Genomic DNA, 102089 nt, shown 5'->3' on the forward strand with positions numbered 1-102089 from the left:
TCCTCGGAGCAGGAGGTGACGAAAGATCGTCGGGCGGCTTCCGCTAGATCGTCGGGCGGCTGCCACTACTGGGCTGAGCCGGCGCTGTTGGGAGGTGAGTCGGAGCGAGTGACGGGAATCGAACCCGCGCCATCTGCTTGGGAAGCAGAAGTTCTACCATTGAACTACACTCGCGCGGCGCCGCTCGGGCGCACCAGGACATCGTAGCAAGGCCCGGAGCCGGCCCATGCCCCGGGGTCGCGCCACGCCCTAGGATCGCAGCGTGCTCCTCTCCGACCGCGACATCTCGCTCGAACTCGCCTCCGGCCGCGTGGGGCTCGCCCCGCACGATCCGTCGATGCTGCAGCCGTCGTCCGTCGATGTGCGCCTCGACCGCTTCTTCCGGCTGTTCGACAACCACCGCTACCCGTACATCGATCCGGCCGAGGACCAGCCCGAGCTGACCCGCCTGGTCGAGACGCCGCAGGGCGAGCCGTTCATCCTCCACCCGGGAGAGTTCGTGCTCGGCTCGACCTACGAGGAGGTGTCGCTGCCGGACGACATCGCGGCGCGCCTCGAGGGCAAGAGCTCTCTCGGACGGCTCGGGCTGCTGACCCACTCGACCGCCGGATTCATCGATCCGGGCTTCACCGGCCACGTCACCCTCGAGCTCAGCAACGTCGCGACGCTCCCCATCACGCTCTGGCCGGGGATGAAGATCGGCCAGATGTGCTTCTTCCGCCTCAGCTCGCCCGCCGAGAAGCCCTACGGCTCGGCGGAGTACAGCTCGCGGTACCAGGGCCAGCGCGGTCCGACCGCGTCGCGCTCGGCGCTCGGCTTCCACCGCACGGACGTCTACACCGACTGACGCCGGCGCAGGGATCAGGGCGCGGGGGTCAGCCCAGCAGGCGGGGGAGCTGCAGCACGAGCCAGGGGGAGAACGCCCAGGGGGTCGAGCGGACGGCGGCGAGCGTCGCCTCGGCGTCGACCCACTCGTAGTCCATGACCTCGTCGAGGCGCGGATCGAGGGCGTCGCGGCTCGACAGCGTCGCCGTGTAGACGGGGCAGATCTCGTTCTCGACGACGCCGGACGCGTCGACCGCGCGGTAGCGGAAGTCCGGCAGGGCGACCTCCAGCGTGGCCAGCCGGGCGCCGAGCTCGCGCTCGGCCCGGCGGACGACGGCGTCCTCGATCCGCTCGCCCGGGGCGGGGTGCCCGCAGAAGGAGTTGGTCCAGACGCCCGGCCAGGTGCGCTTCTCGAGTGCGCGGCGGGTCACCAGAAGCGCGCCGTCCGGGGAGAAGACGTGGCAGGAGAACGCGAGGTGCAGGGGAGTGGCCGTGTCGTGCACGGTCGCCTTGTCGGCGACCCCCACGGCGTTCCCGGCCTCGTCGAGGAGGACCACCTGCTCGATCCGGTCCGTCTGCACAGTGGCGGCTGGCGAAGTCATACCCGCAAGTCAAGCACGCCGCAACACATCAGCCGGCTTATCGTCCTGGTTCTCCCCTTTGTTAGCCTTCCCATGTGGATACGCGCGACCCCGTGGTTCTGTCCCGGTTGAGGCAGGAGCACGTCGATGCCGTCCTGGACAGGTTCTTCTCGTTGGCGAGGTCCCGGGCGTTGCGTCTCGGACCCCGCTACCTGACCCTCTGGCAGACGCTGGAGGCCAACACCCGCGGCGGCAAGCGCTTCCGCCCGCTGATGGTGATCTCCGCGTACGAGGCCCACGGCGGCCAGGATCCGGAGGCCGCCGCCCATCTCGGCGCGGCGTTCGAGCTGCTGCACACCGCGCTGATCGTGCACGACGACGTGATCGACCGCGACTTCGTGCGCCGCGGCGGCCCGAACGTCTCGGGCAGCTACCGCGACGAGGCGACGACCGCGGGCCTCTCCATCCCGATCGCCGAGCACCGGGGCACCTCGGTGGCCGTGATCGCCGGGGACCTCGCCCTCACCGGCGCCCACCGCCTCGTCGAGGGCGTCGGCGCCTCCGACGGCGTGCGGGCCCGCCTGCTCACCCTGCTCGACGAGGCCGTCTTCGCCTCCGCCGCGGGTGAGCTGGCCGATGTGGACTTCTCCCTCATGCCGGGCATGCCCTCGGTCGACGAGGTGCTCGAGATGGAGCGCCTCAAGACGGCCGTCTACTCGTTCGAGGCGCCGCTGCAGGCCGGAGCGATCCTCGCGGGGGCCTCGGACGCCGCGGTGGACGCGCTCGGCGAGTTCGGCCGCTGGATCGGCATCGCCTACCAGATCGTCGACGACCTGCTCGGCGTCTTCGGCTCGGAGGGGCAGACCGGCAAGACCACGCTGGGCGACCTCCGCGAGGGCAAGCGCACCGTCCTCATCGCCCACGCGGCCGGCACGGACTGCTGGCCCGACATCGAGGCGCTGATCGGCGACGAGCACCTCGCGCCCGAGACCGCGGAGAAGGTGCGCGGCATCCTCGAGGAGTGCGGCGCCCGCAGCTACGCCGAGGGGCTCGCGAACCGGTTCGCCGACCGCGCCTGGGCGGCGCTGGAGACGCCCGCGGTGTCGGAGGCCTTCCGCAACGAGGTCCGCCCGCTCGTGGCCAGCGTGGTCGGGCGCACCCGATGAGCGCTGTCCGCCACGCGCGGATGCGCGCGACGATGCGCTCCGCCCGGCCGTGCCCCCGTACGGTGGCACGATGAGCCGCCAGAGCGAACTGTACGACCGCGTCGCGCACGAGTCGTCCGCGCAGGTGATCCGCCGCTACTCCACCTCCTTCGGGCTGGCCACGCGCCTGCTCTCCCCGGGCGTCCGCGAGCGGGTGGAGGACGTCTACGCCCTCGTGCGCGTCGCCGACGAGATCGTCGACGGCGTCGCCGAGGAGGCCCGTCTCGATCGGGCCGCGGTGGAGGAGTCCCTCGACGCCTTCGAGGCCGAGACGGAGCGCGCGCTCGCCTCCGGCTACAGCTCCAACCTCGTGATCCACGCCTTCGCTCGGACCGCGCGGGCGACCGGATTCGGCACCGAGCTCACCCGGCCGTTCTTCGCGTCGATGCGCGCCGACCTCCGCGAGACCGAGCACACCCCCGAGTCCTTCGAGGCCTACGTCTACGGCTCCGCCGAGGTCGTCGGGCTGATGTGCCTGCACGTGTTCCTCGCGGCGCCGGACGCGGGGCTCGTCTCCGAGGCCGCCCGCGCGCGGCTCGTGGCCGGAGCGCGCCGCCTGGGGGCCGCGTTCCAGAAGGTCAACTTCCTCCGCGATCTCGCCGCCGACGTCGACGGCCTCGGCCGCAGCTACTTCCCCGGAGTCGACCCGCGGGCGTTCTCCGAGCGCGACAAGGCCTCGCTGCTCGCCGACCTCGACGACGACCTCGCCGAGGCCGCAGCCATCGTGGCCGAGCTCCCGCGCTCGAGTCGGCGCGCGGTCCTGCTGGCCCACTCCCTCTTCGCCGCCCTGGCCGACCGGATCCGCGCGACGCCCGCCGAGGAGCTCCTCCGCGCCCGCGTCAGCGTGCCCACGGCCGCCAAGGCGGCGCTCGCGGCCAAGGCGGCCGTGTCGACGCTCGGCCCGCGCCTGGGCCCCGGCCCCGTCCGCGCGACCCGCTCGAGGACCGGCCCGCACCGCGCCGTCGTCATCGGCGGGGGGATCGGCGGACTCGCCTCCGCCGCGCTGCTCGCGCGCGACGGCTACGACGTGACCCTCCTGGAGGCGCGCGAGGCCGTCGGCGGCCGCGCCGGCTCGTGGGAGCACGAGGGCTTCCGCTTCGACACCGGTCCCTCCTGGTACCTGATGCCCGAGGTGTTCGACCACTTCTTCCGCCTCATGGGCACCAGCGCCGAGGAGCGCCTCGACCTCGTCACGCTCGACCCCGGCTACCGGGTCTACAGCGAGGGCGTCGACGAGCCGATCGACGTGCTCGCCGACCTCGAGTCGAACCTCGCGCTCTTCGAGAGCATCGAGCCCGGAGCGGGCGAGCGGATGCGCGCGTACCTCGACTCCGCGCGCGACACCTACGAGATGGCCAAGCGCCGCTTCCTCTACACGAGCTTCTCGTCCTTCCTCCCGCTGCTGCGCCGCGACGTGCTCAGCCGGACCGGGAGGCTCGGCCGCCTGCTGCTCACTCCGCTCGACACGTTCGCGGCGACGGCGGTCACCGACAACCGGCTGCGCCAGATCCTCGGCTACCCGGCCGTCTTCCTCGGCTCCTCGCCGTTCGCCGCGCCGAGCATGTACCACCTGATGAGCCACCTCGACCTCGCCGACGGCGTGCTCTACCCGATGGGCGGATTCACGAAGCTGATCGAGGCGGTCGCCGACGTCGCCGAGGAGGCCGGCGTCACCGTCCGCACGTCCTCGCCCGCGACGCGGATCCTCACCACCCGCTCGCCCCGCGGCCGACGCCGCGGCGCCGAGGTCGTCGGAGTCGAGTTCACGGGCCCCGACGGCACGGAGCGGATCCCCGCCGACCTGGTCGTCAACGCCTCCGACCTCTTCACCACCGAGCAGTCGCTCCTCCCCGAGGAGCTGCGGACCTACCCGCCCGCCTACTGGGAGAAGCGCGAGCCCGGCCCGAGCGCCGTCCTCGTCCTCCTGGGCGTGCGCGGGGAGCTGCCCGAGCTCGAGCACCACACCCTGCTCTTCACGAAGGACTGGCGCGACAACTTCGACAAGATCTTCGGCGAGCACCCGACCGTGCCCGACCCCGCGTCGATCTACGTCTGCCGCCCGAGCGCGACCGACGCGAGCACGGCTCCGGAGGGGCACGAGAACCTGTTCGTGCTCGTGCCGATCCCGGCCGACACCTCGATCGGCCACGGCGGAGTCGACGGCGCGGGCGACGCGCGCGTCGAGGCCATCGCCGACCAGGCCATCGCGCAGATCGCGTCCTGGACCGGCGCGACCGACCTGGCCGAGCGGATCGTCGTCCGCCGCACGATCGGCCCGGCCGACTTCGAGAGCGACCTCGGCGCCTGGCGCGGCTCGATGCTCGGACCGGCCCATGTCCTCTCGCAGAGCGCCTTCTTCCGGGCCGGGAACGTCAGCAGGCACGTCGACGGACTGCTCTTCGCCGGCAGCTCCACGATCCCCGGCATCGGCCTGCCGATGTGCATCATCAGCGCCGAGGTCATGCTCAAGCGCGTGCGCGGCGACGTGTCGACCGAGCCGCTGCCCGTGCGGGAGGCGCCGTCCGCTCCGGTCGCGCCCGTCGCCGTGGGGGAGTAGGCGTGGGGATCCTCTACCTGCTCGCGCTCCTCGTCTCGATCACCGGGATGATCGTGCTCGACCGCCGCTTCCGGCTGTTCTTCTGGGCGGACGCGCGACGCGCGGCGATCGTGCTGCCCGTGGGAGTCGCGTTCTTCCTGGTCTGGGACCTCGTGGGGATCGGCCTGGGTGTCTTCTTCCGCGGAGAGACCTCCTACATGACCGGCCTGCAGATCGCGCCGGAGCTCCCGGTCGAGGAGGTCCTCTTCCTCACCCTGCTCTGCTACCTGACGATGGACGTGCACGGCTTCCTCTCGCAGCGGGTCGCCCGGCGGGCGGAGGCGCGCGCGTGACCTACCTCCTCCTCAACGCCGTGTTCCTCGCGCTGGTGCTGGTGCTGCTGCTGCTCGCGCTGCGCCGACGCGTCCTGCGCCTGCCCGCCGTCCTCGGCACCCTCGCCGTGCTGCTGGTGATGACCGCCGTCTTCGACAACATCATGATCGGAGTGGGCCTGCTGGTCGCCTACGACGACGACCTGATCTCGGGGATCCGGATCGGCGTCGCTCCGATCGAGGACTTCGCCTACGCGATCGCCGCGGCCCTCGCCCTCCCGGCGCTCTGGGTGCTCCTGCCCTCGCGTCGTCGGAGCGAGCCGTGAACCGGCTGCGCGCGCTGTTCGTCTCGAGCCGCCCGCTGAGCTGGGTCAACACCGCCTACCCGTTCGCGGCGGCGTACCTGCTGACCACCCGCGAGATCGACCTCGCCTTCGTGCTCGGCACGATCTACTTCCTCATCCCCTACAACCTCGCGATGTACGGGATCAACGACGTCTTCGACTACGAGTCCGACCTGCGGAACCCCCGCAAGGGCGGCGTCGAGGGCGCCGTGCTCGACCGGAGCGAGCACCGCGCGACGCTGATCGCGGCGGTGGCCACGAACGTGCCGTTCCTGGTGGCGCTCGTGCTGCTCGGGTCACCGGTCTCGTGGCTGGTCCTCGCGATCAGCGTCTTCGCCGTGATCGCCTACAGTGCGCCGGGGCTCCGCTTCAAGGAGCGCCCGTTCGTCGACTCGCTGACCTCGGCGACCCACTTCGTCAGCCCGGCCGTCTACGGGATCGCCCTCGCGGGCACCGTGGTCACCGGACCTCTGGTGGCGCTCCTCGTGGCGTTCTTCCTCTGGGGGATCGCGAGCCACGCCTTCGGCGCGGTGCAGGACATCCTGGCCGACCGCGCGGGCGGCATCGGCTCGATCGCGACCGTGATCGGAGCGAAGGCGACCACGCGCTTCGCCATCGCCGCCTACGTCGCGAGCGGCCTGCTCCTGCTCCTGCTGCCCTGGCCGGGGACCCTCGCGGCGATCCTCGCGGTGCCGTACGCGGTGAGCATCTGGCCGTACCGGTCGCTCGAGGACGCCGAGGCTGAGCGGGCGAACGCGGGCTGGAAGCGCTTCCTCGCGCTGAACTTCCTGACCGGCTTCCTCGTCACGCTCCTGCTGATCGTGTTCTGGATCGCCACGGTCTGATCCGCGGCCGGCGGCGCGCGGGGAGGGGCCTCGCCAGCGTCTCCGCGGGCCGGGCCTCGTCAGTCCCGGCGGGCGGGCGGAGCGAGCCGCGGCTCCGGCACGACGGGGGCGGTGGCCGGCGGGCGGCGCACCGGCAGGAGCAGCACCAGCCCCACGGCGAGGACGAGGACGAGCCCGAGGATGCCCCAGTACTGCACGTTCGCCTCGCCGCTGCCCGAGACGGCCGCGGCGATCGAGACGGCGGCTGCGAAGGCGGCGGGCGCGAGGAACGAGGCCGCCCGCCCGGTGGTCGCGTAGAGGCCGAAGATCTCGCCCTCGCGTCCCTCCGGGATGAGGCGGGCGAGGTAGCTGCGGCTCGCCGACTGCGCCGGGCCGACGAACAGGCACAGCAGCAGGCCGAAGATCCAGAACACCGTGCTCCCCCCGTCGTGCAGGACGAAGACGGCGGTGCCGCAGACGACCAGGCCGATGAGCGAGGCGACGATCACGGCCTTGGGGCCGATGCGGTCGTCGAGCGCGCCGACCGAGATGGTCGCCACTCCGGCCACGACGTTCGCGGCGATGGCGAACAGGATCACCTCGCCGGCGTCGAAGCCGAAGGTGCCCTGCGCCAGCACGCCGCCGAAGGTGAAGACCCCGGTGAGCCCGTCGCGGAACACCGCGCTGGCGATGAGGAAGGCCACGGTGCTGCGGCTCTCGCGCCAGAGGGCGGCGACCTGCGCGAAGAGCGCGCGGTAGGAGGCGATCACGCCGACGCGCTCCGCCCGGCTCGCCTGTGCCGGCGTCTCCGGCACCGCGACCAGCACCGGGAGGGCGAAGACGGCGAACCACACGCCGGCGACCAGGATCGAGACGCGCACGTCGAGGCCGTCGTCCCCCGTCACTCCGAAGAGCCCGACCTCGGGCGAGATGAAGCCGAAGTACACGATCAGCAGCAGGACGATCCCGCCGACGTAGCCCATGCCCCACCCGAAGCCGGAGACGCGGCCGATGGTCGCCCGGGTCGAGACCTGGAGGAGCATCGCGTTGTAGTTGACGCTCGCGAACTCGAAGAAGACCGTGCCGACCGCGAGCAGTCCGAGTCCCAGCCAGAGGAGGGCCGGGTCGGGGCGCACGAGGAACATCAGCAGGATGCAGAGGACGACGACGGCGGAGTGGATCCCCAGCCAGAGCCGGCGGCGCCCGCCGAGGTCGGCCCGGCGGCCGGTGATCGGCGCGATCACGGCGACGACCACGCCGGCGGCGGCGAGGGACCAGCCGAGCGCGGCCGAGACTCCGCTCGAGGTGCCGAAGAGCCCGTCGGTGGTCAGGTAGACGGTGAAGACGAAGGTAGTCACCACCGCGTTGAAGGCCGATCCGCCCCAGTCCCACAGGCCCCAGGCGAGGACGGGCCAGCGGCCGGTGCGCGTCGTCATGGGCCCACCGTAGGGGGAGGAGGTGAACGGCCGGAAGCGGCGGGACCCGCGAGTCTGAGAGTTGAGCCGATGCGACTCAACTTCTTGCCTCCGGACTTGACGCGAGACGACGGATGCGTAAACTTGAGCGTGCGGGGCTCAACTCCCGCAGAGGATTCCGCACCACCCGTCAACTGACCGGCAGCCGCCCGCGCGACGCCGATCGCGAAGGAGAACAACGCATATGTCCCGTGCCGTAGGCATCGACCTGGGAACCACCAACTCTGTCGTGGCCGTCCTCGAGGGAGGCGAGCCCACCGTCATCGCCAACGCCGAGGGCTTCCGCACCACGCCGTCCGTCGTGGCGTTCACCAAGGACGGGGAGGTGCTCGTCGGCGAGACCGCGAAGCGCCAGGCCGTCACCAACGTCGACCGCACCATCGCGTCGGTCAAGCGCCACATGGGCACCGACTGGACCTTCGGCGTCGAGGACAAGAAGTACACCCCGCAGGAGATCTCGGCCCGCATCCTGGGCAAGCTCAAGCGCGACGCGGAGCAGTACCTGGGCGACAAGGTGACCGACGCGGTCATCACCGTCCCGGCCTACTTCAACGACGCCGAGCGCCAGGCGACCAAGGACGCCGGCGAGATCGCCGGCCTCAACGTCCTGCGCATCATCAACGAGCCCACCGCGGCCGCGCTGGCCTACGGCCTCGACAAGGGCAAGGAGGACGAGCTCATCCTCGTCTTCGACCTCGGCGGCGGAACGTTCGACGTCTCCCTCCTCGAGGTGGGCAAGGACGACGACTTCTCGACCATCCAGGTCCGCGCGACCTCGGGCGACAACCGCCTCGGCGGCGACGACTGGGACCAGCGCGTCGTCGACCACCTGGTCAAGCGCTTCAAGGACTCGACCGGCGTCGACGTCTCGAAGGACAAGATCGCTCGTCAGCGCCTCAAGGAGGCCGCGGAGCAGGCGAAGAAGGAGCTCTCCTCGAGCACCTCGACCAGCATCCAGCTGCCCTACCTCTCGCTCACCGAGAACGGTCCGGCGAACCTCGACGAGACGCTCACCCGCGCCAAGTTCGAGGAGCTCACCAGCGACCTGATCGAGCGCACCCGCAAGCCCTTCACCGACGTCATCGCCGAGGCGGGCGTCAAGGTCGAGGACATCGCTCACGTGGTCCTCGTCGGCGGCTCGACCCGCATGCCGGCCGTCGCCGAGCTCGTCAAGAAGCTCACCGGCGGCAAGGAGCCCAACAAGGGCGTCAACCCGGACGAGGTCGTCGCCGTCGGCGCCGCGCTGCAGGCCGGCGTCCTCAAGGGCGAGCGCAAGGACGTCCTCCTGATCGACGTGACCCCGCTCTCGCTGGGCATCGAGACCAAGGGCGGGATCATGACCAAGCTCATCGAGCGCAACACCGCGATCCCGACCAAGAGGTCCGAGACCTTCACCACGGCCGACGACAACCAGCCGTCCGTCGCGATCCAGGTCTTCCAGGGCGAGCGCGAGTTCACCCGCGACAACAAGAACCTGGGCACGTTCGAGCTGACCGGCATCGCGCCGGCCCCGCGCGGCATCCCGCAGGTCGAGGTCACCTTCGACATCGACGCCAACGGCATCGTCCACGTGTCCGCGAAGGACAAGGGCACCGGCAAGGAGCAGTCGATGACGATCACGGGCGGCTCGTCGCTGCCCAAGGACGACATCGACCGCATGGTCCGCGAGGCCGAGGAGCACGCCGCCGAGGACAAGGCCCGCCGCGAGGCGGCCGAGATCCGCAACAACGCCGAGACCCTGGCGTACTCGATCGACAAGCTGATCAAGGACAACGAGGACAAGCTGCCCGAGGACGTCAAGTCCGAGGTGCAGGGAGACGTCGACGCGCTGAAGACCGCGCTCGCCGGCGACGACGACGCGGCCGTCAAGACCGCGTTCGACGCCCTCAACGCCTCGCAGACCAAGATCGGCCAGGCGATCTACTCCCAGGACCAGGCCGCGCAGAGCGCCCCCGCGGACGCTCCGGCCGACGGTGACAAGAAGGACGACGAGGACATCGTCGACGCCGAGGTCATCGACGAGGACGAGCCGAAGGACACGAAGTAGCCATGGCAGCCGAGAACGAGCCCCAGGACCTCCCCGAGGAGCAGCCGGCCACCGGCGGCGAGGCGGGAGCCGAGGCGGCGCAGGACGCCCAGGACCAGGAGGGCCTCATCGAGGCCGAGGGGCCCGACGTCGAGACCAGCCTCTCGGACGCCGACCTCTCGTTCCTCTCGGGACAGTCCAGCGCCGAGACGCTCGCGGCCGAGCACCTCGCCGATCTCCAGCGGGTGACCGCGGAGTACGCGAACTACCGCAAGCGCACCGAGGCCAACCGCCAGGTCGACAAGGAGCGGGCGATCGGCGACGCGGTGAAGGTCATCCTCCCCGTGCTCGACGACCTCGACCGCGCCGAGAAGCACGGCGACCTCGCCGAGGGCGGGCCCTTCACGGCCATCGCGCAGAAGCTGCGCGGCGGAGTGGAGAAGCTCGGCCTGGTGAAGACCGGCGCCGTGGGCGACCTGTTCGACCCGAACATCCACGAGGCGATCTTCCAGCAGCCCACCCCCGGCGCCGAGACCTCCACGGTCGCGGACGTCGTCGAGGCGGGCTACTACCTCGGAGGCTCGCTGCTGCGGGCCGCCAAGGTGGTCGTGGCAGTCCCCGCCGACTGACCCCGCCACCGGCACCACCACCGCGGAGGACCCCGCCCCGCTCGGCAGCACGCTGCCGGACCGGGGCGGGGTCCCTCGCCGCATTCGACACAGGAAGAGGCACATGGCCAGCCAGGATTGGTTCGACAAGGACTTCTACAAGGTCCTCGGCGTGTCCAAGGACGTCTCCGCCGCGGACCTGAAGAAGACCTACCGCAAGCTCGCCCGCCAGTTCCACCCCGACTCCAACCCGGGGGACGCGAAGGCCGAGGCGCGCTTCAAGGAGATCAGCGAGGCGTACACCGTGCTCTCGGACGCCGAGCAGCGCAAGGAGTACGACCAGATCCGCGCCATGGGCGGCGGAGCGCGCTTCACCGCGGGAGGCCAGCCCGGAGGGTTCGACGACGTCTTCGGCGGCATGTTCGGCCAGGGCGGGCGCACCTCCTACAGCACCCAGCAGGGCCCGCCGCCCGGCTTCGAGGACATCCTCGGCGGCATGTTCGGCGGCGGAGGCAGCCGCTTCGGCCAGCCCAGCGGCGGCTACCGCGGCTTCGGCGGCCCGCAGAAGGGCGCCGACGTCACCGCCAGCACCACCATCGACTTCCGCACCGCGACCCGGGGCGACACCGTCCAGCTGCAGACCGGCGACGGGCGCACCCTCTCGGTGCGCATCCCCGCCGGCGTGGCCGACGACCAGAAGATCCGCGTCCGCGGCAAGGGCCGCCCCAGCCCGGACGGCGGCGATCCCGGCGACCTGGTGCTCACCGTCTCGGTGCGCAAGCATCCGGTGTTCGAGCGCGACGGGCTGAACCTGCGCGTGACGGTTCCCGTGACCTTCGTCGAGGCCGTCTTCGGCGCGACGATCGAGGTGCCGACCCTCGGCGGCGAGCCCGTCAAGCTCCGGGTCGCCGCAGGCACCCCGAGCGGCCGCGTCCTGCGCGTCAAGGGCCGCGGCGTCACGACCCCCAAGGGCACGGGCGACCTGCTCGCCGTCCTGCAGGTCGCCGTCCCGAGCCACCTGTCCGCCGCCGCCCGTGAGGCCCTCGAGGCCTACGCCGCCGCCGAGCCGGACGAGGACCCGCGCGAGGACATCCTGGAGAAGGCCCGCTACTAGCACCGGATCGGCGCGACCGGTCGGAGGAGGAGACATGGACGAGAACACGCCCGTCTTCGCGATCGCCGTCGCCGCCGAGCTGGCGGGGATGCACCCGCAGACCCTGCGGCAGTACGACCGGCTCGGGCTCGTGAGCCCGACCCGCACCGCGGGCAAGTCGCGCCGCTACTCGATGCGCGACGTGGTGCAGCTGCGCGAGGTCGCCCGGCTCTCCTCCGAGGGCGTCTCTCTCGAGGGCATCGCGCGCATCCTGCAGCTCGAGAACCAGGTGCAGTCGCTCTCGCAGCGGGTGCGCGAGCTGGAGTCGGCGCTCGCCGATGAGCTCCTGAACCGGCCGGGCCGCCGCGTGTTCGCCGCCGGACTCGAGGGGGACGTGGTCACTCTGCGCCACGGCACGCGCGCGCAGCGCCGGACCGAGCTGGTCGTCTGGCGCCCCGCGCCACGATCAGAGGCCGACGACGACGCCACGCCCTGAACGAGGGGTAGCCTGACCGGGCGCCGCCCCGTCATCGCGGCGCCCGTCCCTCCGCTCGGGGCGGAGAGCAGGAGGACCGCCGTGGACCACGACAGCAGCACCCCGCGCGACGAGCGCGACGCCCGCCGGGAGCAGGCCGCCCAGGAGCAGGCCCCCCAGGAGCAGGCGTCGGACGCCTCGCGACAGGAGCAGGCCCCGGACGCCACGCGCGCGTCCCGCAGGACGCCCGTCGTCCCCGACAACGGGTTCTCCCGCGAGTCCTACGCGATCCACGCCACCCGCAGCGACCTCCCCCTCTTCTCGGATGCGCTGAACGCCGGCCGCGACGACTCCGGCTGGCTGTCGTCGCTCTCGAGCACCCTCGCCGGTCCCACCGGGCCGGTCGGCTCCCCGGACTCGGCCGCCGAGACGGCGCAGGCCGCGCTCGACCGCCGCACCCGCCGTCGGAGCGACGAGTCCGACTCCTGAGCCGCAGCCCCGGCTAGTCGCGCAGGCGCGTGGCGGCCATCCGGGCGTCGACCAGGCGGCCGCCGCTGAGGCGGGCGAGGATCACGGAGCCGAACGGCAGCGCGCGCACGAGGGGCAGGCCCTCGACCCGTTCCTCGTCCGTGTAGCCGAGGAGGACGTACATCCCGACCACGGCGATCGCGGCGATCGTCGCGACCCGCGCCGGGATCTGGTCCATCGTGCCGCCTCCGCCGTCGATCGGCTCGGCGAGCGTGACGCACATGAGGAAGATCGACGCGTAGACCGCCAGGTGCACGTGGGAGCGGCTCCACGGGCGCGCGAGCGCGGCGATCGGCAGGATCCAGAGGGCGTACCAGGGGTGGATGGCGGTCGACGCCGTCACGAACGCGAGCAGCGCACCGGACAGGCGGGCGAGCGGATCGATGGAGCGCCGCGACAGCATGAGGCGCGCAGCGATCAGGCCGGCGAGCCCGAGCGCGAGGATCTTGACCACGGCGATCGCCGCGGCGGGGTCGTGACCGGTGAACTCGACGGCGCGGGAGACCGAGACCGTGACGAACGACATCGGCGCGTACCAGTGCAGGATCGAGCCGGGCACGACCATCGCCGCGACCCAGCCGACCCCGACGCCCGCGAGCAGCCCGACGGCGACCACGAGGCCGAGCGCTCCGGCGCCCGTCCAGAGCCAGCCGCGGGTGCGCTCGCGCCACGTCGCGTCGTGGCGCAGCCACAGGAGCGCGAGCACGGGGAGCGCGATCACGGCGATCGGCTTGATCGCGATCGCTCCGGCCATCAGCACGACGGCGGCGATGCGCCGGTCGGTCTGGGCGTAGTAGAGCGACGCGAGGATGAGCGCCAGCATCACGGAGTCGTTGTGGCCGGCGACGACGAAGAGCACGAGGGTCAGCGGGTTGGCGACGATCGTCCAGGCGGTGAGCGGGACCGAGAGGCCGCGCAGGCGCGCCAGGCGGAGCGCGTAGACGGCCATGACGGCCACGCCTGCGACCGACACGGCGCGGAGCATCGCGATCGAGAGCTCCGGTGCGCCGTAGCCCGCGAACTGCACGGCGGTGCGCTCGATCAGGAGGTAGAGGGGCCCGTAGGGCGTGGGCGTGTCGGCCCAGAGCGGGTCGACGCCGAGGTCGAACCAGCCGGGGAGCGTCGCGACGCCGTGGGTGTAGGGGTCGATGCCCTGGGTCATCAGGCGCCCCTGCGCCACGTAGGAGAACATGTCGTGGCTGAACAGCGGCACCGTCACGAGGAGCGGAGCGGTCCAGGCGAGGGCCGCCACCACGATGGTGCGGACGGAGCCGGGGCCCGCCGCGAGCGCGACCGTGCGCAGGCGGAGCCACGCGATCAGCAGCAGCATCCCGCCGCCCACGACGAGGGCGCCGCTGGACTCGGTGAGCCAGCCCGTGGCGCGGATCGATGCGACGAGAGGCCAGTCGCGGATGGGCGAGCCGGCGGGCAGGTAGCCCACGCCGAGCGAGCCGAGGAGGATCGCGATCGAGCCCAGCAGGCCCGTCGCCAGCGGCGCGGCCCCCATGAAGCGGAGCCGCGGTCGGCGCTGCCGTCCCGTTGCCCGGGCCGTGTCCGGCCGCTCGATCGTCCCCCGTGAAGCCATCGGAGCCACGCTAAAGGATGGGACTCCGAAGTGCATGGACGGCCGGTGAACGGTTGATCAGTCGGCGCTCAGGTTGTACAAGCACCCGCACGCGCACCGATCAGGGCAGGCGCGGCACCGGGGCCGGCTCCGCGAAGCGCAGCTGGTTGCCGAACGGATCGATCACGTCGAGCGCGAAGCCGAACGGCGTGCGGGTGATCCGCGGGTTGAGGTAGGGGTACGCCTTCGCGTCGAGCTCGGCGTGCAGCTCGCGGACTCCGCGGAGGGCGACGTGCACGGCGGCGCCGGGACTGCCGTCGCGGTGGTGCTCGCTGAGGTGCAGGCGGAGCCCCGAGCGCGACACCTGCAGGTAGAGGGGGGCGTCGAGCGCGGCGCGGTGCTCCCAGTCCACCTCGAAGCCGAGGTAGTCGACGTAGAACTCGCCCGCCTTGGCGACCGAGAAGATCCGCAGGATGGGCACGGCCGCCTCCAGCCGGACCGGCTCGAGCCGGTCCGGCTCCTCCGCGCTCGACCGGTCCCGTGCACGCCGTCTCGTCTCCACGCCACGAGGCTAGCCGCCCCGCGGTCGGCCCGGCGCCGGCGGGTCAGTCGACGAGATCGAGAGCGCGCAGCAGCCGGAGGGTCTCGACCCCGGCGGGCGGGCAGCGGCCCGCATCGGAGCCGTCGACCCAGTGCAGCGAGTCGATCTCGCCGCTCGGGCGCGCCTCCCGGTCGAGCTCGGCGGCGAAGACGCTCATGTGGACCTCCCGCCCCTCCGGCTCGCCGTGCGCCTGGGTGCGGACGGTGAACAGGGGCTCGAGGCCGAGCGCGACGGCGCCGAGCTCCTCGCGGGCCTCGCGGGCCGCCGCCTCGATCCCGCTCTCGCCCTCGTCGACCTTGCCGCCGGGGAGGTAGAGGACGTCGCGGCCCCGCGCCGTGACCATCAGGACGCGCCGGTCGCGGAGGACGGCGACGGCGGACACGACGATCGGCGGGAGGGTGCTCATCCGCTCATCATGCCCGCCGCGGGCGGACCGTCGCGGCGCCCCCGCGGCTACCATGGGGGCACACCAGAAGGACGCGCGCAGCCGGCGCGCGCCGGGGCCCCGTGCGCCCGAACAGCTGAGGAGCAACCCGTGGCAGAACCCACCACCCTCGACAAAGTCATCACCCTCGCGCAGCACAGGGGATTCGTCTTCCCCTCGGGTGAGATCTACGGGGGCACCCGCTCCGCGTGGGACTACGGGCCGCTCGGCGTGGAGTTCAAGGAGAACATCAAGCGCCAGTGGTGGAAGACCTTCGTGCAGGGCCGGGGCGACGTCGTCGGCCTGGACTCCGCGGTCATCCTGCCCACGGCGATCTGGCACGCCTCGGGACACGTCGGCGTCTTCTCGGACCCGCTGACCGAGTCGCTGATCACCCACAAGCGCTACCGCGCCGACCACCTCTTCGAGAAGTACGAGGAGGTCAACGGCCACCCGCCCGTGAACGGCCTCGCCGACATCCCGGACCCGGAGCACCCCGACAAGGTCGGCCAGTGGACCGAGATCAAGCAGTTCTCGGGCCTGATGAAGACCTACCTCGGCGTCGTCGACGACGAGTCGGGGCTGCACTACCTGCGTCCCGAGACCGCCCAGGGCATCTTCACCAACTTCGCGAACGTGCTGCAGAGCGCCCGTCGCAAGCCGCCCTTCGGCATCGGCCAGATCGGCAAGGCGTTCCGCAACGAGATCACCCCCGGCAACTTCATCTTCCGCACCCGCGAGTTCGAGCAGATGGAGCTCGAGTTCTTCGTCGAGCCCGGCACGGACGAGGAGTGGCAGGAGACCTGGATGCAGCTCGCCTGGGACTGGTTCGTCGGGCTCGGGATGAACCCCGAGAACATCCGGCAGTACGAGCACCCGAAGGACAAGCTCTCCCACTACTCCAAGCGCACCGTCGACATCGAGTACCGCTTCAGCTTCGCCTCGGGCGAGTGGGGCGAGCTGATGGGAGTCGCGAACCGCACCGACTACGACCTCAAGACGCACATCGAGCACTCGGGCAAGGACCTCTCGTTCTTCGACCAGAACAAGAACGAGCGCTACGTGCCGTTCGTGATCGAGCCGTCGTTCGGCCTCACCCGCGCGCTCATGGCGTTCCTCGTCGACGCCTACGAGGAGCAGGAGCTGCCGCCGAACGCCAAGGGCAAGGTCGAGACGCGGACCGTGCTGCACCTCGACCCGCGCCTGGCGCCGGTGAAGGTGGCCGTGCTGCCGCTCTCGCGCAACGAGGCACTCTCGCCGCTCGCGCGCCGCGTCGCCGACCAGCTGCGCCAGCTCTGGAACGTCGACTTCGACGACTCCGGAGCGATCGGCCGCCGCTACCGCCGCCAGGACGAGATCGGCACCCCGTACTGCGTGACCGTCGACTTCGACTCGCTCGAGGACGACGCCGTGACCGTCCGCGACCGCGACACGATGAAGCAGGAGCGCATCCCGCTCGAGCAGCTCGAGTCGTACCTCTTCACCGGGCTCCGCGGGGCCTGACACTCCTCCCGGGACGCCGCCGACCGGACGGGCCGGCGGCGTCCCGCCGGGCGCGGTCCAGCCGGCCCTGCGGTCAGCGCTCGCGGGCGAGCAGGGCGAAGACGAGGGTCGAGGTCCACTCGCCCTTGCAGAACTCGTCCTCCCGGTGGTGCGCCTCGAGGCGCATCCCGAGGCGCTCGCAGAGGCGGGCGGAGGCGGTGTTCCGAGCGTCGAGCTGCGCGATCACGCGGTGCGCGCCGAGGGTGTCGAACGCGAGGTCGAGCAGCGCCCGGGCGGCCTCGGTCGCGTAGCCGCGCCCCTGCGCCTCCGGGTGCAGCACCCAGCCGATCTCGACCGCCTCCTGCTCGACGGACGTCGCGATGAGGGTGAGGTCGCCGATCATCCGCCCGGCGAGGACGCCCTCCCGGGGGACGATCGCCAGCACGGCCACGTCGCCGTCGGCGGCGAGCCGTGTCGAGGGGAGGCGGCGCTGCAGGTGCGCCCGCGACTCCTCGGGGGTGCGCACCGGCCAGCGGAGGAACCGGACGGCGTCGGCGTCGCCCTGGTAGCGCGCGTGGTCCTCGGCGTCCTCCGGTCCGAGGGGACGCAGGAGCAGGCGCTCGGTGAGCAGCGGCGCGGAGCGCAGCGGCTCCGCGTCGAAGGGGAGCCGGAGGCTCACGCGGTGGCGGCGTCCGCGTCGGGGCGCGCGGCGGCGGCGGGCTCGGCCGGGACCTCGATGCCGAAGAGGGCCTCGAGCCCGGTGAGGTACGCCTCCTGGGCTCCGGCGCGCGCGTAGTCGCGGGCGCGGACGCTCGGGGTGTGCAGCAGGACGCCGGCGAGGTGGCGGAGCGCCTGCTCGGTGCGGCCGTCCTCGTCGCCGCGCGAGCGGGCCCGCTCGATCTCGGCGTCGAGCGCGTCGAACACGTGGGCGCGCAGGGCGACGACGGCCGGAGTGAGGCTCTTCTCGTCGGCGACGTCCGAGAACTTCCGGGCCGCCTTGTCGACGAGCGCGCGCGCCTGCTGCGACGCGTCGAGCACATCGAGAGGCGCGTGCAGGCTGATCGTCTCGAGGTCGAGGAGCTCGACGCCGGCGACCGAGGTGACGTCGGAGGCGACGTTGCGCGGCAGGCCCAGGTCGATCACGAGCTGGCGCTCGCGGGAGAAGCCCTGGAGGCGCCCGGCGGCGAGCAGAGCGGCGTCGAGCACCGGCTCCTGGGTCGTGGTGCAGGTGATGACGATGTCGGCCGAGACCGCCTCGAGCGCGAGATCGGCGGCGGCGATGGGCCGGAGCGAGCGGCGGGCGGCGAAGCCCTCGGCGCGGCCGGAGGGGGAGTGCACGGCGATGTCGACCACTCCGCGGTCGCGCAGGGCCGCGACGGTCGCCCGCGCGTAGCTGCCGGTGCCGACGAGGAGAACGCGGGCGGCCCGCCAGTCGGTGACGCGGCTCGCGGCCAGGTCGAGCGCGAGGCGCACGATCGAGCGGCCGGCGCTGCCGAGGCCGGTGCGGTTCTTGATGCCGCGCGAGGTCTGCGAGGCGCGCTGGAACAGCCGCTCGAGCTCGGAGGAGGTGGTGCCGAGGCGGCGCGCCTCCTCGAGGGACCGGCGGACCTGGCCCGCGATCTCGCCCTCGCCGACCACGACGGACTCGAGCCCGCTGGAGACGGCGAAGAGGTGCTCGGCCACCCGGTCGCCCGAGACGACGTCGACGCTCCCGCGCAGCTCGTCCTGCTCGACGCCGGTCGCGGCGCTGACGGCGGCGGTGGCGGCCTGGACGGCGACGGCCTGCGCGGCGGTCAGCGGCTCCTCGATGTCGAGATAGGCCTCGAAGCGGTTGCAGGTCGCGACGACGACGGCTCCGGAGACGAAGTCGATCCCCTCGGAGAGGGCCGCGGTCACGGCGGAGGAGTCGACGGAGAGCTTCTCGAGGAGATCGAAGCTGGCGTTCTTGTGCGACGCCGTCAGACACAGAAGCACCACGTCAGTCTACCCGCGCTCTGCGGGGCGGGGTCCCGGACTGGGGAGGAATGCACGGATGCGCCTGGAATAATGCCGCGGTGACCTCCCCCACCGACGGCCTGCTCGATCCGCTGCACCCCCTCTCCGCCGGCCGCACGGCCGACTCGCTGCTCCTGCGCGCCTACCGCTCCGAGCGGGGCGAGAGGACGCCCGTCTGGTTCATGCGCCAGGCCGGCCGCAGCCTCCCGGAGTACCGGGCCCTGCGCACCGACACGAAGATGCTCGACGCCTGCCTCGACCCGGCGCTGGCGAGCGAGATCACCCTGCAGCCGGTGCGGCGCCACGGAGTGGACGCGGCCATCTTCTTCAGCGACATCGTGATCCCGCTGCGGCTCGCGGGCGTCGGCGTCGACATCGTCCCCGGGCGCGGTCCGGTGCTCGAGAAGCCGGTGCGCACGGCCGCCGACGTCGCCGAGCTCGCCTCGATCGACCCGTCCGTGCTCGACGAGACGCTCGAGCCCATCCGCGAGGGCGTGCGCCGCACCGTCGCGGGCCTCGGCGACACCCCGCTCATCGGCTTCGCCGGCGCTCCCTTCACCCTGGCCGCCTACCTGGTGGAGGGCGGCCCGTCCAAGGACCACCTGCGCGCGCGGACGATGATGCACGCCGACCCCGCCGCCTGGGCCCAGCTGATGGAGTGGACCGCCGAGGTCACCGGCCGCTTCCTCCGCGCGCAGGTGCTCGCCGGGGCCAGCGCCGCGCAGCTCTTCGACTCCTGGGCCGGGGCGCTCTCGCTCTCGGACTACACGACCCACGTCGCTCCCGCCTCCGCGCGCGCCCTCGTCCACGTGCGCGACCTGGCGTTCGACCACGGGGAGACGCGCCGCAACGTCCCGATCGTGCACTTCGGCGTCGGCACCGGCGAGCTGCTCGGAGCGATGCACGGCATCGGCGCCGACGTGGTGGGCGTCGACTACCGGATCCCGCTCGACGAGGCCAACCACCGCCTCGGCGGCTTCGTGCCGGTGCAGGGCAACGTCGACCCGGCGCTGCTGACCGCGCCGTGGGAGGTCCTCGAGGCCCACGTCGACGACGTGCTCCGCCGGGGCCTGAGCGCCCCCGCGCACGTGCTCAACCTCGGCCACGGCGTGCCGCCCGAGACCGACCCCGACGTGCTCACGCGCCTCGTCGCGTTCGTGCACGCCTGGCGGCCGTGAGCGAGGAGCGCCCCCGCGACGCGGCGTCGTACGACGTCGCGGTCGTCGGCGGCGGAGTGGCGGGGCTCGCCGCCGCCGCGGAGTGCCTGCGCATCGGCCTGCGCGTCGTGGTGCTCGAGGCGGGGGAGCGGGTCGGCGGCTCCGTCTCTCCGCTCGTCCTGGCCGGAGCCGCGCTCGACGCGGGCGCCGAGAGCTTCGCCACCCGCGGCGGCCACGTCGAGCGGGCGCTCGCCGCGCTGACCCTCGACGGCGTCCCGCTCGCCGAGTCGATCGTCGAGCCCCGGACGCACGGCTCGTGGCTGCACCTCTCGGGCGGCCGCTCCGTGCCGTCGCCCCGGGCCGGCATCCTCGGCATCCCCGGCACGCCGCTCGCCCCCGACGTCGTGCGGGCGATCGGCCGCCGCGGCGCCTGGCGCGCCTGGCTCGACACCCTGATGCCGGTGCTGCGCATCGGCCGCGCGCACTCCCTCGCCGAGCTGGTGCGCACCCGGATGGGCGAGCGCGTGCTCGAGGACCTGGTCGCGCCGGTCGTCTCCGGCGTCTACTCGAGCCGGCCGGACGACATCGACGTCGACCTGGCCGCACCCGGACTGAACGGCGCGCTCACCCGCGCGGGCTCCCTCGCCCGGGCCGTGGCCGCCCTCCGCGCGAACCTCCCGGCCGGAGTCGCGGTCCGCGGGCTCGAGGGCGGGATGCACCGCCTGGTCGCCGCGCTGGTCCAGCGGATCGACTACCTCTCCGGCGAGATCCGCACCGGCGCCTCCGTGCAGCGGCTCGAGGGCTCCGACGGGGACTTCGTCCTGACCCTCGCCGACGGCACTCTGAGCGCCCGAGCGGTGATCGTCTCGACGCCGGAGCGCGACGCCCGGGCGCTGCTGGCCGGCCTCGCCCCCGCCGTCGCGGAGCGCGCCGACGAGGCGCCCCACGACTCCGTCGAGCTGGTGACCCTCGTCCTCGACGACGCCCGCCTGGACGCAGCCCCCCGCGGCTCCGGTGTGCTCGTGGCGCCCACCGCCACCGACGTCACGGCCAAGGCGATCACGCACGCGACCGCGAAGTGGGACTGGCTGGCCGCCTCCCTCCCTCCCGGCCGCCACGTGCTGCGCCTCTCCTACGGGCGCCCGGGCGAGCGCCCGCCGCTCGAGGGGCGCACCGATGCCGAGGCGGCCGCGATCGCCCTGCTCGACGCCTCGACGCTGCTCGGACTCGCCCTCGATCCGGCGTCGCTCGTCGACTCCGCCCGGGTGCGCTGGGCCAACGTCCGGCCCGCCGCGGCGCTGGGCCGCCGTGCGCACCTGGAGGCGTTCCGCGAGGCGCTCCTCCCGATCGAGGGAGTCGCCGTGACCGGCACCTGGATCGCGGGCACGGGCCTCGCCTCGGTGCTCCCGCACGCCGCCGAGACGGCCGCCCTTATCCGGCGCCGACTGGTGCGTCAAGGAGTCGGGCTGCCGAGCGACGCCCGCGACGCCGACGGCTACTCTTAGGCCCAGGCATCCGCGCGAGCGTGCGGCGTGCCCCGGCACGAGTGGTCACCGACCGCGTGGACGATCGCGAGAGCGACCCAGGACGAGGAGTAGGCGTGAAGGGCAAGATTCTTTTCGTGGCAGGAGCCGCAGCCGGGTACGTGCTGGGAGCACGTGCCGGCCGCAAGCGGTACGAGCAGATCGCCTCGGCGGCAGGCCGCTTCTGGCGGACCCAGCCGGTGCAGGACGTCGCGGGCGCCGTCGGCGGTGCCGCGAAGACCCAGCTGAGCAGCGTCTCGGACAAGGCGTACGAGGTCGTGCGCTCGGTGGTCGTCAAGGCCGTGTCCGGCGGCAGGAAGGCCCAGGGAGCGAGCGACGCGGAGGCGTCGGCCGCCGCCCGCAAGGCGGCCTCGAAGGTCGACGAGGCCGCGGCGTCGGCCGGCTCCGGCGGGTCGACGACGTCCACCTCCACCAGCAGGGCCTAGTGCTCATCCCTCCGGCCGTGCCAGGCGCGCGCCGGCCGGCACGTCCCACCCTCGAGGAGCTCCCGTGGTGAACGAACGCAATCCCAAGAACGCCCGATCACTGGGAGAGCTGGTCAGCGACCTGCCCGGCCTCGTGATCGAGCTCGTCAAGGCCGAGGTCGCCTCGCTGAAGAACGAGCTGGCGGGCAAGGCGAAGAGCGCGGGTCTGGCCGTCGGCCTGTTCGCGGTCGCGGCCTTCCTCCTCCTGACCGCGTGGGCGACGCTGGTCGCCTTCGCGATCATCGGCATCGCCTCCTGGCTTCCGGCCTGGCTGTCGGCGCTGATCGTGACGGTCTTCTTCCTCCTGGTGGCCGTGATCCTCGCCCTAGTGGGCGTGCGCACCATCAAGAAGGCCGTGCCGCCGGTGCCGCAGGACTCGATCAACAGCATCAAGAAGGACGTCCAGGCGTTCAAGGGAGTGGGCAGCTATGACAACTGAGCGATCCGTCAGCAGCACCACGCCCCGCTTCGTCGACCCGGCGGAGCTGAAGCCCGGCCAGCTGAAGGCCGACATCGAGCGCGCTCGCTCCGAGCTCGCCGCGACCCTCGACGCGATCGAGTACAAGGTCAACGTGCCGCGCAAGGTGCGTACCGCCCAGCGGACGATCGAGCGCAAGCTCCAGGTGGTGCGCCGCCAGAACCCCTCCGCGCTGATCGCCGGAGCGGTCGGCGCCGCCGCCGCCGTGGGCCTCGTCGTCTGGGGCGTCGCGAAGCAGATCATCGAGGACTGAGTGCCGGAGGGCCCGGGGCGCTAGCGTCCCGGGCCCTCCGGCGCCAGAGCCCCCGCCGCTTTTGTGCATCGGCACGAGCGGAGGGATGATGGATCAATGACCGATCAGACCGCCGGCACGGCGGGTCCCGTTCAGTCCGCCCCCGACACGAGCGCCGCCGCTTCGGCGCCGCAGCCCCCCGCCGATCAGGATCACTCCGATCAGGCCCTGGGATACACGCTCTGGGCGGTTCTCCGCAGGGATCCCGCACGTCCGTTCACCCTCTCCAGCGACGCCGTGGATCCCGCTGTGAAGCAGTACGAGCACCTCGTCGCCCAGCTCGAGAGCGAGGGCGTGACCGTCCGCGGCACCTACGACGTCTCGGCCCTGCGCGCCGACGCCGACATCATGCTGTGGCTCACGGGCCCGGCGCCCGAGGAGCTGCAGCGGGCCTACCGCGAGCTGCGGCGCACCGAGCTGCTGGTCGGCCTCCTGCCGACGTGGAACGCGATGGGCGTGCACCGCGACGCCGAGTTCAGCTCGAACCACCTCCCCGCCTACATGCGCGGGAAGGCGCCGGCCCGCTGGCTCACGGTCTACCCCTTCGTCCGCTCCTACGAGTGGTACATCCTCCCCGAGGAGGAGCGCCGGGCGATGCTCGCCCAGCACGGGCGCCAGGGCTCGCGGTTCCGCTCCGTCCTGACCAACACGGTCGCCTCGTTCTCGCTCGGCGACTACGAGTGGATCCTCGCCCTCGAGGACGAGGAGCTCGTCAACCTCGTCGACCTCATGCGCGACCTGCGCGCCACCGAGGCCCGCCGCCACGTGCGCGAGGAAGTCCCCTTCTACACAGGCCGGCGCATCGACGCCGACCAGATCGCCGAGGTGCTCCGATGAGCGACACGACCAGCGAGCCGATCCTCGTCCGCGGGGCCACCCCCGCGGCGGCGTCCGGCCCCGAGCACGTCGAGGTCCCCGTGGCCTACGACGCGATCCTCCTCGCCGGCTTCGGCGGGCCCGAGGGTCAGGACGACGTCATCCCGTTCCTCCGCAACGTCACCCGCGGCCGCGGCATCCCGGAGGAGCGCCTCGAGGAGGTCGCCCACCACTACCGCCACTTCGGCGGCGTCAGCCCGATAAACGCGCAGAACCGCGCGTTGAAGAAGGCGCTCGAGGCCGAGCTCGCGAACCGCGGCATCGACCTCCCCGTGCTCTGGGGCAACCGCAACTGGGCGCCCTACATGAGCGAGGCCGTCGCCGAGGCGAAGGAGCGCGGGTTCACCAACCTGCTCGCCATCGCCACCAGCGCGTACTCCTCCTTCTCGTCCTGCAGGCAGTACCGCGAGGACTACGCGGCGGCGCTCGACGCGACCGGCCTCGAGGGCGAGCTGCGGATCGACAAGGTGCGCCAGTTCTTCGACCACCCCGGCTTCGTGATGCCGTTCATCAAGGCCGTCCACGACGGGCTCGACGAGCTGCGCGAGCGGATGCCCGACCTCGATGTCACGTCCGAGGTGGAGGTGCTGTTCTCGACGCACTCGATCCCCATGGCCGACGCCGAGCGCAGCGGACCCCACGAGCGCCACGACGACGGCACCGTCGTCGACGTGCACGAGTTCGGACCGGGCGGCGCCTACGAGGCGCAGCACCTCGCCGTCGCCGAGGTCGTCATGGCCGCCGCCACGGACGAGGACGTGCCCTGGCAGCTGGTCTACCAGTCGCGCTCCGGCCCGCCCACCCAGCCCTGGCTCGAGCCGGACATCAACGACGCCATCGCGGAGCTGCCGGCCCGCGGCCGCCGCGCGCTGCTGATCGTCCCGCTCGGCTTCGTGTCCGACCACATGGAGGTCATGTGGGACCTCGACAACGAGGCCCTCGAGACCTCGGAGGAGCACGGACTCGTCGCGCTCCGCGTCGCGACCCCCGGCACGGACCCGGTCTACGTCTCCGGCCTGATCGACCTGGTCCTCGAGCGCGTCAACGGCGTGCCGACCGAGGACCGGCCCTCGATGACGGCGCTCGGCCCCTGGTACGACGTCTGCCGCCCCGGCTGCTGCGAGAACGTGCGAGCGGGGTTCAAGCCCGCCCTGGCGGGAGTCGCACCGTGATGAGGAGTCGTCTGTCGTGAGCATCAGAGTCGGCACCCGCGCGAGCGCGCTCGCGGTGGCGCAGACCCGGATGACGGCCGATCTGATGTCGGCCGCCGCGGGGGTCCCCGTGGAGCTGGTGCGCATCGAGTCGGACGGCGACCGCATGCGCGGCTCGCTCGCCTCCCTCGGCGGCACCGGCGTGTTCGTCAGCGCCCTGCGCGACGCGCTGCTCGCCGGGCGCTGCGATGCGATCGTGCACTCGCTGAAGGACCTGCCCACCGCTGCGGTGGAGGGCCTGCTGCTCGGAGCGGTCCCCGAGCGGGAGGACCCGCGCGACGCGCTCTGCGCCCGCGACGGGCTCACCCTGGCGACGCTGCCGGTCGGCGCCCGCGTGGGCACGGGCTCGCCCCGCCGGCGCGCGGCGCTGCTGGCCGCTCGTCCGGACCTCGAGATCGTGGACATCCGCGGCAACATCGACACCCGGCTCCGGAGGGTGCTGCCCGGCAGCGACTCGCCGCTGGATGCGATCGTGCTCGCTCTGTCCGGCCTGCGCCGCCTCGGCCGGGTCGACGCGATCACCGAGGTGCTCGGCTTCGACGTCTCCCCGCACGCCCCCGGTCAGGGAGCGCTGGCCATCGAGGTGCGCGACGAGGAGCCGTCGGAGGAGCTGCGTGCCGCTCTCGCGGCGGTCGAGCACGTGCCGACCCGCGCGGCGATCACGGCCGAGCGGTCGCTCCTCGCCTCCCTCGAGGCCGGGTGCGCCGCTCCGATCGGAGCCTCCGCGGTCGTCGAGGAGGACCGCGTGGTCCTGCACGGCGTGGTCTTCGCCGTCGACGGCACGGCGTCCCTCGCACGGGAGGTCGCGGAGCCGGTCGATAACGGTTCGGTCGGCGGTGGTCGACACCGGGCGGATCCGCAGTATGGTGGTCGCGAACTGCCCGTCGTCGAAGCCGCGTTCCGTTGCGGCTCTCTGCTCGCTGACGCGCTTCTCGGTGCGGGTGCCGCCGAACTCGCACCCCTGGGAGCCCCTTCGTGATCGTCCCCGCCGCCTACTCCCAGTGGGAGAAGCCGTTGCAGGGGTGGCGCATCCTCGTCCCCCGCGGAGGCCCGTGGGGGGACGGTGTCGCCGCCGCTCTCCGTGCCAAGGGAGCCTCGCCCGTCGTCGCTCCGATGATCAACTTCGCGCCGACCGACGACTTCCCCGCGCTCGAGCAGGCCCTCGCCGACCTCGAGGCCGGCGCCTTCGACTGGATGACCGTCACGAGCGCCACCACGGTCGACGTCCTGTCCCTCCTGCGCACCACCGTGCCCGCGAGCACCAAGGTGGCGGCGGTCGGCGAGACCACGGCGGCCGCGCTCGTCGCCGCCGGGTACTCCGTCGACCTCGTCCCCTCCGAGGACAACTCCGCCCGCGGCCTCCTGGCCGAGTGGGAGGAGGCGACCGGCGGTCGGCACCCCCTGCGCGTGCTGACGCTGCGGTCCGAGATCGCCAAGCCGCTGCTCACCGAGGGCCTCACCCGCATCGGGCACGACGTGCGCTCCGTGGTCGCCTACCGCACGGTCGGCGTCCCGGTGGAGGAGCGCGTCGTGGCGGATGTCGCCGGCGGAGCCGTGCACGCGATCCTCGTCACCTCGGGCAGCGTGGCGGAGCAGGTCCAGAAGCAGCTCGGCCCGGTGCCCGAGTCGATCCTCGTCGCCGCGATCGGCCCGCAGACCGCGAAGGACGCCCGCGCCTTCGGCCTGCGCGTCGACGTCGTCGCCGATGAGCGCTCGGCCTCCTCCCTCATCGACGCGGTCGCCACCGTCGCCACGGAGCGCGCTCCCCGCTGAGCCGCCTCCCCGGCGCGACGGCGGGATTACGCTGGAGGACATGACTGCCATCCGCCCGCGCCGCCTCCGCACGACCCCCGCACTCCGCCGTCTCGTCCAGGAGACGCGCATCCACCCGGCGCAGCTGATCCTGCCCCTCTTCGTGGCCGAGGGGACCACCGAGGCCCGGCCGATCGGGTCGATGCCGGGGGTGGTGCACCACTCGCTGGACAGCGTCCGCGGAGCGGTGACGGAGGCGGCCGAGGCGGGGATCGGCGGCGTGATGCTGTTCGGCGTGCCCACCACGCGCGACGCGGTCGGCTCCGGTGCGACCGACCCCGACGGCGTGCTCAACGCCGCGACGCGGGTCGTCGTGGAGGAGGTCGGCGACGCGCTGGTCGTGCAGACCGACCTGTGCCTGGACGAGTTCACCGACCACGGCCACTGCGGTGTCCTCGACGACCGCGGGCGCGTCGACAACGACGCCACGCTCCTCCGCTACGAGGAGATGGCGCTCGCCCAGGCCGAGGCCGGCTCCCACCTGCTCGGGCTCTCGGGGATGATGGACGGCCAGGTCGGAGCGATCCGCGCCGCTCTCGACGGCGCCGGGCACCTGGACACCGCGATCCTCGCGTACTCGGCGAAGTACGCCTCCAGCTTCTACGGTCCGTTCCGCGAGGCCGTGCAGTCCACGCTGGAGGGCGATCGCCGCACCTACCAGCAGGACCCGGCGAACCGCCGCGAGGGCCTGCGCGAGGCGACCCTCGACCTCGCCGAGGGCGCCGACGTGGTGATGGTGAAGCCGGCCATGAGCTACCTCGACGTGCTCTCGGACGTCGCCTCCGTCTCGGACGTGCCGGTCTGGGCGTACCAGGTGTCGGGGGAGTACGCGATGATCGAGGCCGCCGCCGCGAACGGCTGGATCTCGCGCGAGCCGGCGATCCTGGAGTCGGTCACGGGGATCCTCCGCGCGGGGGCCGACGCGGTTCTCACGTACTGGGCCGTCGAGATCGCTCGCGACCTGCTGAAGTAGCCGCTCCTACTCCCGGGAGCGAGCCTCGGCATCTCGTCCGAAAGCGCTCCTCCGGCGCGAGGGCGCCGGGCGGCGCGCGTACCCTGGAGGGGTGACCACCTCGGCGAACGACACCCTGTACGAGCGTGCCCGGCACGCGATCCCCGGAGGCGTCAACTCGCCCGTCAGAGCGTTCCGCTCGGTCGGCGGGACCCCGCGCTTCATGGTCTCGGCCGCCGGCCCGTACATCACGGACGCGGACGGGCGCGAGTACGTCGACCTCGTCTGCTCCTGGGGCCCCGCGGTCCTCGGGCACGCGCACCCCGAGGTCCTCGCGGCAGTGCAGGAGGCGGCCGCCCGCGGTCTCTCGTTCGGCGCGTCCACTCCCGCCGAGACGGATCTCGCCGAGCTGGTCGAGGCGCGGATCACGGCCGGGGGAGTCTCGCCGATCGAGAAGCTCCGCCTGGTCTCCACCGGCACCGAGGCGACGATGACGGCGATCCGCCTCGCCCGCGGCGTCACCGGCCGCGACCTGCTGATCAAGTTCTCCGGCCACTACCACGGCCACTCCGACGGGCTGCTCGCCGATGCCGGCTCCGGTCTCGCGACCCTCTCGCTGCCCGCCTCCGCCGGCGTCACGGCCGCGACCGCGGCCCAGACGATCGTGCTGCCGTACAACGACCTCGAGGCGGTGCGCGCGGTCCTGGCCGAGCGCGGCGCCGACATCGCGGCGGTCATCACCGAGGCCGCGGCCGCCAACATGGGCGTCGTCGCTCCGGACCCGGGCTTCAACGCGGCCCTCGCCGAGCTCGTGCACGCGAACGGATCGCTGCTGATCATGGACGAGGTGCTGACCGGCTTCCGGGTGAGCGCCGGCGGCTGGTGGGGGCTCGAGAACCGCGGCGCCGAGGCTCCGTACCGGGCCGACCTCTACACCTTCGGCAAGGTCATCGGCGGAGGGATGCCGGTCGCGGCTCTCGGCGGCCGTGCGGACGTCATGGACCACCTGGCACCGCTGGGGCCGGTGTACCAGGCGGGCACCCTCTCCGGGAACCCGGTCGCGGTGGCCGCGGGCATCCGGACGCTGCAGCTGGCCGACGACGCGGTCTACGCCTCGCTGGACGCCACGGCGCTGACGCTCCAGCGCGAGGTGTCGGCGGCGCTGACGGCCGAGGGCGTCGCGCACACGGTGCAGACGGCCGGGAGCCTCTTCAGCTTCATGTTCACGGACCTGGGCCGGCCGGTGCGGGACTACGCCGAGGTCCAGGCGCAGGAGTCGTTCCGCTACCCGGCGTTCTTCCACGCGATGCTCGACGCGGGCGTCTCGCTGCCGCCGTCGGTGTACGAGGCCTGGTTCGTCTCGGCCGCGCACGACGACGCGGCGATCGGGCGCATCGTGGACGCGCTGCCGGCGGCGGCGAAGGCCGCGGCGGCCGCTCGGGCGTAGGCTCATGGGCCACCCGCGGATCAGGCGGGAGGCGCCCGCCGCACTGGAGCGGCGGGCGTCCCGCGCGCCCGGCCGTCGGCGTGCGGCGACCGGGCAGGGGCCCTCAGCCCCGGCGTGAGACCGACTTCGGCAGCACGAACACCAGCGCGAAGGCGGCGACCGCCATCAGGGTGCTGAGAAGCATCGCGGGAGCCGCGGCGTCGAGGAAGCCCGAGGCGACCGTGTCCGGACCCGTGATGACGAGGCTCCCGAACAGCACGCTGCCGATGACCGCGATGCCCACGGCCGAGCCGATGCGCTGGATCGCCGAGATCACGCCGCTCGCCGCGCCCGCGTCCTGCGGGTCGACGGTCGAGACGATGAACTGCACGTTCGGGGCGATGAAGAAGCCGTTGCCGAGGCCCGCGATCAGCAGCGGCGGCAGGAGCTGCCAGTTGCTGATCGAGTCCGGGGTCGCGGTCAGCAGCACCAGCCAGACCCAGCCGAGCCCGATGGCGAGCAGTCCGCTGCCCATCACCAGGACGTTGCGCCCCAGGCGCGCGGTCATCCGGTTGCTCTGCGAGGAGCTGATGATGCTGCCGATCGCGAAGGGGATCGACACCAGGCCCGACTCCAGCGCGGTGTGGCCGAGGCCCGACTGCCAGAGCAGCGAGATGGTGAAGAAGATGCTCGTGAAGGCCGCGAAGTAGACCAGCGCGAGGATCACGCCTCCGGTGAAGGCCGGGTGGCGGAACAGCGACGGCGGCACCAGGGGAGCGCGGCCGCGGCGGACGTGGAGGACCTCCCAGGCGCCGAACGCGGCGAGGAGCAGGACTCCGCCGGCGATCGAGAGGAAGGTCCACAGCGGCCAGCCCTCGTCCTCGCCCTGGATGAGCGGGACGAGCAGGGCGACCAGGCCGCCGGAGACGAGGACGAGGCCGAGCCAGTCGACGCCTCCGCTCGGGGCGCGGTCGCCGGCCTCGAGGTCGCGGCGGGCGGGGAGGAGGACCGCGGCGGCGATCAGGGTCGCGACGCCGATGGGCAGGTTCACCCAGAAGACCAGGCGCCAGCCGTTCTCGTCGCCGAAGGCCTGGATGATCAGGCCGCCGATGATCGGGCCGAGCGCCGACGAGACGCCGAGGACCGCGCCCATCACCGCGAAGGCCTTGCCGCGCGAGGGGCCGCGGAAGAGGAGCTGGATGTAGGCGTTGACCGCCGGGACGAAGACGCCGCCCGCCAGGCCCTGCACGATGCGGGCGATGACGAGCTGGGTGTCGTCCGCGGCCAGTCCGCACGCGAAGCTGGCGACGGTGAAGAGGGCGATGCCGCTGACGAAGACCCACTTGTGCCCGAAGCGGTCGCCGAGGCGGCCGGCGGGGATGAGGGCGAGGCCGAACGCGAGGGCGTAGCCGGAGATGATCCAGGAGAGCGTCGACTCGGAGGCGTCGAGCGTGGTGCGGATGGTGGGCAGCGCCACGTTCACGATCGTCGTGTCGAGCAGGGCGATGAACATGCCCGCGAGCAGGACGATCAGCGAGCGCCAGGCGCGCTTGTCGGGGGCGGGAGGGGCGCCGGTCGATCGGGCGGTCGACGTCTCGGTCATCGCAGGAGTGCCTTTCGAGCAGGGGGGGGGGAGGGGGTGGTCCGTCAGACCTGTTCGAGGGACGCGACCGGATGTGAATGCTCGCAGGAGAAACCGGGTTTCCGCACGCCGGGATCTGTGGGGGCCTTCAGGCGGAGGGCGCGCCGCAGGCTCGCCTCGCGGGGCGTCAGCGGATGCGCGACTCCGCCAGACGGGCGCAGTCGATGCAGAGCTCGGCCGTGGGCCGGGCGGCGAGGCGGGCGGCCCCGATCGGGCGGCCGCACGAGGCGCAGTCCCCGTAGCCGCCGGTGCCGAGGCGGGCGCGAGCGGCGTCGAGCTCGCGCGCCGTGCGGGCGAGAGCGTCGCGGACTCCGGCCATCCGCGACCACTCGGCCGAGAGCGGCGTGCCCTCCGGGTCGTGCTCGTCATCGGCGGTGCCGTCGGCACGGTCGCGCAGGAGCTCGGCCAGCGAGGCCTCGAGCCGGGCCGCCTCGTCGCGCGTCTCGGCCTGCCGCTCGGCCAGTAGCGCGTCGAGGAGGCGCGCCTCGTCCGGATCCATCGGCATCCGACCATGCTGCCACCCACGCGGGCGGCGGGGCATCGTTGTGCGATCCGGCGCTGACCCGGCGGCGGGCGGCGGGGCAGACTAGAGGCATGCCCGTCGTGACCGTGCTCCCCGACCGCCTCGAACTCCGCCTCACCGCGGCCGAGCGACTGCTCGCGTTCCATCGCAGCGACGTCGTCGTCGACCGGTCGAGCATCCGCTCGGCGACGGTCACCGAGGACCCCTGGATCTGGGTGCGGGGCATCCGCGCGCCGGGCACCGCGGTGCCGCTCACGCTCGCGGCCGGCACGTGGAAGTTCCACGGCGGCAAGGACTTCCTGCTGATCAAGCGCACCGCCTCGGCCGTCGTGATCGACCTGGTCGACGAGGACTACTCCCGCCTGATCGTGAGCACCAAGCACGCTCCCGAGCTGATCGCGGCCCTCCAGCTGGGGACGACGACCGCGGCGATCCCCGTGATCGAGACCGACGACCTCGTGATCGTCCCCGAGGTCGCCGAGCAGGCGGAGCGGGCCCAGGCGGCCGCCGCGGAGAAGCGCGCGAAGAAGAAGGCGAAGGCGGCGGAGGCCGCGGCCGTGGCCGCGGAGGCGGCGGGTCCGGCGACGGTGGTCGAGGGCCGGGAGGCTGCGAGCGGCGGGAGCGCGGCGGCAGCGGCGACCGCGGCTCCGGAGGCGGACGGCGCCGCGGAGGACGTCGCGGCTCCGACGGAGTCAGCAGCGGGGGCCGCTCCGAAGAGCCCGAAGGCCACTCCGAAGGCCGCTCCGAAGACGAGTGCTCGGACCGCCGCGAGCACGCCGGCCGGGTCCGGGGGATCCGCGCCCGTGGACGTCATCGGCTCCGAGCCGATCGAGTCCGCAGCCCCGGTGAAGCCCGCGGAGCCGAGGCCCGCCGAGCCGAAGCCCGCGGAGCCGAAGCCCGCCGAGCCGAAGTCCGCGGGATCGAAGCCCGCCGAGCCGAAGCCCGCCGGATCCGAGTCCGCCGAGCCCGCCCCCGCGAAGCCGGCTCCGGCCGCGAAGCCCGCGCCGAAGCCCCGCACGCCGGCGAAGCCCCGCGCCGCGCGCCCCGACTCCTCCGTCGGTCACGCGTCGGCCGAGCCGAGCGGCGCCACCGAGGCTGCGGAGTAGCGCACCGCCGCACGAGCAGCCGCCCCGCAGCGCCGGCCGGGGCGCCCCCTCCTCCACGCTCGAGGCGGGCGGACGCCCTCCGGCGACGCCGTGCACTCAGGCGCGGACATCCACCAGCGTCCGACCATGCGAGCGGCCGGCGAGCACGTCCTCGGCCGCGTCGACCGCCCCGCCGAGCGGCACCGTCGTCGTCAGCTCGTCGAGCAGCTCCAGGTCGAGGTCGTGAGCCAGGCGGCGCCAGGCCTCCTCGCGGAGCTTGCGCGGCGCCTCCACCGAGTTGATGCCGGCCAGCGTCACTCCGCGCAGGATGAACGGCATCACGCTCACCGGCAGGTCCGGCCCCTGCGCGAGACCGCATGCCGCCACGGTCCCGCCCCACCGCGTCTGCGCGAGGGCGTTCGCGAGCGTGTGCGAGCCGGCGGAGTCCACCGCTCCCGCCCAGCGCTCGGACTGCAGCGGCTTCCCGCCCTCCTGCAGCTCGGCGCGGTCGATGACGTCGGAGGCGCCCAAGCGCTGGAGCAGAGCGCCGTGCTCGCCGAGCCGGCCGGTCGAGGCGACGACCTCGTGGCCCAGGCGCGCTAGGAGCGCGACGGCGAGCGACCCCACGCCTCCCGAGGCCCCCGTCACCAGGACGGGACCGCTGCCCGGCCGCACGCCGTGCCGCTCGAGCGCCAGCACGGCCAGCATCGCCGTGAAGCCCGCGGTGCCGATCGCTCCGGCCCGTGCCGCCGAGATGGCGCCGGGAAGCCGGAGCAGCGACGCGGAGTCGACACGCGCCCGCTCGGCGAGCCCGCCGTCGTGGCGCTCGCCGAGGCCGGCGCCGTTGAGCACCACCCGGTCGCCGGAGTCGAAGCGCTCGCCCGCCTCGCCGTCCGCGTACTCCACGGTGCCGACCAGGTCGATGCCGGCGACGAGCGGGGTGCGGCGCACGATCCCGGGCCGCCCCGCCAGCGCCAGGGCGTCCTTGTAGTTGACGCTCGAGTACTCGACGGCGATCGACACGTCGCCGTGCGAGCGGTCGGGATCGTCGCGCTCGAGGAGGCGGGCTCGGTTGGGGGTGTCGGTGTCGGAGTCGGAGTGCCGCTCGACGACGATGGCTCGGTACATGGGCCCACGCTACGCCCGCGGGCCCGCGGCCGGGCGGTCAGTTCAGGGGTCGGGTGCCCTCGGGGAGCGATCCGCCGGAGTAGAGGGCGGCGGCCGCGTCCTGGAGCGCTGTCAGGGCGACGCGCTGCGTCCACGGACCGTAGGAGACGCGGGCCAGCCCGAGCTCCTCGAAGCGGGCGGGCGACTGCGATCCGGGGACGCCGATGACGCTGACGCGCTGCCGCCCGAGGGTGGCGACCAGGGACTCCAGCTCGGCGTCCTGGAGCAGCCCGGGGACGAAGAAGCAGGTGGCGCCGGCGTCGAGGTAGGCGCGGCCGCGCTCGACGGCGTCGGCCAGGACCTCGCCGCGGTCGCGGTCGCCGGCGCGGAGGAACACGTCCGTGCGGGCGTTGAGCGCGAAGGGCACCGCCTCCTCCTCGGCCGCGGCGACGGCCTTCTCGACCGCCCGCAGCGCCTCCGGGAGCGGCTTCGCCTGGTCCTCGAGGTTCGCGCCCACGACTCCGATCCCGATCGCGCGCCGGACCGTCTCGCCCGCGTCGCCGTAGCCCGCCTCGAGGTCGGCCGAGACCGGGACCTCGACGGCGGCGACGATGCGCTCGATCATGCCGAGGTGCAGCTCCAGCGGGATCCGCTCGCCGTCCTCGTAGCCGAACGCCGCCGCGATGGAGTGGCTGGCGGTCGCGAGCGCCCGGGTCTCCGGGAGCGCGGCGATCGTGGTCGCGCTGATCACGTCCCAGACGTTCACCACCTGCAGCAGCTCGGGGGCGGTGTGGAGGTCGACGAGGGTGCGTCCGCGCGCTTCGATGCTCATGGCACGAGCGTAGGGCCCGCGTGCGCGGCGCAGGCCGCCGCATCGCAGTCCGCGCACACGACGAGCTGGGCGCGGCAGGAGAGGTCGGTGCAGTTGCGCATCCGGCTGGTCGGCGCGGCGCACGAGGTGCAGCGGCCCAGCACCTCGGCGTCGGGGGAGAAGGAGACGGAGCCGCGGCCGTCGAAGACGTACAGGGCCCCCTTCCACAGACCGCGGTCGCGCCGCGCCTCGGCGTAGCGGACGACGCCTCCGTCGAGCTGGTACACCTCGCCGAAGCCGCGCGCCGTCATCAGGCTCGACAGCACCTCGCAGCGGATGCCGCCGGTGCAGTACGTGACCACGGGCCGGCCCTTGAGGTGGTCGTAGACGCCGGCGTCGAGCTGCTCGACGAACTCGCGGGTGCTGGAGACCCCCGGCACGATCGCCCCCTCGAACCTGCCGATCTCGGCTTCGAAGGCGTTGCGGCCGTCGAAGAGCACCACGTCGTCGCGCTCGGCGACCAGGGCGTCCAGCTGGTCCGGGTCGAGCCGCGGAGCCGTCCCGACGACCCCGTCGGCGTCCACCCGCAGCTCGTCGGGCGCGCCGAACGAGACGATCTCGTCGCGCACCTTCACCGAGAGACCGGGGAAGTCGAGGCTGCGGCCAGCGTCGTCGAGGCCGGAGCCGTCGCTCCACTTCACCTCGAGCCCGCGGAAGGCCGAGTACTCGCGGGTGCGGCGGACGTAGCGCTTCAGGGCGTCCATTCCGCCGCCCAGCGTGCCGTTCACCCCGTGCTCCGAGATCAGCAGGCGCCCGCGCAGGCCCAGCGACTCGCACAGCTCGCGCTGCCAGAGCCGCACGGACTCGGGGTCGGCCAGCGGCACGAAGCGGTAGAACAGCAGGATCTTCGGCAGCACCGGCACATCTTACGAGGACGTCCGGACCGGGGCGCGGCGTGTGGCAGCATCGTCGGGTGCCCGACGCCTCCGCCCCCGTGCCGCACTCCCGCCTCGAGGACGTCTTCGGTCTCGTCACCGGTGCGTTCGTCGTGTCGCTCGGCCTCTACCTGCTGCGCGCGAGCCAGGCGGTCACGGGCGGCACCGCGGGTCTCGCGCTGCTGCTGGGGTACCCGCTCGACATCCCGTTCGGCGTGATCCTCGTCACGGTCAACGTGCCGTTCCTCGCCCTCTCGCTGTGGAAGAAGGGCTGGCGGTTCACGCTGCGGACCATGTTCTCGATCGTGCTGGTCTCGGTCCTGGCGGGGCTGCACCCGCTGGCGTTCGGCGAGCTGCGGATCGAGCCCGTCTACGGCGTCCTCACGGGCGACGTGCTCGCGGGGATCGGCCTCCTGATCCTCTTCCGGCACGGGTCGAGCCTGGGCGGATTCAGCATCGTCGCCCTGATCGCGCAGGAGCGGCTCGGCTGGCGGGCGGGCTACGTGATGATGGCGCTCGACGCGTGCGTGGTCGCGGCCGCGCTGCTGGTGGTGCCTCCGCTGAACGTGCTGATCTCGGCGGCGGGAGTGGTGGTGCTCAACCTGGTCCTGACGTTCAACCACCGGCCCGGGCGCTATCTCGGGTCCTGACCCCCTCCGCAAGCCCTTCGGCGCGCACCGCCGGGTTCCTAGGCTGAGGGCGCGGGCCCCCGCCCGCCCTTCCCGAACGGAGAAACCGGATGTCCGACTGGACCTACGACCCCTACGCCCGCCTCGGCGAGGTGCCGACCTTCGCGCTCGAGAGCGACGACATCGCCGACGGTGCGCCCCTGTCCGCCCGCCACTACGGCGAGGGCTCCGGCGGGGAGGACGTCTCGCCGCACCTGCGCTGGTCGGGAGCCCCCGCCGAGACGAAGAGCTTCGCCGTGACGGTGTTCGACCCCGACGCGCCCACCGGCTCCGGCTTCTGGCACTGGGCCGTCTACAACCTCCCGGCCGACACCACGGAGCTCCCCACGGGAGCCGGAGCCGCCGGCTTCGAGCTGCTCCCGGCGGGCGCGCAGACGCTGCCCAACGAGATGCGGCTGCGCCAGTTCGTCGGAGCGGCGCCGCCGGACCGCGAGCACCGCTACTTCTTCGTGGTGCACGCCCTCGACGTCGAGTCGCTCGACCTCGATCCGGAGTCGACGCCGGCGATCCTCGGCTTCAACGCGCACTTCCACACCCTCGCGCGGGCGCAGATCGTCGCCACGGCGACGCCGGACGGCGCGAAGGGCTGACCCGCTCCGCGGGGAGCGCGCGCTACCCGAAGAGGGTGCGCGCCTCCTCGTAGCGGGCGTCCGGGACCGTCTTGAGGGTGCCGAGCGCCTCGGCGAAGTCCACGTGGTAGATGTCGGTGCCGCGCAGGGCGACCATGCGGCCCCAGTGCTCGGCGACGACGGAGTCGATGGCGGCCATGCCCAGGCGGGTCGCGAGGACGCGGTCGAACGCGGTGGGCGTGCCTCCGCGCTGGATGTGGCCGAGCGTCGTGGCGCGGGTCTCGATGCCGGTGCGCTCCTCGATGAGCGGGGCCAGCAGCTCGCCGATGCCGCCGAGGCGGGGCCGGCCGAAGGCGTCGAGGCCGCGCTCGGAGTGGGCGTCGTCCATCGTGTCGAGCGAGAAGCCCTCGGCTACCACGACGAGCGGTGCGCGCCCGCGGTCCTGCGCGCTCTGCACCCACTCGACGATCTGGTTTAGGGAGGTGCGCTTCTCCGGGATGAGGATGACGTGGGCGCCCGCGGCCATGCCGGAGTGCAGGGCGATCCAGCCGACGTGGCGGCCCATGACCTCGGCGACCATGCAGCGGCCGTGCGAGTCGCCGGTGGTGCGGAGGCGGTCCATCGCGTCGGTCGCGATGCCGACGGCGGTGTCGAAGCCGAAGGTGTAGTCGGTGGCGCCGAGGTCGTTGTCGATGGTCTTCGGGACGCCGACGATCTTGAGGCCCGCGTCCGTGAGGCGCTTGGCCGCGGCCAGGGTGCCCTCGCCGCCGATCGCGATGATCGAGTCGATGCCGTTGCGGTCCATCATCTCGGCGATCTTCTCGGGGCCGCCGTTCTCGCCCTCGAAGGGGTTCGTCCGGCTGGTGCCGATGATCGTGCCGCCCTGCTTGGCGATGCCCTGGATCTCGGGGCGGCCCAGGGGCAGGAGGTCGCCGTCGACCACTCCGCGCCAGCCGTTCCGGAAGCCCACGAACTCCTGGTCGTAGACCTTGATGCCCTTGTAGACGGCACCGCGGATGACGGCGTTGAGGCCGGGGCAGTCGCCACCGGAGGTCAGGATCCCGATCTTCACCCGCTCAGGTTAGAGGACCCGGTGAACGGATGTGCACGCGGACGACGACGGGCCCCTCCTCGCCGCCTCGAGGAAGGGCCCGTCGTCGTGCTCGGTGCTGGTGGGACTAGGTCGTGACGAGCTCGCCGTTGACGCCGCGGGGGAAGAATCCGCCGGTGCGCGTCCCGGCCGCGGGGTTCAGGTACACGATGTTGAGGACCTGGCCCGGGGTGCGGCTGAACGCGATGGAGCTGCCGTCGGTCGGGACGATGTTCGCCTGGCCGTTGACCTTGACGCCCTGGTCGAGGTCGGTCTTGCCGTCGAGGCTGTCGCGCGCGTCGGAGAGCTTGTTCGCCGAGTCGGACAGGTCGGCGGCGTAGATCGCCGAGCGGATCGCGCCCGCGTGGTACGCCTCCACCGCGAGGATGCCGGCGGCCGCGTCGAGGTAGGTCTTCGACTGGATGAGCGGGGCGGCGCCCTTGTAGGCGGTCACTCCCACGTCCTCGAAGACGAACGCGCCGAGCAGGAAGTTCGACTCGCTCGCGAACGGGTCGAACGACTGACCGGCCTTGATCAGCCCCGCCGCAACGGCGGCGGAGTTGAAGCTGTCCTTCAGGTTGATCGCCGGGCGGGCCACCTTCGCGGTGCCCAGCGCGGCCCGCAGGAACTGCACGTGGGCCTTCTCGTCGTTCGCGACCTCGGTGGCGAAGCTCTTCAGCCACGGGGTCTTGAAGTCGACGGGGCGGCCGCCGATGACGCCGCCGGGCGTGCCCTTGCCGGTCACGTCCGAGCCGCCGAGGCCGGTGCCGTAGACGGCGCGGAGGTAGAACTCGGCCTCGAGGTACTCGAGGTTGAGGGCGAAGTTGAGGATCGAGGCGTCGCTGGGGCCGCTGGCAGCGACCTCCTCGGCGGAGGCGGTGGGCGCGGCGAGGGCCGCGGCTCCGATGCCGAGGCCGGCGACGCCGGTGGCCTCGAAGAAGCGGCGACGGTCGAGAGCGGTCTCAGAGCTCTTGACGATCGCGTTGCGGATGAAGGTCGTGTCGAACATGTGCGCATCTCCAGTGATAGGCGGGTGCCGGGCGGCTGGAGCGCCGCCGCGACAGCGCGAAGCTACGCCCGGGACCGACCTGCTGACCAGTGGAAACGGGCGATCGGATCCGCGCATGTGTTCACGCCGTCTGAACCAATCCGCCGGGTGTGTCGCTCCGAACACGTCGTGGATGGGGGTTCTGCGGAGGAGCGTCCGATCCGGTGTCGGAGCCGCCGGTTACCATCACTGCGTGTCGATCCCCGCGCCTGCTCCCGAGCCCTCCTGGGCGACGGTCTACGCGCCGTCGGAGCCCGTGAGCCTCGCGCTCACCCTCCGCACGCTGCTGCGGGGCTCGGGCGACCCGACCATGCTCCTCGACGCGTCCGGCTTCTGGCGGGCGTTCCGCACGCCGCTCGGCCCGGGCACCCTGCATCTGCGGCAGGCGGCGGACGGCGCGGTCCACGCGCGCGCCTGGGGCGGGGGGGCGGAGTGGCTGATCGACGCGGTCCCCGAGCTCCTCGGCCACGGCGACGACTGGAGCGGGCTCGACCTGTCGGCCCACGCGCCGCTCGCCGAGGTGCTCCGCCGCTCGTCGGGCCTGCGCCTCACGCGCGCGAACCTGGTGTTCGAGATGCTCGCGCCGTCGGTCCTCGAGCAGAAGGTCACGAGCACGGAGGCGTGGCGCGCCTACCGGGTGCTGGTGCGCCTCCACGGGGAGCCCGCCCCGGGGCCGGTCGCTCTGCACGTGGCTCCGAGCGCGCAGCAGTGGCGGCGCGTGCCCTCGTGGGACTGGCACCGCGCGGGAGTGGATCCGCGGCGCTCGCGGACCGTCCTCACCGCCGCGCTCGTCGCCTCCGGCCTCGAGCGGACCCTCGCGCTCGGGCGGGGCGGCGACGAGGTCGCCCGCCGGCTGCAGTCGGTGCCGGGGATCGGGCCGTGGACGGCGTCCGAGGTGATGATGCGCGCCCACGGAGATCCGGACGCGGTCAGCGTGGGGGACTACCACCTGGCCGCGGCCGTCGGCTTCGCGCTCACGGGCCGGCTCGGGGTCGACGACGACGGCATGCTCGAGCTCCTCGAGCCGTGGCGCGGGCACCGGCAGCGGGTCATCCGGCTGATCGGCTGCAGCGGAGCGAGGAAGCCGCGGCACGGCCCGCGGATGACCATCCAGGACCACCGCCGGCACTGATCCGCTCCTCCACAGGGGCGGCTCGCGGGCGAGTCGGCGCGACCACCGCGTCACGCCGCGTCCGGGCGGCGGGTCGGGCTTAGCCTCGGAGGATGCAGCAGTCGACGACCCCAGGTGTGCCCGGCAGCGACCCGGAGCGCGAGCCCGACGACGCGGCCGTGCGGAGCGGCGTCGACGCGACGGTCGGTGGTCGGACGCCGGAGGGCGGCACGGGGTCGGACGACGAGGTCGAGGCCGGTGAGGCCCGCGACTCCGGGAGCGGGGCCGAGGTCGCGCCGGCGCCGGAGTCCGCACCCGAGGACGTGCCCGAGCCTCGGGACGCGCAGGAGTCCGACGCTGAGGACGAGCCCGTGCGCGAGTCCGAGATCCAGGACGAGGACGAGGTCGTGCGCGACGCTCAGGACGAGGCCGTGAGCGAGCCCGATGCCGAGGACGAGGTCGTGCGCGACGCTGAGGACGAGGTCCTGCGCGGGCCCGACGCCGCGTCGGAGTCGGAGCACGCCGCGCCCGCCGCCGCCGAGCCCGAGGTCGACGACCGCCCGATGATCGAGCGCGTCGAGTCCCTGGTCCGCCGCTGGATCGCGCGCAGCGGCGAGTTCCCGGTCGAGCCCGCCGCCCAGCGGCTCGCGGGCGTGCTCCAGGACCCGAACGGACTCGACTTCGCCGTCGGGTTCGTCGACGGCGTCGCCCGGCCCGAGGACCTCTCGGTCGCGGCCGAGAACCTCGCGGCGCTCACCGCGAAGACGCCCGCCTTCCTCCCCTCCTACCTGCGCGCGGCGATCAGCACCGGCGGCGCCGTCGGCCCCGTGCTGCCCTGGGTGGTCGTGCCCGCGGCCCGCCGGGTCCTCCGCCGCCTCGTCGGGCACCTCGTGGTCGACGCCTCGGAGGCCCGTCTCGGCGCGGCCGTCGCCGCGCTGCGCGAGGGCGGCGACCGGCTCAACCTCAACCTCCTCGGCGAGGCCGTGCTCGGCGAGCGCGAGGCCGGCCGGCGCCTCGAGGGGACCCTCCGCCTGCTCGAGCGGCCGGACGTCGACTACGTCAGCGTCAAGGTCTCGAGCGTCGTCAGCCAGCTGTCGATGTGGGCCTTCGAGGAGGAGGTCGACCGCGTCGTGGAGCGTCTCACCCCGCTCTACCAGGCCGCCGCGTCCGGAGCCGACCCCACCTTCGTCAACCTCGACATGGAGGAGTACCGCGACCTCGATCTGACGGTCGCCGTGTTCCGGCGCCTCCTCGAGCAGCCGGGCATGCTCGACCTCGAGGCGGGCATCGTCCTGCAGGCCTACCTGCCCGACTCCGTCCGCGTGCTCGACGAGCTGACCGAGTGGGCGCAGGAGCGCCGGGCCCGCGGCGGAGCCCCGATCAAGGTGCGCGTCGTGAAGGGCGCGAACCTCGCGATGGAGAGGGTCGATGCGGCCCTGCACGACTGGCCGCTCGCGACGGTCGGCAGCAAGGTGGAGGCCGACACGAACTACAAGCGCCTGCTCGACCGGGCACTGCGGCCGGAGCGCGTCGACGCGGTGCGCGTGGGCGTCGCCGGGCACAACCTCTTCGACCTCGCCTGGGCGTGGCTCACGGCGACCGAGCGCGGGGTGACCGGCGCGGTCGAGATCGAGATGCTGCTCGGGATGGCGACCGGGCAGGCGCGCGCCGTCCGCGAGGACGTGGGACGCCTCCTCCTCTACACGCCCGTCGTGCACCCGCACGAGTTCGACGTGGCCATCTCGTACCTCATCCGCCGGCTCGAGGAGAACAGCAGCCCCGAGAACTTCCTCTCGGCCGCGTTCCGCCTCGACGACGAGGAGGTGCTGCAGCGGGAGCTCGGCCGCTTCCGCGCCTCGCTCGAGGCCCTCGACGACTCCGTCCCGCCGCCGAACCGCACGCAGGACCGCCTGCGGGAGTGGTCCTCCGGCTCCGGCCGCCGCCTCGTGCAGGAGCACGCCCGCGCCGGCGAGCGGGCGCAGGACCCGGCCGCCGCGGGCCTGACGCAGGCCGTCCTCGGCCTCAGCCGCGGCTCCGGTTCGGCCGCCGCGACCGCGGGCTTCCACAACGAGCCCGACACCGACCCCGCCCTCCCCGGCAACCGACGCTGGGCGCGCCTGATCACCGAGCGCATCGCCGGGTCGACCATCGGAGCGGGCACGGCCGACGCCGCACGCGTGAGCACCGAGGCGGAGCTCCAGGAGGTGCTGCGCACGGTGTCCCGCCGCGCGGAGCGCTGGGGCGAGCGCCTGGGCTACGACCGAGCGGCCGTGCTCGACCGCGCCGGCCTCGTCCTCGCCGCGAACCGCGACCGCCTGATCGAGGTGATGGCCTCCGAGACCGGCAAGACGATCGCCGAGGCCGACCCCGAGGTCTCCGAGGCCATCGACTTCGCCCACTACTACGCCACCCGCGCCCGCGAGCTCGACGCCGTCACCGGGGCCACCTTCGTCCCCGCGCGGGTCACCGTCGTCGCTCCGCCGTGGAACTTCCCGGTCGCCATCCCGGCCGGATCGATCCTCGCGGCGCTCGCCGCCGGCTCCGGAGTCGTGGTGAAGCCGGCGCCCCAGGCCCGCCGCTCGGCGGCTGTGCTCGTCGAGGCGCTCTGGGACGCGGGCGTCCCGCAGGAGCTCCTCGCCCTGGTCGACCTCGACGAGGAGGAGCTGGGACGGGCGCTGATCACCGACCCCCTCGTGGACCGCGTGCTGCTCACCGGCTCCTACGAGACCGCCCGCCTCTTCCGCTCCTGGCGGCCCGGCCTCGCACTGCAGGCCGAGACCAGCGGCAAGAACGCGATCATCGTCACTCCCCACGCCGACTACGACCTCGCCGTCGCCGACATCGTCCGCAGCGCCTTCGGGCACGCCGGCCAGAAGTGCTCCGCCGCCTCCCTGGTGATCCTGGTCGGCTCGGTCGCCCGCTCCAAGCGCTTCCGCGCCCAGCTGGTCGACGCCGTCACGTCGCTCCGCGTCGGCCGGCCCGACGACCCGTCGGCGGTGATGGGGCCGCTCATCGAGGAGCCCACCGGCAAGCTCCTGCACGCGCTCACCACGCTGGGCGGAGGCGAGTCGTGGCTCGTCGAGCCGCAGCGGCTCGACGAGAGCGGCACGCTCTGGTCGCCCGGGATCCGCGAGGGCGTCACCGAGGACAGCTACGTCCACCTCACCGAGTTCTTCGGCCCGGTGCTCGGGATCATGCACGCGGCGACCCTCGAGGACGCCGTCCGGATGCAGAACGGCACCGAGTACGGGCTCACGGCCGGGCTCCACTCCCTGCACGCCGACGAGCTCGCCCTCTGGATCGACTCGGTCGAGGCGGGCAACCTCTACGTCAACCGGGGCATCACCGGAGCCATCGTCCGGCGCCAGCCCTTCGGCGGCTGGAAGCGCTCGTCCGTCGGCGGCGGCGCGAAGGCGGGCGGACCCAACCACCTCATCGGCCTCGGCTCCTGGAAGCCCTCGCCCGCGCGCTCCTCCTCGACGCTGCACCTGCGCGGCCTCGACGACCGCGCGCGCCAGTTCATCGAGGCGGCCCAGTCCTCGCTCCGGTTCGAGCAGTTCGACCTGCTCCGCCGCTCCGCCCTCTCCGACCAGCTCGCCTGGGCGACCGAGTTCGGCGTCGTCACCGACATCTCGAAGGTCGGCGTCGAGCGGAACCTGTTCCGCTACCTCCGCGTGCCGATCGCGCTGCGCCTGGCCGACGGCGGCGACCTCGGAGAGCTCCTCCGCGTCATCGCCGCGGGCCTGCTGACCCGCTCCCGGATGGACATCTCCACGTCCCTCCCGCTCCCGCCGCGGGTCCAGGAGATGCTCGGCGGCGACGAGCTCGCCGAGATGGCGGGCCTCGTCCCGCGCATCGTCGTCGAGACCGACGCCCAGTGGCTCGAGCGCGCCGCGGCCGGCCGCATCACGGCCCCGCGCATCCGCATCATCGGCGACATCGTCTCCGACCGCGTCGACGGCTACGCGGGCCCGCAGGCCCCCGGCAGCCCGACGCACGGACAGCAGGCCGTCGTCCGCCGATCGTCCGACTCGACCGGCTCCTTCACCGACGTCGTCGCCGGCATGACCCGCGGCAGCACGGGCACGCCGGTCCCGCTCACCCGCGCCGACGGATCCCGCGTCCCCCTCGCGACCGCCCTCGCCGAAGCCCTCGGCGGCGCCCTCGACACCGCCGTCTACGCCGACCCGGTCACCCCCGCCGGCCGCGTCGAACTGCTGCCCTTCCTCCGCGAGCAGGCGATCTCGATCACGAACCACCGCTTCGGCAACCCGATCGATCTGAGCGACGACGTGCTGTAGTCGATTCCACGCCCGTCCCTGACCGGCGTGGCGCGGTCGGCTTCTCGACGGGGTGCGTTCTGTGGAGCGGGGGGCGTTCGGCTACAGCGATCCGCTCGCACGCGGATCGCTGGTTCGCCTCGGGGGCGGTGCTTGCAGGGACGGTGTGAACGGGCGTGGCGCGGTCGGCTTCGCGACGGGGTGCGTTCTGAGGAGCGGGGTGCGTTCGGCTACAGCGATCCGCTGGTACGCGGATCGCTGGTTCGACTCGGGGACGGTGCTCGCGGGGATGGTGTGAACGGGCGTGGCGCGGTCGGCTTCTCGACGGGGTGCGTTCTGAGGGGCGGGGTGCGTTCGGCTGCAGCGATCCGCTGGTACCCGGATCGCTGGTTCGCCTCGGGGGCGGTGCTTGCGGGGATGGTGGCATCAGGCGGGCGCGGGTCGGCCTCCCGACGGAGCCTCGGGACGCGGCTCGACGAGGGGCGACCGGGGGACTTACTTGTCGCGGCAAGTAGTGGGTAGGGTGGGGGGATGAGTGCGCCCGAGACACGCTGGCTGACGCCCGATCAGCTCGACGCCTGGCTGCGCTTCATCGCGGTCGTGGAACTGCTGCCGGGCGCCCTCGACTCGCAGCTGCAGCGCGACGCGGGGCTCACGCACTTCGAGTACCTGACGCTGGCGATGCTGTCCGAGGCGCCCGACCGCGCCCTCCGGATGACCACGCTCGCCGCCCGCACCAACGCGACCCTGCCCCGCCTCTCGCACGTGGTGACCCGCCTCGTCGCCCGCGGCTACCTCGAGCGCCGCCCCTGCGCCTCCGACGGCCGCGCCACGAACGCGGTGCTCACCGACGCCGGCCTCCAGAAGATCGTCGACACGGCGCCCGGTCACGTCGCGACCGTGCTGGCCGACGTCATCGATCCGCTCGACGCCGAGCAGATCCCGCAGCTGGCCGACATCATGTCGCGCATGCTCGCCCGGCTCGACCCCGAGGGCAGGATGACGGTCGACGCCGTGCGCTCCTCGCTCGGAGACCCCGACACCCGCTCCTGCTGAGCGCACCGACCCCTCACTCCCGGGGCGGACCGGCCTCGGCCGCGGCCGGATCCGTGTACAGGGACTCCCGGACGTGGCCGTCAGGGTCCTCGAGGCCGCGCGCCCGTATGGAGCCGAGGTCCTGCACCGCGACCGGCTCGGCGCCGCTGGAGGCCGGCCCGTTCCCGACCTCCTCCCGACTGCCGACGCTCACCGCGAAGAGGGCCTGCACCTGGGAGCGCGCGTCGATGATCTCCTTCGACCTGGAGGTCGAGAAGGAGGGGTGCGGGAGGAGCATTGCGGACACGTGCTCGGAGGCGACGGAGCAGGCGGCGTCGCCGCTGAACAGAGGATTCAGGGCTGAAAAAGAGATCCAGGGTCCGGCCGAGCGCCGGGGAGAACGCCCTCGAGCGCTCCGGATCCGTGAACGGGAGGTCGACGAGGATCGAGTCGACGGCCCTCCGCATCCGTACGGCGATCGGCCGCGCGACACGCGGAGTCCGTGCCATCATCGCCTCGTGCAGTTCACCACGACGCTCTTCCGGATCGGCAACAACACCGGCATCGAGGTGCCGCCCGAGGTCCTCGAGGCACTCGGCGGCGGCAAGCGTCCCGCCGTCGCGGTGACGGTGAACGGCTACCGCTTCACCAGCACGGTCGGAGCGATGGGCGGACGCGCGCTCATCCCGTTCTCGGCCGAGAAGCGCCGCGAGACGCAGCTCGCCGGCGGTGACGCGATCGACGTCGTGATCGAGCTCGACACCGCGCCGCGCGAGGTCGTCGTGCCGGAGGACCTGGCGTCCGCGCTGGCCTCAGCGGGCGCTGTGGAGCGCTTCGCCGCGCTCTCGCCCAGCGCGCGGAAGGCCCACGTCACGTCGGTCGAGGGCGCGAAGGCCGCCGAGACGAGGGCGCGCCGCGTCGCCTCGATCGTCGCGGCGCTCGTCGGCTGACGGGCGCGCCACGGTCCGGGACGCCACCTCGTCGCCGGATAGGCTGACTCCGGCGCCCCACGGCGGAGCGCTCTGGAAAGCGGAGTCGGGGGACTTGATGGGTGCGGTTCGGCGTTGGGTGTTCCCGATCGTGTGGATGGTCATCATCGGAGCGGCGAGCATCGCCCTGGTGAAGATCGCGTTCTTCCCGGACGGCGCGGCCGAGGCCGATCCGACGCAGCCGACCGGTGAGATCACCGAGCCGACCGTCACGGTCGCCCGCGGCACGGTCACCAACGACCTCACCCTCCAGGGCACCGTCGCCGCCGACCCCGCCGTGCCGCTCAAGGCGACGGCGGCCGGAACGGTCGACGACGTCTACGTGCAGCAGGGCGCGGCCGTCGCGTCGGGCGATCTCATCTACGACATCCGCGTCGAGACTCCGCGCGACCCGGTCGAGACGACCGGCCCGGACGGCGCCGTCACCCTCACCCAGCAGGAGCCCTCCGTGCGCTTCGAGCGGGTCTACGCCGCGACCGGCGGCACCCTCAGCGCGCTCGGCGTCATCCACGACCAGGCCGTCACGGTCGGCGAGGTGACCGGACAGGTCGCGCCGCCGAGCTACGCCGTCACCGGCACGATCGACGCGCAGCAGCTCTACCGCATCCAGAACCGGCCGACGGAGGCGCAGGTCGCGATCACCGGCGGGCCCGCCGGCTTCACCTGCACCGACCTCACTATCAGCACCCCTCTCGCCGGAGCCGGCGAGGGCGGCACGACCGGCGGAGCGACGGACGGCGGCGGCGGTGGAACCTCCACCGGCGGCTCCGGCACGAGCTTCACCTGCCAGGTGCCGACGGAGGTCACCGTGTTCCCCGGGCTCGCCGCCTCGGTGACGCTCGCGGGAGGCAAGGCGGAGGACGTCCTCGTCGTGCCGACCACCGCGGTCGAGGGCACCGCCCAGTCCGGCGTCGTGTTCCGCCGGGCGGACGACGGCAGCACCGAGGAGGTCCCGGTGACGCTGGGACTCACCGACGGCAGCTCCGTCGAGATCACCGGCGGAGTGGAGGAGGGCGCCGAGCTCCTGCAGTTCGTGCCGGGCGCGGAGGAGGCGGCTCCCGACGTCCAGCTGGGCGGCGACTGCATCGCGCAGCCCGACGGCTCGGTCTTCTGCTCGTGACGATCCTCCGGCTCGAGGGGATCCGCAAGGTCGTCCCGCTGCCCGACGCACCGCCGCTGACGATCCTCGACGGCGTCGATCTCGAGGTGGGCGAGGGCGACCACGTCTCGGTCGTGGGGCGCAGCGGCTCCGGCAAGTCGACGCTGCTCAACATCCTCGGACTCATCGACGAGCCCACCGAGGGGCGGATGCTGCTCGAGGGTGCTCCCACCGAAACCCTGTCCTCGCGGGCCCGCGCGCGCATCCGCGGCGGCAGCATCGGCTTCATCTTCCAGCAGTTCAACCTGCTGGAGGGGCGGACCGCCCGCGAGAACGTGATGACGCCGCTGCTCTACGCGACCGGATCGGAGTTCTGGCGCCGCCGCGACCTCGCGGCCGAGATGCTGGAGCGGGTCGGCCTCGGGCACCGCGTGGACTCGATGCCCGGGCGCATGTCCGGCGGCGAGCAGCAGCGGATCGCGATCGCCCGCGCCCTGGTGCGCCGACCGCGGCTGATCCTCGCCGACGAGCCGACGGGCGCCCTCGACACCGACACCGGCGAGAGCGTGATGGGCCTGCTCGACGAGATCGCCCGCGAGTCCGGCTCCGCGCTGGTCACCATCACCCACGACCCGGCCATCGCGGCGCGGGCCGAGCGCCACTACCGGCTCGACCACGGCCGACTGGGCTCGACCGCGGATGCGGGCCCCGTCGCCGAGGCGGTAGTCGTCTGATGCGCGTGCTCGTCGGGATCGCCGGCGCGATCGTCGAGGCGTGGACCGAGCTGCGGATCCACCGCGGCCGCGTGCTGCTCTCGCTGATCGGAGTCGCGGTGGCCGTCGCCGCCCTGACCGCGGTCGTCGCCGCCGGTGGCATCGCCCGCCAGGCCAGCATCGAGCAGGCCGAGCGCTCCAGCGGGCGCCCGGCGAGCCTCTTCCTCTCCGCCTACACCTCCGGCACCGGCACCGCCGAGGTGGATGCCGACGCACTCCAGGCCGCGTGGACCGGTGCGCTGGAGCGGTATTCCATCACCTACGCGAGCCGCTCGACCTACGGCAGTGCGCGCGTCCAGTTCGCCGACGGCGCCGTCGACGTCGCGGTGCAGGCGGTCGACCAGCCCTTCGCCGAGATGCACCGGCTGAAGATCGTGGACGGCTCCTGGTTCACCGCCCGCGACTCCCAGCGCCTCGCTCCCGCACTCGTCGTCAACGAGCGCTTCTGGGAGCGGATCGGGAGCCCGGATCTGCGCACCCACCCGGTGGTCACCCTGCTCGGCTCCGAGCGCGACGTCACGGGCGTGGTGGTCGGCGTGACTCCCTCCTCGCAATTCGAGACGGATCCGTCGATGATGATGCTCGCGGACGCCTACCCGGCGGTCGCCCGCGACGCCGACCCGCAGTTCGGCGGGCAGGGCGTGCCGAACTACGAGATGTGGGTGCCGCTCGACCTGGCCGAGCCCCTCGCCGCAGCGGTGGAGCGCGACGTGGCCGGCGCCCTGGGATCCGACTTCGAGGTGTCGGTCGACCGGCAGGACTACCTGGTCTACGACTCCGACCCCTTCGGCGTGCTGACCTGGGTGATCGGCGGCGTGGCGGGCCTGGTGCTGGCGCTCGGCGCGCTCGGACTGCTCAACATCGCCCTGGTCACCGTCCGGCAGCGGATCCGCGAGATCGGCATCCGGCGCAGCTTCGGCGCCTCCTCCGGCCGCATCTTCTTCTCGATCATGATGGAGAGCGTCGTGGCGACCGTCGTCGCGGGAGTGGTCGGCGTGACGATCGCGGTCATCCTCGTCACCAACCCGTGGACGGTGGCCTTCGTGCAGGACAACGGGATCGCCGACATCCCGCCTTTCCCGGCCGAGGCGGCGCTGCTCGGGCTCGGGGCGGCGACCCTCGTCGGCGCGCTCGCGGGCCTGGTGCCGGCGATCGTCGCCGTGCGGGTGAAGGTGATCGACGCGATCCGCTACTGAGGCCCGCCGAGGGTGACGACGAGCTCCTCGCCCTCGAGCGCGGCGTGCGCGTCGGAGTAGTGCGCGATCCGGGGCAGCCCCCGGGTGCTCGCACTCTCGTGGCTCCCGACGACGATGACGCGCATGCCGGCGTCCAGACCCGCCCGGATGCCGGCCTCGGCGTCCTCGAACACCAGCGCGTCCTCGGGGGAGACGCCGAGCAGGGCCGCGGCGGCGAGGTAGCCGTCGGGAGCAGGCTTGCCGTTCGCGACGTCGTGCGCGGTGACGACGGTGTCGGGGGAGGGGACGCCCGCCGCGGCCAGACGGGCGGCCGCCAGTGCCGGGCTCGCGGACGTGACCAGGGCGACGCGCTCGCGGGGGAGTGAGGCGAGGAACGCCGTCGCGCCGGGGATCTCGACGGTGCCCTCGGTGTGCTCGAGCTCGTACGCGTCGAGCTCCGCGACGATCGCGTCGACGTCGCTGCCGGCCGGAGCGAAGCGGCGGACGCTGTCGGCGGCGCGGACACCGTGAACGGCGCCGAGCACCGCGTCGTGGTCGAGAGCGAAGCGCTCGGCGAAGGCACCCCAGATGGTCTCCACGACGGCCGTCGAGTCGACGAGCGTCCCGTCCATGTCGAAGAGGGCGGCGCGGGCTCGGAGGAGGTGGGGCATGCGTCCATCCTGGCGGTCGGCGGCCTCCGGCGTCTGCCGGAGCGGACAGCGCTCGGACAGCGCGCGATCAGCCCGCCCTCAGGCCATGCATCGTGTCGCGGCGCTACGGTGGTCCGAGATCGCGGGCAGACGCCCGGAGGGGAGTGGAGGACGCCATGACGGACGACAACGGAACCGGCACGGACCAGGGCGCGAGCACGGGCGGCGAGGCCTCCGGACCCCGCGCCGGGTGGTACCCGGACCCGGCGGGCTCGTCCCGTCAGCGCTGGTGGGACGGGACCGGCTGGACGGAGTCGCTCCGCGACGCGCCGGCGGCCACTCCCACCGCCCCGGCCGAGAGCGGGTCGGCGCAGGCCGCCGCGACTCCCGTTCCGCCGACCGCACCGACTCCGCCCGCGCCGCCCGCCGAGCGTCCCGCCTACGGGGAGACGTCGAGCGGAGCGGCGACGAGCTACGGGCAGTCGGCCTCGGGTCAGTATCCGCAGCAGCCGTCGTCCGCCGACCCGCAGCAGGGCTACGGGCAGCAGGGCTACGGGCAGCAGGGCTACGGCCAGCAGGGCTACGGCCAGCAGGCTCCCCAGCAGTACGGCCAGCAGCCGCAGCAGCCCTACGGCCAGCCGCAGCCGCAGTACCCGGCCTACGCCGCGGCTCCCGGAGCACCCGTGCAGCAGCGCGACACGAGCATCGTCACGTCCACCCCGTGGATCTGGGTGGTGGTCCTCCTGCCGCTGCTCTCGGCGCTGTCGATCTTCCTCCTCCCGCCGAGCGCGATCGTCGACTCGTCGATGGCCTCGACCTACGGGCCGAGCTCCTCGATGGGGATGTCGACCGCCTACCTCGTCGGCCTCGGCGTGCTCCAGGTCGTCGGCTTCCTGATCTACGCGGCGGAGGTCGTCTTCGCCTTCCTCGACTGGCGCCAGCTGAAGCGAGCCGGCCTGCAGCGTCCGTTCCACTGGGCGTGGGCCTTCCTCGCCGCTCCCTACGTCTACGTGATCGGCCGCAGCGTGGTCGTGAAGCGCGTGACCGGCGGCGGCCTCCTCCCGCTCTGGGTCTTCCTCGGCGTCGTGGTCGTGTCGTTCCTCATCGCGATCGGCTGGACGGTGTCGCTGTTCTCCCTGATGACGCAGGCCTTCTCTCCCGCGGGCTTCTGAACCCGTGCGCGCCGCCGATCTCGTCCTGACCGGCGGCGCCGTCTTCACCGCCGACGCCGTGCGCTCCCGAGCGCACGGCGTCGCTGTCGTCGGAGGGCGGATCGTCGCGGTCGGCGCCGACGCCTCCGACCTGATCGGGCCGCGCACCGAGGTGGTCGACCTCGAGGGCCGGATGCTCGTCCCCGGCTTCCAGGACGCCCACGTGCACCCGGTCTGGGGCGGCGCCGCGCTGCTGCGCTGCTGGCTCGGAGCGGGAGGGTCGCCCGCCGAGCACCTGGCGACGGTCGCCGGGTACGCGGCTCGGGAGAGCGGAGCGGAGTGGATCCTCGGCGGCGGCTGGAACCTGCCCGACTTCCCCGGAGGCACCCCGACCGCCCGCGAGCTCGACACGGTCGTCCCTGACCGGCCCGCCTTCCTCACCAACGCCGACGGGCACGGCGCCTGGGTCAACTCCGCCGCACTGCGCCTCGCGGGAATCGACCGCACGACGCCGGACCCCGCCGACGGCCGCATCGAGCGCCTGGCCGACGGCACCCCCTCCGGCACCCTGCACGAGGAGGCGATGGACGCGGTCCGCCGCCACCTCCCGCCCGCGAGCGCGGACGAGCTCCACCGCGCGCTGCTCCTCGGGCAGGAGACCCTGCACTCGTTCGGAGTGACGGCGTGGCAGGACGCGATCATCGGCTCCTACGGCGATGTGGGCGACCCCGGTCCGGTGTACCGCCGCGCGGCGCTGAGCGGCGAGCTGACCGGGCGCGTCCGCGGTGCGCTGTGCTGGGACCGAGGCCGCGGCGTCGAGCAGATCCCGGAGCTCGTCGAGCGGCGCGCGGCGCTCGCCGCCGACGGTTTCGCGCCGACGACCGTCAAGATCATGCAGGACGGGGTCGCCGAGAACTTCACGGCGGCGATGCTCGAGCCCTACCTCGACGGGCACGGCGGCCACGGTCACGGCGACGGCCTCTCGATAGTCGACCCGCGCCTCCTGAACGAGGCCGTGCCGCTCCTGGACGCGGCCGGGTTCCAGGTCCACTTCCACGCGATCGGCGATCGCGCCGTGCGCGAGTGCCTGGACGCCGTCGAGCGGGCGATCCAGGCGAACGGGCGCCGCGGCAACCGCCACCACCTCGCCCACCTGCAGGTCGTGCATCCGGACGACCTGCCGCGCTTCCGTGCGCTCGACGTCGCGGCCAACCTGCAGATGCTGTGGGCCTCGCTGGAGCCGCAGATGGTGGAGCTGACGCTGCCGTTCCTCAGTGAGCGGCGCGGCTCGTGGCAGTACCCCTTCGGCGACCTGCTCCGCTCGGGCGCGGTGCTCGCCGCGGGGAGCGACTGGCCGGTGTCGACGCCCGACCCGCTCGCCGCGATCCACGTCGCGGTGAACCGGCTCTCGGCGCCGTCCGAGCGCGAGCCGGGGTGGAGCGAGGAGGTGTTCCTCCCGGAGCAGCGCCTCGACCTCGCCACCGCCCTCTCCGCCGCCACGGCCGGCTCGGCGTGGGTGAACGGCCTGGAGGGCGAGTCGGGCTCGATCGCCGTGGGACTCGCGGCGGACTTCGCCCTGCTGGACCGGGACCCCTTCGCCGGCGACCCCCGGGCGATCGGGGACACCCGGGTGCTGGGCACCTGGATCGGCGGCGAGCGCGTCCACACCGCAGCGGACACGCCCGCCTGATCCGGGTCGTTCAGGAGGCGGCGCTCAGCAGGTGATCGCTCCGCCGATGATCCCCGCGAGCAGCCCGCCGGTCGCGGAGGCGATCGCGCCGGGACCGGAGATCGCGCCGATCACCCCGCCGGTCGCGGCACCGCTGACGCCGCTCCCGGCGACGCAGTGGCCCCACTCGGGCGAGCTCCAGTCGCTGTTCCGGTTCAGGCCGCCCACCGCGGAGCGGGACGCCGAGTCCGGGGCGAAGTGGAAGGTGAGCGTGTCGGAGTCGTCGATCGACCAGTGGCCCGACACGGTGCGGCCGCGTCCGACGTCGATCCTCTCCGGGAGTGCGTCGGACGTCTCGGCGCCGTCCGTGAAGCCGACCCCGCCGCCCGCCAGCTCGACGATCCGCGTGCCGTCGGTGACGTCGAAGGTCACCGTCGACGCCGATCCGCCCCGCGCCTCGAGGTGCACCCGGCTGCTCGTCTCCTGCCTCGCCGGCTCGGCGTGCGCGGCCTGCGCTGTGAACAGCGGCACCGCCAGCAGAGCGGCCGCCGCCGCGACCAGTGCCGTGCTCGTCCTCTGTCGTTCCATCGTCGTTCCCTCCCTCGGATTCCGATCCAGGAGGGAGGGCTCAGCGCCGCCGGTCGACGAGGGCGAGGACGACGGACGCCACCGCTGCCGCGACGGCGGCGGTGACCACGACGTCCCACGGATCCTCGGCGCCCACCGCGGTCGCGACGAGGTGCCCGGCCAGGACGCCGACTAACAGAGCCGGCAGCATCAGCCAGATGCGCCGTCTCCGTCGTGCCGCCGTATCGGCCTGTTCCCTGTCGCTCATGCTCGCCCTCCTGGATTTACCATACAGGTATGGAGTACCAGGCGGTCGCGACGCTCGTCGAGGAGGTGGCGCGATCCGTCAGGCCTCGCTGCGCTGGATGAGGCGGGAGAGGACGATCGCGGAGCGCGTGTGGTCGACGTTGGGCGCGATGCGGACCTTCTCGAGGGCGAGCTCGAGGCTGGGGATGTCGCGCGAGCGGATGTGGACGATCGCGTCGGCGGAGCCGGTGACCGTGCCCGCGTCGACGACCTCGGGGACCGCGGAGAGGATGCGGCGGAGCTCGTCCGGAGCGACGGTGCCGCGGCAGAAGAGCTCGACGTAGGCCTCGGTGGCCATGCCGTCGACCGCGGGGTCGACCTTGATCGTGAAGCCGCGGATCACGCCGTCGGCCACGAGGCGGTCGACGCGGCGCTTCACCGCGGAGGCGGAGAGCCCGACCACGCCGCCGATGTCGCCGTAGCCCGCGCGGGAGTTCTGGCGCAGCAGATCGAGGATCTTCCGATCGATGTTGTCCATGCTCCGAGGATAGGCGCGGCCGGAGCGGCGCCTGGACGGCAGCAGAGTGCCACTGGAGATTCGTGACGCCCGGCTATATAGTTGCTCTCGGTCAATAGTTGATCGCGGTCAACTAGAACCGCCGCCGTGCTGAAGAGGAGCCCATGTCACACCCCGAACACCGCGCCGCATTGCGCGGAACCACCGCGCCGCACGCCCCCGCCGGGCCGGACGGCGCCATGTCGCACCGCCAGGTGCTCGAATCGCTCAGCGGCCTGCTGCTGGGCATGTTCGTCTCGATCCTCGCGGGCACGGTCGTGTCGACCTCGCTGCCCCGGATCATCTCCGACCTCAAGGGCGACCAGAACGCCTACACCTGGGTCGTCACCGCGACCCTGCTCGCGACCACGGTCTCCACTCCGCTCTGGGGCAAGTTCGCCGACCTGTTCAACCGCAAGCTGCTGATCCAGCTCGCCCTCGGCCTGTTCGTCATCGGCTCCGCTCTGGCCGGCTTCTCGCAGGACACGAACATGCTGATCGTCTTCCGCGTGTTCCAGGGCCTGGGCGCCGGCGGACTCGCCGCGCTGAGCCAGATCATCATGGCCGACATCATCAGCCCCCGTGAGCGCGGCAAGTACGCCGGCCTCTTCGGCGGCGTGATGGCGATCGGCACCGTCGGCGGCCCGCTCCTGGGCGGCGTCGTGACCGACGCGTTCGGCTGGCGCTGGAACTTCTTCATCGCGATGCCCGTCGCGATCGTCGCGATCGTCCTCCTCCAGATGACCCTCCGCCTCCCCGCGCACCCCAAGCGGAAGGTGCGGATCGACTACCTCGGCGCCGTGCTCATCGCGGGCGGCGTCTCGCTCCTGCTGATCTGGGTCTCCCTCGCCGGCAAGAACTTCGACTGGGCCTCGTGGGAGACCGCGGTCATGGTCGGCGGTGCCGTCGTGCTGCTGATCGCCGCCGTGATCACCGAGCTCACCGTGGCCGAGCCGATCATCCCGATGGGGATGTTCAAGAACCGCACCTTCAGCCTCGCCGTCGTGGCGAGCATCTCGGTCGGCGTCTCGATGTTCGGCGTCGCCGTCTTCCTCGCGCAGTACATGCAGCTGGCCCGCGGAGCCACGCCGACCCAGTCGGGCCTGCTCACCATCCCGATGATGGCCGGCCTGCTGATCGCCTCGACGATCTTCGGCGGGATCATCTCGCGCACCGGCAAGTGGAAGGCGATCATGATCAGCGGCGGCGTGCTCGCCGTGATCGGAACCTCCCTCCTCAGCACCCTCCGCTACGACACGGACCTGGTCCTCGTCGGGCTCTACATGGCCGTCCTCGGCGCCGGCCTGGGCATGCTGATGCAGAACCTCGTCCTGGTGGTGCAGAACTCGATCGAGGTGAAGAACCTCGGCGTCGCGACCAGCGCGGTCACGTTCTTCCGCAGCCTCGGCGGCACCGTCGGAGTCTCGGTCCTGGGCTCGATGCTCGGCACCGTGATCGCCGACCGCATCAAGACCGGCATCGCGGGTCTCGCTCCCGCCGACCAGGCTCTCGCCGCGCAGGCGCTGGGCAGCGGCACGATCCCGCAGCCGGCCACCCTGCCCGACGCCGTGCGCGTCGTGGTCGAGAGCGCCTACGGGATCGGCGTCGGCGACGTGTTCCTCTACAGCATCCCGCTCGCCGTGGTCACGCTGATCGCCGTCGTCCTCCTGCCCAACGTGAGCCTCGGCTCGAAGAACGCGGTGCAGCTCAAGGCGGAGCCGACCACTCCGCTGCAGGCCGCGGAGGACGCCCTCATCGCCGCCTCGGACGGCCAGGCGGCGCTCCGCCCCGTCGGCCAGGCCCGGCGGACGGACGACGCGACGCACGCCCGGGAGGGTCGCGAGGCCACTCCCGTCGGACACGGCCGCCACGCCGACGAGGAGCGGCAGGAGGAGCCGGTCGGGCACGCCCGGCACGCTGCTCCCACCGGCTCCGTCGACGTGATCGAGCGCTCCTGATGCCCGCCGCCGCGCCCTCGGCCGAGGCGCTGCACGAGGTCGAGGAGCAGATCACCGTGCTCGCCGTCCAGGTGCGCCTCGCCGTCCGGGACGCGGCGGCGTCGATCGACCCGGCGCTGCCGCCCTTCGGACTGCGGCTGCTGCGGATCCTCGAGCGCTGCGGTCCGGTCCACTCCGGTGCCGCGGCGGAGCGGCTCGGGGTCGACCGCAGCGCGATCAGCCGCCAGGCCCGCCAGCTCGCCGAGCTGGGCCTGGTCGAGATGACCTCCGATCCCGCCGACGGCCGAGCGCGGTTCCTCTCGCTCAGCGCGGCCGGATGCGAGCGGATGCGCGACCTCGGCGGCCGTCAGCGGCAGCGGATGCAGGAGGCGCTGAGCGCATGGCCCGAGGAGGACCTGCGCGCGTTCGCGGGGTACCTGGAGCGGCTGACCGCGGCGGAGTGAGCCGCGTGATCTGAACGAGTGGCGCGGACCGATGCGGTCCGCGCCACTTCTGTGTGCCGCCGGACGCGGCGCGGGCGCGCTGACCGCGCGCCGTCTCGCGCCACCCGGTGCCGACGCCGTCGTGGTCGTTCTACATTTCCTGAGATGTTCTCACTCAGGAGGCGATGACCCTGTTCTCTTTCGACCATGCAGCAGCGGCGGAGCTGGTCCGCGCCTCGGACGAGGCGGCGGAGGCGCTCGCCTCCCAGGAGCTGCTGAGGTCCGTCGCTGCCGAGTACGCACTGGGCGAGTTCCGCGGCGCGTACGCCGAGCTGTTCCGCCGGGTCCGCCTCTGCGACAGGGAGAACCGCGGTCGGCTGAGCGCCGAGCTGCACGAGCTCGCCGACACGGTTCGGCTCGTGGCACGGAAGGCCGAGGAGGAGCGTCGGCGCCGGGAGGAGTACGCGGCCTGGGAGCGGCGGGCGGACGAGCGCGAGCAGCAGCGCCGCCTCGATCCGGTCGCGGCCCTCGCGGCGGGAGTCGACGAGGTCGTCGACCGGCCGCCGTCCGATCGGCCGGTCGTGCCTCCGCCGATCCGTGCGCTGTTCTCCCCCCGGTCGGTGCCCCGCACGTCCCCGGGCGGCCCCGCCGCGGGAGGCACGACCTCCGCCGACCCCGAGCGCCTCGACGTCTTCGTCTCGCAGACCCGGCAGGCGGACGAGGCGATGCGCTCCCGGCTCCAGGATCTGATGGCCGCCTGGGGAGCCTTCGGCAACCGCTGCTCGTGGGCGCCGGTCGAGTCCTTCTCGGTGCTCCGGGGCTTCCGCGAGCTGCTGTCGATCGGTGCGGCCGACGCGACCTGGGTCGAGCAGATCTCCCTGGCCTTCACCGCCGCCGGGGGAGCGGCGCTCTCCGTTCCCGTCCTCGACGCCGTCGGCACCCTGGCGCGGCCCCGGGGCGGCCGGAGCCTGCTCGACTCCCTCGCGGCGCTCTCGTCCGACGATCTCGCGACACTCCTCGCCGCGTCGCCCGATCTCGCGGCCCGCCTCGGGCGACTGGCTCCGACCCTCGTGAACGACTGGTGGCGGAGCCTCGACTCCACGGACGGCGCGCGCTTCTCGCCGCAGCAGGAGGCGCTGGTCGCCGGTCTGCCCGGGGTGATAGGGAATCTGGAGGGTGTTCCCTACCGCGCCCGGGTGAGGGCGAACGAGAGGGCGCTGAGGGCGCGGATCGTGGCGCTGAGGAGCGAGGCGGCGGGCCTGCGCGGGAAGGCGGGCGACGGGGAGCGACTCGCGGCGGTGGAGTCGCAGCTGGTGGCGCTGAGGGACGTGCGGGCATCGCTGCGGCGCGGTCTCGGTCAGGACTCGCGCTTCCTCGTCTCCCTGACCGCCGACGAGCCTCCGCTGGCCGCTGTCTCGATCGGCGATCCCGACACCGCCACGAACGTCACCTACGCCGTCCCCGGGATGGGGCAGACGACGGAGAGCATGACCCGATGGGCGAAGGCGTCGCAGAATCTGCAGTCGCTCCTCCCGCCCGGCAGCGCCGTCGTCTCCTGGATCGGCTACGAGACCCCGCCGATGGCGCGGCTCGGCGGGAACGGCATGGACGTCCTCACCTCGAACCAGGCCGTCGCCGGCGGCGCCGCACTCGCCTCGGCTGTCCAGGGGCTCTCCGCGGTCCGGGGCGACGACCTGCCGAAGCCGAACGTCGTCGCCCACTCCTACGGCAGCACCGTCATGGCCGTCGCCGCCTCGCGCTCGGACGTCGAGCTCGGGGTCGTCGTGACGCTGGGCTCGGCCGGCCTCCCGGACAGCGTCGACGAGGCGAGCGACCTGCACGCGGAATCCGTCTTCGCGGGGCAGGCGCGGGACAAGTACCTCGGCGAGACCGAGAGCGGCGACGAGGCCGCGTGGATGGGCCGCGCCTTCAGCTGGAACCACCATACAGATCCCGCTGACGAGGACTTCGGCGCGCGCGTCTTCGGTGTGGAGACCGGAGGCGACGCCGGGAGGATCGTGACGGATCACGCTGCGCTGAAGAGCGACGACGGCGATCTCGCGGGGTACCTCGACACGAACACCGAGTCCCTGCAGAACGCGGCGTGGGCCGTCTCCCGGCGACTCGACCTGCTGACCGAGAACCGGCCGCTCGGACCGACCGCCTTCCAGAAGGCGGTCGTGGGAGCCTCCCATGGCGGGTAGAGGCTCTCCTCAGCGGACGGGCGTCGCGCTGACCGTCGCCGCTCTGCTCGTGATGTCGATGAACGCTTGTGCAACGGAGAAGGAGGCGAGACCGGTGAGCACGATGAGTCCTCGGGAGGGTCGGGATCGGGTGGTGGAGTTCGTGCGGGACTCCGCGGGGCGGCTCGATGTGGAGGGGTGGTGGCCGCGGAGCGGCGCGGCCAGGCCCGATGTGTGCGGCCCCGGCGACCGGGTGAGCGGTGCGAGCTACAGCTACGCCTGGTGGGCCCCGGCGGGCACCGATGTCGAGGGGGATGCGCGGAAGGTCGCGGACTACTGGGAGTCTCTGGGGATGACGGTGAGAGTGACCGATTCGACTCCGCGCCCGACGGTCTACGGGCAGGGCGGACCGGTGCTGCGGGCGAGCTTCGTCACCGGCGCTGTCGAGGAGATGTACATGATCGGGGCGGAGATGCCGTGCGCGCCCGGCGATTTCGAATCACTCCTCCTCGAGGACGAGGCTCAGCGCGCGGCGGGCGCGGTCCTTCCGGGCGATGAAGGGGTCGTCCCGAAGCCGGATCCGCGGGACCTCCCAGTCTCCTCCGATCCGTCGGGTTCCGGCTCGGAGGGATGAGCCGCCCCGTCCACCGCGTCCGGATCGGAGATGCCGACGTCGCTTCCGTTGCCGGGGGAGGGGTCGGCCTCAGCGCGGTGCGCCCACCAGCTGCGCGACGTGCACGACGAAGGCGCGGCGGCGGTCGCGCGTCTCCTCCCCGCCCCGGGAGGCGAAGGGGGTGAGGTGCCAGATCTCGCAGAGGCCGAGGAGGGCGATGAAGAGGTCGTCGGCGGACCAGCTCGCGTCGACGACGCCGGTGCGCTGCCACTCGAGGACCCGGGCCTCGGGGGCGGGGACCCCGCCGAGCTGCTCGCCGGCCTCCTCCCAGACGCCGGCTCCCTCCAGGCGCGCCCACGTGAGCAGGCGCAGGAACTCCGGGTGCTCCCACACGTGGTCGAACATGCGGCCCGCGAGGTCGGGGAGGTCCGCCGCCTCGGCGAGGAGCGTCTCGTCGAGAGCGCCGAGCGCCTCGACGACGGTCGCGACGAACAGGCCGCGCTTGCCGCCGTAGTAGGCGTAGAGCCGCTCCTTGTTCAGACCCGCCGCCGTGGCCACACGGTCGACCCGGGCGCCCGCGAAGCCGTGGGCGGCGAACTCGACGGAGGCCGCGCGGAGGATCCGCTCGCGCGCGGGCAGCGCCGCATCGGATGTCGGCTCCATGGTTCACCTCCGGGCGCTCGAACGATACACTCTTCTTCGCCCAACCAACTGGTTGGGGTGGTTCGGCCCCGATGACGCGGCTCGGATCCGGACCCGCCGGTCCCGCTCCGCTCCGTGTGAAAGGCCGCCATGCCCTCCCCGTCCGCTCCCTCCTCCGCCCGCCGCTGGTGGGTGCTCGTGATCCTCGCGCTCACGCAGCTCGTCGTCGTGCTCGACGGCACCATCGTCACGATCGCCCTCCCCGCCGCGCAGGCCGACCTCGGCCTCACCGACGTCGAGCGCCAGTGGGTCGTCACCGCCTACGCCCTCGCGTTCGGCGCGCTCCTGCTCCTGGGCGGCCGCATCGCCGACTACACCGGCCGCAAGCGCACCTACCTGATCGGGATGATCGGCTTCGGCGCCGCCTCCGCCTGGGGCGGCCTCGCCACCTCCGGCACCGAGCTGATCGCCGCCCGCGGGCTGCAGGGCGCCTTCGCCGCGCTGCTCGCTCCGGCCGCTCTGGCCCTCCTCACCGTCTCCTTCCCCTCCGGCCGCGAGCGGGGCACGGCCTTCGCCGTCTTCGGAGCGGTCGCCGGAGCGGGCGCCGCCGTCGGCCTCGTGCTGGGCGGGCTGCTCACCGAGTTCGCCGACTGGCGCTGGTGCCTCCTCGTCAACGTCCCCGTCGTCGTGGTCGGCGCGATCGCCGGCCAGCTGCTCGTCACCGAGAGCCGCGCGGAGGGGCGCAACCGCTTCGACGTCGCCGGGACGATCACCGTCGCGCTCGGGCTCGCGAGCGTCGTCTACGGCTTCACCCTCGCCGAGCAGGGCTGGCTCCGCGTCGACACCCTCGGCTTCCTCCTCGTCGGCGTGCTGCTGCTGGCCCTCTTCGTGCGGATCCAGGCCCGCTCCGACCACCCGTCGCTGCCGCTGCGCATCGTCGCCGACCGCGTCCGCGGCGGAGCCTTCCTGGTCCAGGCGATCGTCGGCAGCGTGATGATCGGCTCCACCCTCTACCTGACCCTGCACCTGCAGCTGGTCCTGGGCCTGCCGCCGCTCGAGGCGGGCCTGGCCAACCTGCCGATGACGGTGACGATCATGATCGTCGCGGGAGTCGCCGCCAAGCTGCTGCCGCGCACCGGCCCGCGCGTGCTGATGATCGTCGGCCCGCTGATCGCGGCGGCCGGGCTCCTCTACCTGAGCCGCATCACCCCCGACGGTGGCTACCTCCTCGAGGTGCTGCCCGCGCTGATCCTCCTGGGCATCGGCATGGCGATGGTCTTCGTGCCGCTGCAGAACCTCGCGCTCACCGGAGTCGCGGCCCACGACGCCGGTGCCGCCGGAGCGACCGCCAACGCCGCCATGCAGATCGGCGGCTCGATCGGGCTGTCGATCTTCACGACCCTCTACGCGGGAGTCGCGGGCGAGCAGCAGTCGCCGGTCGCCTTCGTCGACGGCTACTCCGCGGTCTTCGTCGCGGCCGCGATCGGACTGGTCGTCGCCTCCGTCGTCGCCGTCGCGATGATCCGGGTGAAGAAGGAGGAGTTCCTCGCCCATGCTCCGAAGGAGGCCGTCGCCCACCTGGGCTGATCCCGGCCTAGGCTCGGAAGCGCCATGCAGCCACTGACCGAGACCGAGATCCGCGAGTCCTTCGTCAACGCCTCCCGCAAGGAGGTCGCCGATCTCGCGCTGCCGAAGGACTTCGACGCGCTGGACTGGTCGGTCATCGACCATCTCGGCTGGCGCGACCGGAGGATGGGCCGCCGCGCCTACGTCGTCGTGCCGCTGGAGGAGCGCCTCGTCGGGGTCCTGCTCACCCAGGCCGACGCCCTGCCGCGCTCGCGGGCGCAGTGCTCGTGGTGCCGCGACGTGCAGCTCCCGAACGACGTCGTCTTCTTCGGGGCGCGGAAGGCCGGAGCGGCCGGGCGGGCGGGGGACTCGCTCGGCACGCTCGTCTGCTCCCGCTTCGAGTGCTCGGTGAACGTGCGGCGGCGCCCATCGGTGGCCTACATCGGCTTCGACCTCGAGGCGGCGCGAGCGCAGCGGATCGCGACTCTGCGGGCGCGCACCGAGGGCTTCGCGCGCGAGGTGCTCGGCGAGGCGTGACCGCGCTCAGCGGCGCGTGGACGCGCGCACGTGCATCCGCTCGCCCTGGCGGCCGAAGAGGCTGAGGAACTCGACCTGCTGCTCGTCGGCGCGGCCGAACCAGTGCGGCACCCGGGTGTCGAACTCGGCGGCCTCGCCGGCCGGCAGCACCAGATCGTGCTCGCCGAGCCGCAGGCGGAGCCGCCCGCTCAGCACGTAGAGCCACTCGAAGCCCTCGTGCGCGCGCTGCTCCGCCGGCTCCGTCACCGGCCCGGCCGGGAGCGTGTGCTTGAACGCCTGGAGCGCACCCGCGTCGCGGCTGAGCGGCTGGATGAGCATGCCGTTCCGGCGCAGCGGCCGGCCGTGCACGCGGGGATCCTCCGGCGCGGCGCCGACGAGCTCGTCGAGCGGCGCCCCGAGGGCGCGGGCGATCGGGAGGAGCAGCTCCAGCGTCGCGCGACGGCCTCCGCTCTCGAGGCGCGAGAGGGTGCTCGCCGAGATGCCGGTTTCAGCCGCGAGGGACGCGAGCGTGCGGTCGCGGCGGGTGCGCAGGCGCCGGAGCCGTGGTCCGACGGCGGCGACGAGCTCGTCGTCGGAGGGGGCGGGCGGGGTCTCGGGCACGACGCCATCCTGGCACGGGCGGTCGCGCCGCATGCCGGAACGGCACGGATCCTCGCGGCCCAGCCCGGGGCGGCGGAGCATCGACCCATGACCTCCACCGACGCCCCCACCGGCCCGTCCGTCCCCGCCCCCGCCGACGTCCTGATCCTCGGCGCCTCCTTCGCCGGCCTCGCCGCCGCCACCGCCCTCGGCCGCAGTCTCCGCGACGTCCTCGTCGTCGACGGCGGACCTCCGCGCAACGCACCCTCGCCCGGTGCTCACAACGTGCTGACCCGCGACGGCGTGCCGCCCACGGAGCTGGTGCGCCTGGCGCGCGCCGAGGCCGAGGGCTACGGAGCCCGGGTGGTCGAGGGCGAGGCGGTCCGCGCCTCCGCGGGTGCCGAGGGCGTGACCGCGACCCTAGCCGACGGCACGGTCCTCCGCGCGCGCCGCCTCCTGCTCGCGACCGGTGTCCGCGACCTGCTGCCGGAGATCCCCGGGCTCGGCGCCCGCTGGGGACGGGACGTCCTGCACTGCCCCTACTGCCACGGCTTCGAGGTGCGCGGCCTGCGGATCGGCGTGCTCGGCAGCTCGTTCGCCGGGCACCAGGCGCAGATGTTCCGGCAGCTCAGCGACCGGACGTCGATCCTGCTCCACGGCGCACCCGCGCCCGCCGGCGACGAGGCGGCGGCGCTGGCCGCCCGCGGGATCGCTCTGGTGCCCGGCCGCGTCGAGAGGGTCCTCGTCGAGGACGACCGCCTGGTCGGCGTGGTGATCGACGGTCGGCGGCACGAGCTCGACGCGCTCGTCGTCGGCCCGCGGGTCGAGGGGCGGCTCCCCGAGGGGCTCGGCCTCGAGCTCGCCGACCACCCGTCGGGAGTCGCGCGGCACCTCGCCGTCGATCCGATGGGCCGGACCGGCGTCGCCGGGGTCTTCGCCGCGGGCTCGCTGGTCGAGCCCATGGCGCAGGTCGTCGCCTCGTCCGCCGACGGGCTGCGCGTGGGCGCGGCGATCAACCACGACCTGATCGAGGAGGAGATCGCCGCCGCACTGCGGGGCGCCTGACGCGCGCTCAGCGGCGGCGGTACTCCAGCTCCGGGCGGCCGGGGGAGCCGTAGCGGGGCGCGCGGTCCGCCACTCCGGAGTCGGCGAGGTGCTCGAGGTAGCGGCGGGCCGTCACCCGCGAGATGTCGAGGCGGGTGGCGAGCTCGGCCGCCGAGAGGCCGACGGGGCCCAGCAGTGCGGTGACGGCCTCGAGGGTCTGGGCCGAGAGCCCCTTGGCCAGACCCGGGGCGTTGGAGGTGCGGAGCGCCGCGAAGGCCCCGTCCACCTCGTGCTGGCTGGCGACGTCGGCGCCGTGCATCCGCTCGCGGTACGACCGGTAGCTGGCGAGCTTGGCGGCGAACGCGCTGAAGACGAACGGCTTGATCAGGTACTGCACGATGCCGGCGGCGACGGAGGCGCGCACGTTCGCGGCGTCGCGGACAGCGGTGATCGCGATGACGTCGACGTCCAGGCCCGCCGCCCGGACGGCCCGGCAGAGGTCGAGGCCGCCCATGTCCGGCAGGTTCATGTCGAGCAGGATCAGCGCGATGCCCGGGTCCGCGCGCAGCGCCCGGATCGCCTCCGCGCCGCTGCCGGCGACCGCGGCCACCTCGAAGCCGTCGACCCGCCGGACGTAGTCGGCGTGGGCGCTCGCGGTCAGAGGCTCGTCCTCGACGACGAGCACCCGGATCACGACGCCACCCGCGCGGGCAGCGGCAGCTGCACCGTGAACACCGCGCCGACGTGGCGCGAGACCTCGATCGAGCCGCCGAGCCGCTCCACCACCTGCTGCACCAGCGCCAGGCCGATGCCGCGGCCGAAGCCGTCCGACTCCTTCGTCGAGTAGCCGCGCGCGAAGACATCGGCGGCGCTCGCGACTCCGGGGCCGCTGTCCGACACCTGCACCACCAGCTCGCCCTCCGCGAGGCCGAGGTAGACCTCCACCCACGGCTCGCGGTCCGGAGCGGAGGAGGCGGCCGCGTCGAGGGCGTTGTCGATCAGGTTGCCCAGCACCGTCACGAGGTCCCCGGGCTCCAGCCCCTGCGTGCCGGGCTCGAGGTGCGTCTCGAAGTGCAGCTCGACGCCGCGCTCGCGGGCCTGCGCGGCCTTGCCCAGCAGCAGGGCGGCGATCACCGGCTCCTGCACGGAGCCGAGGACCCGGTCGGCCAGGCGCTGGCTGAGGTTCAGCTCGCCGGCGGCGAACGCGAGCGCCTCGTCGGGCCGGCCGAGCTCGATCAGCGACGCGATGGTGTGCAGGCGGTTCGAGAACTCGTGGGTCTGCGAGCGCAGCGCGTCCGAGAGGGTGCGCAGCGACTCCAGCTCGCCGCTCACCCGCTGCAGCTCGGTGCGGTCGCGCTCGGCGCGCCCCACGCGACGACCTGCACGCGGGCGGCGAAGGAGGCGTCCACGGCCGAGAGCGTGACGCCCGCCGACACGAGCGCGACGACCGCGCCGTCGGCGTCCTCGATCGGCGCGACGGCGCGGACGGAGGGCCCGAGCGTGCCGGTGTACGTCTCGGTGAAGGTCCGCCCCTCCAGCGCGGGCTCGATCGTGCCCTGGAACGGCAGGCCGATCCGGTCGCGGTCGCGGTGGGTGTACCGGGTGCGGTCGGGGGCCATGATCGTGAGGAAGTCGACGCCGGTGTCCCGCATGACCTCCTCGGCGTACGGCTGCAGGCTCGCGGAGGGATCCGCGCCGGCCGTCGACTCGAGGACGAACGGATTGTCGGCCACCGTCCGCGCCACGACGAGGCTCCGCTGGGCGGCCTCGTCGCCCGCCCGGCTCCGCGCGTCGAGGGCCAGCACCGCGACGGCCGCCGCGGCGATCAGCAGGATGCTCAGCAGCTGCACGGCGAACAGGCGCGCGGCGATGCTGCCGCGCGGTCCGCGTGCGCTCGGCGTCCTGACCATGCCACTCCCTCGTGAGCGAGCGCTCGGGGCGCCCCGCCGTGAACAGTATGAACGCAACCGTGCCGGGCTCCGGAGGCGGGGCCACCATCGTCCTACCCCCTCACCTCGACGAAGAGAAGGACACCCCCATGGCGAAGACGCCTCAGACGCCGTCCGACCGGCTGATCCCCGCGGTCACCCCTCCGAAGACCCGGCGGCGCATCGACCGGAACCACTGGCTCTACATCGCCGTCATCATCGCCGTGGTCGCCGGCGTCGTGGTCGGACTCGTCGCTCCCGCCTTCGCGGCGACGCTCGAGCCCGTCGGCAAGGCCTTCGTCGGACTGATCAAGATGATGATCGCGCCGATCATCTTCTGCACCATCGTCATCGGCATCGGCTCCATCGCGAAGGCCGCCACGGTCGGCAAGGTCGGCGGACTCGCGCTGGGCTACTTCATCGTGATGTCGACCTTCGCCCTGGCGATCGGCCTCGTCGTCGGCAACATCCTGCACCCGGGCGAGGGCCTCGACATCTCGAGCGCCACCTACGACACCAGCGACCTCAAGGCCGAGAGCACCAGCGACTTCGTCCTCGGGATCATCCCCGTCTCGCTGTTCTCCTCGCTCGTGGACGGCAGCATCCTGCAGACCCTCTTCGTCGCGCTGCTCGTCGGCTTCGCGCTGCAGAAGATGGGCGCCAAGGGCCAGCCGATCCTCGGAGCGATCAAGCAGCTCCAGGTCCTGGTCTTCCGCATCCTCTCGATGGTGCTCTGGGTCGCCCCGATCGGCGCGTTCGGCGCCATCGCCGCGGTCGTCGGCAAGACCGGCTGGGGAGCGGTCGTCGCTCTCGCCACCCTGATGATCGGCTTCTACATCACCTGCGCGATCTTCGTGGTCGTCGTCCTCGGCCTGCTGCTGCGCCTGGTGACCGGCGTCAGCATCTTCTCGCTGATGAAGTACCTGGCCCGCGAGTACCTGCTCATCGTCGGCACCTCCTCCTCGGAGGCGGCGCTGCCCCGCCTGATCGCGAAGATGGAGCACCTCGGCGTCTCCAAGCCCGTCGTCGGCATCACCGTGCCCACCGGCTACTCCTTCAACCTCGACGGCACGGCGATCTACCTCACGATGGCGTCGCTGTTCATCGCCTCGGCCACCGGAGCGCCGATGTCGATCCCGGAGCAGATCGGCCTCCTCCTCTTCATGATGATCGCCTCGAAGGGCGCCGCGGGCGTCACCGGAGCGGGCCTGGCCACGCTGGCCGGCGGCCTCCAGTCCTTCCGTCCCGACCTGGTCAACGGCGTCGGTGTGATCGTCGGCATCGACCGCTTCATGTCCGAGGCCCGCGCGGTAACCAACTTCACCGGCAACGCGGTCGCCACCCTTCTCGTGGGCACCTGGACCAAGCAGATCGACATGGTGCAGGTCCGCGAGGTCCTCGGCGGGCGCTCGCCCTTCGACGAGACCACGCTCGGAGCGGACGAGCACGAGGCCCCCGCGTCGGGCACCTCGATCACCGAGGGGATCGCCTCGATCCAGGACTCCGACGAGGCGTCGCGGATGCGCGCGGAGATCGCGGCCAAGCGCTAGCCGATCCGATCGCGAAGGCCCCGCCTCCCGGAACCGGTCCGGGAGGCGGGGCGTCCGTCGTGCGCGGGTCAGTGCCTCCGCACCCCGAGCAGAGGCAGGGTCACCGAGCAGAGCGGCCCGATCAGCACCGCGAAGAGGAGGGTGCCGAGGCCGGCGTCGCCGCCGAGGGCCCAGCCGATGAGCAGCACCGTGAGCTCGACGCCCGAGCGCGCCACCCAGATCGGCAGGCCCGTGCGGGTGTGCAGGCCCAGCATCAGTCCGTCGCGGGGCCCCGGACCGAGGCGGGCGCCGATGTAGATCCCGCTCGCGACCGCCAGCAGCACGAGACCGCCTGCGAAGAGCAGGCCGCGGGCCCACCACTCCTCCGGCGTCGCCAGCACACGCAGTCCGACGTCGATCATCGTGCCGACCACGAGCACGTTCAGCACGGTGCCGAGACCGGGCCGCTGTCGGAGGGGGATCCACAGCAGCAGGACGAGCAGGCCGATCACGTTCGTGAGCAGTCCGATCCCGAGCCCGGTCTGGTGCGCGACCCCCTGGGCGAAGACGGTCCACGGGTCCACGCCGATCGCCGCGCGGATCATCATCGCGTCGGCGAATCCGTAGAGGATCAGTCCCACCAGCAGGCGCGGCACGGGTCGGAGGCGCCACTGGCCCGCTGGGGGAGCGGCGGCGGCAACGGGAGCGGTGAGCGTCATGGACTCATCACAGCGCGACATTGGCCTTCTTCGCGCGGTCCAATCCGGCTACCTTGGACGCATGGCTGATGTCCACTTCGGCGCGCGCGCCCTGCAGACCCTCCTCGGCGACTGGCGCGAGCAGCGCGGCACCCGGCCCGCCTACCTCGCGCTGGCCGATCGGATCCGCCTCCTCGGGATCGACGGCCGCATCCCCGCGGGCAGCCGCCTGCCCGCCGAGCGCGAGCTCTCGGCCCGACTCGGCGTCAGCCGCACGACCGTGGCCGCCGCGTACCGCGAGCTGCGCGACAGCGGCTACCTCGTCAGCGTGCGCGGTTCCGGCAGCGTCACCCGCCTGCCGGGAGCGGCCGTGCACGCGGTGCCCTCGCTCGCGCCGGACTTCCTCGACTTCACCAAGGCGGCCCTGCCCGCCGTCCCCGAGCTGGCCGACGCGTACACCCGCGCGGCGCAGGCGGCCCCCGAGCACTTCGACTCCGGCTCCTACGACACCGTCGGCCTGCCGGTGCTGCGCCGCGCGATCGCCGAGCGCTACACCGCGCGGGGTCTGCGCACCGAGCCCGGCCAGATCATGGTGACCATCGGCGCGCAGCACGCGATCGCGCTCGTCGCCCGCACCTTGCTCGCGCGGGGCGACCGGGCGCTGATCGAGGCCCCGACCTACCCGCACGCCTACGAGGCCCTCCGGCTGGCAGGCGCGCGGCTCGTGCCGGTGAACGTCGACGGGGCGGACGGCTGGGACGGAGAGGGCCTGATCGCCGCGCTGCGCGGCACGAGCCCGAGCCTGGCCTACCTGATGCCCGACTTCCACAACCCGACCGGCCGCTCCATGGCCCCCGAGCTGCGGGAGCGGGCGATCGCCGCCGCGGCCCGGCAGGGGACCCTGATCATCGCCGACGAGACGACGGCCGAGCTCGACATCGACCGGCGGATGACGCCGCTGCCGTTCGCCGCCTACGGGCCCGAGGGGACGGTGCTCTCGATCGGCTCCGTCGGCAAGACGCTGTGGGGCGGCATCCGGATCGGCTGGATCCGCGCCGAGCGAGCGGTGATCCGCAAGCTGGCGCTGGCGCGCTCGGCGAGCGACCTCGGCACGCCGATCCTGGAGCAGCTCCTGGTCGCGGACATGCTCGGCCGGATGGACGGCGTGCTGGAGCTGCGGCGCTCGCAGCTGCGCGCGGGCCGCGACCACCTCGAAGCGGCCCTGGCGCGCGCGATCCCGGAGTGGAGCGTGCCGCGGGTCTCGGGCGGCCTCTCCACCTGGGTGGGCCTGGGCCGGCCGGCGAGCTCGCAGCTCGCGCTCGCCGCCCGGACGGCGGGCCTGCTGATCACCGCGGGCCCGCGCTTCGGGATCGACGGCGCCTTCGAGCGCTTCCTCCGCATCCCGATCGGCTACTCGCCCGAGGCGACCGACCGGGCCGTGGAGGCGCTCGCGACGGCGTGGGCGCAGGTCGCCCGGCACCCGGCGGCCGACCCGGGGTACCTCGCCGACGTGGTCTGAGGTGGAGTGCCCGCCGGGCGTGTGAGATCGTTCTCTCATGAGCGACGGGTACGGCTACCTGCTGATCCACTTCGTGGAGGACCGGACCGGCCACAGCGAGAAGATCTTCCTCTCGCTCAGCCGGGGCGACGATCCGCTGCGCTGGCGGGCGCTCGGGCCGGTGCTGGAGTGGACCGGCGGCACGGGCGGCGTCCGCGACCCCCACATCGTCCGCGGGCCGCGGGGCTTCCACCTCGTCGCCACCGATCTCCGCGTCTGGCGGCCCGAGGGCCCGGACTGGGACCACTACCGGCACCGGGGGAGCCGCGACCTCGTGGTCTGGGACTCCCCGGACCTCCTCGAGTGGTCCGAGCCGCGCGCGGTCGCCGTCGCTCCCGAGGGCGCGGGCATGGCCTGGGCGCCGGAGTCGGTCTACGACCCGGTCTCGGGCGACTTCCTCGTGCACTGGTCCTCCGGCCTGGCCGAGGACGGCGACCCCGCCACCGGCGAGACGGGCGACAGCCGCATCATGATGTCCCGCACGCGCGACTTCCGCACGTTCGCCGAGCCCGAGACCTACCTGCGGCTGCCCGGCGGAGTGATCGACATGACGCTGCTGATCGAGGGCACGGCCGTCCACCGCTTCGCCAAGCAGCACGACGACGCCCCCGACACGATGCAGGTGTTCCAGCAGGTCGGCTCCTCCCTCCTCGCGGACGACTTCACCACCGTCGCGCGGGGGATCGGGCAGGAGCTCGGCCCGAGCATCGAGGGGCCGCTGGTCTTCCGGCACCACCGCGAGGAGCGCTGGTCGCTCTGGGTCGACCAGTACGCCCTCCGCCCCTACGGCTACCGCGCCTACACGAGCACCGACCCGGCCTCGGGCCGCTGGGAGCTCGCGGAGGAGTTCGACCTGCCCGAGGACACCAAGCACGGAGCGGTCCTCCCGCTCACCCGATCCGAGTACACGGCGCTCGACGAGCGCCACCCCGCCTGAGAGGCCCCGCATGACCGACTTCAGCCCCCGTCTCGCCGACGCCCTCGTCACCGTCCTCGGTGCCGACGGCGCTCCGCTCGCCCACGCCGACGTGACGGTCGAGCAGCGCCGCCACGCCTTCGCCTTCGGCTGCACCCCTCCGAGCACCGACCCCGCGCGCGCCGAGGAGCGCCGGCTCTGGCTCGACCTGTTCGACACGGCGACGCTCCCCGTCTACTGGGGACGCTTCGAGCCGGAGCGCGGCCGCACCGCGACGGAGGAGGTGCTCGCCGAGGCGCGCGCGCTCGCCGCGGACGGCGTCCGCCTGAAGGGGCACCCGCTCGTCTGGCACTACGTGAAGCCGGAGTGGCTCGACGCGCTGCCGCTGGACGAGGCCGAGCAGCTCCTCCGCGCGCGCATCCGCCGGGAGGTGGGCGCCTTCGCCGGGCTGATCGACACCTGGGACGCGATCAACGAGGTCGTCATCATGCCGCGCTTCGCGAACGACCCGGACGGCGTGACGAACGCCGTCACCCGCCTCGCCCGCGAGAAGGGACGCGTCGGCATGGTCGAGCTGGCCTTCTCGGAGGCGCGCAGCCTCGGCACCGGACCGGTGCTCGTGCTGAACGACTTCGACCTCGGGCCCGAGTACGAGCGGCTGATCGAGGACGTGCTCGAGGCCGGGATCCGGCCCGACGCGATCGGCCTGCAGTCGCACATGCACCAGGGGTTCCGCGGGGAGGAGCAGATCGCGGCGATCTGCGACAGGTTCGCGCGCTTCGGCCTGCCGCTGCACTGGACCGAGACCACCCTCGTCTCGGGCGAGCTGATGCCCGCCGAGATCGAGGACCTCAACGACCACGTGGTCGAGGACTGGCCGACCACTCCGGAGGGGGAGGCGCGGCAGGCGGACGAGATGGTGCGGCACTACGAGACGCTGGTCGCGCATCCGGCGGTCGAGGCGATCACCTACTGGGGCTTCGACGACGCCGGCGCCTGGCTCGGAGCGCCGGGCGGGTTCCTCCGCCGCGACGGGAGCCCGAAGCCGGCCTACGAGGCGCTGCGCTCGCGGATCCGCGGGGACTGGTGGCTCGAGCCGACGGTGCTCCGGACGGACGCCGAGGGGCGCGTCGGCGTCCGGGCCTTCGCCGGGGACTTCGCGCTCTCGAGCGCGGGGGCGGGCGCTGCAGTGAGCCTCCCCGTCGGGTCGTCGACGGCGGAGGTCCGCCTGGGCTGAGGGCGTCCGGGCCCGCCGGTGGCGCGGGTCGCCCCGTCGCGCGCCCCGGAACGCCGCGTCCCTCCCAACACTCAGTCGGCTGATGGAAGACTCGGAGGGTGCATCTCCTCGCGGTCCTCAGCATGAAGAACCGGGCGCTCATCGCGCTCGTCACCGTCGTCATCGCCGTCTTCGGCGGAGTCGCCCTGACCGGGCTCAAGCAGGAGCTCGCGCCGTCGATCTCCTTCCCGCAGCTCGCCGTCGTCACGTCCTACCCGGGCGCCGCTCCGGAGGTGGTCAACGACGACGTCTCGACGCCGATCGAGACCGCCATCCAGGGGGTGCCGGGGCTCGAGACGACCAGCGCGACGTCCTCAACGGACTCCTCCCTCATCTCGGCGTCCTTCACCTACGGCACCGACCTCGCCACCGCCGAGCAGAAGATCCTGCAGGCGATCAACCGGATCAAGAGCACGCTCCCGGACGGCGTCGACCCGCAGGTGGTCACCGGCTCCCTCGACGACCTGCCGGTGCTGCAGCTCGCCGTGTCGAGCGACGGCGACGCGGACGCGCTGGCCGAGCGCCTGCGCACCACGGTCATCCCGGACCTGGAGAAGGTCGAGGGCGTGCGCGAGGCGGCGCTCGTCGGCGAGACCGCCCAGCGCGTCACGATCACTCCGGACGACGCGGCGCTCGCCGCGGCCGGCCTCTCGACCGGCGACATCCGCTCGGCCCTGCAGCAGAACGGCGTGCTCGTCGCGGGCGGACAGATCACCCAGGACGGGTCGACCTTCTCGGTGCAGTCGGGCGTCAAGCTCGACTCGACCGACGCGATCGCGGCGCTGCCGCTGCTGCCGTCCGCAGGTGCCTCCGCGGGTGCGGGCGGCGCCGGTGCGTCAGCGGGCGCGGGTGCCTCCGCGGGTGCCGGGGCTTCCGCCGGCGGCTCCGACGCCGGAGCGGCGGCGGGAGGCGCGGCCGTGACCGCAGAGCCGACGGTCACCACCCTCGGCTCCGTCGCGACGGTCGCCGTCACCGACGCCCCCGTCACCTCGATCTCGCGCGTCAACGGCCAGCCCGCCCTGACCCTCTCGATCACGAAGCTCCCGGCCGCGAACACCGTCGATGTGTCGACCGGCGTGGCCGCGCTGCTCCCGGACCTCGAGGAGTCGATCGGCGACAACGCCGCCTTCACCCCGGTCTTCGACCAGGCGCCCTACATCCAGGAGTCGATCGCGTCGCTCGCGCAGGAGGGGGCGCTCGGCCTCGTCTTCGCCGTGCTGGTGATCCTGCTGTTCCTGCTGTCGGTGCGCTCGACCCTGGTCACGGCCATCTCGATCCCGACCTCGGTGCTGATCACCTTCATCGGCCTGCAGACGGCCGGCTACACCCTCAACATCCTGACCCTCGGCGCGCTCACCATCGCGATCGGCCGTGTGGTCGACGACTCCATCGTCGTGATCGAGAACATCAAGCGGCACCTCGACGCGGGTGAGGACCGGGCCCGGACCATCGCGGTCGCCGTCCGCGAGGTCGCCGGCGCGATCACCGCCTCCACGATCACCACGGTCGCGGTGTTCCTGCCGATCTCGTTCGTCGGCGGCACCACGGGCGAGCTGTTCCGGCCCTTCGCGCTGACCGTGTCGATCGCCCTGCTCGCCTCCCTCGTGGTGGCGCTGACGATCGTGCCGGTGCTCGCCTACTGGTTCCTCCGCCCCTCGAAGCGGCCGGCGGTGCGCCAGGCCGCGCAGGCGGCGCTCGCGGAGGAGCGCGCGGCGGCCGGAGGGGCACCCGCCTCGGGGGTCCCGGCCGACACCGCCGCGCCGGTCGAGGAGGCCCCGCACCACGGCGCCCACGCCGCTCCCCGGCGGGCGCGCGGGCTGCAGTCGGTGTACGGCCCGATCATCCACTGGACGCTGAAGCACTCGGTCGTCACCGTCCTCCTCGCGCTGCTCGTGCTCGTCGGGACCGGTGCGCTGTACCCGCTGATGAAGACGAACTTCCTCGGCTCCAGCGGGCAGGACACCTTCACCGTCACACAGACGGTCCCCGTCGGCCAGAGCCTCGACGCGCAGGACGCGACGGCGCAGCAGGCGAGCACGGCGATCCTCGGCGTCGACGGCGTCGAGACCGTCCAGCTCACCGTCGGCTCCTCCGGCGGTCTGCAGAGCGCGTTCGGCGGGGGAGGAGGCGGCGGCACCTCGATCCGCTACTCCGTCACCACCGATGAGTCGGCCGACCAGGAGGCCGTGCAGGCGGACGTCCGCGACGCGCTGTCGGGCGTCGCCTCGGCCGAGGACATCAGCGTCGCCGCCTCCTCCGGCTTCGGCGCCTCCTCGGACATCGAGGTCGACCTCTCGACCGCCTCGCAGAGCGACCTCCAGAGCGCGAGCGACCAGCTCCTCGAGGCCCTGCGCGGGACCGACGGGATCAGCCAGGCCGAGAGCAACCTCTCCTCCTCGCTGCCCTACATCGCGGTGCGGGTCGACCGCGACGCCGCGGCCCGGGCGGGTCTCAGCGAGGTCGCCGTGGGCACGATCGTCAGCCAGGCGCTCCAGCCCAGCCAGGTCGGCAGCGTCGTGATCGACGACCGCACCCTCTCGATCTACCTGGCCGACGGGCAGCCGCCGGCCACCGTGGACGAGCTGCGGAACCTCGAGGTGCCGACCCTCACCGGCACCGTCGCGCTCTCCACCCTCGCGGCGGTCGAGCAGACGGACGGTCCGGCGAGCATCACCACCGAGCGCGGGCAGCGCACCGCGACCATCACCGTCACCCCGGAGGGCGACGACCTCGCCTCGGCCAACGTCGCCGTGCAGAACGCGATCGACGCGACGGCGCTTCCGGCCGGTGTCGACGCCTCCCTCGGCGGAGTGACCGCCGACCAGGCCGACGCGTTCTCGCAGCTGGGCATCGCGCTGCTGGTCGCGATCCTGATCGTCTACGTCGTGATGGTGGCGACGTTCCGCTCGCTCCTGCAGCCGCTGCTCCTGCTCGTGTCGGTGCCGTTCGCGGCGACCGGCGCGATCCTCCTGCAGGTGATCACCGGCGTGCCGCTGGGCGTGCCGTCCCTGATCGGCGTGCTGATGCTGATCGGCATCGTCGTCACGAACGCGATCGTGCTCGTGGACCTGGTGAACCAGTACCGCGACCGCGGGATGCCGGTGCGGGAGGCGCTGCTGCACGGCACCGAGCGGCGGCTCCGGCCCATCCTGATGACCGCCCTCGCGACGATCTTCGCCCTGCTGCCGATGGCGCTGGGGATCACGGGCCACGGCGGCTTCATCTCGCAGCCGCTGGCGATCGTCGTGATCGGCGGCCTGGTGTCCTCGACGGTGCTGACCCTCGTGGTCCTGCCCGTCGTCTACAACCTGGTCGAGGGGTATCGTGAGCGGCGGCGTGCCGCCCGCGCCGGGAAGGCGTCGGCATGACGGACATCAGGGATGCGGCCGAGACGGTCGGCTCGCGCTGGCGCAGCGGCCCGGAGCGCGCCACCGCGGTCCTCGACGAGATCGGTCCGGAGCGCTTCGTCGCCCGCGACTTCCGCCCGGGCACGCTCCGGCACCTCGTCCTGATCCGCTTCCGCCCGACGGCGCTGGTCGCCGAGGCGGACGAGGTCACCCGCCGCTTCCTCGCCCTCGCCGACGAGTGCGTCCGCGACGGACGGCCCTACATCGAGTCGATCGAGACCGGGCCGCAGCTGAGCATCGAGGGCGCGGGCGAGGGGTTCGACCGCGCGTTCCTGCTGACCTTCTCCTCCGAGGGCGACCTGCACTACTACCTGGGCCGGCCGGCCGTCGAGGACCCCGCGCACTGGGATCCGGCGCACGACGCGTTCAAGGAGTTCGTCGGGCCGTTCGTCGACACGGCCGGCATCGTCGCGTTCGACTTCCGACCCGAAGCGCACTGATGGCGACTCCCGAGTTCGTGCTGCGGCTGCGCGACCGGATCGGGACCGAGCTGCTCTGGCTCACCGGCGTGACCGCGGTGATCCTCCGCGAGGAGCCGGCGCTCGAGGTCCTGCTCGTCCGGCGCGCCGACACCGGCGCCTGGACGGCCGTCACCGGGATCATCGACCCGGGCGAGACCGTCGCCGGCACCGCCCGCCGCGAGGCGCAGGAGGAGGCGGGCGTCGAGATCGAGGTCGAGCGCCTCGTGCAGGTGCACACCCTGCCGCCGATGCAGTATCCCAACGGGGACCGCTCGCAGTACCTCGACCACGTGGTGCGCTGCCGCTGGATCTCGGGGGAGGCCCACGTCGCGGACGACGAGTCGACCGAGGTCGGCTGGTTCGCGCCCGACGCGCTGCCGCCGATGTCGGACGAGCACCGCGCCCGGATCGAGCGGGCGCTGTCGGACGAGCCGGGCTGCTCGATCGACTGACGGCGGGGGTGGGCGCCGGACGAGGGCGGGGCCGCCTCTCGGGAGCGGCACTCGGATCGGAGCGGGCGTCCTGCCGTGTCGGCCTCCGACCGGACGGGCCCTCGGGCCGGGCTCCTCGGACCAGGCTCGTCTCGGAGCGGGCGCTGCTCAGACCGGACGCGCGAAGCAGAGCACCGCGTCGTCGCCGACGTGGGCTCCGAAGCCGTCGATCGCCGTGAAGCCGAGCGCCTCGGCCGCTGCGGCGAGCTCCGGCGCGGCGGCCAGGCGCAGCGTGCGGATCCGCTGCACCCGCGCCCACGACTCCGCCGCCGCGACGAGCCGTCGGGCGACTCCCGTGCGCCGGTGGACGGAGGCGACCACGAGCTCCAGCACCTCGGCGAAGTCGTCCGGGCCGGGAGCGAGCACCAGCACGCCGGCCGCCGCCCCGTCGATCCGGGCGATCAGCACGCGGGCGTGCGGGGCCGGGACCGCGGCGAGGAGGCCCTCCGCTCCGGCTGCGTCCTCGAGGCGGACGACGACTCCGCTCACGAGCCCAGGTGGGCGCGGAGGAACTCGACGACCCGAGCGCGCAGAGCGTCGTCGAGCAGCGCGATCGAGTGCAGCGAGCCGGGGAGGACGAGGAGGTCGACCCTCGAGCCCGCTCCGCGCAGCGCCTCGGCGAAGCGGGTCGACTGGCTGAGCGCGACCCGTTCGTGCGCCGCGTGCGCGATGAGGAACGGCGGCTCGGAGCCGTCCACCTGCGCGAGGGGCGAGGCGGCGGTCGCAGCGGGGCAGGAGGCGAGGTCCGCGCAGTCGAGGTAGCTGCGCACGGCGGCCGCGACTCCGACAACCGGGTCGTCGTCGGCGAGGCCGGCGGCGCTGAGATCGGAGGGACCGCTCAGGTCGACCACGGCGGCCAGGCGGGACGAGGTCGACGGCAGCGTGCCGAGCAGAGAGGCGAGGTTGCCGCCGGCCGAGCCGCCGAAGGCCGCCACCCGCTCCGGATCGATGCCGAAGCGCGCGGTCTGCTCCGGCTCGAGCAGCCAGTCGAGGGCGGCCGTCACATCGTCGAGCTGCGCGGGGAACACGGCGGCGGGCGCGAGGCGGTAGTCGACCGAGACGGCGACGAACCCCTCCGATCCGAGCCACTGGCAGATCGGGCGCCAGTTCGCGTCGGCCTTGCCTCCACGGGCCCAGCTGCCGCCGTGCACGACGAGGACGGCGGGCCGCGGCTCCGCCGACGGGGCAGGGGAGGAGCAGACGTCGACGCTCTGCCCGGTGCTCGCGTCGTAGACGACGTCGGCCGTCACGCTCACGCCGGACCAGTCGGGTGCGGGTGCCGCTCCGAGCGCCTGCGCCACCGGCTCCGAGACGGGAGTGGTGCTCGCGCAGCCCGAGAGGAGGAGTGCGAGGGCGGCCAGGACCGCGGCGACGCGTCGCGGGGATCGGGTGGGCTCGCGCATGAGTGCGATCAGCGTACGGGGTGCCCGGCGCCCCGGATGCGGCACCCCCGCGATCAGGGGGTGCCGGGCTCGCGCTGCAGCCGGACCAGGACGACCCCCGCGAGGATCAGCGCGCCGCCGCCGAACTGGATCGGCGCGGGCAGCTCGCCGAGGATCAGCCACGCGGCCGCGATCGAGAACAGCACCTCCGTCAGGCCGACGAAGGAGGCGATCCGCGTGCCGAGACGGCGTCCGCCCTCGATCCCGAGCAGATACGCCAGCACCGTCGACATGCCGAGGATCACGCCCGCGGGGAGGAGCCAGCTGACCTCCGCTCCGACGAACACCACCTCTCCGAAGGTCGCGCGCAGCGGTGTGACGCCGAGCGCCCCGAGTGCCAGCAGGATCGCGGCGCCGACCGTCATCGCCCCCGCCGTGAGCGCGATCGGCGGCAGCTCCGGATCCACTCGGCCGGCGATGACGTAGTAGACGCACAGGCCGAGCGAGGCGGTCAGCGCCCAGGCGATGCCGACCAGCTCGGGGGTCGACTCGCCGGACAGGTCGAGCACGAGCACCAGGCCGCCGAGCGCGAGAGCGGAGCCGGCGAGGGTGAAGCGGCCGGGGTGCCGGCGGGTGCGCGCCCAGGCGAGGAGGACGAGGAACACCGGCGCGAGGTACTCGATCAGCAGGGCGACGCCGACCGACATGTGCTCGATCGCGCTGTAGAAGCAGAGCTGCGCGGCGATCACGGCGAAGACTCCGTAGAGGGCGATCGTGCCGAGGTTGCGGCGGAGCACGGGCCAGCGGCCGCGGAGGGACAGGATCGCCGGGATCGCGAGGATCAGGGCCGCGCCGCCCGCCCGCCAGAGGACCGCGGACGCCGGCGTCCAGCCCGCCTCGAGGAGCGGCTTCACGAACGGCCCGCCCAGACCGAACGCCGCCGACGCGGCCAGCGCCGCGGCGAGGCCGGAGCCGAGGCGCCGTGCAGGCGCGGGCGCGCTCGCGGCGGGGAGGGTGACGGCGGCGGTGCTCTCGGCGGTCATGGCCGGCTCCTTCAGGAGTCAAAAGGATTACACTCGTGACAGCGAGCTGATCGCACACTACTGAGCCGCACTGTCAGGAGTCAACATGGTGTTCGCCTATGACGTCGAGGCGTCGCTGACCTCCACCGCCACCCTCGTCAACACGCTCCCCGAGCTGTCGCCGTCCGGCGAGGACGAGATGGCGACGATCGAGCAGCTGGACGACTTCCTCCTCGAGAACCGCTACACGGGCAGCCGCGACGGATCGGCCGAGGAGCTGGAGGCCGTGCGGGCGATCCGCTCCTCCCTCCGCACCCTCTGGCTCACGCGGGCCGAGGAGGACCTCGTCCCCGTCGTCAACGGGATGCTCGACTCCGGCCGCGCGCTCCCGCAGCTGGTCCGGCACGGACCCTACGGCTGGCACCTCCATGCGACGCGCGACGAGAGCCCGCTCGCCACCCGCATCCTGGTCGAGGCCGCCATGGCGTTCGTCGACGTGATCCGCGGCGACGAGCGCGAGCGGATCCGCGTCTGCGCGGCGGAGGACTGCGAGGCGGTGCTCGTGGACTTCTCCCGCAACCGCTCGAAGCGCTACTGCGACACGGGCAACTGCGGCAATCGCGCGAACGTGGCCGCGTACCGGGCCCGGCGGGCGTCGCAGTAGCGGACGGGCGGTCGTTGCGCGCGGGCGCGCGTCGATCGTGCTGCGGCTCGGGGCCGGGGGGCTGTATGCGGGGCGACTCCGCGGGGGACCGGTTGCGGAGGTGCGCGACTCCCGGGCTTCGCGGCTCCCGACCTGAGCGGCTCCCGACCTGAGCGGCTCCTGGCCGCACGTCTCCCCGCCCTAGCCAGGCTCCGGGGCCGCGTGTAGACTCGCTCGGTCGGCTCTTGACACCGTGCGTTCTCGTGCGGATGGGTTTGTTAGTCAAGTGGGCCGAGTCTCCGACAGTCGTCGTGAGACGAATCACATGTGTGAATCGGCCCCGGTCAATGACTCGCCCGGGTTCTCCCCCTGCTGCCCCGCAGCAGTCCAGCGCACGGACGCCCCTCACGACGGGGCTCCTCCGGCGTCGCCTCCTCGCGCACGACCTGAACCCAGGAAGAACTGCCATGCCCAAGAACAAGAAGCCCGCCGGCGGACGTCCGGCCAAGAACTTCGAGCCCAACCGCTTCGGCGCCTCGAGCGGCAAGTCCCAGCTCGGCGGCCGCTCGCGCTTCCCCGGCGCCAAGCCGGGCTCGCGCAGCGAGGGCCACCGCGGCTTCCGCGCCGTCGACGAGAACGCCCCCAAGAAGGCGCGCTGGAACGCCGACGAGCGCGCCGAGCGGGCCACCGAGCGCGCCGATCGGTCCGCCCGCGGGAACGACCGCGACGAGCGGCCCTCGCGCGGCTACGACCGCGATGCGCGTCCGGCCCGCTCGAACGATCGCGACGATCGTCCGGCGCGTTCCTACGGGCGCGATGAGCGTCCTGCGCGTTCCTTCGACCGGAGCGACCGCCCGGCCCGTTCCTTCGACCGTGACGCGCGTCCGGCCCGCTCGAACGATCGCGACGATCGTCCGGCGCGTTCCTACGGGCGCGACGACCGTCCTGCGCGTTCCTTCGACCGGAGCGACCGCCCGGCCCGTTCCTTCGACCGCGATGCGCGTCCGGCCCGCTCGAACGACCGCGACGATCGTCCGGCCCGCTCCTACGGACGCGACGACCGTCCGGCCCGCACCGGCGACCGCGACGAGCGCCCCTCGCGCGGCTACGACCGCACCGAGCGTCCCGCCCGCTCGTTCGACCGCAGCGACCGTCCGGCCCGCTCCTTCGACCGGGACGCGCGTCCCTCGCGCGGCCACGACCGCGGCGACCGCCCGATCCGCTCGTTCGACCGCGACTCCCGGCCCTCGCGCCGCGACTCCGGCTCGGACTTCTACCCCAGCCGCGACGCCCGTGCGCCGCACCAGGCCGACGACGTCGTGCTCGAGCGCCTCGAGGCGACGGCCACGCTCGCCGTCGACGTCGAGGGCGTCACCTTCGGCGACCTCGGCCTGGGAGGGAACATCGTCCGGATGCTGACCGAGCTCGGAGCGGCCGCGCCGTTCCCGATCCAGGCCGCGACCATCCCCGAGGTGCTCGCCGGCAAGGACGTCCTCGGACGCGGCAAGACCGGCTCCGGGAAGACCATCGCCTTCGGCGCCCCCGTCGTCGAGCGCCTGATGGAGAACAACGGAGCGAAGGGCCGCAAGCCGGGCCGGGCTCCGCGCGCGCTCATCCTCGCGCCGACCCGCGAGCTCGCCATGCAGATCGACCGGACCATCCAGCCGATCGCCCGCTCCGTCGGCCTGTTCACGACGACCATCTACGGCGGCGTCCCCCAGTACAAGCAGGTCGGAGCCCTCCAGCGCGGAGTCGACATCGTCATCGCGACGCCGGGCCGCCTCGAGGACCTCGTCGAGCAGGGGCGCCTCGACCTCTCGAACATCACCATCACGGTGCTCGACGAGGCCGACCACATGTGCGACCTCGGCTTCCTCGAGCCGGTGCAGCGCATCCTCCGCCAGACCGCCGACGGCGGCCAGCGGCTGCTGTTCTCGGCCACGCTCGACAAGGGCGTCGCGACGCTCGTGGACGAGTTCCTGGTCGAGCCGAGCGTCCACGAGGTCGCCGGCGAGGACCAGGCGTCCTCGACCATCGACCACCGCGTGCTCCTGATCGAGCACCGCGACAAGGCCGAGATCATCGAGCAGCTCGCCGCCCGCCAGGGCAAGACGCTGATCTTCGCCCGGACCCGCGCGTTCGCGGAGCAGCTCGCGGAGCAGCTCGACCACGCGGACATCCCCGCGACGAGCCTCCACGGCGACCTCAACCAGTCGCGCCGCACCCGCAACCTCGCACTGCTCACCAGCGGACGCGTGGACGTGCTGGTCGCGACGGACGTGGCCGCGCGCGGCATCCACGTCGACGACATCGACCTGGTGATTCAGGCCGACGCTCCCGACGAGTACAAGACGTACCTCCACCGCTCCGGCCGCACCGGCCGCGCGGGCAAGACGGGCACGGTCGTGACGCTCATCACGCGCAACCGTCGCCGCCGCATGGAGGAGCTGCTCGACCGGGCCGAGATCGAGGCCGAGATGATCGAGGCCCGCCCCGGCGACCGCGTCCTGCGCGAGATCAGCGCCCCGGCCGAGTAGCCGCCGACCGCACGACACGAGGCGCGGACCCCCTGCATCGGGGTCCGCGCCTCGTGTCGTTCGTGGTGAGTGCTGTGGTGCGGAGTGACGGCGAGTGCCGGGTCGTGGTGACCATCCGACTCCGCGCTGCGCAGGGCTCCTCGCTGTACGGCTTCCCGTGGGGCGGCGCTGCGTTGCGCGACTCTGTGCTGGACGACTCTGTGCTGGACGACTCTGCAGTGCCCGGCTTCGCGGAGGGCTTCTGCACGCACGAACGCCGAAGGGCGGACACCGCGAGGTGCCCGCCCTTCGGCGTGTTCACCGGCCGGAGCCGGTGAGGGGAATCAGCTGGCCGGGGGGGTCAGCACGGTGTCGATGAGGTAGACGGTCGCGTTGGCGGTCTGGACGCCACCGCAGATGACGGACGCGTCGTTGACCTTCAGGTCGTCGCCGGAACCGGTGACGGTGAGGTTGCCACCCTGGACGGTGGCGTGGTCGCCGGCGATCGCGTCAGGGGCGATCTGGCCGGGGACGACGTGGTAGGTCAGGATCGAGGACAGCGTCGCGGCGCCCTCGGGGGTCTTGAGGGAGTCGACGGTCGCGGCGTCGAGCTTGGCGAACGCGTCGTCGACCGGGGCGAAGACGGTGAACTCGCCGCTGTTCAGCGTGTCGACGAGGTTGACGTCGGGGTTGAGGCCACCGGAGACCGCAGCGGTCAGGGTGGTGAGCAGCGGGTTGTTCGACGCGGCGGTCGCGACGGGGTCGAGCGACATGCCCTCGACCGAGCCGGCGCCGTCCGGGACCTGCTCGGCGTACGCGGCACAGCCGGGACCGACGAGGTTCGCGGCCGGGTCCATGGTCGCCATGGGGGTCGAGGAGGCGGAAGCCGACGAGGTGGCCATCGGGGTCGACATCTCGGTCGCCGCGTCGCTGGCGGCGGTGGTCGAGCCGCTTCCGCTCGAGCAGGCGGTGAGGCCGAGGGCGGCGGTGCCCAGCAGGGCGAATGCGGCGAGGGCGGAACGCTTGGTGGATCGCATGGGATTACTCCTTCGTGAGACGGCCCCCACGTGATGCGGAGGACCTGTTCTGTGTGGACCGTTTCGCGGCCGTTGACATGTGTTCGGAGCCCTCCCTGCGGGGGTTTGGATTTCTTTCGGTGATCTAGGTAACGGCTTCGTAACGGCAAGGATCCGGAACGCGGGGGGCTGCTCCGCCGCGTCGATTACCCTGGAGACGTCGCGCGCACGCGTCGACGCGACGACGAGAGGACGGGCGAGTGCAGACCCGAGGTGCACGAGTGGCTCGCGGCGTCGCCGCCGCTCTCGCCGCGACCGCCACGGCCGCCGCCTCCCACACGGTCGCGGGCGCCGAGACCCCCACTCCTGCCGTGCTCGCGCTCGCCGCGGCGTTCGCCGTCGTCGTCTGCGTCCTCCTCTCGGGGCGCCGTCTGTCCCTTCCCCGGCTGACGCTCTCCGTGCTCCTCAGCCAGATCGCGTACCACGGCCTCTTCCTCATCACGGGCAGCGGTGGGGAGGTGAGCGTGGTCGGGACGACGGGCACCGGCGCGCACTTCCACGACGGGTCGACCATCGAGCTGATCGCCGGCGGAGGCGGACACGCGACTCACGCTCCGCTGATGCTCGTCGCCCACCTCGCTGCGGCTGCCTTCACGATCGCGGCGTTCCGGTACGGCGAGCGCCTCTTCTGGACGCTGGGAGCAGGCCTCCAGCGCGTCGTCGTACGGATCGTCGCCCGCGCGTCCGCGGTCGCACTCCCGTCGGCCCCCGGCGTCTCGATGACGGGTACCCACGAGCCGCGGGCGACTCGATCCCTCGACGCGGTCCTCTCGATCCTCCGGCACCGCGGGCCGCCGCTGCGGGTCCTCCGCGCCGCCTGACGCCCCTCCCGTGCGGGAGCGGCTCCGGTCGGCGCCCCGCACGCACCGCGAACCCGCGCTGCGTCCAGAACTCCCGGCCCCGCGCCGGATCTCCCCCGAGGACACGACCGTCATGACCCGTTCTTCTTCTTCTTCTTCTTCTTCCTTCTCGCGGCTCCGCCTCGTCGGCAGCGGCGCACTCGTCGCCGTCGGATCGATCGCGCTCGCTGTCGCCGCGCCCACGGCGGCCAGCGCCCACGTGACCGCGGCGGCGAGCAGCACCGCCGCCGGCTCGTACACGGTGGTGACGTTCTCGCTGGCCCACGGCTGCGAGGGCTCGCCGACGACGGGACTCACGATCACGATGCCCGACGGCATCAACTCGGTCAGCCCGACGATCAACCCGAACTGGGACGTCGTGAAGAACGAGGTCGCGATCGCCGACCCGGTCACCGACTCCCACGGGAACACCGCGACCAAGCGGGTCTCGGACGTGGTCTACACGGCGAAGACGCCCCTCGCCGACGGCTACCGCGACACCGTCGCCCTCCAGCTTCAGCTCCCCGAGGACGCAGCCGGCTCCACGCTGGAGTTCCCCGTGCTGCAGACGTGCGAGACCGGCAGCACCGCCTGGGACCAGCCGACCGTCGACGGCCAGGACGAGCCCGAGCTGCCCGCTCCCACCGTCGCGGTGACCGCGGCGGAAGCAGGGTCCGGCCACGGGGGCGGACACGACGACGACGGCGACGGTGACGACGCGGTCGCGACCACCGCCTCGGCGACGACGGCCACGAGCGGCGACGACGTGCTCGCCCGCATCCTCGGAGTCGGCGGGCTCGTCGTCGGCGCGGTCGGCGTGGCCGTCGGGCTCGCCTCCCGCCGCCGCGGACCCCGGGCGTCGGCGTGACCCGTCGGAAGGCCCTCGTCGCCGCTACCGCGATCGGGCTGCTCGGTTCGATCGCGGTGGCGGCGCCCGCCAGCGCGCACAACTACCTCGTCTCGACGACTCCCGCTGCGGACTCGACCGTGACGGAGCAGCCGGGAACGCTGGTGCTGACGACGAACGACGACCTGCTCGTCCTCGGGACGGACGGAACGGCGGCGGCTCTGCGCGTCGTCGGGCCGGACGGGCTCTACTACGGCGACGGCTGCGTCAGCGTCGTCGGGCCGGAAGCGTCGATGCCGCTCGAGCTCGGCGCGGCGGGGGAGTACGAGGTGACCTGGCAGGTCGTGTCCACCGACGGGCACCCCGTGTCGGGCCAGTACGCGTTCGACTGGGCGCCGTCCGACGGGACCGCGCTCGCCGACGGGTCGGACTCGGTCCCGGACTGCAACGGCACCGTCGCGGTCTCAGGAGGACAGGCCGAGTCAGCCGACGAAGCGCAGGCGACGTCCGGATCGGACCCGGCACTCCTCGGGGACGTCCTGTGGATCGGCGGCGCTCTCGCCGCGGTCGCCGCCGCCATCGGAGTGACGCTCCTCGTGCTGCGACGGCGACCCCGCGACTGAGGCTCGTGAGCCTCCTGGGGTGGCGGTCGGTCAGTTCAGGAGGCTCGCGAGGGGCCCTTCACCGAGACCGGTGAGGACGGCCGCCGCGTCCTCGTAGACGGCGACGGCTCCGGCCTCGCGGAGTTCGTGCTCCGAGGTTCCGCCGGAGAGGACTCCGACCGTTGCCAGGCCCGCGCGCTCGGCGGCCAGGACGTCCCAGGTCGCGTCGCCGACCATGACGGCGCGGTCGACGGAGACACCCGCGCGGTCGAGCGCGATAGAGATCAGGTCGGGTGCTGGCTTGGCGGTGGAGACGTCGGCGCCGCTGGTGACAGCGTGGACGGACCCGCCGAAGTCGAGGACGTCGAGAAGCACGTCCAGCTCGTTCTGCGGTGCCGAGGTGGCGAGGACGACGTGGACGCCTCGACCGACGAGCGTCGCGACGAGCTCGCGAGCTCCCGGAAGTGGAATGATGCGTGCTGTCGTCTCGGTGTAGTTCTTGGTGTGCAGCGACTTCACCAGTGCGCGCTGCTCCTCCTTCACGTCGTCCTCGAGGAGCATGTCGAGCAGCTCCGACGAGTCTGCGCCGATCGCTCGTTGGATGCGCCAGGCGGGCACGACGAGGTCGGCCTGCCAGAAGGCTCGCGACCACGCCTCGACGTGGAGGAAGTTCGTGTCGGCGAGGGTCCCGTCGATGTCGAAGAGCACCGCGGAGGTCCCCGTCGTCGCGTCTTTCCTGTCCTTCGTTCCTGCCATGTCGCTGCCCCTCTTGTCGCTTCCGCGCCTATCGGCCCGTGCCGTCCACGCTACGCGGGCGCGCCGAAGCGGGCCCGCCCCTTGACCTGCCCGTCCACGCCACCCGACCTGCCCCTTGTCACGCCCCGCCGGTCCCGGTCGGATCGTGTCCGCCCTCCGTCCCGTTCCCCGGCTCCCCGGGCCGGGTGACATGCTGCCGTCCCGTCGGGCTCGTCCAGTGCAGCGTGCCGTCCGGCTCCTGCCGGTGGGTCCACCCCGTGGTGTGGCGGAGCCGGTGGTGGTGTCGGCAGAGGTGTGCGAGGTTGTCGGCCGACGTGGTGCCTCCGTGCTGCCAGTCGTTCGTGTGGTCGACGTCCGCGTGGCGGGTGCTGTGGGTGCATCCCGGGAACCGGCAGGTCCCGTCGCGGTGCTGGAGGTGGCGACGCAGGTCCGCCGGCACTCGGTAGGAGTCGCGTCCGACGGAGAGGACCGCTCCGCTCTCCGGATGGGTGAGCAGCCGCGTGAACGAGGGAGCACCTGCTGTGAGACGCCGCGCGGTCTCCGGATCGACGGGTCCGTATCCGTCGAGGACCGCGGGCTGGTCGGAGCGCCCGAGGAGGGTCAGTGCAGGCACGGTCACCGCGACTTCGGCGCGCACTCCCGCCGGCATCGACGTGCCGTCTCCCTCGGCCGATGTCTCCCCGTCGACCAGCAGCGCAGCGGCGATGTCCGCGCGGAGCTGGCCCAGCGTCCGCTCCTCGTCTGGCAGATCCGCGAGGGAGCGGGCGGCCCGGTCGATCCTGTCCATCGCGCCGAGCGCATCGGGAGCTGCGGTGTAGAGGTGCAGGATCGCCATCCCGTCGTCGAGGCCCTCCACCCAGAGCGCGCGACGACGGGCGCAGTCCCGATGACGTTCGCTGAGCGTCTGCGGGTGCAGCCGTTCCCGGAGCGACCGGAGGGCGCGTCGCAGCTGGGGCGGCGTGCAGGCTACCGCGATCGTGGCGGCCTCCTCGTCGAAGCGCCCACGGACCTCGGCGGGGACGTCGAGCGCTCCTCGCACCACGAGTCGCGCGTGCTCGGGGGAGAGCGCTCCGTCCGCGAGTGCGCGCAACGTCGCCGGGAGGTCGTTCACCAGCAGGCGTGCCTCGTCGACCAATGCAGAGGCGTGCGCCTCCGAGACCCGGAGTCCCGTCGCGAGCTCCGCGATCAGCGCCCGGTGCGCCGCCTCCGCCCGATCCACCTGCACCTGGACGTGCTCGCCGACGAGAACCGCCGGTGCCGCCATCGCGAGGCGGCGTGCCTCCTCGACTGCCCGGTACCGGGATGCCTCGACGGCGGACCGCTCAGCGTGCCGTGAGCCGGCGAGCGCGAGCGCCTCCGTGAGCGCGTCGTCTACTGTCGCCGATTCCTTCATGCCCTGATCTCACCGGACGAAGTCTCGCCGTGGGCCTCGGGAGCGCCGTTTCATCGGACAGCATCGCGAAGAACCGTCTGTGGAGGAGCGTCGCCCCCCTCACACCTTCCGCGGCACCGTGAACACGGTCTCCACTCCTGCCGAGTACAGCACCGAGTCCGGCGCGCGCGTCGCCAGCCCGGGGAAGCCCGCGGCGTCGAGCAGCCCGTCGTCGAGCGCCAGCAGCTCCGCGCGGCGCAGCGGCCACGGCCGGTGCAGGTTGCGGCCGTACCAGGTGGAGCCCAGGTGGCGCTCGTGGTAGGCCCAGCGTGCAGTGAGGAACGAGGCGAGCGGGTCCTCGCCGACCGGGTCGCCCGGGCGGACGACGATCCGGGAGCGGGCGGCCGAGTCCGAGTGCCGGATCGTGTCGTAGATCACCGCGCCGTGGCGGTGCTCGATGCTCATCCGGGCCCAGCGGTAGGGGAGCCCGAACACCGCCTGCGCGGTGAGCACGGGAAGGAGGTGGGAGGCGTCGAGCGAGACGAACACGACTCCGCGTCGTCCCTGCTCGTCGACGGAGTAGAGCCGGACGTTCACCTCGGGGAAGGTGCCGAGCCAGGGCACCCGCGGGCCGCCGAGGAAGGCCGTCCGCGAGAGCCGGAACGGGATCAGGCCCACCCAGGAGGAACCGTCGTGCTCGTCGGGCCTCGTCCCGGCCGGGAGGTGGGGCGCCACCAGGGCGGGGTCGACCCGCCAGTGCAGGAACGTCGCCTCGGTCCAGCGCTGTTTCAGGATGCGCGGTCCGCCGAGCGCGGGCGCGGAACGGGTGACGGGTTCGACGGATCTCACGCGCCCATCGTGCTCCGATGTGCTGCGAGCTCGCCCGTGCAGGCGCGCTCAACGGCGTGCGACGAGTGCCTTCAGTGTCTCCAGCACCAGGGCCACCGGTGCGGAGGAGGCGGCGGAGTTCCGCACGACGGCCTCGAGGGAGCGGACGGGCCGGGGACGGACGACGGGCACGGCGCGGACGCCGTCCGGCAGGCGGTGGGCCGCGAGCTCCGGCAGGACCGTCACGCCCATGCCCGCGGCGACGAACGCGGCGGCGGTGATGTGGTCGTTGGCCTGGACGTGGAAGGGCGGCGCGAACCCGGCGGCGGCGCAGGCCTCCACGACGTTCCGGCGGCACCAGCCGGTGGGCAGGTCGTTGTCGACCCAGCGCTCGTTCGCGAGCTCGGCGAGGTCGATCTCGCTCCGGGAGGCGAGCGGATGATTGTCGGGCAGGACGACGAGGTAGGGGTCGTCGAGGAGGTGGTGCGCCGTGAATCCGGGGGCGGTCGGCTCGGAGGAGGCGACGAGGAGCTGCACGTCGGGGCGCGCTCCGAGGTCGTCGTCGAGCTCCTCTCCCAGGCGCAGATCGAGGGCGAGGCCGGGGAACGCGGCGGTCAGCCGGCGGGCGACCTCCGGCATCCAGGCGCTGCCGACGGAGGCGAAGTACGTCACGGAGAGGCGGCCGGAGCGGCCCTCGCGCAGCTCCTCCACCACGGCCTCCGCTTCGGCGAGGCGCTCGAGGACGCGGTCCGCCTGGGCGGCGAGGGCGCGTCCGGCGGGGGTCGGGCGGACGCCGCGGCCCACCCGCTCCAGCAGGGTCAGTCCGGTCTCGCGCTGCAGAGCGGAGAGGTGCTGGCTGACGGCGGACGGCGTGTAGCCGAGGCCGGAGGCGGCTCCCGCGATCGAGCCGGAGGCGACGACGGAGCGGAGGATGCGGAGCCGGTGCACGTCGAGCATGAGACGACCGTACAGTTCGGCTGAACGATCCGACAGTGAACGGAACTGGTGCTGAATCCCCGGCAGCGCCACGATGGCCTCATGACCGACGTCTCCTCCTCCGCCCCGCCCTCCACGAGGGACGCCCTCCTGCTGTGGGGCGCGATCGCGGTCACCGTCCTGCTCTGGGCGTCGGCCTTCGTCGGCATCCGCGCCACGACGGAGGACTTCGGCCCGGGCGCGCTGACCCTCGGCCGCATCGTGGTGGGGTCGCTCGCGCTCACGGTGGTGCGCGTCGTCCTCATCGCCCGGAGGCGCCGCTCGGAGGCGGGTCCGGATCCGCGCACAGCGGTCCCGCGCGGGCGCCTCCTCCTGCTCGTGCTGGGCTGGGGAGTCGCCTGGTTCGGGGTCTACAACCTGGCGTTGAACGCTGCGGAGCGGCACGTCGACGCGGGGACGGCGGCGCTGCTGGTGAACATCGCGCCGATGATCACCGCCGTGCTCGCCGGGCTGCTGCTGGGGGAGGGGTTCCCCCGCCGTCTCCTCGCCGGGATGCTCGTGGCGCTGACCGGCGTCGCGGTGATCGCGTTCTCCACCTCCACCGGGCAGTTCGACGTGATCGGCGTCGCCCTCGGCCTGGTCGCCGCCGTCGTCTACGGCAGCGCGGCGACCCTTCAGAAGCGCCTGCTGGGACGGATCGACGCACCGACGATGACCTGGCTCGGCTGCCTCGCCGGCACGGTCGCGTGCCTGCCCTTCGCCCCGGAGCTCGTCGAGGCGCTCGCCGCCGCTCCGCTCTCCTCGATCCTGGCCGTGGTCTACCTCGGGATCTTCCCGACGGCCGTCGCCTTCACGACGTGGGGGTACGTCCTCGCGCGCTCCAGCGCGGGTCGCACCGCGGCGTCCACCTACGCGGTGCCCGCGGTGGTCGTGCTGCTGTCCTGGCTCGTCCTGGGCGAGACCCCGCCGCTCGCCGCGCTGCTCGGAGGCGCGCTCGCCCTGGCCGGAGTCGCGGTGGCGACGCTGCGGAGGCGCCCGAAGGCGGTCTGACCGGCGGCGGATGCTCCTCCACAGCCGCCCGATCGCGTCGAGTCCTCGGACGAGGCGGCTCGCGGGGATCCCGCGGGAGGGCCCGGGATATGCTGGGCGGACGTTCATCCCAGTCGGCGCCGAGCGCCAGGAACGGTGAGGATCCCGATGACCGAGGCCCTGCAGCCGCCCGTCCAGAACGCCCTCTCGCTCACGCCTCCGGAGCCGGTGGCAGCGGTGCCGACCACCTCGGCGCCGTCGATCGCGCCGAAGGTGCCGGAAGCCGCCCTGCCCGGCCTCGAGGCGAAGGTCGACGGCTACCTCGACACGCTCCTGGCGACGGAGTCCCGCAGCCCCGAGTTCGCGACGCGGGCCAACGACATCCGCACGATGGGCGACGCCGACATCCGCTCGGCCGCCGACTCGTCGAACCGGCTGCTGAGCACGCCGGTGCGCGCCCTCCAGGAGGGCGGGCTCTCCGAGGGGTCGACCATCGGCAAGACACTGCTCGAGCTGCGCCGCACGGTGGAGGATCTGGACCCGTCCGAGGACAACCTGCAGAAGAAGATCCTGGGCTTCATCCCGTTCGGCAACAAGATCACCGACTACTTCCGCCGCTACGAGAGCGCCCAGTCGCACCTGAACGCGATCATCCAGGCCCTGTACGACGGGCAGGACGAGCTGCGGAAGGACAACGCGGCCCTGAATCTCGAGAAGCAGAACCTCTGGGAGACGATGACCCGTCTCAACGAGTACATCTACGTCGCCGAGCGGCTCGACGTGAAGCTCTCGGCGAAGATCGCCGAGCTCGACGCGACCGATCCGGAGCGGGCGAAGGCGCTGCGCGAGGACGTCCTCTTCTACGCGCGCCAGAAGCACCAGGACCTGCTGACCCAGCTGGCCGTGTCGATCCAGGGCTACCTCGCGATCGACGTCGTCATCAAGAACAACGTCGAGCTGATCAAGGGCGTCGACCGCGCGACGACCACGACCGTCTCGGCGCTGCGCACGGCGGTCATCGTGGCGCAGGCGCTCGCCAACCAGCGCCTCGTGCTCGATCAGATCACGGCGCTGAACACCACGACGTCCAACATGATCGAGGCCACCTCGCGCATGCTCGCCGACCAGTCGGCCTCGATCCAGTCGCAGGCCGCCTCGGCCACGGTCGGGCTGCCGCAGCTGCAGGCCGCGTTCGCGAACATCTACCAGACGATGGACTCGATCTCGGACTTCAAGATCAAGGCGCTCGACAGCATGGCCCAGACCGTCGGAGTCCTCCAGACCGAGACGGCGAAGGCCGGCGAGTACGTCGAGCGGGCCCGCCGCAGCAACTCGGACATCGACGCGACGTCCTCGCTCGATCTCGGCCGCTAGCCGATGGGCTGGTTCTCCCGACTGTTCACGGGTGCCCCCGCGGCGCCGGAGGAGACCGCGCCCGCTCTGCCGAGCGTCCCGACGAGCGAGGACATCCTCGCGGCGCTCGACAGGGTGGGCGCGCGGACGGAGGGCCGGGTGCCCGGCATCGTCGCGGCGCGCATCCAGCGGATCGACGAGACGGTCCGCGAGATGGTGCCCCGTCTCGACCGCCTCGGCGGGATGAGCCGCCAGGGCCACACCGTCGTCGCGACCGCGACCAGCTACCTCCCCGAGGCGGTGGAGGGCTACCTCCGCCTGCCGAGGGACTTCGCCGACCGCCGCGCCGTGCACAGGGGGAAGACCTCGCTGATGATCCTCTGCGACCAGCTCGACCTCCTCGGAGGCACGCTCGACCGCATCTCGGACGCCGTCTCGCGGCAGGACGCCTCGGCGCTGATCGCGCACGGGCAGTTCCTGGCCGAGAAGTTCACGGAGTCCTCGCTCTCCCCGAGCGGTCTCGACGCGCCTCCGCAGCCGGGAGCGCCGTCCGGATCCGGCTCGCTGACCCCGCCGAGCGCCTCGTGACCGCGCTCGCCCCGGCGCTGGACGCCCTCGTGCTCGCGGGGACGGCCGCCGGCCTCGACGCCGCGGCCGTCCGCGACGAGGGTGCGCGGCTGGCCGCCGCCGTCGCCGAGTCGATCCGCGGCGCCGGGCAGGACTGGCTCGCCGCGACCGGCGCGACCGGCGGTCTGGAGGCGTTCTTCACCGCCGCCTCGAGCGGTCGGCGCTGGCGGTCGGGGCCGACCGATCAGCTGGCCGCCCTGGTCGGCGCGGGCTCGCACCACGCCTCCGCCTACGCCCGCGCCCTGACCGAGGTCGTCTCGGCGGCCAGCGCTCTCGGCGACCCGGGCATCGGCGGCATCGCCTCCGCCTCCGCGACCGCCGCGGCCCAGCTCTCCGCCGTCCCGGGCGCCCGGGGCACCGCTCCGACGACGAGCGGAGGAGTACCGCACACGACCGGCCGGACGCCGGACGGTGCCGCGAGCGCCGACCTGCCGACCGGTCTGCCCGCCGGCGTGCCCGGGGTCGACGAGATCCTCGAGCGCCTCCGCCGGGCCGAGCACGACGGTCCGCAGGACGAGCCGGCGCCCGCCGCCGCTCCCGCCGCGGAGCCCGCCTCCGAGCCGGAGCCGCTCGACCCGCCGGAGTCCATCGACGACCTGCTCGCCGAGCTCGACGCGCTGATCGGCCTCGACCGGGTGAAGAGCGAGATCAAGCGGCAGACGCAGCTGCTCCGGATCGACACCCTGCGCCAGGCCGCCGGTCTCAGCACGCCCACGCTCACCCGCCACCTCGTCTTCACGGGGAACCCCGGCACGGGCAAGACGACGGTGGCGCGGCTGGTCTCGCGGATCTACCGCTCGCTCGGCATCCTCTCGAAGGGCGTGCTCGTCGAGGTCGACCGATCGGAGCTGGTGGCCGGCTACCTCGGGCAGACCGCGACGAAGACCGCGGAGGTGATCGCCTCCGCGCGCGGCGGCGTCCTCTTCATCGACGAGGCCTACGCGCTCGCGCTCGACCAGTACGGCGCGGAAGCGGTCACCACCCTCGTGAAGGACATGGAGGACCACCGCGGCGACCTCGTCGTGATCGTCGCCGGCTACTCCGGGCCGATGCAGGGCTTCCTCGACACGAACCCGGGTCTCGCCAGCCGCTTCTCGACCACGATCGACTTCGCCGACTACTCCGACGACGAGCTCTCGGCGATCTTCGGCCGCCTCGCATCTTCCGCGGACTTCGAGCCGACGGAGGAGGCGCTCGCCGCGTTCGCGGGCCTCGCCTCGGCGCAGCAGCGCACGGAGGCGTTCGGCAACGGGCGCTGGGTCCGCAACGTCCTCGACGCGGCGATCGCCCGGCACGCCTGGCGCCTGCGCGACGTGGAGGAGCCGACGCTCGACGAGCTGCGCATCCTGCTCCCCGAGGACGTGGTGGAGAGCCCCGAAGCCTCGAGCAGCCCGGACGCAGCCGGCGACGACGACGAGGGCTCGGCTGAGGGCTCTGAGGAGGCCCTCGGGCAGGCGGACGCCGCCCCGAGCGGCGCGGCCGTCCCCGTCACCGACGACCCCGAGGAGGAGAGCCGTTGAGCACCGCACCCGCCGCGCCGCCCGCGCAGAGGATCCCCGAGCCGCCCCTCGTCCAGGTCGCCAACCGGCCGGCGCAGCGGAGGCCGTCGCTGCTGGCCCGCGCGACCGCGACCACTCCGGCCACCCTGCGCCTCCTGCTCGCCCTGACGGCGCTGGCGGCCGTGCTGTTCGGCGTGTTCGCGCAGCAGGCAGGAGCGATGCAGGCGCGCGCCGCGACCACGGCCCGGGAGCAGTCGGCGCAGCTGCTCGGAGTGCAGAACGTCCGCACGCTGCTGGTGGACGCCAACGCGATCGCGGCCAACACCTTCCTCGTCGGCGGACTGGAGCCGACCGAGCTGCGGGCGTCGTACGTCTCGAGCCTCACCGGCGCCGCCTCCGCGATCGCCGGGCTCTCGGCAGCCGACTCGGCGGACACCCGGGCCCTCGCCCGGGTCGCCAGCAGCATCACGACCTACAGCGGGCTGATCGAGCAGGCGCGGGCCAACAACCGGCAGGGCTTCCCCGTCGCCTCGGCGTATCTCGACCAGGCGTCGACGGCCCTCTCGGGAGACGGTGGCATCCTCGAGGACCTCGACGGACTCGTCGACTCCGGTGCCGACCGGGTCGCGGCCGCCTACGACGCCGTCCGCTGGAGCGTCCTGCTCATGATCGGCTCGCTCGTGATGCTGGTCCTCCTCCTGGCGGCGCAGCTCTGGCTCGCCCGCCGTACGCACCGCTACCTCAACCGCCCGCTCGCCACGGGGACCGCCCTCCTGCTGGTCGTCGGCGTCGGCGGGGCGCTCGCCTACGGATCGGTCGCGGCGGACGCGGGGACGGCGCGGGTCGAGTCCTACCGCGAGGCGCTCACCGTGTCGAACGCGCTCATCGCCGCGAGCGACGCCAAGTCGCTCGAGAGCTTCACGCTGATCAAGCGCGGCTCCGGCGCCGCCCTCGGGGAGCGCTACACCCAGGCCGTCGACTCCGCCCGGGAGAAGCTCTCGGGCGACCTGCAGGACGAGCTGGCGAGGACACGGCTCGTCGACGAGTTCGGGCAGTGGCAGTCGTTCCACGAGGAGATCCGGGAGGCGGACGACGCCGGGAACTGGGACCAGGCCGTCCGCGTCGCCACGATCACAGGGAACGGCACGCCGAACGACCTCTTCACCACCTTCTCCGACGACGCCCGAGACGTGGTGCAGGAGAAGGCACTGGCCGCCGCCACCACGCTCGATCGAGGCGCGGAGTTCGCGACCCTCGTCTCGTGGATCCTGCTGGCGGCGGGTCTCGCCGGAGCCGTGTTCGCCTGGCGCGGCATCGCCCAGCGACTGGAGGAGTACCGATGAACCGCCTGCGCGCCGCCGCCCTCGCCCTGGCCACCGCCGCGGCTCTCGCCCTCACCGGCTGCACGACGGGGGCGGACGACCTCGGCACGCCCCTCGCCGCGGCGACCCCGACTCCGACGGCGAGCGCGTCCGCTCCCGCCGCTCCTGCCGCGGCGGACTGCTCGCCCTCGGCGGTCACCTCCTACGCGCCGACCGGCGTGACCGACAGCACCAGGCTCGCGGAGATCCGCGGGCGCGGGACCCTGCGCGTCGGCGTCTCGGCCGACACCCTCCTGATGAGCGCCCGCAACCCGATCACGGGGGCGATCGAGGGCTTCGACGTCGACATCGCCCGCGAGGTCGCCCGGGCGATCCTCGGCAGCGACTCCATCGACTACGTCGTGATCACCTCCGCTCAGCGCCTCCCCGCGCTCACCGGCGGCGACGGCGCCCCGCAGGTCGACATGGTGGCCCGCACCCTCACGATGACCTGCGATCGCTGGAGCTCGATCGCCTTCTCGTCCGAGTACTACGACGCCGGCCTCAAGGTGCTCGTCTCCGACGACCCCGACGGAGTCCCGATCACGGGCATCGGCGACCTCGACGGCGAGAGGGTCTGCGCGCCCAGCGGCACCACGACGCTCAGCCGCCTGCAGAACGACTACCCGGAGGTCGAGGCCGTCGAGGCCGCCACGCACTCGCAGTGCCTCGCCCTCTTCCAGGCAGGAGAGGTCGACGCCATCGCGGGCGACGACACGATCCTCGCGGGCTTCGTGGCGCAGGACCCGTACGCGAAGGTCGTCGGCGACGCCCTGAGCTCGGAGCCCTACGGCCTCGGCCTGCCCGCCGACGACCCCGACTTCGTGCGCTTCGTCAACGCCTCGCTCGAGAGCATCCGCAGCGACGGCCGCTGGCAGAGCATCTACGAGCGCTGGCTCGGGGTCCTCGGCGAGGCCTCGCCGCCGGCCCCGGTGTACGGCCGATGAGCACCGGTCTCGCGGAGGGGACCCCCGTCGCTCCGGGCCGGCTGGGGGAGGCCGCGCCGCAGCGCGAGCTCTTCGAGTACCTCGCCGCTCTCACCCGCTGGCTCCAGCGGACCACGCGAGAGCTCTCGCGGCTGGACGCCGCCGCGCTGGCGTCGCCGCAGGCCGAGAACTACACGGCCGACGTGGTGCTCGCCCAGTCGCTCCGCGAGTCCGTCACCCGGCGCCTCGCCGAGCTCGAGGCGGTCTGGGACTCCGGCCGCGTCGACATCGTGGCGCGCGAGCGGATAACGCAGCTGATCTGGGGCCGTCTCGACGCCTCCGGGAGCGGCGCGGTCTCGCTGGTGGAGGCGGTGCGCCTCTGCGACGCGGTCGTCGGCCAGCTGCGCTCCCGGCTCGAGCTCGACCCCAGCGGCACCGACGTCGCCGGACGGATCGTGGGGGTGCGCGCCGAGATCGAGCGCTGCCGCGACCTCACCCGCGACGGGAGCGGCACGGTCGACCGCGAGCGGGCGGAGCGGGTCGCCGTGCTGCGGTCCCGCCTCGACGCGCTCGCCGAGCGGGCGGGCCGGGGAGCCGACGTGTCGGGGCCGCTCGGCCAGCTCGAGAGCGACTCCGCCCGGCTCGAGCGCGACCTGATCATCGCCGCGTCCGAGCGGCGCGGACTCGAGCGCGACCGCCGTCGGGCGCGCGAGCTGGCGGAGGCGGCCGAGCGACGCGAGGCGCCGCTGCGCGAGCTCGTGGCCCGCTGCCGCCGCGAGATCGCCGACCCGCCGCGGCTGGCCGTGCCCGACGTCTCCCGGCTGGGCGATCCTCCGTCCGACCGCGAGGCGCTCGACGCGCACCTCGCCCGGCTCACCGCGGTCGGCCGCGCGTTCGACGCGGTCGAGGCCGCCTACACCTCGCCGCTGCGCGAACGGGCCGCCCTCGGCTTCCGCCTCCGGGCACTGCGGGAGCGTGCCGAGGGCAACGGCCGCGCTGCCACCGCCGTCGGCGTCGCGGCCGAGGAGGAGGTGCGCGCAGCCCTCGACACGGTGCCGTGCTCCGTCCCGCTCGCCCGTCACCTGGTCGAGCAGTACGACGTCGTCACCCGCGACCTCCCGCAGCCCGACCCCGCGCACCACCGGAAGGCCACCCCATGAACGGCGCCCCCTGCACCGCGACTCCCGGCTGCACCGGGACGATCGAGGACGGCTACTGCAACGTCTGCGGCCTCCCGCCCGAGGAGGGCGCCGCCGCCTCCACGCCGACCGCGCGCCGCGCCGCTCCGGCCTCCCCGCCGGCCACCGCCTCCGCCGCCTTCGGCACCGGCTTCGTCGAGGGCACCCCCGGCGCCACGGCACCCGGGCCCGCGGAGGAGTCGGCCACCGCGCGCAGCACGCGCACCTCCTCCGCCCGCCTCGCCACCGCCGCCCTCGGCTCCGCCCGCACGGCGCAGACCGGCTCGAAGGTCACCCGCCGCGTCGGCACCACCTCGACCCGACTGCGCGGCCCGAGGCTCGGCGCCGGGCTCACCACCGTCCCGTCCCGCCCGGCCGCCGACCCGATGGCCGCTCTGATGACCGAGGCGGTCCTCCCCGAGCGCAAGCGCTTCTGCTCGCACTGCGGCACCGCCGTCGGCCGCGGGCGCGACGGTCGGCCCGGCCGCACCGAGGGGTTCTGCCCCAACTGCCGCACGCCGTTCTCGTTCACTCCGCAGCTGGTGAAGGGCGACGTGGTCGGCGGCCAGTACGAGGTCGTCGGCTGCCTGGCCTACGGCGGCCTCGGCTGGATCTACCTCGCGCGCGACCGGAACGTCTCGGGGCGCTGGGTGGTGCTCAAGGGCCTGCTCAACTCCGGCGACCCCGACGCGTACGCCGCGGCCGTCACCGAGCGCCGGTTCCTGGCCGAGGTCGAGCACCCGCTGATCGTCGAGATCTACAACTTCGTCCTGCACGACGGCGCCGGCTACATCGTGATGGAGTACGTCGGCGGGCCGAGCCTCAAGCAGATCCTGAAGGAGCGGCTGGACGCCAACGGCGGCGCCGCGGATCCGCTGCCGGTGGACCAGGCGCTCGCCTTCGTGCTCGAGGTCATGCCCGCCTTCGCCTACCTGCACGACCACGGCCTGCTCTACTGCGACTTCAAGCCGGACAACATGATCCAGGTGGGCGACCAGGTCAAGCTGATCGACCTCGGCGGAGTGCGCCGGATCGACGACGAGGACTCCGCCATCTACGGCACCGTCGGCTACCAGGCTCCGGAGGTCGCCGACCTCGGTCCCTCGGTCGCCTCCGACGTCTACACGATCGGCCGCACGCTGGCCTCGCTGGTGCTCGACTTCCGCGGCAACCAGACGACCTTCGTCGCCTCGCTGCCGCCGGTGTCGGAGACGCCGCTGTTCCAGCGCTACGACTCCTTCTACCGCCTGATCGCGAAGGCGTGCGCTCCCGACCCGCAGGACCGCTTCGCCACGGTGGACGAGATGCGCGGCCAGCTGCTCGGGGTGCTGCGCGAGGTCGTCGCGACCGACCGCGGTCCCGGACACCCCGCGCTGCACTCGACGGAGTCGGCCCTGTTCGAGGCGCCCGTGGCCGACGTGGTCGACCGCGTCCCGCCGTGGGACGCGCTGCCGGCGCTCCGCCGCGACGAGTCCGATCCCGCCCGGTCGTGGCTCGCGGGCGTGAACGTCGCCGACCCGATCGTGCGCCTGCGCGCTCTCGCGCTCGCGCCCACCGTGACGGTCGAGGTGCGGCTCGCCCGCGCCCGGGCGGCGATCGAGGCGCAGCGCTGGGAGGAGGCGGCCCGCGCGACGGGCGAGATCCTCACGGAGGACCCGTGGGAGTGGCGGGCGGTCTGGATGAGCGGTCTCGCGCAGCTCGCGCGCGGCGACGACATCGGGGCCCGCGCCTCCTTCAACACCGTCTACGGGCAGGTCCCCGGCGAGCTCGCCCCGAAGCTCGCGCTCGCCGCGGCGTGCGAGGCGAGCGGTGAGCCCGAGGTCGCCGAGTCCCTCTACGTGATCTGCGCCCGCGCCGACGCGAACTACACGGCACCCGCCGCCTTCGGTCTCGCGCGGGTGCGGCAGCTGCGCTCCGACCTCGACGGGGCGCTCGACGCGCTCGACATCGTCGCGCCCACGCGCTCCTCCTACTCCGACGCGCGCCGCCGCCGGGCGGAGCTGCTGGCGGAGTCGGGCCGCGGGCTGCCCGCGCTCTCGGCCGCCCTCGCGAGCGTCGACTCCGTGTCGATCGATCAGCGGACCCGCCTCGAGCTCACGACTCAGGTCCTCGCCTCCGCCCTCGAGCTGGTGCGGCGCGACGGCCCGGCCGAGGGAGCGACCCTCGGCGGGGTCGAGGCGAACGAGGCCGCCATCCGCGACGGCCTCGAGGCCTCCTACCGCGCGCTCGCCGCCTCCACTCGCGAGCGCGACGAGCGCCTGCGCCTCGTCGACCGGGCCAACGAGGTCCGACGCTGGACGCTGACATGAGCGGCGCGCTGTCGACTCCCTGCCCGAACTGCGGCGAGCCGGTCACGACGGGCGACGCGTTCTGCGAGGCCTGCGGGACGCCGCTGATCGTCGCGGCCACCCCCTCCGCTCCGCCCGTCGCCGTCGGAGGATCCGCCGCCTGCGTCTACTGCGGGGGAGCGGTCGCCGAGGACGGCTACTGCGAGCAGTGCGGACGCCCAGCTCCGACCGAGCGCGAGCACTGGGCCGAAGCGCCGCACCCGCTGGTCGGCGGCGTCTGCGACCGCGGGCTCCGGCATCCGGCCAACGAGGACGCGATGGCGCTCGGGGCGACCACCGGCGCCGACGGCTCTCTGAGGACGGCGCTGCTCGTGGTCTGCGACGGGGTCTCCTCGACCCCCGACTCCGACAAGGCGTCGCTCGCCGCGGCCCGTGCGGCACTCAGCGCGCTGCAGGCCGAGGTCGGCGGGGAGAGCGCGGGAGCGGACCGCTGGCGCGCGCTGCTGCAGATGGCCACCGCGCGCGCTTCCGGAGCGATCGACGCGGCCGTGCCCGAGAAGCGGTCGAATCCGCCCTCGTGCACCTTCACCGCGGCGGTGCTGGACGGCGCGCTGCTCGTCACGGGCAACGTGGGCGACAGCCGCAGCTACTGGATGCCGGACGCGGGCGAGCCGCGGCAGCTCACGGTCGACGACTCGTGGGCGCAGGAGCAGATCGCCTCGGGAGTGCCGCGGGAGCAGGCCGAGACGGCGCCCGACGCTCACGCCATCACCCGCTGGCTCGGCGCCGACGCGCACGACGAGGAGCCGCGGGTCGCCTCCGAGGAGCTGACCGAGCCGGGCTGGGTGCTGGTCTGCTCCGACGGGCTGTGGAACTACGCGTCCGCCGCCGAGGACCTCGCGCGCGTGCTCCGCGACGCGCAGGAGCGGGTGGGCGCGGATCCGGTCACGCTCGCGAAGGCGCTGGTCGCCTGGGCGAACGAGCGCGGCGGGCACGACAACATCACCGCGGCGCTGGCGCGGTTCGACCCGGCGGGTGCGGCGGAGACTGCGGCTGAAGCGTCCGCTGCAGAGGTGCACGGTGAGGAGACCGGTACAGCCGAGCAGGGTGCTGCCGACTCCGGCGCCGCCGACCTCGGCGCTGCGGATCCCGGTGCTGCGGACCCGAGCGCGGCCGACCCCGCCGCCTCGAGCCCCGACCCGGCCACCCCTTCGCCCGACGCCGACGCCCTCGCCCGACGCCTCCCGTCCCACCGACTGAGCGCGCCGATCCGTCCAGACCACCCCTCCGCCGCTGGACGGATCGGCACCCCCGCGGCCGTGATCACGCCCCTACAGTCGTCGCCATGAGCATCGCCGAGCCCGCCACCGCCCTGTCCGTCGTCGGCCACTGGATCGACGGGGCTCCCTCCGACTCCTCGTCCGGCCGCACCGCTCCCGTCTACGACCCGGCGCTGGGAGTCGCGACCAAGGAGGTCGCGCTCGCCGACTCCGCCGAGGTGGACGCCGCCGTCGCCTCCGCGAAGGCCGCCTTCCCCGCCTGGCGCGACACGTCGCTCGCGAAGCGGCAGCAGATCGTCTTCCGCTTCCGCGAGCTCCTCGAGGCGAAGAAGCAGGAGCTCGCCGAGCTGATCACGTCGGAGCACGGCAAGGTCGTCTCGGACGCGCTCGGCGAGATCACTCGCGGCCAGGAGGTCGTGGAGTTCGCGACCGGGCTCGCGCACCACCTCAAGGGCGAGTACTCGGAGCAGGTCTCCACGGGCGTCGACGTCTACTCGACCAAGCAGCCGCTGGGCGTGGTCGGGATCATCTCCCCCTTCAACTTCCCGGCGATGGTGCCGATGTGGTTCTTCCCCATCGCCATCGCCGCCGGCAACACCGTCGTGGTGAAGCCCTCCGAGAAGGACCCGTCCCCGGCGATCTGGCTCGGCGCCCTCTGGAAGGAGGCCGGCCTCCCCGACGGCGTCTACACGGTGCTCAACGGCGACAAGCAGGCCGTCGATGGGCTGCTCGAGCACCCCGACGTCCGCTCGATCTCGTTCGTCGGGTCGACCCCGATCGCGCAGTACGTCTACGAGACGGGCACGAAGCACGGCAAGCGCGTCCAGGCCCTCGGTGGGGCGAAGAACCACATGCTGGTGCTCCCCGACGCGGACCTCGACCTCGTCGCCGATTCCGCGATCAACGCCGGCTTCGGCTCGGCGGGGGAGCGGTGCATGGCGATCTCGGTCGTCGTCGCGGTCGAGCCCGTCGCCGACGAGCTCATCACCAAGATCCAGGACAGGGCCGCGACCCTGCGCACCGGCGACGGACGTCGTGGCTGCGACATGGGCCCGCTGATCACCGAGGCGCACCGCGACAAGGTCGCCTCCTACATCGCGATCGCGGAGGAGGACGGCGCCGAGGTCGTCATCGACGGGCGCGAGATCGAGGTGGACGGCGACGCGAACGGCTTCTGGCTCGGCCCGACCCTGCTCGACAAGGTCCCCACCACCTCCCGCGCCTACACGGAGGAGATCTTCGGCCCGGTGCTCTCCATCGTCCGCGTCGCCTCCTACGAGGAGGGCGTCGCACTCATCAACAACGGCGCCTTCGGCAACGGCACCGCGATCTTCACCAACGACGGAGGAGCGGCACGCCGCTTCCAGAACGAGGTCGAGGTCGGCATGATCGGCATCAACGTCCCCATCCCCGTCCCCGTCGCCACGTTCTCCTTCGGCGGCTGGAAGGCGTCCCTCTTCGGCGACACCAAGGCTCACGGAGCAGAAGGCGTCCGCTTCTTCACCCAGCAGAAGGCCATCACCAGCCGCTGGCTCGACCCCTCCCACGGCGGCATCAACCTCGGGTTCCCGCAGCATTCCTAGGCTCTCTCCTCCTTCGTCGTCGATCGCCCGCAGTCGGCCTGGGAGGGTGGTCGCGTCTCGCAGAGCGTCCTGCGTTCCGCGCACGTCGATCCGCTGAGACGCGGATCACCGGTTGCGCTCCGCGCCGGCGGGAGGCGCTGGGTCGACCGGAGAGGCTCACCAGCACGGCTGAGCGCAACCGGCGATCCGCGTGGGAGCGGATCGTCGTGCGCGGTACGCAACCCGCTCTGCGGAACGCGACCACCCTCCCCGGCCGACCGCGGCCGATCGACGACGCCAGGAGGAGACAGGCTCTTGAGCACCGCGCAACCGGCGATCCGCGTGGGAGCGGATCGTCGTGCGCGGTACGCAACCCGCTCTGCGGAACGCGACCACCCTCCCCGGCCGACCGCGGCCGATCGACGACGC

The 102089-nt window shown here is 73.2% G+C and carries 97 protein-coding genes and 1 tRNA gene; 64 read left to right on the forward strand and 34 right to left on the reverse strand.

The features are described 5' to 3' along the window. Positions 1-103: 103 nt before the first annotated feature. Positions 104-174, reverse strand: a tRNA-Gly gene (locus C5B93_RS08160). 88 nt (positions 175-262) lie between these two features. Between C5B93_RS08160 and dcd the strand changes: the two genes are divergently transcribed. Continuing rightward, positions 263-847: a dCTP deaminase gene (dcd, locus tag C5B93_RS08165; RefSeq protein WP_104246931.1), complete on the forward strand. Its 585-nt coding sequence runs from the start codon at positions 263-265 to the stop codon at positions 845-847. A 28-nt stretch (positions 848-875) separates the two neighbouring features. Here dcd and idi read toward each other — a convergent pair whose 3' ends face one another. Further along, the gene (idi, locus tag C5B93_RS08170; protein WP_104222897.1) at positions 876-1427 is read right to left on the reverse strand and encodes an isopentenyl-diphosphate Delta-isomerase; all 552 of its coding nucleotides are present in this window, start codon (positions 1425-1427) and stop codon (positions 876-878) included. 170 nt (positions 1428-1597) lie between these two features. Here idi and C5B93_RS08175 point away from each other — a divergent pair, with 170 nt between their 5' ends. The 5 genes from C5B93_RS08175 (at position 1598) to C5B93_RS08195 (ending at position 6668) form a co-directional block, all read left to right on the forward strand. Further along, the gene (locus C5B93_RS08175; protein ID WP_258068175.1) at positions 1598-2572 is read left to right on the forward strand and encodes a polyprenyl synthetase family protein; all 975 of its coding nucleotides are present in this window, start codon (positions 1598-1600) and stop codon (positions 2570-2572) included. Between the two features lie 70 nt (positions 2573-2642). Further along, positions 2643-5168 carry a phytoene desaturase family protein gene (gene crtI, locus C5B93_RS08180; RefSeq protein WP_104292256.1) on the forward strand — a complete coding sequence of 842 codons (2526 nt, stop codon included), beginning with the start codon at positions 2643-2645 and terminating at the stop codon, positions 5166-5168. A 2-nt stretch (positions 5169-5170) separates the two neighbouring features. Next, positions 5171-5500 carry a lycopene cyclase domain-containing protein gene (locus C5B93_RS08185; RefSeq protein WP_104222894.1) on the forward strand — a complete coding sequence of 110 codons (330 nt, stop codon included), beginning with the start codon at positions 5171-5173 and terminating at the stop codon, positions 5498-5500. Continuing rightward, positions 5497-5805, forward strand: a complete 309-nt coding sequence (locus tag C5B93_RS08190; protein WP_104233080.1) for a lycopene cyclase domain-containing protein — start codon at positions 5497-5499, stop codon at positions 5803-5805. Before C5B93_RS08185 ends, C5B93_RS08190 begins: the two co-directional genes overlap by 4 nt. Continuing rightward, complete coding sequence (locus C5B93_RS08195) at positions 5802-6668, forward strand: prenyltransferase (protein ID WP_104222892.1); 867 nt, start codon at positions 5802-5804, stop codon at positions 6666-6668. Before C5B93_RS08190 ends, C5B93_RS08195 begins: the two co-directional genes overlap by 4 nt. Before the next feature lie 59 nt (positions 6669-6727). On the opposite strand, the gene C5B93_RS08200 is transcribed toward C5B93_RS08195, so the two are convergent. Then, complete coding sequence (locus C5B93_RS08200) at positions 6728-8083, reverse strand: MFS transporter (protein WP_104233081.1); 1356 nt, start codon at positions 8081-8083, stop codon at positions 6728-6730. Positions 8084-8306: 223 nt separating this feature from the next. Between C5B93_RS08200 and dnaK the strand changes: the two genes are divergently transcribed. The 5 genes from dnaK (at position 8307) to C5B93_RS08225 (ending at position 12813) form a co-directional block, all read left to right on the forward strand. Continuing rightward, positions 8307-10169 (forward strand): molecular chaperone DnaK, encoded by a 1863-nt coding sequence (gene dnaK, locus C5B93_RS08205; RefSeq protein WP_104222890.1) that lies wholly within the window; start codon positions 8307-8309, stop codon positions 10167-10169. A gap of 2 nt (positions 10170-10171) precedes the next feature. Continuing rightward, on the forward strand, positions 10172-10777 hold the full coding sequence (locus C5B93_RS08210) for a nucleotide exchange factor GrpE (RefSeq protein ID WP_104222889.1): 606 nt from the start codon (positions 10172-10174) through the stop codon (positions 10775-10777). 103 nt (positions 10778-10880) lie between these two features. Continuing rightward, the gene (locus C5B93_RS08215) at positions 10881-11870 is read left to right on the forward strand and encodes a DnaJ C-terminal domain-containing protein (RefSeq protein WP_104222888.1); all 990 of its coding nucleotides are present in this window, start codon (positions 10881-10883) and stop codon (positions 11868-11870) included. A 34-nt stretch (positions 11871-11904) separates the two neighbouring features. After that, positions 11905-12345, forward strand: a complete 441-nt coding sequence (locus C5B93_RS08220; RefSeq protein WP_104222887.1) for a heat shock protein transcriptional repressor HspR — start codon at positions 11905-11907, stop codon at positions 12343-12345. A gap of 81 nt (positions 12346-12426) precedes the next feature. Beyond that, positions 12427-12813, forward strand: coding sequence for a hypothetical protein (locus tag C5B93_RS08225; RefSeq protein ID WP_104292209.1), 387 nt, complete (start codon positions 12427-12429; stop codon positions 12811-12813). A 13-nt stretch (positions 12814-12826) separates the two neighbouring features. On the opposite strand, the gene mptB is transcribed toward C5B93_RS08225, so the two are convergent. From mptB to C5B93_RS08240, 3 genes are all read right to left on the reverse strand, one after another. Beyond that, complete coding sequence (gene mptB, locus C5B93_RS08230) at positions 12827-14437, reverse strand: polyprenol phosphomannose-dependent alpha 1,6 mannosyltransferase MptB (RefSeq protein WP_146078463.1); 1611 nt, start codon at positions 14435-14437, stop codon at positions 12827-12829. A 100-nt stretch (positions 14438-14537) separates the two neighbouring features. Then, positions 14538-14978, reverse strand: coding sequence for a glyoxalase superfamily protein (locus C5B93_RS08235; protein WP_208543318.1), 441 nt, complete (start codon positions 14976-14978; stop codon positions 14538-14540). Positions 14979-15021: 43 nt separating this feature from the next. Continuing rightward, entirely contained in the window at positions 15022-15423 is a 402-nt protein-coding gene (locus C5B93_RS08240) for an NUDIX domain-containing protein (protein ID WP_104292211.1), read from the reverse strand. A 129-nt stretch (positions 15424-15552) separates the two neighbouring features. On the opposite strand from C5B93_RS08240, the gene C5B93_RS08245 reads away from it, so the two are divergent. Further along, complete coding sequence (locus C5B93_RS08245) at positions 15553-16944, forward strand: glycine--tRNA ligase (RefSeq protein ID WP_104226140.1); 1392 nt, start codon at positions 15553-15555, stop codon at positions 16942-16944. Between the two features lie 73 nt (positions 16945-17017). Here C5B93_RS08245 and C5B93_RS08250 read toward each other — a convergent pair whose 3' ends face one another. After that, positions 17018-17602, reverse strand: coding sequence for a GNAT family N-acetyltransferase (locus C5B93_RS08250; protein WP_258059379.1), 585 nt, complete (start codon positions 17600-17602; stop codon positions 17018-17020). Then, positions 17599-18897, reverse strand: a complete 1299-nt coding sequence (locus C5B93_RS08255) for a glutamyl-tRNA reductase (protein ID WP_104292257.1) — start codon at positions 18895-18897, stop codon at positions 17599-17601. Before C5B93_RS08255 ends, C5B93_RS08250 begins: the two co-directional genes overlap by 4 nt. A gap of 50 nt (positions 18898-18947) precedes the next feature. On the opposite strand from C5B93_RS08255, the gene hemE reads away from it, so the two are divergent. From hemE to hemL, 11 genes are all read left to right on the forward strand, one after another. Then, positions 18948-20096 carry a uroporphyrinogen decarboxylase gene (gene hemE, locus C5B93_RS08260; RefSeq protein ID WP_104255341.1) on the forward strand — a complete coding sequence of 383 codons (1149 nt, stop codon included), beginning with the start codon at positions 18948-18950 and terminating at the stop codon, positions 20094-20096. Further along, positions 20093-21580: an NAD(P)/FAD-dependent oxidoreductase gene (locus tag C5B93_RS08265; RefSeq protein WP_258068176.1), complete on the forward strand. Its 1488-nt coding sequence runs from the start codon at positions 20093-20095 to the stop codon at positions 21578-21580. Before hemE ends, C5B93_RS08265 begins: the two co-directional genes overlap by 4 nt. 95 nt (positions 21581-21675) lie before the next feature. Continuing rightward, positions 21676-22044, forward strand: coding sequence for a hypothetical protein (locus C5B93_RS08270; RefSeq protein WP_146076613.1), 369 nt, complete (start codon positions 21676-21678; stop codon positions 22042-22044). A gap of 67 nt (positions 22045-22111) precedes the next feature. Beyond that, positions 22112-22522, forward strand: a complete 411-nt coding sequence (locus C5B93_RS08275) for a phage holin family protein (protein WP_258062864.1) — start codon at positions 22112-22114, stop codon at positions 22520-22522. Beyond that, entirely contained in the window at positions 22512-22814 is a 303-nt protein-coding gene (locus C5B93_RS08280; RefSeq protein ID WP_104222879.1) for a DUF3618 domain-containing protein, read from the forward strand. The genes C5B93_RS08275 and C5B93_RS08280 overlap by 11 nt, the downstream gene beginning before the upstream one ends. 96 nt (positions 22815-22910) lie before the next feature. Further along, positions 22911-23690 carry a hydrogen peroxide-dependent heme synthase gene (hemQ, locus tag C5B93_RS08285; protein ID WP_104292212.1) on the forward strand — a complete coding sequence of 260 codons (780 nt, stop codon included), beginning with the start codon at positions 22911-22913 and terminating at the stop codon, positions 23688-23690. After that, positions 23687-24901 (forward strand): ferrochelatase, encoded by a 1215-nt coding sequence (locus C5B93_RS08290; protein WP_104269435.1) that lies wholly within the window; start codon positions 23687-23689, stop codon positions 24899-24901. Before hemQ ends, C5B93_RS08290 begins: the two co-directional genes overlap by 4 nt. Positions 24902-24917: 16 nt before the next feature. Then, positions 24918-25919 (forward strand): hydroxymethylbilane synthase, encoded by a 1002-nt coding sequence (gene hemC / locus C5B93_RS08295; RefSeq protein WP_104283147.1) that lies wholly within the window; start codon positions 24918-24920, stop codon positions 25917-25919. Next, complete coding sequence (locus C5B93_RS08300) at positions 25919-26713, forward strand: uroporphyrinogen-III synthase (RefSeq protein ID WP_104292259.1); 795 nt, start codon at positions 25919-25921, stop codon at positions 26711-26713. The genes hemC and C5B93_RS08300 overlap by 1 nt, the downstream gene beginning before the upstream one ends. 40 nt (positions 26714-26753) lie before the next feature. Next, on the forward strand, positions 26754-27725 hold the full coding sequence (gene hemB / locus C5B93_RS08305; RefSeq protein ID WP_104292213.1) for a porphobilinogen synthase: 972 nt from the start codon (positions 26754-26756) through the stop codon (positions 27723-27725). Positions 27726-27816: 91 nt separating this feature from the next. Beyond that, a complete protein-coding gene (gene hemL / locus C5B93_RS08310) occupies positions 27817-29151 on the forward strand; it encodes a glutamate-1-semialdehyde 2,1-aminomutase (RefSeq protein ID WP_104292214.1) in 1335 nt (444 codons plus the stop codon). A 103-nt stretch (positions 29152-29254) separates the two neighbouring features. Here the strand turns inward: hemL and C5B93_RS08315 are convergent, their stop codons facing one another. Then, positions 29255-30733 (reverse strand): MFS transporter, encoded by a 1479-nt coding sequence (locus tag C5B93_RS08315; RefSeq protein WP_104233092.1) that lies wholly within the window; start codon positions 30731-30733, stop codon positions 29255-29257. Between the two features lie 166 nt (positions 30734-30899). After that, complete coding sequence (locus tag C5B93_RS08320) at positions 30900-31277, reverse strand: TraR/DksA family transcriptional regulator (RefSeq protein WP_258060010.1); 378 nt, start codon at positions 31275-31277, stop codon at positions 30900-30902. Positions 31278-31366: 89 nt separating this feature from the next. On the opposite strand from C5B93_RS08320, the gene C5B93_RS17795 reads away from it, so the two are divergent. Continuing rightward, the gene (locus C5B93_RS17795; RefSeq protein WP_308471102.1) at positions 31367-32401 is read left to right on the forward strand and encodes a hypothetical protein; all 1035 of its coding nucleotides are present in this window, start codon (positions 31367-31369) and stop codon (positions 32399-32401) included. A gap of 96 nt (positions 32402-32497) precedes the next feature. On the opposite strand, the gene C5B93_RS08330 is transcribed toward C5B93_RS17795, so the two are convergent. Genes C5B93_RS08330 through C5B93_RS08340 form a run of 3 tightly spaced genes read right to left on the reverse strand, consistent with a single transcriptional unit; the run spans position 32498 to position 35215 of the window. Then, positions 32498-33508, reverse strand: coding sequence for an MDR family oxidoreductase (locus C5B93_RS08330; protein ID WP_104249899.1), 1011 nt, complete (start codon positions 33506-33508; stop codon positions 32498-32500). Positions 33509-33545: 37 nt separating this feature from the next. Next, entirely contained in the window at positions 33546-34319 is a 774-nt protein-coding gene (locus C5B93_RS08335; protein ID WP_104249898.1) for an isocitrate lyase/phosphoenolpyruvate mutase family protein, read from the reverse strand. Next, a complete protein-coding gene (locus tag C5B93_RS08340) occupies positions 34316-35215 on the reverse strand; it encodes a rhodanese-related sulfurtransferase (RefSeq protein ID WP_104249960.1) in 900 nt (299 codons plus the stop codon). The genes C5B93_RS08335 and C5B93_RS08340 overlap by 4 nt, the downstream gene beginning before the upstream one ends. Positions 35216-35271: 56 nt before the next feature. Between C5B93_RS08340 and C5B93_RS08345 the strand changes: the two genes are divergently transcribed. After that, the gene (locus C5B93_RS08345; RefSeq protein ID WP_258067498.1) at positions 35272-35883 is read left to right on the forward strand and encodes a YitT family protein; all 612 of its coding nucleotides are present in this window, start codon (positions 35272-35274) and stop codon (positions 35881-35883) included. An 89-nt stretch (positions 35884-35972) separates the two neighbouring features. Beyond that, complete coding sequence (locus C5B93_RS08350; RefSeq protein ID WP_104222867.1) at positions 35973-36512, forward strand: YbhB/YbcL family Raf kinase inhibitor-like protein; 540 nt, start codon at positions 35973-35975, stop codon at positions 36510-36512. Positions 36513-36534: 22 nt separating this feature from the next. Here C5B93_RS08350 and C5B93_RS08355 read toward each other — a convergent pair whose 3' ends face one another. After that, a complete protein-coding gene (locus C5B93_RS08355; RefSeq protein ID WP_104226151.1) occupies positions 36535-37563 on the reverse strand; it encodes a 6-phosphofructokinase in 1029 nt (342 codons plus the stop codon). A gap of 106 nt (positions 37564-37669) precedes the next feature. Further along, on the reverse strand, positions 37670-38590 hold the full coding sequence (locus tag C5B93_RS08360; protein WP_104222865.1) for a ferritin-like domain-containing protein: 921 nt from the start codon (positions 38588-38590) through the stop codon (positions 37670-37672). A gap of 232 nt (positions 38591-38822) precedes the next feature. Between C5B93_RS08360 and C5B93_RS08365 the strand changes: the two genes are divergently transcribed. From C5B93_RS08365 to C5B93_RS08375, 3 genes are all read left to right on the forward strand, one after another. Further along, positions 38823-39761 (forward strand): DNA-3-methyladenine glycosylase, encoded by a 939-nt coding sequence (locus tag C5B93_RS08365; protein WP_258062865.1) that lies wholly within the window; start codon positions 38823-38825, stop codon positions 39759-39761. 542 nt (positions 39762-40303) lie between these two features. After that, positions 40304-44041: a proline dehydrogenase family protein gene (locus C5B93_RS08370; protein ID WP_104292261.1), complete on the forward strand. Its 3738-nt coding sequence runs from the start codon at positions 40304-40306 to the stop codon at positions 44039-44041. Between the two features lie 510 nt (positions 44042-44551). Next, complete coding sequence (locus tag C5B93_RS08375; protein ID WP_104292215.1) at positions 44552-45076, forward strand: MarR family winged helix-turn-helix transcriptional regulator; 525 nt, start codon at positions 44552-44554, stop codon at positions 45074-45076. 13 nt (positions 45077-45089) lie between these two features. Here C5B93_RS08375 and C5B93_RS08380 read toward each other — a convergent pair whose 3' ends face one another. Further along, complete coding sequence (locus C5B93_RS08380) at positions 45090-45362, reverse strand: hypothetical protein (RefSeq protein ID WP_146078464.1); 273 nt, start codon at positions 45360-45362, stop codon at positions 45090-45092. 211 nt (positions 45363-45573) lie between these two features. Here C5B93_RS08380 and C5B93_RS17630 point away from each other — a divergent pair, with 211 nt between their 5' ends. The 4 genes from C5B93_RS17630 (at position 45574) to C5B93_RS08400 (ending at position 49112) form a co-directional block, all read left to right on the forward strand. Continuing rightward, positions 45574-46005: a YdeI/OmpD-associated family protein gene (locus tag C5B93_RS17630; RefSeq protein ID WP_104283156.1), complete on the forward strand. Its 432-nt coding sequence runs from the start codon at positions 45574-45576 to the stop codon at positions 46003-46005. Positions 46006-46141: 136 nt separating this feature from the next. Continuing rightward, positions 46142-47164 (forward strand): efflux RND transporter periplasmic adaptor subunit, encoded by a 1023-nt coding sequence (locus C5B93_RS08390; RefSeq protein ID WP_104246912.1) that lies wholly within the window; start codon positions 46142-46144, stop codon positions 47162-47164. Next, on the forward strand, positions 47161-47877 hold the full coding sequence (locus C5B93_RS08395) for an ABC transporter ATP-binding protein (RefSeq protein WP_104249893.1): 717 nt from the start codon (positions 47161-47163) through the stop codon (positions 47875-47877). Before C5B93_RS08390 ends, C5B93_RS08395 begins: the two co-directional genes overlap by 4 nt. After that, the gene (locus tag C5B93_RS08400; RefSeq protein WP_104255330.1) at positions 47877-49112 is read left to right on the forward strand and encodes an ABC transporter permease; all 1236 of its coding nucleotides are present in this window, start codon (positions 47877-47879) and stop codon (positions 49110-49112) included. Before C5B93_RS08395 ends, C5B93_RS08400 begins: the two co-directional genes overlap by 1 nt. On the opposite strand, the gene C5B93_RS08405 is transcribed toward C5B93_RS08400, so the two are convergent. Further along, complete coding sequence (locus C5B93_RS08405; protein WP_104292217.1) at positions 49106-49762, reverse strand: HAD-IA family hydrolase; 657 nt, start codon at positions 49760-49762, stop codon at positions 49106-49108. The two genes, C5B93_RS08400 and C5B93_RS08405, sit on opposite strands and share 7 nt — an antisense overlap. Positions 49763-49917: 155 nt before the next feature. On the opposite strand from C5B93_RS08405, the gene C5B93_RS08410 reads away from it, so the two are divergent. Together C5B93_RS08410 and C5B93_RS08415 are read left to right on the forward strand one after the other, a co-directional pair. Then, positions 49918-50913, forward strand: a complete 996-nt coding sequence (locus tag C5B93_RS08410) for a DUF2510 domain-containing protein (protein WP_146078465.1) — start codon at positions 49918-49920, stop codon at positions 50911-50913. Between the two features lie 4 nt (positions 50914-50917). Beyond that, the gene (locus C5B93_RS08415; RefSeq protein WP_104292219.1) at positions 50918-52582 is read left to right on the forward strand and encodes an amidohydrolase; all 1665 of its coding nucleotides are present in this window, start codon (positions 50918-50920) and stop codon (positions 52580-52582) included. 24 nt (positions 52583-52606) lie between these two features. Here the strand turns inward: C5B93_RS08415 and C5B93_RS08420 are convergent, their stop codons facing one another. The 3 genes from C5B93_RS08420 to C5B93_RS08425 all read right to left on the reverse strand — a co-directional run bounded on the left by C5B93_RS08420 (position 52607) and on the right by C5B93_RS08425 (position 53912). Then, the gene (locus tag C5B93_RS08420; RefSeq protein ID WP_104292220.1) at positions 52607-53149 is read right to left on the reverse strand and encodes a hypothetical protein; all 543 of its coding nucleotides are present in this window, start codon (positions 53147-53149) and stop codon (positions 52607-52609) included. A gap of 40 nt (positions 53150-53189) precedes the next feature. Next, positions 53190-53396, reverse strand: a complete 207-nt coding sequence (locus tag C5B93_RS16945) for a hypothetical protein (RefSeq protein ID WP_146078466.1) — start codon at positions 53394-53396, stop codon at positions 53190-53192. Between the two features lie 78 nt (positions 53397-53474). Continuing rightward, positions 53475-53912 carry an Lrp/AsnC family transcriptional regulator gene (locus tag C5B93_RS08425; RefSeq protein WP_104222855.1) on the reverse strand — a complete coding sequence of 146 codons (438 nt, stop codon included), beginning with the start codon at positions 53910-53912 and terminating at the stop codon, positions 53475-53477. Between the two features lie 218 nt (positions 53913-54130). Between C5B93_RS08425 and C5B93_RS08430 the strand changes: the two genes are divergently transcribed. From C5B93_RS08430 to C5B93_RS08445, 4 genes are all read left to right on the forward strand, one after another. Further along, the gene (locus tag C5B93_RS08430) at positions 54131-55888 is read left to right on the forward strand and encodes an MDR family MFS transporter (protein ID WP_104292221.1); all 1758 of its coding nucleotides are present in this window, start codon (positions 54131-54133) and stop codon (positions 55886-55888) included. Next, on the forward strand, positions 55888-56331 hold the full coding sequence (locus C5B93_RS08435) for a MarR family winged helix-turn-helix transcriptional regulator (protein WP_104222853.1): 444 nt from the start codon (positions 55888-55890) through the stop codon (positions 56329-56331). The genes C5B93_RS08430 and C5B93_RS08435 overlap by 1 nt, the downstream gene beginning before the upstream one ends. A 164-nt stretch (positions 56332-56495) precedes the next feature. Further along, positions 56496-58514, forward strand: a complete 2019-nt coding sequence (locus tag C5B93_RS08440; protein WP_104292222.1) for an alpha/beta hydrolase — start codon at positions 56496-56498, stop codon at positions 58512-58514. After that, complete coding sequence (locus C5B93_RS08445) at positions 58504-59127, forward strand: hypothetical protein (RefSeq protein WP_104292223.1); 624 nt, start codon at positions 58504-58506, stop codon at positions 59125-59127. The genes C5B93_RS08440 and C5B93_RS08445 overlap by 11 nt, the downstream gene beginning before the upstream one ends. A gap of 69 nt (positions 59128-59196) precedes the next feature. On the opposite strand, the gene C5B93_RS08450 is transcribed toward C5B93_RS08445, so the two are convergent. Then, the gene (locus tag C5B93_RS08450) at positions 59197-59769 is read right to left on the reverse strand and encodes a TetR family transcriptional regulator (RefSeq protein ID WP_104267158.1); all 573 of its coding nucleotides are present in this window, start codon (positions 59767-59769) and stop codon (positions 59197-59199) included. 129 nt (positions 59770-59898) lie between these two features. On the opposite strand from C5B93_RS08450, the gene C5B93_RS08455 reads away from it, so the two are divergent. Together C5B93_RS08455 and C5B93_RS08460 are read left to right on the forward strand one after the other, a co-directional pair. Beyond that, entirely contained in the window at positions 59899-61335 is a 1437-nt protein-coding gene (locus C5B93_RS08455; RefSeq protein ID WP_104292224.1) for an MFS transporter, read from the forward strand. A gap of 24 nt (positions 61336-61359) precedes the next feature. Next, positions 61360-61851 (forward strand): FBP domain-containing protein, encoded by a 492-nt coding sequence (locus C5B93_RS08460; protein ID WP_104222848.1) that lies wholly within the window; start codon positions 61360-61362, stop codon positions 61849-61851. A gap of 6 nt (positions 61852-61857) precedes the next feature. Here C5B93_RS08460 and C5B93_RS08465 read toward each other — a convergent pair whose 3' ends face one another. Further along, entirely contained in the window at positions 61858-62451 is a 594-nt protein-coding gene (locus C5B93_RS08465) for a helix-turn-helix domain-containing protein (RefSeq protein ID WP_258068177.1), read from the reverse strand. 87 nt (positions 62452-62538) lie between these two features. On the opposite strand from C5B93_RS08465, the gene C5B93_RS08470 reads away from it, so the two are divergent. After that, positions 62539-63495, forward strand: coding sequence for an NAD(P)/FAD-dependent oxidoreductase (locus C5B93_RS08470; RefSeq protein WP_104292226.1), 957 nt, complete (start codon positions 62539-62541; stop codon positions 63493-63495). Positions 63496-63502: 7 nt separating this feature from the next. On the opposite strand, the gene C5B93_RS08475 is transcribed toward C5B93_RS08470, so the two are convergent. From C5B93_RS08475 to C5B93_RS17805, 3 genes are read right to left on the reverse strand one after another with little or no spacing between them, the layout of a single operon-like run. Continuing rightward, the gene (locus C5B93_RS08475) at positions 63503-64168 is read right to left on the reverse strand and encodes a response regulator (RefSeq protein WP_104223809.1); all 666 of its coding nucleotides are present in this window, start codon (positions 64166-64168) and stop codon (positions 63503-63505) included. Then, positions 64165-64845 carry an ATP-binding protein gene (locus C5B93_RS17800; protein ID WP_308471253.1) on the reverse strand — a complete coding sequence of 227 codons (681 nt, stop codon included), beginning with the start codon at positions 64843-64845 and terminating at the stop codon, positions 64165-64167. Before C5B93_RS17800 ends, C5B93_RS08475 begins: the two co-directional genes overlap by 4 nt. Then, entirely contained in the window at positions 64803-65384 is a 582-nt protein-coding gene (locus C5B93_RS17805) for a hypothetical protein (protein ID WP_308471254.1), read from the reverse strand. The genes C5B93_RS17800 and C5B93_RS17805 overlap by 43 nt, the downstream gene beginning before the upstream one ends. A gap of 128 nt (positions 65385-65512) precedes the next feature. On the opposite strand from C5B93_RS17805, the gene C5B93_RS08485 reads away from it, so the two are divergent. Further along, entirely contained in the window at positions 65513-66952 is a 1440-nt protein-coding gene (locus C5B93_RS08485) for a cation:dicarboxylate symporter family transporter (RefSeq protein ID WP_104223811.1), read from the forward strand. A gap of 68 nt (positions 66953-67020) precedes the next feature. Here the strand turns inward: C5B93_RS08485 and C5B93_RS08490 are convergent, their stop codons facing one another. Further along, positions 67021-67650: a YitT family protein gene (locus C5B93_RS08490; RefSeq protein WP_374953139.1), complete on the reverse strand. Its 630-nt coding sequence runs from the start codon at positions 67648-67650 to the stop codon at positions 67021-67023. A 61-nt stretch (positions 67651-67711) separates the two neighbouring features. Between C5B93_RS08490 and C5B93_RS08495 the strand changes: the two genes are divergently transcribed. The 6 genes from C5B93_RS08495 to C5B93_RS08520 all read left to right on the forward strand — a co-directional run bounded on the left by C5B93_RS08495 (position 67712) and on the right by C5B93_RS08520 (position 75699). Continuing rightward, a complete protein-coding gene (locus tag C5B93_RS08495) occupies positions 67712-69148 on the forward strand; it encodes a PLP-dependent aminotransferase family protein (protein WP_104292227.1) in 1437 nt (478 codons plus the stop codon). Positions 69149-69185: 37 nt separating this feature from the next. Next, complete coding sequence (locus C5B93_RS08500) at positions 69186-70124, forward strand: glycoside hydrolase family 43 protein (protein WP_104292228.1); 939 nt, start codon at positions 69186-69188, stop codon at positions 70122-70124. 10 nt (positions 70125-70134) lie between these two features. Then, positions 70135-71340 carry an endo-1,4-beta-xylanase gene (locus C5B93_RS08505; RefSeq protein WP_104292229.1) on the forward strand — a complete coding sequence of 402 codons (1206 nt, stop codon included), beginning with the start codon at positions 70135-70137 and terminating at the stop codon, positions 71338-71340. 98 nt (positions 71341-71438) lie between these two features. Beyond that, entirely contained in the window at positions 71439-74747 is a 3309-nt protein-coding gene (locus C5B93_RS08510; protein ID WP_104260392.1) for an efflux RND transporter permease subunit, read from the forward strand. Continuing rightward, positions 74744-75226, forward strand: a complete 483-nt coding sequence (locus tag C5B93_RS08515) for a Dabb family protein (RefSeq protein WP_104223816.1) — start codon at positions 74744-74746, stop codon at positions 75224-75226. The genes C5B93_RS08510 and C5B93_RS08515 overlap by 4 nt, the downstream gene beginning before the upstream one ends. Beyond that, positions 75226-75699 carry an NUDIX domain-containing protein gene (locus C5B93_RS08520; protein ID WP_104233119.1) on the forward strand — a complete coding sequence of 158 codons (474 nt, stop codon included), beginning with the start codon at positions 75226-75228 and terminating at the stop codon, positions 75697-75699. Before C5B93_RS08515 ends, C5B93_RS08520 begins: the two co-directional genes overlap by 1 nt. Before the next feature lie 147 nt (positions 75700-75846). Here C5B93_RS08520 and C5B93_RS08525 read toward each other — a convergent pair whose 3' ends face one another. Genes C5B93_RS08525 through C5B93_RS08535 form a run of 3 tightly spaced genes read right to left on the reverse strand, consistent with a single transcriptional unit; the run spans position 75847 to position 78163 of the window. Then, positions 75847-76227, reverse strand: a complete 381-nt coding sequence (locus C5B93_RS08525) for a GNAT family N-acetyltransferase (RefSeq protein WP_104292230.1) — start codon at positions 76225-76227, stop codon at positions 75847-75849. Continuing rightward, positions 76224-77141, reverse strand: a complete 918-nt coding sequence (locus C5B93_RS08530; protein ID WP_104292231.1) for an alpha/beta hydrolase — start codon at positions 77139-77141, stop codon at positions 76224-76226. Before C5B93_RS08530 ends, C5B93_RS08525 begins: the two co-directional genes overlap by 4 nt. A gap of 53 nt (positions 77142-77194) precedes the next feature. Then, complete coding sequence (locus C5B93_RS08535; RefSeq protein WP_104292232.1) at positions 77195-78163, reverse strand: DMT family transporter; 969 nt, start codon at positions 78161-78163, stop codon at positions 77195-77197. A gap of 85 nt (positions 78164-78248) precedes the next feature. Here C5B93_RS08535 and C5B93_RS08540 point away from each other — a divergent pair, with 85 nt between their 5' ends. Together C5B93_RS08540 and C5B93_RS08545 are read left to right on the forward strand one after the other, a co-directional pair. Beyond that, entirely contained in the window at positions 78249-78806 is a 558-nt protein-coding gene (locus tag C5B93_RS08540) for a CGNR zinc finger domain-containing protein (protein ID WP_104226176.1), read from the forward strand. Positions 78807-79252: 446 nt separating this feature from the next. Next, positions 79253-81322: a DEAD/DEAH box helicase gene (locus C5B93_RS08545; protein ID WP_104292233.1), complete on the forward strand. Its 2070-nt coding sequence runs from the start codon at positions 79253-79255 to the stop codon at positions 81320-81322. Positions 81323-81645: 323 nt separating this feature from the next. Here the strand turns inward: C5B93_RS08545 and C5B93_RS08555 are convergent, their stop codons facing one another. Further along, positions 81646-82338 carry a fasciclin domain-containing protein gene (locus tag C5B93_RS08555; protein WP_104223824.1) on the reverse strand — a complete coding sequence of 231 codons (693 nt, stop codon included), beginning with the start codon at positions 82336-82338 and terminating at the stop codon, positions 81646-81648. Between the two features lie 239 nt (positions 82339-82577). On the opposite strand from C5B93_RS08555, the gene C5B93_RS08560 reads away from it, so the two are divergent. From C5B93_RS08560 to C5B93_RS08570, 3 genes are all read left to right on the forward strand, one after another. Beyond that, a complete protein-coding gene (locus C5B93_RS08560; RefSeq protein WP_181068362.1) occupies positions 82578-83198 on the forward strand; it encodes a hypothetical protein in 621 nt (206 codons plus the stop codon). 112 nt (positions 83199-83310) lie between these two features. Beyond that, positions 83311-84084: a YcnI family protein gene (locus C5B93_RS08565; RefSeq protein ID WP_104292236.1), complete on the forward strand. Its 774-nt coding sequence runs from the start codon at positions 83311-83313 to the stop codon at positions 84082-84084. After that, positions 84081-84686 (forward strand): copper resistance CopC family protein, encoded by a 606-nt coding sequence (locus C5B93_RS08570; RefSeq protein WP_104283177.1) that lies wholly within the window; start codon positions 84081-84083, stop codon positions 84684-84686. Before C5B93_RS08565 ends, C5B93_RS08570 begins: the two co-directional genes overlap by 4 nt. Before the next feature lie 30 nt (positions 84687-84716). Here C5B93_RS08570 and C5B93_RS08575 read toward each other — a convergent pair whose 3' ends face one another. The 4 genes from C5B93_RS08575 to C5B93_RS08590 form a co-directional block, all read right to left on the reverse strand. Then, a complete protein-coding gene (locus tag C5B93_RS08575) occupies positions 84717-85421 on the reverse strand; it encodes an HAD family hydrolase (RefSeq protein ID WP_104292237.1) in 705 nt (234 codons plus the stop codon). 118 nt (positions 85422-85539) lie between these two features. Next, on the reverse strand, positions 85540-86814 hold the full coding sequence (locus C5B93_RS08580) for an HNH endonuclease signature motif containing protein (protein ID WP_104292238.1): 1275 nt from the start codon (positions 86812-86814) through the stop codon (positions 85540-85542). A gap of 99 nt (positions 86815-86913) precedes the next feature. Then, positions 86914-87642, reverse strand: a complete 729-nt coding sequence (locus C5B93_RS08585; protein ID WP_104226183.1) for a YqjF family protein — start codon at positions 87640-87642, stop codon at positions 86914-86916. Between the two features lie 48 nt (positions 87643-87690). Next, positions 87691-88578, reverse strand: a complete 888-nt coding sequence (locus C5B93_RS08590; RefSeq protein ID WP_104292239.1) for a LysR family transcriptional regulator — start codon at positions 88576-88578, stop codon at positions 87691-87693. A gap of 81 nt (positions 88579-88659) precedes the next feature. On the opposite strand from C5B93_RS08590, the gene C5B93_RS08595 reads away from it, so the two are divergent. The 10 genes from C5B93_RS08595 to C5B93_RS08640 all read left to right on the forward strand — a co-directional run bounded on the left by C5B93_RS08595 (position 88660) and on the right by C5B93_RS08640 (position 101681). Next, the gene (locus tag C5B93_RS08595; protein WP_104292240.1) at positions 88660-89607 is read left to right on the forward strand and encodes a DMT family transporter; all 948 of its coding nucleotides are present in this window, start codon (positions 88660-88662) and stop codon (positions 89605-89607) included. A gap of 147 nt (positions 89608-89754) precedes the next feature. Continuing rightward, positions 89755-90960 carry a toxic anion resistance protein gene (locus C5B93_RS08600; RefSeq protein ID WP_104223833.1) on the forward strand — a complete coding sequence of 402 codons (1206 nt, stop codon included), beginning with the start codon at positions 89755-89757 and terminating at the stop codon, positions 90958-90960. Between the two features lie 3 nt (positions 90961-90963). Continuing rightward, positions 90964-91527 (forward strand): hypothetical protein, encoded by a 564-nt coding sequence (locus C5B93_RS08605; RefSeq protein WP_104249860.1) that lies wholly within the window; start codon positions 90964-90966, stop codon positions 91525-91527. Next, positions 91524-93086 (forward strand): AAA family ATPase, encoded by a 1563-nt coding sequence (locus C5B93_RS08610; protein ID WP_258068178.1) that lies wholly within the window; start codon positions 91524-91526, stop codon positions 93084-93086. Before C5B93_RS08605 ends, C5B93_RS08610 begins: the two co-directional genes overlap by 4 nt. Further along, positions 93083-94408 (forward strand): hypothetical protein, encoded by a 1326-nt coding sequence (locus C5B93_RS08615; protein WP_104292241.1) that lies wholly within the window; start codon positions 93083-93085, stop codon positions 94406-94408. The genes C5B93_RS08610 and C5B93_RS08615 overlap by 4 nt, the downstream gene beginning before the upstream one ends. Continuing rightward, positions 94405-95373 (forward strand): glutamate ABC transporter substrate-binding protein, encoded by a 969-nt coding sequence (locus tag C5B93_RS08620; protein ID WP_104233136.1) that lies wholly within the window; start codon positions 94405-94407, stop codon positions 95371-95373. The genes C5B93_RS08615 and C5B93_RS08620 overlap by 4 nt, the downstream gene beginning before the upstream one ends. Beyond that, a complete protein-coding gene (locus tag C5B93_RS08625; protein ID WP_104292242.1) occupies positions 95370-96512 on the forward strand; it encodes a hypothetical protein in 1143 nt (380 codons plus the stop codon). Before C5B93_RS08620 ends, C5B93_RS08625 begins: the two co-directional genes overlap by 4 nt. Continuing rightward, positions 96509-98839, forward strand: a complete 2331-nt coding sequence (locus C5B93_RS08630; RefSeq protein ID WP_104223838.1) for a serine/threonine-protein kinase — start codon at positions 96509-96511, stop codon at positions 98837-98839. The genes C5B93_RS08625 and C5B93_RS08630 overlap by 4 nt, the downstream gene beginning before the upstream one ends. Further along, the gene (locus tag C5B93_RS08635) at positions 98836-100167 is read left to right on the forward strand and encodes a PP2C family serine/threonine-protein phosphatase (RefSeq protein ID WP_219814029.1); all 1332 of its coding nucleotides are present in this window, start codon (positions 98836-98838) and stop codon (positions 100165-100167) included. Before C5B93_RS08630 ends, C5B93_RS08635 begins: the two co-directional genes overlap by 4 nt. Beyond that, on the forward strand, positions 100164-101681 hold the full coding sequence (locus C5B93_RS08640) for a CoA-acylating methylmalonate-semialdehyde dehydrogenase (protein WP_104292243.1): 1518 nt from the start codon (positions 100164-100166) through the stop codon (positions 101679-101681). Before C5B93_RS08635 ends, C5B93_RS08640 begins: the two co-directional genes overlap by 4 nt. Positions 101682-102089 lie beyond the last annotated feature (408 nt).

Source organism: Rathayibacter sp. AY1A2 (assembly GCF_002930935.1).
Lineage (GTDB): Bacteria > Actinomycetota > Actinomycetes > Actinomycetales > Microbacteriaceae > Rathayibacter.

Bases quoted from the DNA above. Each gene is read 5' to 3' on its own strand.
- crtI (WP_104292256.1), top strand. From the start codon at position 2,643: ATGAGCCGCCAGAGCGAACTGTACGACCGCGTCGCGCACGAGTCGTCC.
- C5B93_RS08620 (WP_104233136.1), top strand. From the start codon at position 94,405: ATGAACCGCCTGCGCGCCGCCGCCCTCGCCCTGGCCACCGCCGCGGCT.
- C5B93_RS08625 (WP_104292242.1), top strand. From the start codon at position 95,370: ATGAGCACCGGTCTCGCGGAGGGGACCCCCGTCGCTCCGGGCCGGCTG.
- C5B93_RS08470 (WP_104292226.1), top strand. From the start codon at position 62,539: ATGACCTCCACCGACGCCCCCACCGGCCCGTCCGTCCCCGCCCCCGCC.
- C5B93_RS08330 (WP_104249899.1), bottom strand. From the start codon at position 33,508: ATGTACCGAGCCATCGTCGTCGAGCGGCACTCCGACTCCGACACCGAC.
- C5B93_RS08410 (WP_146078465.1), top strand. From the start codon at position 49,918: ATGACGGACGACAACGGAACCGGCACGGACCAGGGCGCGAGCACGGGC.
- C5B93_RS08290 (WP_104269435.1), top strand. From the start codon at position 23,687: ATGAGCGACACGACCAGCGAGCCGATCCTCGTCCGCGGGGCCACCCCC.
- C5B93_RS08575 (WP_104292237.1), bottom strand. From the start codon at position 85,421: ATGGCAGGAACGAAGGACAGGAAAGACGCGACGACGGGGACCTCCGCG.
- mptB (WP_146078463.1), bottom strand. From the start codon at position 14,437: ATGGCTTCACGGGGGACGATCGAGCGGCCGGACACGGCCCGGGCAACG.
- C5B93_RS16945 (WP_146078466.1), bottom strand. From the start codon at position 53,396: ATGAGCGACAGGGAACAGGCCGATACGGCGGCACGACGGAGACGGCGC.
- C5B93_RS08460 (WP_104222848.1), top strand. From the start codon at position 61,360: ATGCAGCCACTGACCGAGACCGAGATCCGCGAGTCCTTCGTCAACGCC.
- C5B93_RS08420 (WP_104292220.1), bottom strand. From the start codon at position 53,149: ATGGAACGACAGAGGACGAGCACGGCACTGGTCGCGGCGGCGGCCGCT.
- C5B93_RS08505 (WP_104292229.1), top strand. From the start codon at position 70,135: ATGACCGACTTCAGCCCCCGTCTCGCCGACGCCCTCGTCACCGTCCTC.
- C5B93_RS08595 (WP_104292240.1), top strand. From the start codon at position 88,660: ATGACCGACGTCTCCTCCTCCGCCCCGCCCTCCACGAGGGACGCCCTC.
- hemB (WP_104292213.1), top strand. From the start codon at position 26,754: ATGACTGCCATCCGCCCGCGCCGCCTCCGCACGACCCCCGCACTCCGC.
- C5B93_RS17795 (WP_308471102.1), top strand. From the start codon at position 31,367: ATGCCCGTCGTGACCGTGCTCCCCGACCGCCTCGAACTCCGCCTCACC.
- C5B93_RS08520 (WP_104233119.1), top strand. From the start codon at position 75,226: ATGGCGACTCCCGAGTTCGTGCTGCGGCTGCGCGACCGGATCGGGACC.
- C5B93_RS08390 (WP_104246912.1), top strand. From the start codon at position 46,142: ATGGTCATCATCGGAGCGGCGAGCATCGCCCTGGTGAAGATCGCGTTC.
- C5B93_RS08580 (WP_104292238.1), bottom strand. From the start codon at position 86,814: ATGAAGGAATCGGCGACAGTAGACGACGCGCTCACGGAGGCGCTCGCG.
- C5B93_RS08210 (WP_104222889.1), top strand. From the start codon at position 10,172: ATGGCAGCCGAGAACGAGCCCCAGGACCTCCCCGAGGAGCAGCCGGCC.
- C5B93_RS08555 (WP_104223824.1), bottom strand. From the start codon at position 82,338: ATGCGATCCACCAAGCGTTCCGCCCTCGCCGCATTCGCCCTGCTGGGC.
- C5B93_RS08485 (WP_104223811.1), top strand. From the start codon at position 65,513: ATGGCGAAGACGCCTCAGACGCCGTCCGACCGGCTGATCCCCGCGGTC.
- idi (WP_104222897.1), bottom strand. From the start codon at position 1,427: ATGACTTCGCCAGCCGCCACTGTGCAGACGGACCGGATCGAGCAGGTG.
- C5B93_RS08515 (WP_104223816.1), top strand. From the start codon at position 74,744: ATGACGGACATCAGGGATGCGGCCGAGACGGTCGGCTCGCGCTGGCGC.
- C5B93_RS08535 (WP_104292232.1), bottom strand. From the start codon at position 78,163: ATGACCGCCGAGAGCACCGCCGCCGTCACCCTCCCCGCCGCGAGCGCG.
- C5B93_RS08630 (WP_104223838.1), top strand. From the start codon at position 96,509: ATGAACGGCGCCCCCTGCACCGCGACTCCCGGCTGCACCGGGACGATC.
- C5B93_RS08405 (WP_104292217.1), bottom strand. From the start codon at position 49,762: ATGCCCCACCTCCTCCGAGCCCGCGCCGCCCTCTTCGACATGGACGGG.
- C5B93_RS08445 (WP_104292223.1), top strand. From the start codon at position 58,504: ATGGCGGGTAGAGGCTCTCCTCAGCGGACGGGCGTCGCGCTGACCGTC.
- C5B93_RS08435 (WP_104222853.1), top strand. From the start codon at position 55,888: ATGCCCGCCGCCGCGCCCTCGGCCGAGGCGCTGCACGAGGTCGAGGAG.
- C5B93_RS08320 (WP_258060010.1), bottom strand. From the start codon at position 31,277: ATGCCGATGGATCCGGACGAGGCGCGCCTCCTCGACGCGCTACTGGCC.
- C5B93_RS08370 (WP_104292261.1), top strand. From the start codon at position 40,304: ATGATCGAGCGCGTCGAGTCCCTGGTCCGCCGCTGGATCGCGCGCAGC.
- C5B93_RS08450 (WP_104267158.1), bottom strand. From the start codon at position 59,769: ATGGAGCCGACATCCGATGCGGCGCTGCCCGCGCGCGAGCGGATCCTC.
- C5B93_RS08430 (WP_104292221.1), top strand. From the start codon at position 54,131: ATGTCGCACCGCCAGGTGCTCGAATCGCTCAGCGGCCTGCTGCTGGGC.
- C5B93_RS08215 (WP_104222888.1), top strand. From the start codon at position 10,881: ATGGCCAGCCAGGATTGGTTCGACAAGGACTTCTACAAGGTCCTCGGC.
- C5B93_RS08315 (WP_104233092.1), bottom strand. From the start codon at position 30,733: ATGACCGAGACGTCGACCGCCCGATCGACCGGCGCCCCTCCCGCCCCC.
- C5B93_RS08375 (WP_104292215.1), top strand. From the start codon at position 44,552: ATGAGTGCGCCCGAGACACGCTGGCTGACGCCCGATCAGCTCGACGCC.
- C5B93_RS08280 (WP_104222879.1), top strand. From the start codon at position 22,512: ATGACAACTGAGCGATCCGTCAGCAGCACCACGCCCCGCTTCGTCGAC.
- C5B93_RS08545 (WP_104292233.1), top strand. From the start codon at position 79,253: ATGCCCAAGAACAAGAAGCCCGCCGGCGGACGTCCGGCCAAGAACTTC.
- C5B93_RS08495 (WP_104292227.1), top strand. From the start codon at position 67,712: ATGGCTGATGTCCACTTCGGCGCGCGCGCCCTGCAGACCCTCCTCGGC.
- C5B93_RS08400 (WP_104255330.1), top strand. From the start codon at position 47,877: ATGCGCGTGCTCGTCGGGATCGCCGGCGCGATCGTCGAGGCGTGGACC.
- C5B93_RS08590 (WP_104292239.1), bottom strand. From the start codon at position 88,578: ATGCTCGACGTGCACCGGCTCCGCATCCTCCGCTCCGTCGTCGCCTCC.
- C5B93_RS08635 (WP_219814029.1), top strand. From the start codon at position 98,836: ATGAGCGGCGCGCTGTCGACTCCCTGCCCGAACTGCGGCGAGCCGGTC.
- C5B93_RS08455 (WP_104292224.1), top strand. From the start codon at position 59,899: ATGCCCTCCCCGTCCGCTCCCTCCTCCGCCCGCCGCTGGTGGGTGCTC.
- dnaK (WP_104222890.1), top strand. From the start codon at position 8,307: ATGTCCCGTGCCGTAGGCATCGACCTGGGAACCACCAACTCTGTCGTG.
- C5B93_RS08640 (WP_104292243.1), top strand. From the start codon at position 100,164: ATGAGCATCGCCGAGCCCGCCACCGCCCTGTCCGTCGTCGGCCACTGG.
- C5B93_RS08425 (WP_104222855.1), bottom strand. From the start codon at position 53,912: ATGGACAACATCGATCGGAAGATCCTCGATCTGCTGCGCCAGAACTCC.
- C5B93_RS08240 (WP_104292211.1), bottom strand. From the start codon at position 15,423: ATGAGCACCCTCCCGCCGATCGTCGTGTCCGCCGTCGCCGTCCTCCGC.
- C5B93_RS17805 (WP_308471254.1), bottom strand. From the start codon at position 65,384: ATGGTCAGGACGCCGAGCGCACGCGGACCGCGCGGCAGCATCGCCGCG.
- hemE (WP_104255341.1), top strand. From the start codon at position 18,948: ATGCACGGATGCGCCTGGAATAATGCCGCGGTGACCTCCCCCACCGAC.
- C5B93_RS08565 (WP_104292236.1), top strand. From the start codon at position 83,311: ATGACCCGTTCTTCTTCTTCTTCTTCTTCTTCCTTCTCGCGGCTCCGC.
- C5B93_RS08335 (WP_104249898.1), bottom strand. From the start codon at position 34,319: ATGAGCATCGAAGCGCGCGGACGCACCCTCGTCGACCTCCACACCGCC.
- C5B93_RS08605 (WP_104249860.1), top strand. From the start codon at position 90,964: ATGGGCTGGTTCTCCCGACTGTTCACGGGTGCCCCCGCGGCGCCGGAG.
- C5B93_RS08530 (WP_104292231.1), bottom strand. From the start codon at position 77,141: ATGCGCGAGCCCACCCGATCCCCGCGACGCGTCGCCGCGGTCCTGGCC.
- C5B93_RS08600 (WP_104223833.1), top strand. From the start codon at position 89,755: ATGACCGAGGCCCTGCAGCCGCCCGTCCAGAACGCCCTCTCGCTCACG.
- C5B93_RS08500 (WP_104292228.1), top strand. From the start codon at position 69,186: ATGAGCGACGGGTACGGCTACCTGCTGATCCACTTCGTGGAGGACCGG.
- C5B93_RS08220 (WP_104222887.1), top strand. From the start codon at position 11,905: ATGGACGAGAACACGCCCGTCTTCGCGATCGCCGTCGCCGCCGAGCTG.
- C5B93_RS08360 (WP_104222865.1), bottom strand. From the start codon at position 38,590: ATGTTCGACACGACCTTCATCCGCAACGCGATCGTCAAGAGCTCTGAG.
- C5B93_RS08440 (WP_104292222.1), top strand. From the start codon at position 56,496: ATGACCCTGTTCTCTTTCGACCATGCAGCAGCGGCGGAGCTGGTCCGC.
- C5B93_RS08540 (WP_104226176.1), top strand. From the start codon at position 78,249: ATGGTGTTCGCCTATGACGTCGAGGCGTCGCTGACCTCCACCGCCACC.
- hemQ (WP_104292212.1), top strand. From the start codon at position 22,911: ATGACCGATCAGACCGCCGGCACGGCGGGTCCCGTTCAGTCCGCCCCC.
- C5B93_RS08350 (WP_104222867.1), top strand. From the start codon at position 35,973: ATGTCCGACTGGACCTACGACCCCTACGCCCGCCTCGGCGAGGTGCCG.
- C5B93_RS08490 (WP_374953139.1), bottom strand. From the start codon at position 67,650: ATGACGCTCACCGCTCCCGTTGCCGCCGCCGCTCCCCCAGCGGGCCAG.
- C5B93_RS08200 (WP_104233081.1), bottom strand. From the start codon at position 8,083: ATGACGACGCGCACCGGCCGCTGGCCCGTCCTCGCCTGGGGCCTGTGG.